Genomic DNA, 87607 nt, shown 5'->3' with positions numbered 1-87607 from the left:
GGGGGCACGCCCGGCGCGGCCACCGCGCCGTGCGCGGCCACCGCGCCGTGCGCGGCCACCGCGCCGTGCGCGGCCTGTTGCGGCGGCGTGTACGGCCCGGGGTGCGGCGGGTGCGGGACGCCGTGCGAAGTGGCGGTGCGGTCTGCGGTCACCCCCGCATTCTGCCTTGCCGCGGCGCCGGGCGCCTGTGGACGAACGGGGTCCCGAAGGGACCTACGCCCGTGCCGCCGGGGGCTTTCGGCCTACGTAAAGGCCAGTTAAACGACGGCAGGGTGGCAGCTGCAGTACCGAGCCACCGAGCACGCCGAAGGTCAGGTGTCCCCCCGTGACGATCATGCAGGAGCTCTCCGTGGCGGCCCGCCGCGAGCAGGCCGTGGAGGCGGCACTCGCCGTGCTCACGCTGGAGGAGAAGGTCTCGCTCCTGGCCGGCCGTGACATGTGGTCGCTGCCGCCGGTCGAGCGGATCGGCCTGCGGTCCCTGGTGATGGCGGACGGGCCGGTGGGCGTGCGCTCCCCCGGCGGGCCAGGGGGCTCCCCCGGCACGGAGGCCTCGACGGCCTTTCCCTCGCCCTCCGGGCAGGCCGCGAGCTGGGACGTCGGCCTGGTCCGCCGGATCGGCCGGCTCATCGCGCAGGAGGCGCGCGCCAAGGGCGTGCACATGCTGCTCGCGCCGACGCTCAATCTGCACCGCACCCCGCTCGGCGGGCGGCACTTCGAGAACTTCTCCGAGGATCCGCTCCTGACCGGCCGGATCGGCGCGGCCTTCATCGGTGGCGTCCAGGACGGCGGGGTGGCCGCGACACCCAAGCACTACGTCGCCAATGAATCGGAGACCCAGCGGCTCGGCTACGACGTGCAGCTCGACGAGAAGGTGCTGCGCGAGCAGTATCTGGTGCCCTTCGAGACGGCCGTCAAGGAGGCCGGGGCCTGGGCGATGATGGCCGCGTACAACAGCGTCCTCGGCTGCACGATGACCGAGCACGTCCGGCTCCAGCACGGGGTGCTCAAGGGCGAGTGGGGCTTCGACGGCGCGGTCGTCTCCGACTGGGGCGCCTGCCGCGACACCGACCGTGCGGCCATGGGCGGCACCGACATCGCCATGCCGGGCGGCGAGCACGCCTTCGGCGCCGCCCTGGTCGCCGCGGTCCGCCAGGGCCGGGTGCCGGAGCTGGACGTCGACGGGCAGGTGCGCAGGGTGCTGCGGCTCGCGGCCAGGACCGGACTTCTGGAAGGTGCGGAGCCCGCGGTTCCGGCGGTTCTGCTTCCGGCCGCGCAGAACGGGGGCGCGCTGGCCCGTGAGGCCGCCGTACGCTCCTTCGTCCTGCTGCGCAACGAACCCGTGGGCACGGACCCCGCGCTGCCGCTCACCCCGGCGAAGACGGGCCGTATCGCCCTGATCGGCGCCGGTGCGGCCCGGCCGCGGATCATGGGCGGCGGCAGCGCCGAGGTCACGGCGCCCTACGTCGTCACGCCCCTCGACGGTCTGCGTGCCGCGCTGCCGGACGAGGTGGAGCTGGTGCACGAGCCCGGCGTCGGCCCGGGCGGTACGCTGCCCGCCGCGTCCGGCGACGCCTGGAGCGGACTGCACGCCGTGTTCCGCGGCAAGCGGGGCGTCGAGCTGTACCGCGAGGAGCTGACCGAGGCCGGGCTCCGCCATGTCTTCGCCAAGCCTGCGGGCCTGCCCGCCGCACGCGTCCAACAGGTCGAGATCCACGGCGAGTTCACCCCTGACACGGACGGCGAGCACACCTTCTCGGCCTGCGGTCTCGGCACCCTCGAAGTGCGCGTCGACGACAAGGAGCTGTTCACCGGGCATCTCTCGCCGGTGCACGACGACCCCCTCGCCGCGGTGCTGCTTCCGCCCGAGGCGCGCGGCTCGGTGCAGCTGACGGCCGGTGTGCCGGTACGGGTCTCGCTGGTCCAGCGGGTGTGCGCGGACGTCCACGAAATGGCCGTGGGCGCCTTCCGGCTCGGGCACGCCGGGCCTGGCCCCGACGACGAGGAGCTGATCTCCCGGGCCGCGTTCGCCGCGGCCACGTCGGACGTGGCGGTCGTCGTGGTGTCCACCACCGAGGAGACCGAGTCCGAGGGCGTCGACCGGACGGGGCTCGATCTGCCGGGCCGCCAGGACGACCTGGTCGCCCGGGTCGTGGAGGCCAATCCGCACACCGTCGTCGTGGTCAACTCCGGCTCCCCCGTGCACATGCCGTGGCGCGAGCAGGCGGCGGCGGTGCTGCTCGCCTGGTTCCCCGGCCAGGAGTTCGGCACCGCACTGGCCGATGTCCTGCTCGGCGCCGAGGAGCCCGGCGGCCGGCTGCCCACCACCTGGCCGGTGCGCCAGGAGGACTGCCCGGTCCTCGCCACCGAACCGGCCGCCGGGATCCTCGCGTACGACGAGGGCCTGTTCACCGGCTACCGCGGCTGGGAGGCGCTGCCCGCAGGGAACCCCGCCCCGGCCTACTGGTTCGGCCACGGTCTCGGCTATACGGACTGGACGTACGAGCACATCGAGGTCGCCCCGTCGTCCGACCCCGACTGCGCGGGCGTGGCGACGGTGCGGCTGCTCAACTCCGGGCGGCGGGCGGGCCGCGAGGTCGTGCAGCTGTACGCGGTGTCCGAGTGCGCCGAGTGCATCGAGTCGGACCGCCCGGCCCGGCAGCTGGCCGCGTTCACGGTGGTCGAGGCGGGCCCCGGCGAACGGGTCGAGGTGTCGGTGCCGATCCCGATGCGGGCGGTACAGGGCTGGGACCGGCGCCGCGGCGGCCGTCATCGCCTGCCGGGCCGCCACCGCGTCGAGGCGGGCCGCAGCGTGGCGGATCTGCGTCTGCGGTGCCCGCTGCTGGGCGCCCTGTAGGGGCGGTACCCGGCCGCGGAAGCCGGAAGGGGCGGAACGGCACAAGCCGTTCCGCCCCTTTCACCTGCTCCGTGAGGAACCCTCAGCCCTCCGCACGCACCACAACCTGCTGCTGCGACTTCGGCTGTCCCATGCCCGCGGCGCGCATCGCACCGCCGACCACACCGCCGAGGCCGACGACGATCAGGCCGGCCCAGAAACCGAGCGGCTGGTTCATCACCATGAAGGCACCGGCGATGCAGAAGCCGATGAACGCGATGATGACGCCGGTCCAGGCGGCCGGGGTGTGTCCGTGGCTGCTGCCCGCCATGACTTGCTCCTCATTTGCTGAAGGTCGAACGCTCGCACTCATTGTATGGACCGGCAGGCCGCCGCTCCTCGCCGGGCGGTGCGTACCCGCCGGCGGACGGCTCAGCCCGTGGGGTCCTCGCCGCGGTCCAGAGCCTTCCACATGTCCTCGGGCCGCTCCGGGTCCGCCTTGGCGGGGCGGCGGGAACTCCGCTCGTACTTGCCGGACATCGCGGGCCAGGCCGTGCCGAACCGCAGTGCGAGCACTCCGGCCACGAGGAGCAGCACTCCGCCGCCCGCGGCGACGTAGGGCCACACGGTGTGGGTGACGGCGTCGATGGTCGCGGCGGCGTCACCGCTGGCCGTGGCCGCCTTCTCGTCCAGGGCCGCATCGTCGCGCGCGCCGAGCAGCGCGGCCGCCACGATGCCCGCTCCGCTGAGCGTGAGCAGCACCGAGACGAGGACGCGGCCCACCCGGCGTACCGCGAAGATCGCGACGAGGGCGGCGAGGCCCACGATGGCGAGGGCGGCGGGCACTCCGGTGACGTCGCCGCCCTTGGCGATCTGGTGCAGGGCACCGCCGGCCGTGGCGGCGTCACCCGCGGCCCAGGTCTGCCGGGACGCGAGCAGCGCGACGGCGGCGCCGAGCGCACCGAGCAGCAGAGCGGCGGCCAGGCTCCGGCGGGCGGCGGGCGCCTTCGCCCGCGGGGTCTCTGCGCGAGGCTGGGGTACGGCTGCGGAAGTCACGCCTTCCACTATCCCTCACGGCCCTCGCGGTCGTGGAGGCGGTTGGCGCTGTGCACCGCGCGCAGCACGGCCGCCGCCTTGTTACGGCACTCGGTGTCCTCGGCGACCGGGTCGGAGTCGGCCACGACGCCCGCTCCGGCCTGCACATACGCGGTGCCGTCGCGCAGCAGCGCGGTACGGATCGCGATGGCCGTGTCGGAGTCGCCGGCGAAGTCGAGATAGCCGACGCAGCCGCCGTAGAGGCCGCGCCGTGAGGGCTCGAGCTCGTCGATGATCTGCATCGCGCGCGGCTTCGGGGCGCCGGAGAGGGTGCCCGCGGGGAAGCAGGCGGTCAGGACGTCGAAGGCGGTGCGGTCCTCGGCGACCCGGCCCGTCACCGTCGAGACGATATGCATCACGTGCGAGTACTTCTCGATGGACATGAAGTCGACGACCTCGACGGAGCCGGGCGTACAGACCCGGCCCAGGTCGTTGCGGCCGAGGTCGACGAGCATCAGGTGCTCGGCGCGCTCCTTGGGGTCGGCGAGGAGTTCGTCGGCGAGCGCCTGGTCCTGCTGCGGAGTGGTGCCGCGCGGCCGGGTGCCGGCGATGGGGTGCACCATGGCGCGGCCGTCCTCGACCTTGACGAGCGCTTCCGGCGAGGAGCCGACGACGTCGAAGCCGTCGAAGCGGAAGAGGTACATGTACGGCGACGGGTTGGTGGCCCGCAGGACCCGGTAGACGTCCAACGGGCTTGCCGAGCACGGGGTTTCGAAGCGCTGCGAGGGCACGACCTGGAAGGCCTCGCCCGCGCGGATGCGCTCCTTGATGTCCTCGACGACGTCCTGGTACTCGGTGCCGCCCCACAGCGCGCTGAACTCGGGAATCGCGGACTCCGGCAGCGCGACCGGGGGTTGGGGCACGGCCCTGGCCAGGTCGGCCTCCATGGCGTCGAGCCGGGCGACGGCGTCGGCGTGCGCCTCGTCCACGCCGGTGTCCAGGTCGTTGTGGTTGATCGCGTTGGCGATCAGCAGGACCGAGCCGTCCCAGTGGTCGAGTACGGCGAGGTCGCTGGTGAGGAGCATGGTCAGCTCGGGCAGCTTCAGGTCGTCGCGCTCGCCGGGACCGATCTTCTCCAGGCGGCGCACGATGTCGTAGCCGAGGTAGCCGACCATGCCGCCGGTGAAGGGCGGCATGCCGTCGTGCAGGTCACGCGGGGTGTGCAGGGCCTCGACGGTGGCGCGCAGGGCGGCCAGCGGGTCGCCTTCGGTGGGCACGCCGACGGGTGCGGTGCCCTGCCAGTGGGCCTGGCCGTCGCGCTCGGTGAGGGTGCCTGCGCTGCGTACACCGATGAAGGAATAGCGGGACCAGGACCGGCCGTTCTCCGCGGACTCGAGCAGGAAGGTGCCGGGGCGCTCCCCGGTGAGCTTGCGGTACAGGCCGACCGGGGTGTCGCCGTCGGCCAGGAGCTTGCGGCTGACGGGGATGACGCGGCGGTCGGCGGCGAGCTTGCGGAACGTCTCGAGATCCATGTCGGCCGACCCTACTGACCGTCGCGCGCGGGCTCGGACCCCGGCACTTCCAGCGGCAGCACATCGGCGTCGAAGCAGGTGCGGGCCCCGGTGTGGCAGGCGGCGCCGATCTGGTCGACCTGGACGAGGACGGTGTCGGCGTCGCAGTCGAGGGCCACGGACTTCACGTACTGGAAGTGGCCCGAGGTGTCGCCCTTGACCCAGTACTCCCGGCGGCTGCGCGACCAGTAGGTGCAGCGGCCCGTGGTGAGGGTGCGATGCAGCGCCTCGTCGTCCATCCAGCCGAGCATGAGCACCTCACCGGTGTCGTACTGCTGGGCGATGGCGGGGACGAGCCCGTCGGCGCTGCGCTTGAGGCGGGCGGCGATGGCCGGGTCGAGGTTGCTGCTGCTCATGGGTCCATTGTGCCGGGTACGCGGGAGGAATCGGCCGGTCGTCCACTGGGCGGACCTGACGCCCCAGGCTTAGGCTGGCGTCATGTCGACCCATGCCAAGCGTGAACGGCTGCTCCTCGCCGACCTGTTGGAAGCGGCGGGGCCCGAGGCCCCCACTCTGTGCGAGGGCTGGAACACCCGTGACCTGGCCGCCCATGTGGTGGTGCGCGAGCGGCGCGCCGACGCCGCCGGCGGTCTCCTCATCAAAGCACTCGCCCCGCGCCTCGAACGGGTGCAGGCCGAGTTCACCGAGAAGCCGTACGAGGAGCTGATCCAGCTGATCCGTACGGGACCGCCGCGGTTCTCGCCGTACGCCCTGAAGCAGGTCGACGAGGCGGCGAACGCGGTGGAGTTCTATGTGCACGCCGAGGATGTGCGCCGGGCCCAGGAGGACTGGAGTCCGCGCGAGCTCGACCCGGTCTTCGCGGACACCCTGTGGTCGCGTCTGGAGAAGATGGCGCGGGTGCTCGGCCGCAAGGCGCCCACCGGTGTGGTCCTGCGCCGCCCCGACGGCCAGACGGCGGTGGCGCACCGCGGCACTCCGGTGGTCACCGTCACCGGCGAGCCGGGCGAGCTGACGATGTTCGTCTTCGGCCGGCAGGAGCACGCGCGCGTGGACCTCGACGGCGACAAGGAAGCGATCGAGAAGCTGCACGGGGCCAAGCAGCTGGGGCTCTAGCGGACGCCGGGCCCTGGGGCTCCGGCAGCCCCGGGGCGCGGGACCGCCGCGCCAGCACCGCACGGGCAGCGTCCGTACGCCCCGCGCTACCACCGCACAGGTAGCGTCCGTACGCCCCGCATCAGCATGCCCGAGACCCACGCGAGGCCGGCCTCGTCCGCGTCGGGGGCGAGGTCCGGGCAGCGCTCCAGGAGGGTACGGAAGGCGATCCGGCCTTCCAGCCTGGCCAGCGGTGCGCCGAGGCAGTAGTGCAGTCCGTGCCCGAAGGCGATATGGCCGCGGGCGTCCCTGCGGATGTCGAAACGGTCGGGCTCGGCGAAGCGCGCCTGGTCGTGGTCGGCGTCGGCGAGGGCCACCAGGACGATGTCGCCGGCCGGCACCGTGGTCGTACCGATCTGTACGTCCTCGGTCGTCCACCGGGGGGTGGCGGTCTCCACGGGACCGTCGTAGCGCAGCATCTCCTCGATCGCGCCGTCCATGAGGCCGTCGGGGTCGGAGCGCAGCAGCTCCAGCTGGCCGGGGTGGGCGAACAGGGCGCGCAGGCCGTTGCCGATGAGGTTGACGGTGGTCTCGTGGCCCGCGATGAGCAACAGCACGGCCATGCCGATCAGTTCATCACCGCCGAGCCGGTCGCCGCCCTCGTCCACGGTGTGGATCAGGGCGCTGAGCAGGTCGTCGCCGGGGGCGGCCCGGCGGCCTTCGATCAGCTCGTCGAGATAGCGGACCATGGCGTCGAAGGCGGCTTCGCGCGCCGGTCCCGTGGCGGTGCCGACGATCTCGTTGGACCAGGCGCGGAAGGACGACCGGTCGAGTTCGGGAACGCCGAGGAGTTCGCAGATCACGGTCATCGGCAGCGGGAAGGCGAGGGCGCCGACCAGGTCGGCCCTGCGGTCCGGGGCGGCGAGCATGACGTCGAGGAGTCCGTCGGTGACCTCCTGGACGCGCGGCGCCAGGGCCGCGATACGGCGGGGGCTGAACTCCCGTGCCACCAGGCGGCGGAGCCGGGTGTGGTCGGGCGGGTCGCGCAGGAGCATGTGCGTGAGCGCGGGGCTGTCGGCCGCTCCCCCGCCGAGTTTCTCCAGGGCGCCGTGGACCTTGCGGAAGTCGCGGGTGATCCGCGGGTCTGTGAGCGCGGCGCGGCAGGCCTCGTGCCCGACGACGAGCCATATCTCCTGTCCGTCGGTGATGCGGACCCGGTGCACGGGTCCCTCGGCACGCAGGCGCGCGTACACGGGATAGGGGTTGCGGACGAAGTCCGGGCCCAGCTCCCGGAAGTCGGTGGCGACGGTCGGCATGGCGCTCCCCTGGGGACGGTCGGACGGGCCGGACCCCTTGGACGCTACCCGCGGGTCGATCTTCGCCCCCAGAGCCATTCAGGACAGTCGTACGTGATTCCCGCCGCCCTCAAGTGGCTCTCAAGTGACTTTCAAAGCACGGGCGTTGGAGGGGTCGATCGCGCCGCCGCAGATCGTCGACCATGGTCACCGACCGGCTTCCGCGAGAGGCTGGCAAGCTGTTGTCCATGACAACTACCTCAACACCGTGGACTGTGGCCGTACTTGGCCCCGGCGGCGTCGGCGGACTCTGCGCCGGGCTGCTCGCGCGCGCCGGGCACCGGGTGATCTGTCTGGCCCGCGAGGAGACCGCGGCCGTGCTCGACGAGCGGGGTCTTACGGTACGCAGTCCCGAGTTCGGCGACTTCACCGCGCGCGTGGAGACGGACACCCGGCTCCGGGAGCCCGTGGACGCGTTGATCGTCACCCCGAAGGAGACCGGTCTGCGCGCCGCCCTCGACCGGGTGCCGCCCGAGGCCATGGGCGACGGGCTTGTGCTGCCGCTGCTCAACGGCTTCGAGCACGTCGGCGTCCTGCGCGAGCGCTATCCGGCCGGGCAGGTCGTGCCGGGCACGATCCGGGTGGAGTCGACTCGGGTCGCGCCCGGGGTGATCGAGCACGGCGGACTCGGCGCCCTGGTCGAGGTGGGCAGCGCCACCGCGCCGCACGCGCGCGTGGCGGCCCTTGCGGAGGTGCTCGGCGCCACCGGTCTCACGGTGCGCGTCCGCGACGACGAGACCGCGATGCTGTGGGGGAAGCTGTCGTTCCTGCTGCCGATCGCGCTGCTCACCACGCGGTACGGAGTGCCGGTCGGCGGCGTACGCACGGAGCACCGGCAGCGGATGCTCACGGTGATCGGCGAGATCGACAAGGTGGCCGCCGCCGAGGGTGCCCCCGTGGACACCGAGGCGCTCCTGGCGTTCGTCGACGCCGCTCCGGCTGCGACGCGCTCCTCGATGCAGCGGGACGCCGAGGCGGGGCGGCCCCTTGAGGTCGACGCGATCGGCGGCGCGCTGCTGCGGGCGGCGGCCCGGCACGGAATCGCGGTGCCGGAGACGGCCGGGCTCGTCGCCGAGGTCGGCGCTCTCGGCGCTTGAGCCCGGCCGCCGGACCTCGACCGGCCCGGGGCCGGGGGCGGCGGGGCCCGCACCGTGGGGGTGGCGCGGGCACCGCCGCGGCCGGGTCAGATCTGCACGCCGTGGCCGCGCAGCCAGTCGGCCGGGTCGACCGCTGAGCCGTACTCGGGTGTCGTACGCACCTCGAAGTGCAGATGAGGGCCGGTGACATTGCCGGTCGCGCCCGAGGCGCCGAGCCGGTCGCCGGTGCCCACCGACTCGCCGTCGGAGACATCGATCTGCGACAGGTGCGCGTAGTGCGTGTACTCGCCGTCGGCGTGCTTGACGACGATCTCGTAGCCGAAGGAGTCGTCCCAGCCGGCCGAGACGACCGTGCCCTCAAGGGCCGCCTTGACCGTGGTGCCGACCGGCACCGCGAAGTCCTGCCCGGTGTGGCCGTTGGACCACTGCTCGCCGCTGGCCTCGAAGCCCGCGGTCTTCGTGCCGTCCTCGACCGGCAGCACGGCCCGGTCGGAGGCGAGCTGCAGTTCGTCGCCGACCTGCAGCAGATTCGGGTCGTCCCCGATCACGGACTTGTTGTCCTCGTACAGCTGTCGCCAGCCTCCCTCCACGCCCTGCTCCTCGGCTATGGCGGAAAGCGTGTCGCCGGCTTCGACGGTGTACGTGCTGTCGCCCTCGAGGGCGGTCGCGGTCCCCGCGGCGACGACCGGGAGGGCGAGCACCGCCCCGGTGAAGGTGACCTTGGTCGCCAGGCGGCGAGGGGCGCTGCGGGGTCTTGCGGCGCGGTGGCGGGCAGGCGCCTTCGCGTTGGCAGCCGTCATCGATGCTCCTACTCCAGACGCCTGCGAGGTGAGCTGTCGGGTTCGGGCTCGGAGTCTGCCCGGCCGCACGGTGGCGGCTTCACCCCAAGGCCCTTGCGGGCCACGCCGTCCGGACTGCGGAACCGGCCGGCGAAGGTGGGTCCCCCGCTCCTGCCCGGTGGGGTTCAGCCGTGGGTCCGTGCACACCAGGGGCAGGACTCGGCGTCCGGCGGCACGGCGTTCGAGTGTCGAACGCCCTGCACGCTAGGGGGAATGGGTGGTTCCACACAAGAGCTTCACGACAGGAGCACGACAAATACGGGGTGAAGTCGCGGGCCGCACACACGTGTTGCCCCGACCTGCGCGGACCTGTCGGGTCCGTCGCGGTCATCGGGTCCGTCGCGTTCATCGGCTCTGTCGCGTTCATCGGCTCTGTCGCGTTCATCGGCTCCGTCGCGTTCATCGCCAATCGGCGCTTCATGGCCGCACAGCCGGTTCGTCCGCGAGCCCCACGCGCTCGCCACGGTCGACACGATCCACGCGGTCAACTCGGCCCACCAGACGGGACAGTTCCACGCGGGAGCGCACACCGAGCACGGAGAAGACATTGCGCAGATGGTGGTCGACCGTGCGCGGGCTCACGGAGAGCCGCCGCGCCACCTCCCTGTTGGTGGCTCCCTCCGCCACCTGGCGGGCGATCCGCAGCTGTTGCGGCGTCAGACGCGCGAGCCGGTCCGGGGTTGCCTGCCGCGCCGGTTCACCCGTGGCCTCACCGGTGGCGCGCAGCTCGGCCGCCGTCTGCGCGGCCCATACGGCGGCGCCGCACCGCTCGAAGGCGACCAGCGCGTCCCGGAGCCGGCCGCGGGCCTTGCCCGGCCTGCGGGTACGCCGCAGCCACTTGCCGTACAGCAGAGACGTGCGCGCCCGCTCGAAGTCGCCGCCCGCCGACTCGTGCAGGGCCAGCGCCTCGTCGTAGCGCGCGTCGGCCGCCGGTATATCGTCGGTGGTCAACAGGGCCTGACAGCGGGCGAGTTGGGACGGGGCCTGGGGGTCGTGGCCGAGTCCTGCCCAGAGCGCGAACTCGGCCACCGACGAACCGGCCGCCGCGCCCTCGCCGGCCAGGACCGACGCCTCGACGTAGCACGGTACGGCGAGCATCCGGACCGCGAAGTGCCCGCGCCGCGGCCCCGGCGCGACCAGCGGGCCGAGCCGTGCGGCCGCTTCGAGGGCCCGGCCCTGGGCCAGATCGGCGCGGGCGAGCGCCCACTGGGCCAGCGTCTCCGCCTGCGCGAGCCCGTGCCGGGCGGCGGTCGCGGCCGCGGCGCCCGCCAGTTCGGCGACCGTCGCCGCGTCGCCGTCGAGGGAGGCGACGAGCGCGAGGATGGCTTGCTGGTGGGCGAGGACATTGCACTGCCCGATCCTGCGGGCGATCCGCAGCCCCTCCTCCGCGTGCGCACGGGCGCTCGCATGCCGGCCGGCGCGCAGTTCCCCGTAGGCCAGTTGTTCAAGGGCACGCGGCAGTACGGCGTCGAGTCCATGGGCGCGGGCGACGGCCAGGGCCCTGCTCCCGAGGCGGCAGGCGGCGGCGAGATCCCCGAGTACCAGGGCAGCGACGCCGGCGCGCAACAGCCACTCCGGGTCTTCCGGGTCTTCCGGGCCTTCCGGGCCTTCCGGGCCTTCCGGTTCTTCCAATTCTTCCGGTTCTTCCGGTTCTTCCGGTTCTTCCGGGTCCTCAGGCACGCCTCCGCCCCCGGCCCTATCGCCTCCGCCCCCAGCCGTCTCGCCCCCGTCTCCGCCCAGTTCGACGACGCGGCGCAGGGAGGCGAGGCCGGCCGCGAAGGACGCCGGGGAGGACGTCTCGGAGGAGTCGAGTACGGCCGCCATGCCCGTCTGGAAGGCGGCACGCGCGTCGACGGCGCGGGCAGGTCCGGGCCCCACGGCCACACCCTCGATCACGCCCCCGCACTCTCCCAGCGCCTCCCGGTACGCCGTCGTGTCCCCCATCGCCCAGGAGGCCTCCGCGGCGGCGAGCCGGGCCCGTACCGCGCGCTCCGGGTCGTGCGGGGCAAGGAGCCGGGCGGCGAGCAGCAGCGATTCGCGGGCGTCGGCGACGGGCCCGCCGCGCAGGGCCAGGAGCCCGTGGACGAGTTCGGCCCGGCCGCGCGCGGCGTCGGGCACCGGCAACGCCCGTACGGAACCGAGCAGTTCGGCCGCCAGGGCCGGGCGACCCGCGCGGCGGGCGTGGTCGGCGGCCTCGCACAGCCGCAGGGCGCGGGCCTCCTGCTGCTCCGTCAACGCGGCGGCGCGGGCGAAGGCGAAGGCGCGTTCACTGTGGGCGACGCCGAGGCCGGGAGCGCGGGCGGCGGCCGCAAGGGCGACGGCGAGCGCGGCATCCGGGCCGACCGCGGCGAGCGCCCGGTGCACAAGGTGCGGCAGTCGCTCCCGCTCCCCCGTGGCGACCGAGGCGAGCAGCCGGTGCGCGGCCCTGCGCCCGGCCGCCGGCACCCCGTCGTACACGGCGCGGCGCAGGGCGGCGTCGCACCGCACCCGGTCGGGCGTGCGGTGGACGAGCCCGGCGCTCTCGGCGGGTTCCAGGGCGTCGGGGCCGAAACCGGCCGCGGCGGCCGCGCGCAGCAGCGGCGCGGTCCGGGTGCCGGCGCCGTCGTGGGCCGTGGGATCGGCCTCGTACCCGGCGGCCGCGAGCAGCAGCAGGGCGCAGGTGTCGGCGGACAGGCCAGCGGGCCGTACGGCGCAGGCCCGCAGCAGCGCCGCCCCGTCCCGGAGCGACCGGGGAAGGGGCGCCCCGCCGGCCAGCTGCCGCGAGGTCAGCCGGCCGGCCAACTCCCGTAAGAGCGACGGGTTTCCGTCGGCCGCCGCCAGCACTTCCGCGCGCGCGAGCGGGTCGAGCCGCCGCCCCGCCGTGAGCCGGCCGAGCAGTTCGTCCGCGGCCTCGCCCGGCAGCGGTCCGAGCTGGACCCTGGGAAGCCCGGAGAGCAGGGCGTCGCCGGACCGGTGTGCGGCCACCGAGAGCAGCAGGCCGACGGGTGCGCGCCGGGCGGGTGCCGCGGCGGCCGCGAGGGCACGGGCCAGCTCGCAGAGGGCGGCTCTCGGCGCGGGTTCCCACAGGTGCAGATCGTCCACGCACAGCAGCAGCGGCCGGTGACCGGCAAGCCGCTCCAACTCCCCGCGCAGTACGCCGGGTTCGGGCTCGGCGCGCAGCAGCGCGGCGACGGCCGCGGGAGCGGTGAGGACCTCAGGAGCAATGAGGGCCTCAGGACCGCTGGAGGCCCCAGGACGGGTGGAGGCCGTGGGCGTCGCAGGCGGGGGCGTCACGGACGGGGACGTCACGGACGAGGACGTCACGGACGAGGACGTCACGGACGAGGACGTCACGGACGAGGACGTCACGGACGAGGACGTCACGGACGGGGACGTCACGGACGGAGGCGGTACGGACGGAGGCGGTACGTATACGGCCGCGCCGCGGTTGCTCGCACCCCGCTCGCCCTCGTGCTCCCCGCCCCCGAACTCCCCGGCAAGGCGGCGCAGCAGCGTCGTACGCCCAAGGCCCGGGGCCGCGACCAGCAGCAGGGCGCCCGCGCGGCCCGCCCGCAGCCGGTCCGAGAGGGCGGCACAGGCCGTGAGTTCAGCGCTCCGGCCGTATATCCGCAGAGGGTTTCTGACGGTGCTGATTCCGGTCACGCCCGTCACGTTACTGCCGCGTAAATACTGGCGTGCCCCTTGATTGGGCAGCACCCCAACCCCTCCCGGACAACCCTGTGTCCGGGCACAACGCCGTGGTGGCGGCCGCTGTCACGCGACCGCCACCACTTACCGCCGCCGGTGTGCCGGCAGCATGCTCAGCCGGAGTGCGGGCAGTTGCCCCGGTACTCCTCGATGGTCGTGCTGGGACGCGGCAGCGGGCAGAGGAACTGCTCGTAGCGGGTGTCGTTGTCGATGAACCGCTTCAGCCAGGAAATGCTGTACTTCGCGATGGTGGTGTTGGACGTGTTCGGCGTGAAGTGGCTCGCGTTGTTGAGCTCCAGGTAGGCCCGGTCGAGGGTGCTCGGCAGGCTGCTGTAGAACGGCTCGGAGTGCGAGGAGACGGGCGCTATCGAGTCGCCGTCGGCCCCGACGATCAGGGTGGGCGTCTTGATCTCGGGCCAGCTCTTGTCGATGTTCCAGCCGGTGAGCGGGATCGCCGCCTGCAGCGACGGCCGGGACTTCGCGGCCTCCAGGGTGCCGCCGCCGCCCATCGAGTGCCCCATGACGCCGAGCCTGGTGCTGTCGATACGGCCGCGTACGGAGCTGCGCTGGGTCAAGTAGTCCAGGGCCAAGAGGAGTTGGCGGCCACGGCTGTCGGGCTGGTCGAGCGTGGTGAGGGTGTCGATGGTGAAGACGACGAAGCCCTGCGAGGCGAGGCGGGGGCCGAGCCAGGATATGGACGACTGGGTGGCCGTGTAGCCGGGCGAGATCGCGACCGCGCCGAAGGTGCCGTCCGCGGTGGACGTCGGGTAGTACACGGTGCCGCCGCCGAACCCGCTGACGCTCAGGGACGACACGCTGGTCTGGGAGACGGAGTAGTGCCCGCGCACGGCCTCGATGCTGGACGGTGTGGGGTCAGGACCGCGCTCGTAGGGGTTCTCCGCGGCTGCGGCGGGGGTCTCCTCGGTCTCGGCGCCGAACGCCTGCGAGGTCGCCAGGGCTCCGGTGGCCAGGAGCATCGCGAGTCCGGCCCGCACCAGGCGGCCCTTCACTCGCCGGGCCCGCCGCCGCACGGGGGCGCCGGGTTTGTCGCTGCTGATCTGCTGCACGACGAAGGGTTCCTCTCGCTGGGGGGAACGGCGAAGTCGCGCGGGCCCGGCGGCTCATCGCCCCCGGCGGACCAGGGGCAGGACAGGACCTGCGGAACTCCTCCGCTGTGACTGACGGCCGTCACTCTCCAGCCGGGCCGGCTCCGCGCACATCGGCAGAATCACCGGCCTCCGCTCAACCGCCGCCGGTGCGCCCCGGGTTGGACCTCTCGGCCCCACCGGCTCCACCTGCCCTGTCAGCCCCACCGGCCCCGCCGGCCCCCGGCAGCGACGCCCGCCGCAGTTCGGGGGACAGCACGCCGACGATCGCGCCGCACGCGCTGACCGCGCCCCCGACGAGGAACATCGGGCCCACGCCCACCGCCTCGGCGGCGAGGCCGAACAGCGGGAAGGCCAGCGGAGCGATGCCCACGAAGGTGAGGGCCATCACCGCGGCCACCCGCCCCTGGTACGCGGCCGCGGTGTTCGTCTGGATCAGCGCGGCCGCGAGCCCTCCGCACACCCCGCTGAGCAGCCCCGCGCCCAGCGCCACCGCCGCGGCGCCCGGCACCGTCGGCAGTACCCCGATGGCGCCGATCGCCGCCGACGCGACAACGAGCAGCACGTTCTGCGCGGCACCCGCGCGCCGGAACCGGCCGCGCACCGTCAGCGCGAGCGCCCCGGCCCCCGCGCCGATCCCGAACGCGGCCAGGATCCAGCCGATCCCCGCCATGTCCCAGCCGCGTTCCTCGGCGAGGAGCACCGCGCCGACCTGCAGCGGCGGCACGATGCCGAGCTGGCTCATGGCGCCGGAGAGCACCAGCGGCCCCACGATCCGGTGGCGCCGGATATAGCCGAGTCCGTCGGTCAAGTCCCGCCAGGGCGTGGTGCGTTCGGCCGGTACGTCGTCCGGCGGCAGCGCTCCGACCCGTACGGTCCACAGGAGTGCGAGCGAGGCAAGGAACAGCGTGCCCGCGACCGCGAACGCCGCCGCGCTGCGCCCGTACGCCATCGCGAACCCGGCGAGCGGCGCCCCCGCCGTGGTCCCGGCCCGGGTCACGATCATCCGCAGCCCCTGCACCCGTACGAACTGGTCGGGGCCGGTGAGCCGGGGGGCGAGCGCGCCCACGGCGGGCATGAACAGGGCGTCCACGACGCCGAATACCAGGGCGACCGCGACCAGGAGCCAGAGCCCCGGCCGGCTCAGCCACAGGGCCCCGGCGACCCCGAGGATCACCAGGGCACGGGCGGCGTCGGAGCCGATGACGACACGGCGCGGGTCGAACCGGTCGGCGACCACGCCACCGGCGAGCATGAGGACCGCCCGCGGCACCGCACCGACCGCCATCACCATGCCGACCTGCGCGGGGCCCGCGATCTGTGCCGCGGCCCAGCCGAGCGCCAGGAAGTAGCAGCTGTCCCCCATGACGGAGGCGGCATAGGCGATCAGCCAGCGCAGGACGTTGCCGTCGCGGTGGGCGGGTTTCGAGAGGCTCTGCCGAGCCGGGGCCGCCGCACCGGCGGTGGTCATGTCAGCGTCTGTCACGAGCGGATGATCGCGCCACGCCCATACGGGGTTCAACTGATTTGATCCGAGGGTCAGTTGGCCCGCACGGGCGCGGGTGCCGCACGGGGGCGGCGGCGGCCGGGTTCACCAGCGCACAGGCAGCTTCCGTACACCCCTGATCAGCAGGCCGGGCACCCAGTCCAGGGCGGCGGCGTCGACGTCCTGGGCGATGTCCGGGCAGCGCTCCAGGAGCGTGCGGATCGCGATCCTGCCCTCCTGGCGGGCCAGCGGCGCGCCCAGGCAGAAGTGCAGACCGTGCCCGAAGGCGATATGGCCGCGGGCGTCCCTGCGGATGTCGAAACGGTCGGGCTCCTCGAACCGCGCGCCGTCACGGTCGGCGTCCGCGAGGACCATCCGCACCGTGGAGCCCGCCGGGATCACCACACCGCCCAGCTCGACGTCCTCCAGGGCGAGGCGCTCGGTGGAGGAGGACACCGGCCCGTCGTAGCGCAGCATCTCCTCGACCGCGCCGTCGATCAGGCTCAAGTCGGAGCGCAGCAGCTCCAGTTGGTCCGGATGCGCGAAGAGCGCCCGCATGCCGTTGACGATCAGGTTGACCGTGGTCTCGTGCCCGGCGATGAGCAGCAGATTGCACATGCCGACCACCTCGGCGGGCGAGAGCCGGTCGCCCTCCTCGTCGACGGTGTGGATCAGCGCGCTGAGCAGGTCGTCGCCCGGCTCGGCGCGTTTGGCCGCGATCAGCTTCGGCAGATACGCCCCGAGTTCCGCGTACGCGGCGCCCTCGGCCTCCGGACTGGTCCTGGCCACCATCTCGTTGGACCAGCGGCGGAACGCCTCGCGGTCCAGCTCGGGCACGCCGAGGAGTTCGCAGATGACGGTCATCGGCAGCGGGAAGGCGAAGGCGGTCACGAGGTCGGCGGTGCGGGCACCGTTCTCCGTCATCTCGTCGATGAGCCCGTCGGTGATCTCCTGGACGCGCGGGACGAGACTCTCGATCCGGCGCGGTGTGAACTCCCGTGCCACGAGCCGCCGAAGCCGGGTGTGGTCCGGCGGGTCGGACATCAGCATGTGCGCGAGATTCGGGTCGTCCGCGTCGGTGTTGATGATCTGGCGTATGTTGCCCGAGTTGCGCCAGTCCCGGCTGAGCCGCGGGTCGGTGAACGCGGCCCGGCAGGCCTCGTGCCCGAGCACGAGGTATATCTCCAGGCCCTCCGGGGAGCGGACGTGGTGGACCGGTGCCTGTGCGCGCAGCTTCGCGTACACGGGATAGGGATCGCTGGCGAAGTCCGGACTGAGCTGCAGCAGATCGATGATGGAGCCGGCAGGCATGGGTAACCCCCCTCTTTGGGTTTATCCCCTTACGCTAACCCGGCCGTTGATCCACCAGCGATCAGATTTCGCCGTTGTTCCTTCAACAGTGCCCTCAATTGCGGACAACCGCGAGCAAGTTCGCGGCATCGCACATCACCGCACGGGACACCTCGCGAGCAATCGCACGTCACCGCACGGGATATCCCGCACCCCGCAGCTCCTCCTTCACCTGGCCGATCCGCAGATCGCCGAAGTGGAAGACGGAGGCCGCGAGCACCGCGTCCGCGCCGGCGGCGACGGCCGGCGGGAAGTCGGCGAGCCTGCCGGCGCCGCCGGAGGCGATGACGGGGACGGTGACGTGCTTGCGTACCGCCTCGATCATCTCGATGTCGTAGCCGTCCTTCGTGCCGTCGGCGTCCATCGAGTTCAGCAGGATCTCGCCGGCGCCCAACTCGGCCGCCCGGTGCGCCCATTCGACCGCGTCGATGCCCGCGGACTTACGGCCGCCGTGGGTGGTGACCTCGAAGGACCCCGACGGGGTACGGCGGGCGTCCACCGAGAGCACCAGGACCTGGCGGCCGAAGCGCTCGGCGATCTCCCGGATCAGTTCGGGCCGGGTGATGGCCGCGGTGTTCACGCCGACCTTGTCGGCGCCCGCGCGAAGGAGCCGGTCGACATCCTCGGCCGTGCGCACGCCGCCGCCCACGGTCAATGGGATGAAGACCTGCTCGGCGGTGCGGCGCACCACGTCGTACGTCGTCTCGCGGTTGCCCGACGAGGCGGTGATGTCCAGGAAGGTCAGCTCGTCGGCGCCCTCGGCGTCGTACACCTTGGCCATCTCGACGGGGTCGCCCGCGTCGCGCAGGTTCTGGAAGTTGACGCCCTTGACGACCCGGCCGTTGTCCACGTCCAGGCAGGGGATGACTCGGACCGCCAGGGTCACTTCAGGCTCCTCCGACTACTTCTGTCACTTCTCTGAATGCTTCTAGCTCTACTTCGACCAGGATGCGCGGGTCGACGAAGCCGGACACGATCACCAGGGTCGTGACCGGGCGTACGGAGTCGAAGAACTCCTTGTGCGCCCGGCCCACCTCGTCTATGTCGCGGGCGTGGGTCAGATACATCCGGGTGCGGATCACTGAGGCGGCGTCGAGCCCGAACTCGCCCAGTGCCTCAAGGCCGTTGGCGAAGGCAGCCCTGGCCTGCTCATAGGGGTCGCCCTCGCCGTACAGGACATCGCCACGGAAGGCCGTGGTGCCGCCGACCACGACCCGGTCGCCCGCCGCGACGGCGCGTGCGAAACCAAAGGTCTCTTCCCAGGGGCTTCCGCTCTGCACCCGCCGTACGGCATCGGACGTCATGACGCCACAGCCTCCAGGGCCTCTTCCAGGGTGAACGCCTTCGCGTACAGCGCCTTGCCGACGATCGAGCCCTCGACACCCAGCGGCACGAGCTCGGCGATGGCCCGCAGGTCGTCCAGGGACGAGACGCCACCGGAGGCGACGACCGGGCGGTCCGTGGCCGCGCAGACGTTCTTCAGGAGCTCCAGGTTGGGGCCCTGCAGGGTGCCGTCCTTGGCGATGTCGGTGACGACATAGCGGGCGCAGCCCTCGGAGTTGAGGCGCTCCAGGGTCTCGTAGAGGTCGCCGCCGTCACGGGTCCAGCCGCGGCCGCGCAGCGTCGTACCGCGGACATCGAGACCGACCGCGATCTTGTCGCCGTGCTCGGCGATGACCTTGGCGACCCAGTCCGGGGACTCCAGGGCGGCCGTGCCGAGGTTCACGCGGGTGCAGCCGGTGGCGAGGGCGGCGGCGAGCGAGGCGTCGTCGCGGATGCCGCCGGACAGCTCCACCTTGATGTCCATGGCCTTGGTCACCTCGGCGATCAGGTCACGGTTGTCGCCGGTGCCGAACGCGGCGTCGAGGTCGACCAGGTGCAGCCACTCGGCGCCGGAGCGCTGCCAGGAGAGGGCCGCCTCCAGCGGGGAGCCGTAGGAGGTCTCGGTGCCGGACTCGCCGTGCACCAGACGGACCGCCTGGCCGTCGCGGACGTCGACGGCGGGGAGGAGTTCGAGCTTCTCCGAATTGACAGCCATTACAGGGTTCCGATCCAGTTCTTCAGCAGCTGCGCGCCGGCGTCGCCGGACTTCTCGGGGTGGAACTGCGTGGCCCACAGCGCGCCGTTCTCCACGGCGGCCACGAACGGCTCGCCGTGCGTCGCCCAGGTGACGAGCGGGGCGCGCATCGCCGGGTTGGCGACTTCGAGGGTCCAGTCGTGTACGGCGTAGGAGTGCACGAAGTAGTAACGCTGGTCCGCGTCCAGGCCCTTGAAGAGCTCGGAGCCCGCCGGGGCGTCGACGGTGTTCCAGCCCATGTGCGGTACGACGTCCGCCTTGAGAGGGCCGACGGTGCCGGGCCACTCGTCCAGGCCTTCGGACTCGACGCCGTGCTCGATGCCGCGCTCGAACAGGATCTGCATGCCGACGCAGATCCCCATGACGGGCCGTCCGCCGGACAGCCTGCGGCCCACGACCCAGTCGCCGCGCGCCTCCTTCAGGCCCTTCATACAGGCGGAGAACGCGCCGACGCCCGGCACGAGGAGCCCGTCGGCGTTCAGGGCCTCGTCGAAGTCACGGGTTATCTCGACGTCGGCGCCGACCCGGGCGAGGGCGCGCTCGGCGGAGCGCACATTGCCGAAGCCGTAGTCGAAGACGACGACCTTCTTGGCGGCTGCCTTCCTGGGAGCCGCGTTCTCAGCGGCCACGGAGGTCAATTCCACACCTCCAGGCGCAGGACACCCGCGACCAGGCACATCGCGGCGCCGATGGACAGGAGCGTGATGAGGCTCTTGGACTGCTTCTGCTTGACGAAGGAGAAGACCCCGCCGAGCAGAAAGAGCCCGACGAAGATCAGCAGCGTGGAGAGGCCGTTCATGGCTACAGCGCGCCCTTCGTCGAGGGAAGGATCCCGGCGGCGCGCGGGTCCCGCTCGGAGGCGTAACGCAGCGCCCTGGCAAGGGCCTTGAACTGGCACTCGACGATGTGGTGGGCGTTACGGCCGTACGGCACGTGGATGTGCATGGCGATCTGCGCCTGGGCGACGAAGGACTCGAAGATGTGCCGGGTCATCGTCGTGTCGTACTCGCCGATCATCGGCGCCATGTTCTCCGGCTCGGTGTGCACGAGGTACGGGCGGCCGCTCAGGTCCACCGTCACCTGGGCGAGCGACTCGTCGAGCGGGACCGTGCAGTTGCCGAAGCGGTAGATGCCGACCTTGTCGCCGAGCGCCTGCTTGAAGGCGGCGCCGAGGGCCAGGGCGGTGTCCTCGATGGTGTGGTGGCTGTCGATGTGCAGATCGCCCTCGGTCTTCACCGTGAGGTCGAACAGGCCGTGCCGGCCGAGCTGGTCGAGCATGTGGTCGTAGAAGCCGACCCCGGTGGCGACATCGACCTTTCCGGTGCCGTCGAGATCGATCTCGACGACGACCGAGGTCTCCTTGGTGGTGCGCTCAACGCGTCCAATGCGGCTCATGCGCTCTGCTCCTGCTCCTTCTTCAGTTCGCGTACCGCAGCGAGGAACGCGTCGTTCTCTTCGGGGGTACCGGCGGTCACCCGCAGCCAGCCGGGCACGCCGTTGTCACGGACGAGGACGCCCCGGTCGAGGATCCGCTGCCACATGGCGTGCGCGGCACCTTCGCCCTCGAACCGTCCGAACTGCACGAAGTTCGCGTCGGACGCGGTGACTTCGTATCCCATCTCCCACAGCTCACGGACGACGCGGTCGCGCTCGTGCTTGAGCTGGGCGACATATCCGAGCAGCGTGTCGGTGTGCTCCAGGGCGGCCAGGGCGGTGGCCTGGGTGACGGCGGAGAGGTGGTACGGCAGCCGGACCAGCTGCACCGCGTCCACCACGGCCGGGTCGGCGGCCAGATAGCCGAGCCGGAGCCCGGCCGCGCCGAAGGCCTTGGACATCGTGCGCGAGACGACCAGATGCGGCCGGCCTTCGAGCAGCGAGAGCAGCGAGTCGCCGTGGCTGAACTCGATATACGCCTCGTCGAGCACCACCATGGACGGCTTCGCCGCCTGCGCCGCGTCGTACAGGGCGATGACCGTCTCGGTCGGGACGGCGGTGCCCGTGGGGTTGTTGGGCGAGGTGATGAAGACGACGTCCGGCTGGTTCTCGGCGATGGCCTTCGCGGCCGTCTCGGTGTCGATCGTGAAGTCCGCGGAGCGCGGTCCTGAGATCCAGCCGGTGCCGGTGCCGCGCGCGATCAGCCCGTGCATCGAGTACGAGGGCTCGAAGCCGATCGCGGTACGCCCCGGGCCGCCGAAGGTCTGAAGCAGCTGCTGGATGACTTCGTTGGACCCGTTGGCCGCCCACACGTTCTCGACGGCGACCGGGTACTTCGCGGTACGGGTCAGATAGCGGGCCAGCTCGGTGCGCAGCTCGACCGCGTCCCGGTCCGGGTAGCGGTTGAGATTCCTGGCCGCCTCACGGACCCGCTCGGCGATCCGCTCGACCAGCGGCTCGGGCAGCGGGTACGGGTTCTCGTTGGTGTTCAGGCGTACGGGGACGTCGAGTTGGGGCGCGCCGTAGGGGGACTTGCCGCGCAGCTCGTCGCGCACGGGCAGATCGTCGATGCGGGTCACTGTCCCGGCACCTCCCACCCGAAACGCGCCTTGATGGCGGCGCCGTGCGCCGGCAGGTCCTCGGCCTCCGCGAGCGTCACCACGTGGTGCGCGACATCGGCGAGTGCGTCCCGGGAGTAGTCCACGATGTGGATGCCGCGCAGGAACGACTGCACGGACAGACCCGAGGAGTGGCAGGCGCAGCCGCCGGTGGGCAGGACGTGGTTGGAGCCCGCGCAGTAGTCGCCGAGCGAGACCGGCGCCCACGGGCCGACGAAGATCGCGCCGGCGTTCTTGACCCGCTCCGCGACGGCGGTGGCGTCGGCGGTCTGGATCTCCAGGTGCTCGGCGCCGTATGCGTCGACCACCCGCAGGCCCTCCTCCAGGCCGTCGACCAGGACGATCGCGGACTGCTTGCCGGCCAGGGCGGGGGCGATCCGGTCGTCGACGTGCTTGGACGCGGCGACCTGCGGGGCCAGCTCCTTCTCCACGGCGTCGGCGAGCGCCGGGGAGTCCGTGACGAGCACGGCGGCCGCGAGCGGGTCGTGCTCGGCCTGGCTGATCAGGTCGGACGCGACGTGCACCGGGTCGGCGGTGTCATCGGCGAGGATCGCGATCTCGGTCGGTCCGGCCTCGGTGTCGATACCGATGCGGCCCGTGAAGTAGCGCTTGGCCGCGGCCACCCAGATATTGCCGGGTCCTGTGACCATGTTGGCGGGCGCGCAGCCGTCGGGGCCCTCGGTGCCGTACGCGAACATCGCCACGGCCTGGGCGCCGCCCGCGGCGTACACCTCGTCGATGCCGAGGAGCTTGCAGGCGGCCAGGATCGTGGGGTGCGGCAGTCCGTCGAAGTCGGCCTGCGGCGGCGAGGCGAGCGCCATGGAGGCGACTCCGGCCTCCTGCGCCGGGACCGCGTTCATGATCACGGACGAGGGGTAGACGGAGCGGCCGCCCGGTGCGTACAGACCGACGCGCTCGACCGGCACCCACTTCTCGGTGACCGTGCCGCCGGGTACGACCTGGGTGGTGTGCGGGGCGCGGCGCTGCTCGCGGTGGACCGTGCGGGCCCGCTTGATCGACTCCTCCAGGGCGGCGCGCACCTGGGGGTCGAGCTCGGCAAGAGCCCTGGTCAGCGCCTCGGCGGGGACCCGCACTCGCTCCAGGCGTACCCCGTCGAACTTCTCCGCGTAATCGATCAGCGCCGCGGAGCCCCGATGATGCACGTCCTCGCAGATGGGCCGCACCTTGTCCAGGGCGGCCGCTACGTCGAACTCGGCTCGGGGCAGCAGGTCGCGCAGGGCGGAGCCCTCGGGGAGGGCGTCGCCGCGCAGATCGATTCGGGAGATCACGGAACCAATTCTCTCAGACGGTCATCGGGCCGCGGACGCCTGTATCAATGGCTGATACACGCCCCTGCCCTCGCCCTGCCCCTCCCCGGAAGATCCTCTTCACCACTAGCGTTCACGCCGTCACTCAGCGGGCATGAACCGCTGTACGGACGCCAGGGACGCCGTGAAAACGCCAGGGACCGGCGGAAACGGGGAGGAACAGCAGTAGTGGTCGACGGGCAGAACATGGATATGCCGGACGGCCTCACCGCAGCCGAGATGGGCATGTGGCAGGCCTTCCAGAACGGCAGCCGATACAACCTGTGCAGCGGTGACCCCGAAGTGGACGATCCGCACGGCGGCCACCCCTGGGGCCCCGAGCGGAGCGTGCGGGCCCGGGTCATCTGCCTGCTGATGCTGGACGGGCCGCCGGCCCTGCCGGGGCGGGTCTCCGCGATCAAGCTGACCGGTGTGCAGATCACCGGCACCCTGGATGTCGCGGGCGGCACGGTGGAGCCGTATGTGGAGATGAAGGGCTGCCGCTTCGAGAAGGAGCTCGTCCTGCCGGAGAGCCGCTTCACCACCCTGCGCCTGGTGGACTGCTCGATTCCGCGCTTCGAGGCGGCCCGCCTCCACACCGAGGGCGATCTGCATCTGCCGCGCTGCCACGTGCACCGCGGCATCCGGCTCACCGACGCCCAGATCGGCACCGACCTGCTGCTCAACCAGGCCGTGGTGCACCGCGACCGGCGCAACCGCACGATCGTCGGCGACGGCCTCACCGTGGGCCAGGACTTCCAGGCCGAGCTGATGGAGTCGCACGGCGAGGTCAGTCTGCGCGGCGCCCAGATCGGCGTCTCCCTGAGCCTGCGCGGCAGCCGTCTGATCAACCCCTACGGCAGCAAGGCGCTCAACGCCCCGCAGATGACCGTGGAGCGCACGCTGTACATGACGCCCGCGGCCGCCTCCAACCCGCCGCTGACCGGCGGCGCGACCCCCGCGCGCGGGGTGCGGGTGCAGAAGTTCGAGAGCGAGGGCGGGATCCGTCTGGACGACGGCCGCTTCGGCGACGCGATCGACTTCGAGCAGGCCCGCTTCCAGCTGGAGAACGAGCAGGAGCTGTCGCTGCGCCGGATCCAGGTGCCCGAGCTGCGCTTCCTCGGCGAGAAGCCGCAGCGCGGCCGGGTCGTCCTGTCCGGCGCGAAGATAGTCAACCTGGTCGACAAGTCGACGAGCTGGCCCGGCCCCGGGCAGCTGCGTGTGGGCGGCTTCAGCTACGAGAACCTGGTGCCGCGCGGCAGCTTCCCGCTCACCCGCCGCCTGGAGTGGGTGCTCTCGGCGACCCCCGAGTACAGCCCGGAGCCGTACGAGAAGCTCGCCGCCGTGCTGCGCGAGAGCGGCGAGGACGCCGACGCCCGCGAAGTCCTGCTCGCCAAGCAGCGCCGCCGCCGCGAGACCCTGCCCCTGGCCGGCAAGCTCTGGGGGTACGCGCAGGACTGGACGGTGGCGTACGGCTATCGCCCGGGGCGGGCCGCGGTGTGGATGGCGGTGCTCTGGGCGCTCGGCGGGATCGCCTTCTCGCAGTACCACCCGCCCGCCCTCAAGCCCGGCGAGGGCCCCGCCTGGAACCCCTCCCTGTACGCCCTCGACCTGCTCGTCCCCGTGATCAATCTCGGTCAGGACGGCTACTGGCGGGTGGAGGGCCACTGGCAGTGGGCCGCGGCCGCGCTCGTCCTGCTCGGCTGGATCCTGGCGACGACGGTGGCGGCGGGGGCCTCGCGCATGCTGCGACGAGGGTGACGGAAGGCGGCCGGCGCGACGGGAGTGACGGAGGCGGCGGGAGCGGCGAGGCCTGCAGGGGCAACGCATGTGACGGAGGCGGCGGGAGCGGCGAGGCCTACAGGGACAACGCGTGTGACGGAGGCGGCGGGAGCGGCGAGGCCTACAGGGGCAACGCATGTGACGGAGGCGGCGGAAGGGGCGTTCGCGCCCCTCAACCCCTTGATCTTTACCCGGACTTGACCGTTCCGCAGACAACCAAACAGCCGATGCGAAAGCGTCACCACAGAGCCTCTGGACCGGCTCTCACCTGCGCCTTTCAATGGTTCACACCATGGCTCTGCTCCGTGCCCTGATCGGCACCGCCCGGATGCTCCGGCACGCCCCGCGCCTCGCCACCGCGCTCGCCGCCGACGACGCGGTGCTCCTCGACGCCCCCGACGAACAGCTCGCCCCGGCCCTGGTCGGAGCGGGCCGCGGGGAGTACGAGAGCGCCGCCAAGCTGCTCGCCACCACCCGCGAAGCCGCCGAGTGGGAGAACCGCGACCTCTACGCGCTGCGCCTGGCCACCTTCGCGCGCGGCCGCGCCGAGTGGTTCGAGCTGTGGCGCTCCGCCGCCCCGCACGACCCCGACGCCCTGCTCGTCAAGGCCGAGCTCGCCCTGCGGCACGCCTGGGAGTCACCGGCCCGCGCCGAGCTGCTCCGCGAGGTGGCCCCGCTGATCACCGCGGCCGCCGATGCCGATCCGCGCGACCCGGTGCCCTGGCGGATCGCCCTCGACCACGCCCGTGGCAGCGCCGCACCGCGCACCGTCTTCGACGAGCTGTGGGCCCAGGCGGTGCGCCGCTCCCCGCACCACTACGGCTGCCACGCGGCGGCCCTGCAGTACCTCTCGGCCGCCTGGTACGGCTCGCACCGCGAGTGCTTCGACTTCGCCGAGCACGCCGCGGCCGATGCCCTGCCCGGCTCCCTCGTGCGCGCCCTTCCGGTGCGCGCGGCCTTCGCGTATCTCCTCGACCCCGGCACCGGCGTCGTACCCGCCATGCGCCTGCACGCCGCCGCCGACGGCGCCGTGGAGCTCTCGCACGCCTACGCCGGGGGCGACCCCTACCCCGCGGAGGTCCGCAATCTCCTGACGTACGTCCTGGTGCGCCTGGAGCGCTGGGACGACGCCCTGGAGCAGCTGCGCCTGATCGGACCGCACGCGACCTCGTTCCCCTGGGACCGGATCTCCGACGATCCCCTGGGCCAGTTCCTGGAGCTGCGCGACGGCATCCGTCTCGAAGTCGCGGCCGCTACTCCGCTGCGTCGCGGCCGGAGATACCCGGGCCGCTCCGGCGGACACTGAGCGGCCATTAGGCTAGACCGTCGTGACCACCGTCCGGCTTCCGCTCTTCCCGCTGAACACCGTGCTGTTCCCGGGCCTCGTGCTGCCTCTGAACGTCTTCGAGGAGCGTTATCGCGCCATGATGCGCGACCTCGTCAAGGCGTCCCCCGACGACTCCGACGAGCCCCGGCGCTTCGCGGTGGTCGCCATCCGTGACGGCCACGAGGTCGCGCCCGTGGCCCCCGGCATGCCGGACCAGACGGCGGTGCCCGAGCGCGGCCCCGCCGCCGGCTTCGGCGACGACCCCCTCAAGGCCTTCCACAAGATCGGCTGCATCGCGGACGCCGCGACGGTACGCGAGCGCGCCGACGGCAGCTTCGAGGTGCTCGCCACCGGCACCAGCCGGGTCAGGCTGGTCTCCGTGGACACCTCGGGGGCCTATCTGACCGCCGAGCTCGAAGAGCTGCCCGAGGACCCGGGCGAGGAGGCCGGCGCCCTCGCCGAGGGTGTCCTGCGCGCCTTCCGCAACTACCAGAAGCGCCTCGCGGGCGCCCGTGAGCGCTCCCTGTCCACCGGTGCCGAGCTGCCCGACGAGCCGTCCGTGGTGTCGTATCTGGTGGCCGCGGCCGCCGTCCTCGACACCCCCACCAAGCAGCGCCTCCTGCAGGCCCCCGACACCGCTTCGCGCCTGCGCGACGAGCTGAAACTCCTTCGCGCGGAGACCGCGGTGATCCGTAATCTGCCCTCGCTGCCCGCGGTCGACCTGACCCGTGGGCCGACGAGCAGGAACTGACGGCCGACCAGCAGGAGCCGAGGGGCGATGGCGAAGAAGTCCAAGAAGCAGCAGTCCGGGGGTACGCCGGCCACGGTGGCGCTGACCGCGGCCGGTACGCCGTTCACGGTCCACCAGTACGAGCACGACCCCGCCCACCCCTCCTACGGCGAGGAGGCCGCCGAGGCGATGGGCGTCTCCCCCGACCGGGTCTTCAAGACCCTCGTCGCCGAGGTCGACGGTGCACTGACCGTCGCCGTGGTGCCGGTGGCGGGCTCCCTCGACCTCAAGGCACTCGCCGCCGCGGTGGGCGGCAAGAAGGCCACGATGGCGGACCCGGCGGCGGCGGAGCGCACCACGGGGTACGTCCGCGGCGGCATCTCCCCGCTCGGCCAGCGCAAGAAGCTGAGCACCGTCCTGGACGACTCGGCCTCGGCGCACGACACCATCTGTGTGTCCGCGGGCCGCCGCGGCCTGGAAGTCGAGCTGGCACCGGCCGACTTGGCGAAGCTGACGGACGCGGTCCTGGCCCCGGTCGGGCGCGCGTAACGCCCTGCGCGTACCCCCTCGACGTATCCCCCGTCCTCGGCTAAGTACCGAGGACATGTCGAAGAAGACGCGCAAGCGGAAGTGGCGGATCAAAAAGGGCAAGGCCAACCACGGGCGCAGGCCCGCGTAGTCACAAGCCCCGGGCACGGTCCCGCGAAGTCACAAGCCCCGGGCACGGTCCCGCGTAGTCACTGCGGCGCCCCGTCCGCCTGCTGCCACACGGGCGGGGCCGCCGGATCGAACTCGGGGTCGCGCGGCCCGAAGAGCGCCGTCAGACCGAGGTGTACGGCGAGCGCCGCGATGGGCCAGGCGATCAGCGCGCCCATGGCGGTCAGCTTCAGCGGGGCGTCGAAGGGCACCCCGGGACCCGCGGCCTTGGCCCGGGCCACCACGTCGTCGCCGGGGCCGAACAGGATGCCGAGGCGCCAGGCGACCACGGACGCGAGCAGCCCGCCGAGCATCAGCGCCACCGCCAGCGGTACCCCGCCGCGCTTGCGCACCAGGAACACCACGAGCGCGCTGACCGCGCCGAAGGCCAGGGCCAGCAGAATGAACGTGCCGTCGGCACCGATCGCCTGCTCGCCCTCGGTGTCCTTGAGGAAGACGGCCTTGCCGTCCGAGACGAGCGGCACATGCGGCGCCAGCCACCCCCACAGCAGGCCGAGCAGTGCGCCGCTGACCGCGACCGCCACCGCGATCACCGCGGCTTCCCTGAGCTCGGTCTTCATGTCGGGCCCGTCCTCCTCGAAGGCCGGAGGGGCGGCGCCCGCGTGCGGCGGGGCCGGCCACGGGTCGTTCGCTGACGGCTGGTGGGGCGGAGTATGCGGTGCGGTCACCCTGCCATCGTGCCAGGCCGCTCCGTGCGAGCCCGGGGTGGGACCGCCGATCGGGCGCCCCTGGCGGCTCAGCGGACCGCGGCCTTGCGGTACGCCCAGGTGGCGACGGCGAGCGAGGCCACCCCGACGCCCGCGCACACCGCGAGGTCCAGGGCCACCGCCGCCCAGTCGGGCCGCGCGTCGAAGGTGCGCGCGAAGGCCTCCACGCCGTAGGTCGACGGCAGCAGGTCGCGCGCGTACTGGATGAGCGAGGGCAGCCGGTCCGCCGGGAGCACTCCGAGGAGCAGCGCCGCCGACATTCCCAACTGACCGAGCAGCGTGGCCAGTTCGGGCCGTGGCGCAAGCAGTCCGAGGGCGGCGCCGAGCCCGGCGAGCGCGGCCCCGGCGAGCGGGATGACCGCGACGAGGATCCACACATGGGTCAGCGGAAGGCCGAAGAGCATGCTGCCCACCACGGCCGTGACGAGCGTCCCCGGCGCGGTGAAGGAGGCATACGCCGCGGCGGCGCCCAGGACCACGGCCGCGGGCGGCACCGGCAGGGTCGCGTAGTGGTCGAGGCCGCCCTGTGCCCGCAGCTGTCCGAAGTACTGGGCGAGCAGATTGAGCGCGACGAAGGCCACGACCAGGACCGAGGACCCGGCGACCACGGCCCGCGCCTCCGCGCCCCCGTCGACGACTCCGCGCATCAGGACCATGATCCCGACGGACTGGAAGGTGGCGACGAAGAGCAGCGGAATCCGTGCGACCCGGGCCCGCGAGAGCTGCGCCCGGTAGACGGCGGCGAGGGAGGGGAAGAGCCGCGCGGGCGGCGCGAGTTCCGCTGCCCCGCCGGGCCGCCGTTCCGCGGGCCCGGCCTTGCGGGCGCGCCCCGCTGAGGCGGGCGCCGCAGCGTCCGGCCGCAATGCGGCGTGCCCCGTGCCGTACACCGTCACACCTTCACCAAACCCTTCGTACGCCCGCCCAGCGCGAGGTACACGTCCTCCAGGCTCGGCGTGGCCAACGTGAAGTCGTCGAGCGCCGCGAAGGCCTCGCCCCCGGTGACCGCGGCGACCGCGGCCCGCGCCTCGTCCGGGGCGAGCCGCAGCGTCCAGCGCCGCCCCGTCTCGTCGGCGAACGCCCGCAGTGCCGCGACCTCGGGCACATCGAGCGGAGCCCGGTCGCGCCAGACCAGATCGAGCCTGACGTCCCCGGCGACCTGGCCCTTGAGCCCCGCGGGGGTGTCGCAGGCGATGAGCCGCCCCCGCTCGATGACGGCGACCCGGTCGAGGACGGTCTCGGCCTCGATGACGTTGTGCGTGACGAGCAGGACCGTCGTGCCCCGCTCGGCCCTGCGGCGGTCGACGGCGGCCCACACGGCCCGCCGCGCCACCGGGTCCATGCCGGTCGTGGGCTCGTCGAGGACGAGCAGCGGCCGCTCCCCCACGAGCGCGGCGGCGAAGCAGGCGAGCCTGCGCTGTCCGCCGGAGAGCTTCTTCAGGGGACGACCGGCGATCGGCGTGAGCCCCAGCTCGTCGAGTACGGCATCCCGCTCGGCCCGTGCGGACCTGATGTCGAGCCCGCGCAGGCGGCCGGTGGTCTCGGCGGCGAGCGCGACCGTCAGCTCGTCGAGGGCGGTCGACTCCTGGCCGAGGTAGGCGAGGATGCGGGCGGCCCGCTCCGGGTGGCGCACGATGTCGTGGCCGAGGATCGTGACCCCGCCCGCGTCGGGCCGCATCAGTCCGGTGAGCTGACGTACGAGAGTGGACTTGCCCGCGCCGTTGGGCCCGAGGAGGCCGAAGATCTCACCGCGCCGCACTTCGAGGCCGATGCCGTCGCTGGCGCGTACTTCGGGGGTGGCGGGCCTGCCACGGCGCCCGCGTACGGCGGGATACGTCTTGACCAGGTCACGCACCACGCACACGGCCTCGTCGCCGTATGCCCCAATTTCCGGGTGCCCCGCGCGCGTACTCACGAGGGACGAGACTACGGGACGGCCACCGCGCGCTGTCCCGCAGGGCGGAACCCGCCGCGGCGGTCACCCGCGCGCCACCCCTCGGTCAGCACGCGCCCCCGGCCCCCGGCTCACCCGGCACGGGCCCCCGCTCACCCGGCAGCATCGCCCTCCGGCTCACTCGGGGTTTGCCCCGGCTCATTCGGGATCGGTCGCGGCTCATTCGGGATCGGTCGCGGCTCACGCGGGGTCGGCCCCGGATTCCTCGGGATCGGTCGCGGCTCACGCGGGGTCGGCCGCGGCTCACTCGGGATCGGCCCCGGATCACTCGGGATCGGTCGCGGCTCACGCGGGGTCGGCCCCGGCTCATTCGGGATCGGCCGCGGCTCATTCGGGGTCGGCCCCGGATTCCTCGGGATCGGTCGCGGCTCACGCGGGGTCGGCCCCGGCTCATTCGGGGTCGGCCCCGGCTCACTCGGGATCGGTCGCGGCTCACGCGGGGTCGGCCCCGGCTCACTCGGGATCGGCCCCGGATTCCTCGGGATCGGCCCCGGATCACTCGGGAGTGGTCGCGGCTCACTCGGGATCGGCCCCGGATTACTCGGCCGGTGCCGGCGCCGCGACCTGCTCAGCGGCGGTCCGCACATCGATCTCGCGCCAGAAACCGGCTCTGATCGCATAGCGGTCGTGCTCGTCGATCTGGTCGTCCTTGTGCGCGAGCAGCCCGAACCGGGCGGCGTAGCGCAGAAGTTCACCGTCGATCCGGTGCGGGATGCGGGGGTACATGGTGGACAGCTTCTGCAGGCCCGCGGACTCCGGGAGGCGTTCCATCCAGCGGCGCGCGAAGACCTGTCCCACTTCGTACGGATCACCGCCGACCGTGGTGATGTCCTCCTCGCGGTCCGCCCAGCGCTGCTCGGCCGTGGTGAGCTGCGCGAGAGTGGGCAGGGCCGCGGCGTCCGCGGTCTCGGCGGGGGTGCCGGGCCGGTCGACCCAGCCCTTGTCGGACGACCAGCGCAGCGTCGCGTTGGTGTGCTCCTTGGCCGCCGCGGCGCCGGGGCTGCGCAGGGCCGCGAGGTCCTTGGGCGTGGGCACCCCGGCCTTGGCGGCGGGGGTGCGCTCGGGCCCGGTGTGCTCGGCGGCATCGGCGGGGGCGGCGCCGTTCTGCGCGGTCTGGGCCTCCCCTGCGGTGCGTTCGGCGGCCGCGGCGAGGGCCGACTCGGGCAGCGGCGCGGAGAGGATCGCGGCGATCTCGGGGCGCGGGGCGGGCTGCGGGGCGCAGATCCCGGTGAGTTCCTTGGCGCGTACGGCCTGGGTGATCCAGGCGCGGTCGAGGACCCGGCGCTCGTCGGCCTCGGCGACCAGGTCCTCGGACTGGTTGTAGTCGCCGTCGGCGGCCTGTACGGCCCACAGGTGGACGGCGACGCCGTGCTCCTTGGCGGACATCAGGCCGGGCAGCAGATCACCGTCACCGGTCACCAGGACCACATCGGAACAGGCGCGGTTACGGGCGAGTTCGGTGAGCTCGGCGTGCATCGCGGCGTCCACGCCCTTCTGCGCCCAGCGGCCGTCGCTGCGGGTCAGGGCACCGAGCCGGACGGTGACCCGGGGCATCACGCGCAGCCTGCGGTGCTCGGGCTGCGGCACCCGGTCGGGGGCGCCGTCGAACCAGTAGATCCGCAGCAGGGGGCGCTCGGTATCCGACTCGGCCCGTTCTCGCAGGGCCTGGATGAGCGCGGTGTGGTCGACGGTGATCCGTGACCGTGAGGGTTCTCCGGCGAGCAGACTCGCGGCGGCACCGAGCAGATAGCCGGCGTCCACCAGGACGACGCAGCGGTCCACGCTTCCACCCTCTTTCCCTGAGGCTCCCCGACATCGGGAATCGGGGGCGGGTTTGCTTCGGGTTACCTTCGAGTCTGCCCGACCGCGCGGGGGTTAACGGCCCGAACTCGATCTTCGGCGTGGCGTATCGGGAACTTCGTTCCGGCGTAGGGACAGATCGCCTCCCGACAGCGCTTATTACGCACGGTAATTCTCTGAAATGCGCGCTTTGTAGGCATATGTGAATCTGGTCCCGGCCCTGGCCCCTAGATCCCCCTCAGGAGGCAGATCACCATGGCCAAGAACAAGAATCGCAAGCAGGGCGGCGACCAGGACCGCGGTCAGCAGCAGGCTCCCGAGCGCAGCGCCGAGCCGCAGCAGACCGAGGTCCAGAACGAGGCTCCGAGCCCCTCCAACATGGCTGAGCGCAGCAAGCGGCAGAAGAAGTTCGGCCACAACTGACCGGGGCCGCACACCCCCTGGCATTTTACGAGAAGGGCGCGCCCCGAACGGGGCGCGCCCTTCTTGCAGTTACGGCACCGACCCGCAGCTACGGCACCGATCAATAAAGACGATCAGTCGGTGAATCCATGCCGCTCGTGGGCGACCATGAACGAACTCGGCTGCTGCAGCTCCGATACGGCGGGGCGCTGCACGCGCCGCCCGCCGCGGATCACCGCATAGGCGGCCCGCACATGGTCGAGGCGCTCGGTGAAGCCCATCTGCGGGTAATAGCCCTTGAGCGACCGCTGGGCGTCCATCGGTGACTGGTGGGCGTCCTTCAGCAGAAATACGGCCTTGTCGACTGCCGCGGAAACCATCGCGATCATCCCTCACGTGACCCGTTCAATTAGATGCATGATGCATCTTAATCTCCGAGGTGTCCGTTTCAGGTAAGTAAGGGCGAGATCAATGGGACCGGCTCACCCCGCCAGACACTGCGCCCCGAGCAGCACCTTCAGATCACCGAAGAGCGCCGGGTCCGGCTGGACGCGATGCCGGTCCAGGCGCAGGACCGTGGTCTTGCGGGCGCCGACGAGCTTGATCCGCACCTCGGAGTTGCCCTTGTGGTGGCTGAGGACCTCACCGAGGCGGCTGACCATCGGCGGATTGACCTTGACCGCCGGAATGGTGATCAACACCGGGGCGTTGGTGCCCGCGTTGGACAGATCGGGGACCATCAGCTCCATGGCGACCAGGCGCGGCACGTCCTCGCGCTTGTCGAGGCGGCCCTTGACGAACACCACGGCGTCCTCGACCAGTTGGGTCGACACCAGCTGGTAGGTCGCCGGGAAGAACATGCACTCGATGGAGCCCGCCAGGTCCTCGACCGTGGCGATCGCCCATGCGTTGCCCTGCTTGGTCATCTTGCGCTGCAGGCCGGAGATGATGCCGCCGATGGTGACGACCGAGCCGTCGGAGAAGTCACCGCCGGTGAGCTGCGAGATACCCGCGTCCGCCTTGTCCGACAGGACGTGCTCCAGGCCGAACAGCGGGTGGTCGGAGACATACAGACCGAGCATCTCCCGCTCCTGGGCGAGCAGATAGGTCTTCTCCCACTCCTCCTGGGCGAACTCCACATCGAGCCCGAAGCCCGGCTCGTCGGCGCCGCCGTCGTCGCCCATGCCGCCGAAGAGGTCGAACTGGCCCTCGGCTTCCTTGCGCTTGACCTGCACCACGTTGTCGATCATCGGTTCGTACTGTGCGGTGAGGCCCTTGCGGGTGTGCCCCATCTCGTCGAACGCACCCGCCTTGATGAGCGATTCGGTGGTGCGCTTGTTGCAGACGACCGCCTCGACCTTGTCGAGATAGTCGGGGAACGAGGTGAACTTCCCCTTGGCCTTACGGGCGCGGATGATCGCCTCGACCACGTTCGTCCCGACGTTACGGACGGCGGAGAGGCCGAAGAGGATCACGTCGTCGCCCTGCGCGGCGAAGTTCTGCTCCGACTCGTTGACGTTCGGCGGGAGCACCTTGATGCCCATGCGGCGGCACTCGTTGAGATAGACCGCCGACTTGTCCTTGTCGTCCTTCACCGAGGTGAGGAGCGCCGCCATGTATTCGGCCGGGTAGTTGGCCTTCAGATAGGCGGTCCAGTAGGTGACCAGGCCGTACGCCGAGGAGTGCGCCTTGTTGAACGCATAGCCGGCGAAGGGCACCAGGACGTCCCACAGGGCCTGGATCGCCTCGTCCGAGAAGCCGTTCTTACGGGCGCCCGCCTGGAAGAGGACGAAGTTCTTCTCCAGCTCCTCCGGCTTCTTCTTGCCCATCACGCGGCGCAGGATGTCGGCTTCGCCGAGTGAGTAGCCGGCGACGATCTGGGCGGCCTTCTGCACCTGCTCCTGGTACACGATCAGGCCGTAGGTGAGACCCAGGGTCTCCTTCAGGGGCTCTTCGAGCTCCTTGTGGATCGGGGTGATCTCCTGGCGGCCGTTCTTCCGCTCCGCGTAGTTGATATGCGAGTTCATGCCCATCGGGCCCGGGCGGTACAGGGCCGAAACGGCGGAAATGTCCTCGAAGTTGTCGGGCTGCATCTGGCGCAGGAGCGAGCGCATCGGGCCGCCGTCGAACTGGAAGACACCCAGCGTGTCACCGCGGCAGAGCAGTTCGAAGGTCTTCGGGTCGTCCAGCGGGAGCGAGAGCATCTCCAGGTCGATGCCCTTGCCGGCCCGCACCATCTTGACGGCGTCGTCCATGATGGTCAGGTTTCGCAGGCCCAGGAAGTCCATCTTGAGCAGGCCGAGCGACTCGCACTGGGGGTAGTCCCACTGCGTGATGGTCACGCCGTCCGTGTGCCGCGTCCAGAGCGGGGCGTGGTCGACGATCGGCTCGCTGGACATGATCACGCCGGCCGCGTGCACACCCATCTGCCGGACCAGGCCCTCGACGCCCTTGGCGGTGTCGATGACCTTCTTCACGTCCGGTTCGTTCTCGTACATCCCGCGGATCTCGCCCGCCTCGCCGTAGCGCGGGTGTGCGGGGTCGGTGATGCCGGAGAGGTCGATGCCCTTGCCGAGGACGTCGGCGGGCATCGCCTTGGTGAGGCGGTCGCCCATCGCGTACGGATAACCGAGCACGCGCGCGGAGTCCTTGATGGCGTTCTTCGCCTTGATCTTGCCGTAGGTGCCGATCATGGCGACCTTGTCGGCGCCGTACTTCTCCGTCACATACCGGATCACTTCGACGCGCCTGCGCTCGTCGAAGTCGATGTCGACATCGGGCATGGAGACGCGCTCGGGGTTGAGGAACCGCTCGAAGATCAGTCCGTGCGTGATCGGGTCGAGGTCGGTGATGCCCATGGCGTACGCGACGATCGAACCGGCCGCGGAGCCTCGGCCCGGACCCACCGCGATGCCGTTGTTCTTGGCCCACATGATGAAGTCGGCGACGACGAGGAAGTACCCCGGGAACCCCATCTGGATGATGATGTCCATCTCGTACTCGGCCTGCTTCTGCCGGTCTTCGGGCACACCGCCCGGGTAGCGGCGGTTCATGCCGACCCGGACTTCCTCCTGGAACCAGGTGACCTCGGTGAAGCCCTCGGGGATCTCAAACTTCGGCATGAGGTCGCGCTTCTCGAACATGCCGGTGGTGTCGATCTGTTCGGCCACCAGGAGGGTGTTGCGGCAGCCCTCCTGCCAGGCGTCCGAGGAGTCGATGGCGTACATCTCGTCGGTCGTCTTGAGGTAGTAACCGGTGCCGTCGAAGCGGAAGCGGTCCGGGTCCGAGAGGTTCTTGCCGGTCTGGATGCACAGCAGGGCGTCGTGCGCCGTCGACTCGTTCGCGTAGGTGTAGTGCGAGTCGTTCGTCACCAGGGGCGGGATGCCGAGCTTCTTGCCGACTTCCAGGAGGCCGTCACGGACACGGCGCTCGATCTCGATACCGTGGTCCATCAGCTCCAGGAAGTACCGGTCCTTGCCGAAGATGTCCTGGTACTCAGAGGCGGCCTTCAGGGCCTCGTCGAACTGGCCGAGGCGCAGCCGGGTCTGCAGCTCGCCGGACGGGCAGCCGGTGGAGGCGATGAGCCCCTCCGACCACTGGGAGATCGTCTCCTTGTCCATCCGCGGCCACTTCTGCAGCCAGCCCTCGGCGTACGCGTCCGAGGAGAGCTTGAAGAGGTTGTGCAGGCCGGTCTTGTTCGCCGCCCAGATCGTCTTGTGGGTATAACCACCCGAACCGGACACGTCATCGCGCTTCTGGTGCGGCTGGCCCCACTGGATCTTGCGCTTGTTGCGCCGGGACTCGGGCGCGACGTACGCCTCGATGCCGATGATCGGGGTGACACCCGCCTTCTTCGCCGAATGGAAGAAGTCGTACGCCCCGTGGAGGTTGCCGTGGTCCGTCATCGCGACGTGCGTCATGCCCATCTCATTGCAGGCATTGAACATGTCCTTGAGCCGCGCGGCACCGTCCAGCAGTGAGTACTGGGTGTGGACGTGCAGGTGCGTGAAAGGCGGCTTGGTCACGACGGAGGACCTCCAATAGGCAGGTGCGGCGCGCAGCGCCTCGATGAGGGGCGGCGGTCGGGTGACGGGTGGGCGCGATGACGGACTGGGGGGACAGCGCTGAAGTCTACGTCCGGGGACTGACAGCCGTGGGGTGGTCCGGGCTACCGTCGGCCGGGCACTCACGAATACGTTCGTACGTTGGAAGGGGCGGAACACCTGTCCCAAATGTCATGCACCAGGAGGCACCCAGCGATGTCGGTACCCCAGCTCAGCGCTGAGCAGCGCGGCGAGCAGATCCTCGCCGTCTTCGACACCGCGTTCGGCGAGCTCCTCGCCGCCGACCCGGCCGCGTTCCGCGTGAAGTTCCGCAAGATGGCGGCCTCCGCCTTCGCCTTCTACCGCGGCACGGCCTGCCTCTTCTACCACGACCTGGAGCGCGAGCAGCACGGCGGTCCGTACCTGGACGACCGCACCGGCCGGGTCTGGATCCACGGCGATCTGCACGCGGAGAACTTCGGCTCGTACATGGACTCCCAGGGCCGCCTGATCTTCAACGTCAATGACTTCGACGAGGCCTACGTCGGCCCGTTCACCTGGGACCTCAAGCGCTTCGCCGCCTCCGTCGCCCTGATCGGCTACTCGAAGGCGCTCAGCGACGAGCAGATCACCGAACTCGTCCGGATCTACGCCACGGCGTACCGCGAGCGCATCCACGCCCTGGCCACCGGCGCCAAGGACGACGAGGTGCCGCCCTTCACCCTGGACACCGCCGAGGGCCCGCTCCTGGACGCCCTGCGCTCGGCCCGCTCCCTGACCCGCTTCGGGCTCCTCGAGTCGATGACGGAGATCCGCGACTTCGAGCGCCGCTTCGCCCCCGGCGGCGGCTCCATCGAGCTGGACGCCGCCACGCGGTACAAAGTCCTGGCCGCCTTCGACGGCTATCTGGAGACCCTCCCCGAGTCCTCCCTGACCCGCCCCGACTCGTACCGCGTGAAGGACGTGGTGGGCCGCCGCGGCATCGGCATCGGCTCCGCGGGCCTGCCGTCGTACAACATCCTGCTGGAGGGCAATTCCGACGCCCTCGAGAACGACGTCGTGATCTATATGAAGCAGGCCCAGACCCCCGCGGTCTCGCGCCACATCACGGACGCCGCGATCCGGGAGTACTTCCAGCACGAGGGCCACCGCACGGTGATCTCCCAGCGCGCGCTGCAGGCGCACGCCGACCCCTGGCTGGGCTGGACCGAGCTGGACGGCGCGGGTCAGCTGGTCGCCGAGGTCTCGCCGTACGCCGTGGACCTGGACTGGTCCGATATCGATGACCCTGAGGAGATCGCCGCCGTCGTCGCCGACCTGGGCCGGGCCACCGCCGCCATGCACGCCGCGGCGGACGACGAGAGCGGCCACTCGGACCTGGTGCCGTTCTCCACCGAGCGCGCCATAGACGCCGCGATCGCCGCGGACGAGCAGGGCTTCGACGAACTCCTTGTGCAGTTCGCGCACGAGTACGGCGCGCGGGCCCGCCAGGATCACCAGATCTTCGTGGACCTGTTCCGTAACGGCCGGATTCCGGGTCTGTAGCGAGCAGGCGGCACACAGGAAACCTTGAGGGGGGCCTTACTTATCGCCATGGCACACTCTCGGGCGATGGACATATCCGGGACGCAGCCGAGGATGCTGCGGGCAGCGCTCTTCACGGCGGTCGTCGTGACGCTGTCCGCCGCCTCCCACGTGCTGCTGTCCCGGGTGCCGCTGCCGCTGACCACCGTCGCCGCCGTGGGCGCGGGTGTCTTCGCGCTCGCCTATCTGCTCGCCGGGCGCGAGCGGGGCTACTGGCGGATCGCCTCGCTCCTCATCCCCCTGGAGCTGGCCGCGGACACCGTCTTCACCACGGGCCAGCATGTCTGTTACGGCCAGGCGGGCGGCCCCGTCGCGGGCCCGCTGCGCGCCTTCGGCCTCGATGTGCTGTGCGGCGGCGAGGCCGTGGGCACCTCATTCGCCCGGGCAGCGGGCGCCGGTGAGCGTCCCGCCGCCGAACTGCTCGCCTCCGCCGACCCGGCCGCGGCCTGGCTGCTGCTCGCCGCGCACGTCGGAGTGGGGCTGCTCGCGGCCGCCTGGCTGCGGCGCGGCGAGAGCGCCCTCGCGCAGCTGCTGCGCGCGGCCGGCAAGCTCGCCTTCCGGCCCCTCCTCCTCGCGGTGGCCGTGGTCACGGTGCACCTGGAGCCGGTGCGCCGCACCCCGCGCCCCGCCCACCAGATACGCACCACGCGCGCGTGGCTCTTCGCGCACTCCGTCAGCCGGCGTGGACCGCCGTGCCCGGGCCCTGTTTTCGCCTGAGCACACCAAGTCCCCATACAACGCCATCAAACGGAGAACGGAACCATGAGCAAGCGCAACAGCCAGGCGGCGAAGACGGCGGCCCGCGAGCGGCTGCGCGCCGAGCGGGAGCGGCAGGCCAAGAAGGCCAAGGCCCGCCGGCAAGCGATCGTCGCCCTGAGCATCGTGGGCGTCCTGGCCATCGCGGGCGGCGTCGGCTATGCCGTCGTCCAGGCCACCAAGCCCGGTCAGTGGGAAGCCGCGAAGGACAAGAAGCTCGTCAAGCCGGCCAACACCGAGGGCAAGAACGGCACGACGGTCGTCCTCGGCAAGGACAGCGCCAAGAAGACCCTGGAGCTCTACGAGGACCCGCGCTGCCCGGTCTGCGCCACCTTCGAGCAGGGCGCCGGCGAGCAGGTCAAGAAGGACGTCGAGGCCGGCAAGTACAAGGTCCAGTTCTTCGGCGCCTCCTTCATCGACGACGGCGCCGGCGGTGAGGGCTCCAAGAACGCGCTCAGCGCGCTCGGCGCCGCCCTCAACGTCAGCGAGGACGCCTTCCTCGGCTACAAGGCCGCGATGTACTCGGCCGCGAACCACCCCGAGGAGAGCGACGACAAGTTCAAGGACGACGCGAATCTGATCAAGATCGCGAACGAGGTCCCGGAGCTGAAGAACAACAAGAAGTTCCAGAAGGACGTCGAGGACGGCACCTTCGACAAGTGGGCCCTCGCGATGTCCGACACGTTCCAGCAGAGCGGCGTCGAGGGCACCCCCACGCTGAAGATGGACGGCAAGAAGCTCGAGGCGGACATCAACGGCCAGAAGGGCACGCCGATGACCGCGGAGCAGTTCAAGAAGACGATCGACGAGGCGCTCAAGGCCTGAGTCGCGCCGTGAAGGCCTGAGCCACGCAGCGCACGACGGCCTGGACGCCGAGGGCCTGAGCCCGCCTGCCGGGGTGCTCAAGGCTTGATCGACGAGGAGCGGAAGAGCGGGCGAACTTTCGGAGTTCGCCCGCTCTTCGCCCATACTGGTCAGTAATCTGATCGCTCGTGACCAGTAGACTCGCTTCAACAAGCCCCACCCGCCGCACGGTTGTCAAAGCAGCCGCGGCCACCGCCGCCGTCGCCGTACCCCTGGCGGCCGCACCCTTCGCCCACGCCGCACAGGCCCCCGCCTTTCTGCACGGCGTCGCCTCCGGCGACCCGCTGCCCGACGGGATCCTGCTGTGGACCCGGGTCACGCCCACCCCCGAGGCCGTCCCCGGCTCGGGCAAGGGCCCGGACGTCAAGGTGAGTTGGGAGATAGCCGAGGACAAGTCCTTCACCAGGGTCGTCGGCACCGGCAGCACCACGGCGAGCGCCGCCTCCGACCACACCGTGAAGGCGGATGTAAGGGGCCTGCGCCAGGCGACGGACTATTACTTCCGTTTCACGGCCGACCCCGGCGGCTCCTCCGACGGCGCCCCTGGCAGCTCACCCGCCGTCTCCCCCGTCGGCCGCACCCGCACCACCCCCGCCCACGACGCCAAGGCACCGGGCGTCCGCTTCGGCGTGGTCTCCTGCGCCAACTGGGAGGCGGGCTGGTTCGCCGCGTACCGCCATCTCGCCGCCCGCGCCGACCTGGACGCGGTCCTCCATCTCGGCGACTACATCTACGAGTACGCGTCCGGCGGCTACCCGGCCGACGACGACCTCCTGCGCCGGCACGAGCCGCAGCACGAGATCGTCTCGCTCGCCGACTACCGCACCCGGCACGGCAAGTACAAGACGGACGCCGACCTCCAGGCCCTGCACGGCAGCCACCCCGTCATCGCCATCTGGGACGACCACGAGATCGCGAACGACACCTGGTCGGGCGGCGCCGAGAACCACACCCCGGAGACCGAGGGCGACTGGGCCGCGCGCCAGGCCGCCGCGAAACAGGCCTACTTCGAGTGGATGCCGGTACGCCCCGCCACCGAGGGCACCGTCTACCGCCGCATCCGCTACGGCAAGCTGGCCGATCTGCACCTGCTGGATCTGCGCTCCTTCCGCTCGCAGCAGTCGGGCATCGGCAACGGCGACGTGGACGACCCGGACCGCACGATCACCGGACGCGCCCAGCTCGACTGGCTCAAGCAGGGCCTGTCCAGGTCGGACGCCCAGTGGAAGCTGGTCGGCACCTCGGTGATGATCTCGCCGGTGGCCTTCGGCTCCGTACCGGCCCATCTCCTCGGCCCCATCGCCGAGTTGCTCGGCCTGCCCAAGGAAGGTCTCGCGGTCAATGTCGACCAGTGGGACGGCTACACCGACGACCGCAAGGAGCTCCTGGCCCACCTCACGGACCACGCCATCAAGGACACCGTCTTCCTGACCGGCGACATCCACATGGCCTGGGCGAACGACGTGCCGGTGAAGGCGGCGACGTATCCGCTCTCGAAGTCCGCGGCGACGGAGTTCGTGGTCACCTCGGTCACATCGGACAACCTCGACGACATCCTCCATGTCGCCCCGCACACCGTGTCGTTGGTGGCCGTCGGCGCGGTCAGGGCCGCCAACCGCCATGTGAAGTGGCTGGACATGGACTCGCACGGCTACGGCGTCCTCGACGTCACGGCCGAGCGCTCGCAGATGGACTACTACGTCCTCTCCGACAAGGCCGACGCCAACGCGAGCGCCACATGGGCCCGTTCGTACCGCACCCTTTCCGGCACACAGCGTGTCGAGCGGGCGGATCAGCCCGTACGCTGATCCGCATGAACGGGGACGGGGGCACGGGCGGCCGCAGAGCCGGCAGCCTGGTCGAGGGCCGCTTCGAGCTGCTCGAAAAGCTCGGCAGCGGCGGCATGGGCACCGTATGGCGGGCCCGCGACCTCTCCCTGCACCGCGAGGTGGCGCTCAAGGAAGTCCGGCCCCCCGACCCCTCGTTGACCGCCGACGAGCGGCACGTCCAGCGTGAGCGGGTGCTGCGCGAGGCCCGCGCGCTCGCCCGCCTCAACCACCCCCATGTGGTGACCGTCCACCAGATCGTCGACACCGGCGAGGACGCGCACCCGTGGATCGTCATGGAGCTGCTGTCGGGCCGCACCCTCCAGGACCGCCTGGACGAGGGCGTGCTCGAACCGCGCGAAGCCGCCCGTATCGGCCTGATGGTGCTCTCCGCCCTGCGCGCCGCACACGCCGCGGGGATCCACCACCGGGACGTCAAGCCCGCCAACATCATGCTGCGCGAGGACGGCTCGGCGGTCCTCACCGACTTCGGCATCGCCGCCCTGCAGGGCGCCACCGCGCTCACCGCGGCCGACGCCCTCGTCGGCTCCCCCGAGTACATGGCCCCCGAACGCGTCCGCGGCACCGACAACGACCCGGCATCGGACCTGTGGTCCCTCGGACTGGTGCTGTACGCCGCCGTGGAAGGCATCAGCCCGATGCGCCGGTCCACCACCCTGGCCACGCTCACCGCGGTACTCGAAGCCCCGGTGCCACCGTCCGTGCACGCCGCCGGGCCCCTCGCCCCGGTCCTGCGCGCCCTGCTCGTACGCGACCCGGCGGCCCGCCCGGACGCGGACCGGCTCGAAGCGCTGCTCCGGCAGGCCGAGGCCCCGCCGATCTGGGCCGCGGCCGTGACCTCACCCGCGCAGCGCCTGCCGGGCCCGCCCTTCCCCGACTCCGGCGCAGCCGGGCCGACGGCACCGGAACCACGGCCGGTGCCCCGCAGCCGCAGCCGTACGCCCGTACTCATCGCGGTGATCGCGGTGGCCGTCGCCGTCGTGGCCGCAACGGCCCTGGTGTTCGCCCTGCGCGACGCCGGCAAGAAGGACCCGGGGACGGACAACGGCGGTACGGGCGGCACGGGTTCGGCCCCCGCGACACCCGGTCAGAGCCAGGCGTCACCGAGCCACAGCCCGAGCCAGAGCCCGAGCGCGACCCCGACCCCCACCACCTCACCGCCCACCACCTCGGCCCCGCCCCAGGACCCGACCCCCCTGCCGGCCGCCGGACGGTGGGTGGCCCAGCTGGCCTCCGTGCCCAAGTCGGCCGGTACGGGAGCCAGGGACCGCCAGCTGGCCGCGCTGCGCGCCAAGGGCGCCGACAACGCCACGTATCTGGAAAGCGGCGCCTACGACGCACTCAAGCCGGGCTACTGGATGCTCTACTCCCCCGGTTTCGCCAACGGCGAAGAGGCCGTCTCGTACTGCCAGGGCATCGGCCTGACCACCAAGAACCAGTGCGTGGGCCGCTACGTCAGCGACAACGCGGCGGACCGCGCCTACATCTGCGCCCCCACCGCGACCGGCACCACCACCGGCCGCTGCACCCGCCCCTAGAGCGGCCGGTTCCCGGAAACAGCTCCCTAGAGCGACTCGAGAAACCCGAGCGCCGCCCGCCAGGTCTCCTCCGCCGCCTCCGCGTCGTAATCCGCGAGGTCCGGGTCGGTGTAGAGGTGCCCCGCGCCCCGGTAGCGGAAGACCTCCACGTCCGCACCCGCCCGCCGCATCCGCAGATACCAGGCGTTCAGCCAGTCGTCCGGTTCGAACGGATCCGGGTCGGCGACATGCAGCTGCACCGGCAGGTCGTCCACGGACGCGTCGTCCGTGAGATCCGATGTGCCGTGCAGCAGAAGCAGGCCGCGGGCCTTCTCGTCGGCCAGGGCGAGATTCTGCGCGAGGGAGCCGCCGAGCGAGAACCCGGCGTAGACGAGACCCCGCTCGGAGTGCGGCGCGGAGGCGGTCACGGCCCGCCTGAGCAGCTCGTCCGTGCCGATCTCGTCCTTGATCTTCATGCCCTCCTCGACTGTCTCGGTGGTCCGCCCGTCGTAGAGGTCGGGCACGTGCACCTCGTGCCCCGCGGCACGCAGTCGCTCCGCCGCCGCGTGCACCGCGGGGCGTAGGCCGAAGGCCGAGTGGAAAAGCATGATGTCCATGGGGCCATCGTGCCAGGCGTACGAGCGCCCCCTACTCTCGAACACATGGAGAACGTACTGCGTCCACTGATCGTCCTCGGTGGCTCGGTCGTACTCACACTGGTCGTCGGATGGCTGGTGGACCGGCTACTGCAACGCGCTGACGCGCGGCACCACGAGACTCCCCTGTGGGGCCTTCTGCGCCGCTGCCGCCTTTCCCTTCAAGTCGTCCTGTGCACCGTGCTGTTGGCCGCTTCCTATGAGCAGGCCGAGATCCTCGAGTCCCGCTCGGGGGACATCGGGCACATTCTGAGCCTCGTCCTCATCGCCTCGTCCGCATGGCTGGTGGTGCGGATCACGGCGGCGATCGTCGAGTCGTCCTACGCCCGTTACGCCACCACCAGCCGCGACCCGGCCCGAGTACGCCGGGTGCGCACCCAGGTGACGCTCATCATGCGGGTGGTCACCGCCATCGTCGGTGTGGTGGCCGCCGCCGCGATCCTGCTCACCTTCCCCGCCATGCGCACGGCGGGCGCATCGCTGCTCGCCTCCGCCGGTGTCCTCGGCATCGTCGCCGGTATCGCCGCCCAGTCCACCCTCGGCAATCTCTTCGCCGGCTTCCAGATCGCCTTCGGCGACATGGTGCGGCTCGGCGACACCGTCGTGGTGGACGGCGAGTGGGGCACGGTCGACGAGATCACGCTGACCTTCCTGACCGTACGCACCTGGGACGAGCGCCGGATCACCATGCCGGTCTCGTACTTCACGTCGAAGCCGTTCGAGAACTGGTCGCGCGGCGGCGCCCAGATGACCGGCACGGTCTTCTTCCACCTGGACCACACCGCCCCCGTCCACGAGATGCGCGAGCAGCTGCACACCATCCTGCGCGAGTGCCCGGCCTGGGACGGCCGCGACTGGGGCCTGGCCGTCACGGACACCACCCCGTCCACGATGCAGGTCCGCGCCCTGGTCACGGCCAAGGACGCGGACGACGTCTGGACGGTCCGGGTCGCCGTCCGCGAGCAGCTCCTGGCCTGGCTCTGCGACCACCATCCCTACGCCCTGCCCCGTATCACCACGTCCCCCGCGGTCCGCCCGCCGGAGGACCTGCACACCGAGCACGCATCGCCGGACGGGGAGGTGCCCCGCACGGGCAGGGGCTGACCGGCCGCCCCCACACGGCTACCGCAGGCTGCGCACATCCAGGTGCCGCAGCACCCGGTCCACGATCTCCGGGTCCGCCCCCGGCTCGCTGCGTGCCGACAGCACCTCGTGCCGGGCGGCGGACATCATCTCGCCCTGGATCCGCCGTACCCGCTTCATCCACGCGGTCCGCTTGACGTAGGCCGCCTTGCGGTCGTCGTCGACCATGTCGGGGCTGATCCGGGCCCCGATGTCATAGGCGCGGCGGGCCAGTTGCTCGGCGAACTCGTCCGGCAGCTCCTCGACCTCCTGGATCTCCTTGAGCCGCCGCTTCGCGGCCTTCGCGGCCCGGATCGCCAGCTCCTTCTCGAAGGCCTCCTCGACCTCGGCGTCCGCCTCCACACCCAGCTTCCGCACCAGCCAGGGCAAGGTGAGCCCCTGCACCACGAGGGTCGCCATGATGACCCCGAAGGCGATGAAGATGATCTCGTCGCGGACCGGGAACGGCTCTCCGTTCTCCATGGTCTTGGGGATGGCGAGCGCCAGCGCCACGGAGGCCACGCCGCGCATCCCCGACCACCACATGACGACGGTCTCCCGCCAGCTGACGGGGATCTCCTCGTCGTAGTCGCGCAGGCTGTGCAGCTTCTTGGCGACCCAGGTCGCGGGCAGCAGCCACAGCAGTCGTACGAGGACGACCACCGCGGTCACCGCGGCGGCCCAGCCGATCAGCTCCGCCCATCGCCCCGACGCGGTCTTGATGGCGTTGTGCAGTTCGAGCCCGATGAGCCCGAACGCGATACCGGTCACCAGGGTGTCCACGACTTCCCAGAAGGTGCGGCCCGCGAGCCGCCCCATCACGTCGTCGGCGTCCACCGCGTACTCGGCGAGGAACAGCGCGGTCACCAGGACCGCGAGCACCCCGGACCCCTTGAGCTCCTCGGCGAGTACGTACGACACGAAGGGCACCAGGAGCGTCAGGCCGACCTGCAGCGTCGGGTCGCCGAGGAAGCCCATCAGCTTGTTGGCCGTCCAGCCGATGGCGAGGCCGATGGCGATCGCGACGACCGCGGAGAGCACCAGGTCGAGGGCGGCGTCGGGCAGTGAGAAGGTGCCGCTGACGGCCGCCGCGATGGCCACGTGGTACAGCACGATCGCCGTGACGTCGTTGAAGAGCCCCTCGCCCTCCAGGATCGACACCAGGCGCCTGGGGAGCCCGAGTTGGCCGGCCACGGCGGTCGCGGCGACCGGGTCGGGCGGCGCCACGAGCGCCCCGAGCGCGAAGGCCGCGGCGATCGGCAGGCCCGGCACGATGGAGTTGGCGACCGCGGCGACCGCGACCATGGTGACGAGCACCAGGGCCACGGCGAGCAGCAGGATCGGCCGCAGATTCGCCGTGAACTGGCGCCAGGAGGTGCGCTGTACGGAGGCGTAGAGCAGCGGAGGCAGCACCAGCGGCAGGATGTACTCGGGCGGGATGTCGACATTCGGCACGAACTGGAGCAGCGCGAGCACGATTCCGGCGAGCGTCATGAGGACCGGCGCCGGCAGCCTGAGCCGCTCGCCGAGCGGCACGCTCAGGACGGCCCCGAGGAGCAGGACGAACAGCAGCGCCAACTGGTCCACTTCGGTGGCCTCCGGACGGTCTCGCGCGGGCTTCGGCGATGCGCTCCCGGGGAACTGAAGATCGGAAACGCGCTCTCAAGCCTGCCACGCGAAAGCGACAAACCCGGCACACCGGGCGCTGTCCGGTCGCTGCAGAAACTGATCCCCCGCACAAGGCCCGGCCCTGTGCGGCCCTGTGCGGCCCTGTGCGGCCCTGTCCGGCCCTGTCCGGCCCTGTCCGGCCCTGCGCAGCCCTAAAGAGCCCGCCGCATGGCCAGATGCGGAATCCCGGCGTCCAGGAACTCGGGACCGTAAGCCGCGTATCCAAGCCGCTCGTAGAACTTGAGCGCATGCGTCTGGGCATGCAGGTCGACCGCGGTGAGCCCCCGCTCCCGGGCGACGTCCTCGATCCCCCGCACCAGCGCCGCCCCCACACCGAGTCCCCGCGCGGAGCGGGTCACCGCGAGCCGCCCGAGGGAGCCGACGGCGAGATCGCCGCCGACCTTCTCCGCGGCCGCGGGGCCGTGCAGCAGCCGCCCGGTACCGAGCGCCGCCCCGTCGTCCGCGACGGCGAGCACATGCACAGCACCGGCGTCGTACGCGTCGTACTCGATGTCCTCGGGCACCTGCTGCTCGACGACGAAGACGTCCTTGCGGACCGCGAAACACAGCTCCAGTTCGGCCGCGTCCCGCACCACCCGCACCTGGAAGGCGGTCATTCGCTCTCCGCCCGCACCCGGTCGAGGGCCTGCTGCAGGTCGTCGGGGTAGTCGCTCTCGAACTCCACCCAGCGCCCGTCACCGGGGTGCTCGAAGCCGAGCCGCATGGCGTGCAGCCACTGCCGCGTCAGACCGAGCCGCTTGGCGAGGGTCGGGTCGGCGCCGTAGGTCAGATCGCCCACGCACGGGTGCCGATGGGCCGACATATGGACCCGGATCTGGTGGGTGCGCCCGGTCTCCAGCTTGATGTCGAGCAGCGAGGCCGCCCGGAACGCCTCGATCAGGTCGTAGTGCGTCACGGAGGGCTTGCCCTCGGCGGTGACCGCCCACTTGTAGTCGTGGTTGGGGTGACGCCCGATGGGGGCGTCGATGGTGCCGCTGAGCGGATCCGGGTGGCCCTGCACGAGCGCGTGGTAGCGCTTGTCGACCGTGCGCTCCTTGAACTGCCGCTTCAGCGACGTGTACGCGTACTCGGACTTGGCCACGACCATGAGGCCCGATGTGCCGACGTCGAGCCGGTGCACGATGCCCTGGCGCTCGGCGGCACCGGAGGTCGAGATCCGGTAGCCGGCCGCCGCGAGGCCGCCGATCACGGTGGTGCCGGTCCAGCCGGGGCTGGGGTGCGCGGCCACACCGACCGGCTTGACGATCACGACGATGTCGTCGTCGTCATGCACGATCTCCATGCCCTCGACCGGCTCGGCCACGATCTGCACGGGCGGCGCGGCCTGCGGCATCTCCACCTCGAGCCAGGCCCCGCCGTGCACCCGCTCGGACTTTCCGACGACGGCGCCGTCGACCTGGACCTTCCCCGCCGCGGCCAGCTCGGCGGCCTTGGTACGGGAGAAGCCGAACATGCGGGAGATGGCGGCGTCGACACGCTCGCCCTCCAGGCCGTCGGGCACGGGCAGGGTGCGGATCTCGGGAATGGTGCTCACTCCACGAGTATGACCGACCGGCCGCGCCCTTTCGTACGCCAGTCCTCGCGAGGGCCTTCGTACACCGGCCCCGCGCGGGCGTCGTCCGCCAGCCGGAACCCGGTCCTCGCCGCCCGGAGCTCAGTCCTTGTGGACGGTCCCGTCCGGGTCGAGCCCGCGGAAGGACAGGATCACGATCAGGATGCCGCCGCACACGATCGCGGAGTCCGCCAGGTTGAACACCGCGAACCCCTTGGGCGCGATGAAGTCGACCACCGCACCCTCGAAGACCCCGGGGGCACGGAAGATCCGGTCGGTGAGGTTGCCGAGGGCACCGCCGAGCAGCAGGCCGAGCGCGATCGCCCAGGGCAGGCTGTACAGCTTGCGGGCGAGCCGGGCGATCACCACGATCACGGTCGCCGCGATAAAGGTGAAGATCACGGTGAAGGCCTCACCGATCCCGAAGGCGGCGCCCGCGTTCCGGATGGCCTCGAACCGCAGCCAGTCGCCGATGACCTGGATCGGCTCGTGGTGCTCGAGTTCGGCGACCACGATCATCTTGCTGATCAGGTCGATGGCGTACGCGAAGGCGGCCACGGCGAACAGCACCGCGATCTTGCGCCGCCCCTTGGGCCGCTCCTGCGACTGCGCCTGTGCCTCCGACTGCGTCTCGGGGTTCTCCGTGCCGTCGTCCCGCCCCGGCTCCGCACCCTCAACATCTGGCGTACCGATGATGCGCTCCGCCTCTGCCACGTGAGTCCCTCAACCTAGATACCTGACTGAGGATGAGGGTACGGCACACCCATACGACGACCGAGTCTCAGTAGCGCCGTTCCTGCTTCTGCTTGCACTCGACGCACAGAGTGGCGCGTGGGAAAGCCTGCATCCGCGCCTTGCCGATCGCCTGCCCACAGTTCTCGCACAGGCCATAGGTGTTGGCGTCGAGCCGCTCGAGGGCGCGCTCGGTCTGCTCCAGCATCTCCTTGGCGTTGGCGGCCAGGGCCATCTCGTGCTCGCGCGTGATGTTCTTCGTCCCGGTGTCGGCCTGGTCGTCACCCGCGCCGTCCCCGGAGTCCCGCATCAGCCCGGCCAGCGCCTCCTCGGACGTCAGGATCTCGGTACGCAGCCGTCCCGCCTCCTCGGACAGCAGGGTGCGGGCCTCCGCCACCTCGGCGGGAGTCCACGGGTCCTCACCCGGCCGCACCGCGAGCTCGCCCGGCTCCGCCTCCGCCACCGCACGCGCCTTGGGTACGGCGGAGGCCGCCTTCTGTGCCGTTGTCGCCGCCCCCGGAGTCTTCTTCGCAACCACCGACCTGGCTCCCGTCTTCTTCGCGGCATCGGCCGCGTCACCGGCCGCGGACGCGGCCGTCTTCCTGCCCGGTGCCTCAGTCGCCGCGGCGCCCTTTTCCGCCGCGGCGGCAGCCTTCTTGGTCGCGCCCTTCCCCTCGGCGTCCGCCCCGGCCGCCGGCTCCTCCGCATCTGCACCCGCTGCGGAGCCCGTCTTCTGTCCGGCCGTCGCGGTCTTGGCCGTGCTCTTCTTGGCCGCCGTCTTCTTCGCGGCGGTCTTCTTGGCCCCGCCGGTGTCCGTGGCCGCCGCCTTCTCGGCGGAGGCCTTCTTCGCACCGGCGGCACCTGCGGCACCGGAGGAACCGGAGGCCTTCTTCGCGCCCTCCGGCTGCGCCTCCTCCCCTGCCGTCGCCCCGGCAGCGGCCTTCTTCGCCGCCGCCTTCCCGGCCGACGCGGCCTTCTTGGCGCCGCTCCCACCGGCCGCCGCGGCGGCCTTCTTCGCCGTGGCCCCGGCAGTGGTCTTCTTCGCGGCGGCCTTCTTGGCCGCCGCCTTTGGAGCCGCGGGCTCGGCCGCCTCCTCCTTGGCCGCGGCCGTCCCGGCCGTGGCCTTCTCGGCCGCCGACTTCTTCGCGGTGCCCTTCCCCGCCTCGGCGCTCTTGCCCGCCTTCCCGGCGGCCTTGCCCGCCTTCTCGGCATGGGCCGCGCCTGCGACGGTGCTCTTCTTGCCGGTCACGTCTTTGGCCGCCGCACCAGTGGATCTGGCGGACGCCGACTCCTGTACGGCGGTCTTCTTCGCCACCATGGCCGCGGCCCCTTCACATATTGTGATCTTGCTCGCGAATCGTGCTGGGACGATAAATCGACTCCAGGCCCGCGGCAACGGGGCACGCCGCCCGATTCGCCCGCCCCGTGGGTACCGCGCGGCGGGCATGCATCCGTTGTGCCCAGCTCTCCGCCGGGTAATCCGCCGAGCCCGGCCAGCCGGACTCCGCCTGCGGCCGTATGCCCATTCGGGTCACTCCGCGCAGCTCGGCCGCCCACCGGAATAGGCGCTTCCAGGGCTCCCGTCCGTAGCTCCGGAAACCGGTCGGCCTGCCCCGCGCCGGGCCCGTACACTGGGCACAGCGAAAAGCATGGATGGGGACGAGTAGCGTCCGTACGCAGCCATGAGCGACCCGGGGACGGTGCGAGCCCGGGGGCCGGCGCGAACGCGAAGATCACCCCGGAGCCGCCGGAAGAACGCCACAGCAGCACGTCAGCACCACAGCTGAGGCCAGTAGACCCGGCATCGCGACCCCAATGAGGGGGCTCACCGGCGCAGACCCGCGCCCGGCGGGCCAAGGAGGGTGGTACCGCGGGAGCCCGCGCCGCACCAGGCGCAGAGCAGCTCTCGTCCCTCCGACGGAATCGAGCAGTGTCCGCCGGAGGAAGATCGATGACGCAGTACCGCCAGGTGCCCGCCCAGGTCGACCTGCCCGCCCTCGAGCATGCCGTGCTCGACTTCTGGCGCGAGCAGAAGATCTTTGCCAAGAGCTTGGAGCAGTCCGAGGGCCGCCCCGAGTGGGTGTTCTACGAGGGCCCGCCCACCGCCAACGGCATGCCGGGCGCCCACCACATCGAGGCCCGCGTCTTCAAGGACGTCTTCCCGCGCTTCCGCACGATGCGCGGCTACCACGTCGCACGCAAGGCCGGCTGGGACTGCCATGGCCTGCCCGTCGAGCTCGCCGTCGAGAAGGAGCTCGGCTTCAACGGCAAGAAGGACATCGAGGCGTACGGCATCGCCGAGTTCAACGCCAAGTGCCGTGAGTCCGTGACCCGGCACACCGACGCCTTCGCCGACCTGACGACGCGCATGGGCTACTGGGTCGACCTCGACGACGCGTACCGGACGATGAACCCGGAGTACGTCGACTCCGTCTGGTGGTCCCTGAAGGAGATCTTCAACAAGGACCTGCTCGTCCAGGACCACCGCGTCGCCCCCTGGTGCCCCCGCTGCGGCACCGGCCTCTCGGACCACGAGCTGGCGCAGGGCTACGAAACGGTCGTCGACCCGTCCGTCTACGTCCGCTTCCCGCTCACCGGCGGCCCCCTCGCCGGCGAGGCCGCTCTCCTGGTCTGGACGACGACCCCCTGGACGCTCGTCTCCAACACCGCGGTCGCCGCCCACCCCGAGGTGACCTATGTCGTCGCCACCGACGGCACCGAGAAGCTCGTGGTCGCCGAGCCTCTCCTGGAGAAGGCGCTCGGCGAGGGCTGGGAGGCCACGGGCCAGACCTTCACCGGCGCCGAAATGGAGCGCTGGACGTATCAGCGCCCCTTCGAGCTGGTGGAGTTCCCCGCTCCCGCGCACTACGTGGTCAACGCCGAATACGTCACCACCGAAGACGGCACCGGCCTGGTCCACCAGTCCCCCGCCTTCGGTGAGGACGACCTCAAGGTCTGCCGTGCGTACGGCCTGCCGGTGGTGAACCCGGTCCGCCCCGACGGCACCTTCGAGGAGGAAGTCCCGCTCGTCGGCGGCGTCTTCTTCAAGAAGGCCGACGAAAAGCTCACCGAGGACCTCTCCGCCCGCGGCCTGCTCTTCAGGCACATCCCGTACGAGCACAGCTATCCGCACTGCTGGCGCTGCCACACGGCGCTCCTCTACTACGCGCAGCCGTCCTGGTACATCCGCACCACGGCCGTCAAGGACCGCCTGCTCGAGGAGAACGAGAAGACCAACTGGTTCCCGGAGTCCGTCAAGCACGGCCGCTTCGGCGACTGGCTGAACAACAACATCGACTGGGCCCTGTCCCGCAACCGCTACTGGGGCACCCCGCTGCCCATCTGGCGCTGTGAGGAAGGCCATCTCTCCTGTGTGGGCTCCCGCGCCGAGCTCTCCGAGCTCACGGGCACCGACCAGTCGGCACTCGACCCGCACCGCCCGTTCATCGACGAGATCACCTTCACCTGCACGCACGCCGACTGCCAGCTGGAGGCGTACCGCGTGCCGGAGGTCATCGACGCCTGGTACGACTCGGGTTCGATGCCGTTCGCGCAGTGGGGCTACCCCCACAAGAACAAGGAGCTGTTCGAGAGCCGTTACCCGGCGCAGTTCATCTCCGAGGCCATCGACCAGACCCGCGGCTGGTTCTACACACTCATGGCCGTCGGCACCCTCGTCTTCGACAAGTCGTCGTACGAGAACGTCGTCTGCCTCGGCCACATCCTCGCCGAGGACGGCCGCAAGATGTCCAAGCACCTGGGCAACACCCTGGACCCGATCCCGCTGATGGACCGGCACGGCGCGGACGCGGTGCGCTGGTTCATGGCCGCGGGCGGCTCCCCCTGGGCGGCCCGCCGCGTCGGCCACGGCACGATCCAGGAGGTCGTCCGCAAGACCCTCCTCACGTACTGGAACACGGTCGCCTTCCAGGCCCTGTACGCCCGTACGTCGAAGTGGGCCCCCTCGGACGCGGACCCGGCCCCGGCCGACCGCCCGCTCCTGGACCGCTGGCTGCTCAGCGAGCTGAACGACCTGGTCGACCAGAGCACCGACGCCCTTGAGTCGTACGACACCCAGCGTGCGGGCAAGCTCCTTTCGGCCTTCGTCGACAACCTTTCCAACTGGTACGTGCGCCGCTCCCGCCGCCGCTTCTGGCAGGGCGACAAGGCGGCCCTGCGCACCCTGCACGAAGTCGTCGAGACGGTCACGCGCCTGATGGCCCCGCTGACCCCGTTCCTCACCGAGCGGGTCTGGCAGGACCTGGTGGTCCCGGTCACCCCCGACGCCCCGGAGTCGGTGCATCTGTCGACCTGGCCCGAGGCCGACAAGTCCCTTGTCGACCCGGCGCTTTCGCAGCAGATGGCACTGGTGCGGCGCCTGGTCGAACTGGGCCGCGCGACCCGCGCCGAGTCCGGTGTGAAGACCCGCCAGCCGCTGTCCCGCGCCCTGGTCGCGGCGACCGGCTTCGAGACCCTTGGCGAGGAACTCCGCGCCCAGATCACCGAAGAGCTGAACGTCTCGTCCCTCGCCTCGCTCTCCGAGGTGGGCGGCTCCCTGGTCGACACCACGGCCAAGGCCAACTTCCGCGCCCTGGGCAAGCGTTTCGGCAAGGGCGTGCAAGCGGTGGCGAAGGCCGTCGCCGATGCCGACGCGGCGGCTCTCTCCCTGGCCCTGCGCGACGGCTCCGCGACGATCGAGGTCGAGGGCGAGCAGGTGACCCTCACCCCCGATGAGGTCTTCATCACGGAGACCCCGCGCGAGGGCTGGTCCGTCGCCTCCGAGGCCGGCGCCACCGTCGCCCTCGACCTGGAGATCACCGACGATCTGCGCCGCGCGGGCCTCGCCCGTGACGCCATCCGCCTCATCCAGGAGGCCCGCAAGAACAGCGGCCTGGACGTCGCGGACCGGATCGCGGTCCGCTGGTCGGCGACGGCCGCGGACACGACGGCGGCCCTGACCGAGCACACCCCCCTCATCGCGGACGAGGTCCTCGCCCTGGACTTCGCCGAGGGCGAGGCCGACGAGGCGTACGGCGAGCCCTTCACCGACGAGGGCCTGTCCCTCACCTTCCGCCTCCGCAAGACCGAGGCGTAAGCGCCGCACGGCAACACCAAGGCCCGGCGTCACCCGATCCAACGGATCGGTGGGCGCCGGGCCTTCGGCGTTGTGTACCGGCGCACAGACGCGCCCCCGACCTCTGCCCGACCCGCCCCACCCACACACCCGCGCCTCCCACCCGCGGCTGCCCGGGCAAAAGGGCCGGGCCCCGGGAACATGTCCCGGGGCCCGGCCCTTTCAGCGCTGCCGACGCTACGCGCGCTGTGCGCGCTCAGCCGTCAGTTGTCGTCCTCGTCGATGAGGAAGCCGCGCATCGGCGACGGAGCCTGCTGCATCGGCGCGGGCCCCTGGGGCCGCACCGGCGCCATCGGCTGCGTCATCGCAGGCGACATCTGCTGCTGGCCGCCGTACGAACCGCCACCGGAGTTGCCACCGTGGCCGCCCATCGACTGGTTGCCGCCCATGGTGTGGTTGCCGCCCATGGAGGGCGCACCCGCGGAGGCCATCGAAGGCGACGGCGGCAGCGAGGCGGTCGCCGGGGTACGCGGCGGAGCCAGCGAGTCGTCGGCCTGGGTCTCCAGCTGACGCAGCTGCGACTCCAGGTACGACTTCAGGCGGGTCCGGTACTCGCGCTCGAAGCCACGCAGGTCCTCGACCTTGCGCTCAAGCGTGGCGCGGGCGGACTCCAGGGAGCCCATCGCGACACGGTGCTTCTCCTGCGCGTCCCGCTCCAGGGCGTCGGCCTTGGCACGGGCGTCACGCTCGAGACCCTCGGCACGCGAACGGGCCTCACCGACGATCTTGTTGGCCTCGGAACGGGCCTCCGCGATCGCCTGGTCAGCGGTCTGCTGCGCAAGGGAAAGCACGCGCGCGGCGCTGTCGCCACCGGGGCCCTGACCGGGCTGCGGCAGCTGCGGACCGTGGCCGCCCATGGGGCCGCCCATCGGGCCACCCTGCATGGGGCCGGGGCCCTGCGGACCGCCGTGGCCACCGGGGCCTGCGGGCAGCTGCGGTGCGCCACCGGGCAGCTGGGGCGGACCCATGTGCTGCTGTTGCTGCGGCGGCACCGGCTGCGGGCCCGATATTGCGGCGGGCACCGGGGCGCCGGGACCGCGCTGGTCCTGCGGCTCGGGCTTACGCATGCCGCCCTGCTGCTGGTTCTGCGCGGCGGCACGGGTCGCTGCGGCGAGCTTCGCGCGCAGGTCCTCGTTCTCGCGGAGCAGGCGCGTCAGTTCGGCTTCGACCTCATCGAGGAAGGCATCGACCTCGTCCTCGTCATAGCCTTCTCGGAGGCGGACGGTCGTGAACTGCTTGTTCCGCACGTCCTCGGGGGTCAACGGCATCTCTTCACCTCAACGTAGTCGTCGGCATTCGGCAAGACCGTATCGTTCACAGCCGGCTCACGACGGAGATCAGGATGTAGACGATGATCATCAGTACGAAGAAGGACAGGTCGAGCGCCACGCCCCCGAGACGCAGCGGCGGGATGAACCGCCGCAGAAGCTTGAGCGGTGGATCAGTGACAGTGTAGGTGGCCTCCAGAACGACCACCATCGCCTTGCCGGGTTGCCATGAGCGGGCGAACTGGAAGACGTAGTCCATGACCAACCGGAAGATCAGCACAATCAGGAAACACATCAGCGCGATGTGGAGCACATCCCAGACAACGCCCATGTCTCGCGCTTCCCTCTCCCCTGTCTCGTACTACTCGTGATCCGGTGCTGCGTCTCAGCTCTGGTTGAAGAACCCGCCCTCTGCGATGCGAGCCTTGTCCTCCGCCGTGACATCGACGTTAGCAGGCGACAACAGGAACACCTTCTGCGTCACCCGCTCAATGCTGCCGTGCAGTCCGAAGACCAGGCCGGCCGCAAAGTCGACAAGTCGCTTCGCATCCGTGTCGTCCATCTCCGTCAGATTCATGATCACCGGAGTGCCTTCACGGAAGTGTTCCCCGATGGTACGGGCCTCGTTGTAGGTCCGAGGGTGCAATGTCGTAATGCGGTAGGGCTCCCGCTCGGAGACAACCTTGGGCATGATCACCGGTGCGTTCTTCTCCAGGCTCTGACGTTCAGGTGTGATGGATGCCACGGGGGCGATACGCGCCGGACGTCCAATTTCAGCGGGTAGCGAAGCGGCCGCAGCCATCGGTTCGCGCGGCGCTGGTGTCTGTACCTTTCGCGCCGGTTCGTCCAGCTGGAGCTGGTGTTGGTGCGACGGCTCGTGCCGCCGGCGGTCCCGCTCGGGTTCCGGATCCAGCTCGGGCTCGAACTCGTCGTCGGGGTCGAAGCCCCGGCCGTCGTAACCGTCGTCCTCCACGAGGCCGAGGTAGACCGCCATCTTGCGCATCGCGCCGGCCATGCTCTGAGTCCTCCGCTCTGTGGTGGATCCGCTGTGCCACCAAGTGCCCGCGATCCACTCGGCACCCCCGCTGATCTGCGGGAATGACCATATTTTCTGCTGTGGTCCGACTTGCTTGGCGACGTTACCGGAGCTGGGGTCGGACACCGAGCACCGCACTGCCGACGCGCACATGTGTCGCCCCGGCCGCCACGGCCTGTTCGAGGTCCGCACTCATCCCTGCCGACACCATGTTCGCAGCCGGATGGGCCGCGCGCAGGAGGGTTGAGAATTCCACCAGCCGCTGAAACGCCGCCTGTTGCCGTCCCGCGTACGGCCCGGTGAGCGGCGCCACGGTCATCAGACCGTCGAGCCGCAGCCCCGGAGCTTCCGCCACAAGTCCGGCCAACTCCTCGATTCCACCGGGTGCCAGACCCCCGCGGTCGCCCCGTCCGCCCTCTTCGGCGTCGAGGGCGACCTGGAGCAGGCAGCCCACTTCCCGCTCCGCACGCACCGCCGCGGCGGAGAGAGCGGAGACAAGCTTCGGGCGGTCCACCGACTGCACCACATCGGCATAACCGACCACAGAACGCACCTTGTTGGTCTGCAGCTGGCCGACGAAGTGCCAAGTAAGCGGCAGATCCCGGCAGTCCGCGGCCTTCGGGGCAGCGTCCTGGTCGCGGTTCTCGGCGACATGGCGCACCCCGAGGTCCGCCAGGATCCGCACATCGCTCGCCGGGTAGGTCTTGGTGACCACGATCAGGGTCACCTCTTCCCGCTTGCGTCCGGCGGCGGAGCACGCCGAGGCGATCCGCTCCTCCACCTTCGCGAGATTTCCGGCGATTTCCGCCTTACGGTCCGTCATGCCCTCTCAGTCCAGCCAGACATAGGCCGCGAGCCGACCCGTGGTGCGGTCGCGGCGGTACGAGAAGTGGTCCCCGGATTCCAGCGTGCAGACCGGCGACTGCTGCCGGTCGGTCACGCCGAGCCGCTCCAGCTGGGCGTGCACACCGGCGGTCACATCGACCGCGGGCGTGCCCCAGCTCGTCTCGGAGTACGTCGCGGACTCCACTTGCGCGACGTCCGTCCGCATCTGCTCCGGCACTTCGTAGCAGCGCCCGCAGACGGCGGGTCCCGTACGGGCGATGACCCGCGAGGGCTCGGCACCCAGCTTCACCATCGCCTCGACCACGGCCGGAACGACCCCCGCCACCATGCCGGGACGGCCCGCGTGCGCGGCGCCGACGACTCCGGCGGCCGGGTCGGCGAGCAGCACCGGCGTGCAGTCCGCGGTGAGGACGGCCAGGGGCAGCCCCCGACGGGCCGTCACCACGGCGTCGACGGAAGGGATGTCGGAAATGTCACCCCAGGGCCCGTCGACCACGGCTACGTCACGGCCGTGCACCTGGTTCATCCAGACCACCCGGCCGGGTTCGATCGCCAGCGCCTTTGCGGCGAGTTCACGGTTGGTGCGGACGGCGTCGGGGGCGTCGCCGACCGCGCCGCCGAGGTTGAGCTCCTCGTACGGAACGGCGCTCACCCCGCCCCACCGGTCGGTGAAGGCAAAGTGCGCGCCGTTCACGGTGTCGTGCGCAGTTATCACTTGGCGTACGTCACTTCAGGAAGTCCGGGACGTCCAGCTCCTCGGCCTGGCTGTCCTGGTACGGACGGGCCGGCGGGACCTGCGGCGGGCTGACCGGCGCGGACGGGATCTCGTTCGCCGGGGCCGGCTCGGGGGCGGGCTCGGCGGACGGGGTGCTGTCCTCGCGCGGGGTGACGCTGCCGAGGGCGCCGAAGGCCGGGCGCGACTCGGTGCTGCTCCGTACCGGCGTGGGCTCTTCACGCTTATTGGACGAAGCGCCAATGACGTTGTCCCGCTTGGCCGGTGGCTGTCCGCCGTCGAAGCCGGCGGCAATGACGGTCACCCTGACCTCGTCGCCGAGCGCGTCGTCGATGACAGCACCGAAGATGATGTTGGCCTCTGGGTGCGCCGCCTCGCTGACCAGTTGGGCGGCCTCGTTGATCTCGAAGAGACCGAGGTCCGAACCACCGGAGATGGAGAGCAGCACGCCACGGGCGCCGTCGATGGACGCTTCCAGGAGCGGCGAGGAGATCGCCATCTCCGCGGCGGCCACCGCGCGGTCGTCGCCGCGGGCCGAGCCGATGCCCATGAGCGCCGAACCCGCCTCGGACATCACGGACTTGACGTCGGCGAAGTCGAGGTTGATCAGACCGGGCGTAGTGATGAGATCGGTGATGCCCTGCACACCCGAGAGCAGTACCTGGTCCGCGGACTTGAACGCGTCGAGCACGCTGACCTGGCGGTCCGAGATGGACAGCAGGCGGTCGTTGGGGATGACGATGAGAGTGTCGACCTCTTCGCGGAGTTCCGCGATGCCGTCCTCGGCCTGGTTGGCGCGGCGGCGGCCCTCGAAAGTGAAGGGACGCGTCACCACACCGATGGTGAGGGCGCCGAGCGAGCGTGCGATGTTGGCCACGACGGGTGCGCCGCCGGTGCCGGTGCCGCCACCTTCACCGGCGGTGACGAAGACCATGTCGGCCCCCTTGAGGACCTCCTCGATCTCCTCGCGGTGATCTTCGGCCGCCTTGCGGCCGACGGCCGGATTGGCTCCGGCGCCGAGTCCGCGGGTGAGTTCCCGGCCGACGTCGAGCTTGACGTCCGCGTCGCTCATCAACAGGGCTTGCGCGTCGGTGTTGATGGCGATGAACTCGACGCCCTTGAGACCGACCTCGATCATCCGGTTGATGGCATTGACACCACCGCCGCCGACACCGATGACTTTGATGACTGCGAGGTAGTTCTGCGGTGCTGCCACGTCGAAGGCCTCTCGCCTCGAGTTACGTGTCGCCGCCTCGCCGTGCGTGCGCTGCGACGACTGATGCCGAATGGGACGGTCCGAACGCCGACCCGAACCCTAACGCTGAAGTTTAGGGTTACCAGTGTGTCTGTTCCCTGGAGTCTTCGAAACAGGACACTAAGTCGACAAGTGGCGCACGTTCAACGAACACGCCGAACCTCCCGTTTTTCTTTTCACCCTATGTGATCAGCCGTTGCGCTGACCAACCAGGGTGCTGGCCAGCGCGTTCACCCGTCAACTCCCTGACGCGGCAGGGGCGGTGGGCGCACTCACATCGAAGTGCCGGGCCTTCGGTACGGCTTTCATCAAGGCGGTGAGTACGGAGGCCTTCGTGTCACCCTTCTCGCCGCTGCCCCAGTCGACGGTGCGGCCGTCGCTCAACTCAAGGGAGATGGAGTCATATGAACGCACTTCGATGACGCGGGCGTCCTTGGCGACAGCGGCGGGCAGATCCCCCGCCACCCGCACGGCCTCATGCAGCAGCCGGTCGACTCCGAATCGGCTGAGACTGGGCGACGAGGCGGCGTTCAATTGCAGAAGCGGAACGCCCTTCGGGGCGCGGTCGGCGGTCGCGAACCGCACTCCCCCGGCGTCCACTTCGATGAACTTTCCGCCCTTTTCGATGAGCAGCACCGGCTTGCGTTCGGTCACTTTCAGACCGATTCCATGCGGCCAGGAGCGCACTACGTCGACGGTGTCGATGCGCGGCAATTCTTTCCGGAGCCGTTCCTCAATCCCGTCCGTGTCAACGGAAATCAGCGGGGCGCCGACCGGAACCCGCGCCGCGTCCCGGACCTCTTGAGGGGTCAGAACCTGGGTGCCGGAGGCCGTGACCCGCTCCACGCGCAGCCACTGCGAGCCGTAGAGCAGCCAGATGACTCCGGCCCCGAGGAGCACCGCGGCGACGAGTGCCGCGATGAGGGTGCGGGCCGGCGGCAGCCGCAGCCGGCGGCCGCTGCCCGAGGGGTGGGGCGGGCGGGCCGGTGCGTCCCCCTGCTTGCGTTCGCCTCGCTGGGCGGTGGTGGGTCCGGCCACGCTCCCCTGCCTTCTCACGCCCTGTGGCGTGCCGCAATCGCCTCGTAGACCATGCCGACGAGCAGTTCGTCGGCGTCCCGGCGGCCGAACTCGGAGGCGGCGCGGGACATCTCGTACAGCCGGTGCGGGTCGGCGAGCACCGGCAGCACATTGTGCTGGACCCACTCCGGGGTCAGTTCGGCGTCGTCGACCAGCAGTCCGCCGCCGGCCTTGACCACCGGCTGGGCGTTCAGCCGCTGTTCGCCGTTGCCGATGGGCAGCGGGACGTAGGCGGCCGGGAGTCCGACGGCGGAGAGTTCGGCGACGGTCATCGCGCCCGCGCGGCAGAGCATCATGTCGGCCGCGGCGTACGCGAGGTCCATCCGGTCCACGTACGGTACCGGGACGTAGGGCGGCATCCCGGGCATGTTGTCCACGCGCGGCAGTTCGTTCTTGGGGCCGACCGCGTGCAGCACCTGGATACCGGAGCGCTGCAGGACCGGGACCGCCTGCTGGACGACCTCGTTGAGCCGGCGGGCGCCCTGCGAGCCGCCGGAGACGAGCAGCGTGGGCAGGTTCGGGTCCAGGCCGAACGCCGCGCGCGCCTCCGGGCGGACCCGGGCACGGTCGAGCGTGGCGATGGTGCGCCGCAGCGGGATGCCGATGTACCGGGAGTTGCGCAGCTTACTGTCCGGGGACGAGACCGCGACCTGGGCGGCGTACCGCGAACCGATCTTGTTGGCGAGGCCGGGGCGTGCGTTGGCCTCGTGCACGACGATCGGTACGCCGAGCCGCTTGGCCGCGAGATAACCGGGCAGCGCCACATAGCCGCCGAAGCCGACGACCGCGTCCGCCTTGGTGCGCTCGAGGATCTGCTCGGCGGCCTTGATGGTGCCGCGCAGCCGGCCCGGGACCGTGATCAGCTCGGGCGTGGGCTTACGCGGCAGCGGTACGGCGGGGATCAGCGCGAGTTCGTAGCCACGCTCCGGAACGAGCCTGGTCTCCAGGCCCTTCTCCGTGCCCAGGGCCGTGATGCCCACGGTCGGGTCCTGCCTGCGCAGGGCATCCGCGAGGGCAAGCGCGGGCTCGATGTGGCCGGCGGTCCCCCCACCGGCGAGTACGACATGCACCGAAATTCACCGCTCTCCGGACGGTCGCGCCTTGACGCGCCGCCTCATCGTGTTCCATCTCACCGCAGCCCGCTTCCTACCAGACGCGGATGACCGCATCGCAAGCGCTGCTCGCGCCGCGGGCTCCTCGCGCGCGAACGCGATGAGCAGCCCGATGGCGAACATGGTCGGCAGCAGGGCGGAGCCTCCGTAGGAGAACAGCGGGAGCGGGACACCGGCGATCGGCAGCAGGCCGAGCACCGCACCGATGTTGACCACGGCCTGGGCCGTGATCCAGGTGGTCACACCTCCCGCGGCGTACCTCACGAAGGGGTCCTCCGTGCGTCCGGCCACGCGGATACCCGCATAGCCTAGAGCCGCGAACAGAGCGAGTACCGACAGCGTCCCCGCCAGACCCAGTTCCTCCCCGGTGATGGCGAAGATGAAGTCGGTGTGCGGTTCGGGGAGTTGGCCCCATTTTTCCACACTCGCACCCAGTCCGGAACCGAAGAATCCGCCGGAGGCGAGCGCATAGATTCCGTGCACCGCCTGCCAGCACTGGTCGCCGGGGCCCGGATCGGTGGCGCCGATACAGGCGAGGCGTGCCATCCGGTTGGGACTGGTGCGGATCAGGATGAAGCCGAGGAGGCCGGCGACCGAGAGCACACCGGCGAAGAGCCGGGTGGGGGCGCCGGCGAGCCAGAGCAGTCCGAAAAGGATGGCCGTGAGAATGATCGCGGTGCCCATGTCACCGCCGAGCATGATCAGGCCGAGCAGCATAAAGGCGACCGGCACCAGCGGGACCAGCATGTGCTTCCACTGGGTGAGCAGCCGCTTGTCCTGTTTGCGGGCCAGCAGGTCGGCGCCCCACAGGACGAGGGCCAGCTTGCCGAACTCACTGGGCTGGAGCTGGAACGGGCCGCCCAGATAGATCCAGTTCTGGTTGCCGTTGACCGAATGCCCTATCCCCGGCACCTGCACGAGCACCATCAGGAAGAGCGAGCCGGCGAGGATCGGGTACGCGAAGGCCCGGTGCAGCTTGGCCGGCATCCGCATGGCGACGAGCAGCAGGATCGTGCCGAGCACGGCGGCCACGAACTGTTTGCGGAAGAAGTAGGAGGCGGGCAGGTTCAGCTGCAGCGCCTGGATCATCGAGGCCGAGTAGACCATCACCAGGCCGAGCACGGTGATCAGCATGCTGGAGCCGAGGATCAGGTAGTACGCGGTCAGGGGCCGGTCCCAGGCCTTGCGGGCGCGCTGGAACAGCCGCTGCCAGGAGCGCTCCACGGGTGGCTTGCGGCTCGCACTCAGCGGGATGGCCGCGCGCCGTACGTCACGCGAGGCCTTTGCGTCGGCCGGCATGGTCGCTGTCCCCTCCAGTCGTGCCCGCGCCGCCGGTCGCGCGGCGGGCGGGCCGGTCCGGCTAGGCGCTCTCTGTGTTGTTGCTGCCGTGCTGTGCGGCGAGCGCGTGCACCGCGTCCGCGAACGCCTCACCGCGCTTGTTGTAGTTGACGAACATGTCCATCGAGGCGCAGGCAGGGGCCATCAGGACGGTGTCACCCGGGGCGGCGAGCCGGGCGGCCTCCTGGACCGCCGCGGACATCGCCCCAGTGTCGGCCCGGTCGAGGTCGACCACCGGGACCTCGGGGGCGTGTCGTGCGAGGGCTTCCCGGATGAGGTGGCGCTCCTTGCCGATGAGCACGGCGCCCCTCAGCCGCTTTGCCGACTTGGTCACCAACTCGTCGAAGGAGGCGCCCTTGGCGAGCCCGCCCGCGATCCAGACGATCGATTCGTACGCCGCCAACGAGGCTTCCGCGGCATGCGGATTGGTGGCCTTGGAGTCGTCGATGTAGGTCACGCCGGCGACGTCCGCGACATGCTCGATACGGTGCGCGTCCGGGCGGAAGGCGCGCAGCCCGTCGCGTACGGCGGCGGGTGCGACACCGAAGGCGCGCGCGAGGGCCGCGGCCGCGAGGGCGTTGGCGATGTTGTGCGGCGCGGGCGGGTTGACGTCGGAGATCTCGGCGAGCTCCTGCGCCTGCTTCTGCCGGTCCTCGACGAAGGCCCGGTCGACCAGGATGCCGTCCACGACGCCGAGTTCGGAGGGGCCGGGAGTGCCGAGCGTGAAGCCGATGGCGCGGCAGCCCTCTTCGACATCGGCCTCGCGGACCAGGTCCTCGGTGGCCTTGTCGGCGACGTTGTAGACGCAGGCGACCCGATTGCCCTCGTAGATACGGCCCTTGTCGGCGGCGTACGCCTCCATGGAGCCGTGCCAGTCGAGGTGGTCGGGGGCCAGGTTGAGGACGGCCGCGGAGTGGGCGCGAAGCGAGGGCGACCAGTGCAGCTGGTAGCTGGAGAGCTCCACGGCGAGCACGTCGTACGTCTCGTCGCCGAGGACCGTGTCGAGGAGCGAGACGCCGATGTTGCCGACGGCGGCGGTGCGAAGCCCGGCGGCCTCCAGGATCGAGGCCAGCATCCGTACGGTCGTGGTCTTGCCGTTGGTGCCGGTGACCGCGAGCCAGGGCGCGGCGTCGGGGCCGCGCAGACGCCAGGCCAGTTCGACGTCGCCCCATACCTCGACGCCCGCCTCGGCGGCGGCCGCGAAGAGCGGCTTGTCGGGCTTCCAGCCGGGCGTCGTGACGATGAGCTCGGTGCCTTCGGGCAGGGTCGCGCCATCACCGAGCCGGACCGTGATGCCCTGTGCCTCCAGCTCCGCGGCCTGTGTACGGGAGCGCTCGTCGTCGCCGTCGTTGACGACCGTGACGAGTGCGCCGAGGCCGTGCAGGACCTTGGCCGCCGGGATGCCGGAGACGCCGAGCCCGGCGACGGTGACGCGCTTTCCCTGCCAGTTGGTCACTTGTCGGCTGCCCACCCTGCGTAGAAGAGACCGAGTCCGACGATCACGCACATGCCCTGGATGATCCAGAACCGGACCACCACAAGGACTTCGGACCACCCCTTGAGTTCGAAGTGGTGCTGCAGCGGGGCCATCCGGAAGACGCGCTTCCCGGTGAGCCTGAAGGAGCCGACCTGGATGACCACGGACATGGTGATCAGGACGAACAGACCGCCGAGGAGAGCGAGAAGCAGCTCGGTGCGGGAGCAGATCGCGAGGCCGGCGAGGGCGCCGCCGAGGGCGAGCGAGCCGGTGTCACCCATGAAGATCTTGGCGGGCGAGGTGTTCCACCACAGGAAGCCGAAGCAGGCGCCCATCAGGGCCGAGGCCACGATCGCCAGGTCGAGCGGGTCGCGTACCTCGAAACAGGCCGAAGGGTTGGTCAGGGTCTGCGCGTTGGCGCAGGACTCCTGGAACTGCCAGACACCGATGAACGTGTACGCGCCGAAAACCATCACGGACGCACCGGTCGCGAGGCCGTCCAGACCGTCCGTCAGGTTCACGCCGTTCGACATGGCCAGGATCATGAAGAGCGCCCAGACCACGAAGAGCACCGGGCCGATCGACCAGCCGAAGTCCGTGACGAACGACAGCTTGGTGGAGGCCGGGGTGTTGCCGCGGTTGTCCGCGAACTGCAGGGCGAGCACCGCGAAGGTGATGCCGACGATCAGCTGGCCCGCCATCTTGGCCTTGGCCCGCAGACCGAGCGAACGCCGCTTGATGATCTTGATGTAGTCGTCGAGGAAGCCGACGAGGCCCATGCCCGCCATCAGGAAGAGCACCAGCAGGCCGGAGAACGTGGTCTCCGCGCCGGTGATCAGCTTGGTCGCGAAGTACGCGATGATCGTCGCCAGGATGAAGGCGATACCACCCATGGTCGGCGTACCGCGCTTGCTGGCGTGCTCGCGCGGGCCGTCGTCCCGGATGTACTGGCCGTAGCCCTTCTTGGCCAGGAGTTTGATCAGGAGCGGAGTGCCGATCAGGGTCAGGAACAGCCCGATCACACCCGCGAAGAGGATCTGCCTCATCGGCCGGTGACCTCACCCTCGAGCAGCGCGAGCGCGACCTGTTCCAGACCCACCGACCTGGAAGCCTTCACGAGCACGACATCTCCCGGACGCAGCTCGCTGCGCAACAGGTCGACAGCCGCCTGTGTGTCGGACACGTGCACCGACTCCTCACCCCACGAACCCTCGTTGTATGCGCCCAGCTGCAGCCAGGACGCTTCCCTGCCCCCGACCGCGACGAGCTTGCTCACATTGAGCCGGACGGCAAGGCGCCCGACCGCGTCGTGCTCGGCCAGCGCCTCGTCGCCGAGCTCGGCCATCTGCCCGAGCACCGCCCACGTGCGCCGCCCCTTGCCCATGGCCGCCAGCGCGCGGAGCGCGGCTCGCATGGACTCGGGGTTCGCGTTGTAGGCGTCGTTGACGACCGTCACGCCGTCCGGGCGCTCGGTGACCTCCATCCGCCAGCGGGACAGGTTGCCCGCCTCGGAGAGCCCCACGGCGATCTCGTCCACGGACATCCCAAGTTCATGGGCGACGGCGGCCGCGGCAAGCGCGTTCGACACGTGGTGCTCACCGTACAGGCGCAAGGTCACGTCACTGCACCCGGAGGGTGTGTGCAGCGTGAAGGACGGCTGTCCCTGCTCGGTGAGCCGGACATTCTCGGCGCGTACGTCGGCGCTCTCGGCCTCTCCGAAGAAGAGCACGCGCGCCTTCGTACGCGAAGCCATCGCCCGTACGAGGGGGTCGTCGGCGTTCAGGACCGCCGTGCCCTCCGCCGGCAGCGACTCGACCAGCTCGCCCTTGGCCTGCGCGATCTGCTCGCGGCCGCCGAACTCGCCGATGTGGGCGGTGCCGACGTTGAGGACGAGACCGATCTTCGGCGGGGTCAGATCCGTGAGGTACCGGATGTGCCCGACGCCGCGGGCGCCCATCTCCAGGACCAGATGCCTGGTCTCCTCGGTGGCGCGCAGCGCGGTGAGCGGCAGGCCGATCTCGTTGTTGAGCGAGCCGGGCGTCCAGACCGTGGGCGCCTTGCGCTGCAGCAGCTGGGCGATCAGGTCCTTGGTGGACGTCTTGCCCGCGGAGCCGGTGAGCGCCACGAGCGTGGTGCCGAGGCGGGCGACGACGGCGCGCGCGAGGGCGCCGAGCGCCTTCTCGACATCCGCGACCACGATCGCGGGCACCCCGACGGGCCGGGTCGCGAGCACGGCGGCCGCTCCCGACTCGATGGCGCGCTCGGCGTAGTCATGGCCGTCCACGTGCTCGCCCACGAAGGCGGCGAAGAGTCCACCGGGCTCGACCTGACGGGAGTCGATCACGACGGAGCCGGTGACCTGGCGGCCGCCGTCCGGTATGTCGTGCGGCTGCCCGCCGACGATGGAGGCGATCTCGGCGAGGGAGAGGGCGATCACTGCTTCATCCCTGAGTGTTCTGAGTGACGGTACGGCGGCTGTGCTCGATGGCCGCGCGCAGCACGTCACGGTCGTCGAAGGGGCGTACCACTCCGTTGATGTCCTGGCCCTGCTCGTGGCCCTTGCCCGCGACGAGGACGGTGTCCCCGGGGCGGGCGCGGTACACGGCCGAGGCGATGGCGGCGGCGCGGTCCTCGAAGACCTGGACGTCGCCGCGCTCGTGCACCGGCACCTCGGCGGCGCCGGCGAGCATGGTGGCGAGGATCGAAAGGGGGTCCTCGGAGCGGGGGTTGTCCGAGGTGAGGACGGCGGTGTCGGCGAGCCGGGCGGCCGCCGCACCCATCGGCATGCGCTTGGTCTGGTCGCGGTCGCCGCCACAGCCGAGCACGATGTGCAGCTTGCCCTCGGTGACCTTGCGCAGGGCCCGGAGCACCGACTCGACGGCGTCCGTCTTGTGCGCGTAGTCGACGACGGCGAGATACGGCTGGCCCGCGTCGACCCGCTCCAGGCGGCCCGGCACTCCGGGCACGGCCGCGATGCCGTCGGCCGCGGTCTGCGGGTCGATGCCGGCGACGGCGAGGGCGACGATGGCGGCCAGGGAGTTGGCGACGTTGAACGGCCCGGCGAGCGGCGACTTGGCCGAGATGCGCTCACCCTTGGGACCCACGACCGTGAACGTGGAGTCCATCGGCCCGACTTCGACGTCCTCGGCCCGCCACTCGGCGTCCGGGTGGCCCTCGGCGGAGAAGGTGACGACCGGGACGGTCGCCTCCGTCACCAGCCTGCGGCCGTACTCGTCGTCGAAGTTGACGACCCCGAGACGGGACCGCTTCGGGGTGAAGAGCTGCGCCTTCGCCCGGAAGTAGTCCTCCATGTCGGAGTGGAACTCCATGTGCTCGGGGCTGAGGTTGTTGAAGACGGCGATGTCGAAGACGCAGCCGTCGACGCGACCGAGCACCAGGGCGTGGCTGGAGACCTCCATCGCGACCGAGTCGACACCGCGCTCGCGCATCACCGCGAACAGGGCCTGCAGATCGGTGGCTTCGGGGGTCGTGCGCTCGGACTTGATGCGCTCGTCGCCGACGCGCATCTCGACGGTGCCGATCAGGCCGGTGGCATGGCCCGCGGCCTTGAGCCCGCCCTCGACGAGATACGCGGTCGTGGTCTTGCCCGACGTACCGGTGATGCCGAGCTGCAGCAGATCGCGGCCCGGGTGGCCGTAGATCGTGGCCGCCAGCTCGCCCATGCGGCCTCTGGGGTCGCCGACGACGAGCAGCGGAAGACCGGTGGCCGCGGCCCGGTCGATGCCGGCCGGGTCCGTGAGGATCGCGGCGGCGCCGAGATCGGCGGCCTGCGCGGCGAAGTCCGCGCCGTGGAAGCGGGCACCGGGCAGAGCGGCGTAGATGTCACCGGGGCGCACCGCACGGGAGTCATGCGTGATGCCGGTGATCTCCGCGGCCCCTGGGGCGTCGACACCCAGCTGCTCGGCGAGGGTCGCGAGGGTGCTCGCGGCGGCCTGCTCGGGCCGGGGCGGTCCCGGATATGTCACGGGAACGCCCTTCTGGGTGGTTTGGGACTGATCAGCGTGTGGCACGGCGGTGAGCGTACCCGGCGCACCGTGCGTGTCGCGAAATGAGGGGGGCTCGGACGCGCTGCCGCCCGCAGCGGACACGGACTGGTTCCCGGGGCCCGGGGTGATCGTTGTCACGGGAGTTACCTGTTCAGTCTTCCGGTTTGAACGTGACCGGCAGGCCGGGTGCCTTGCTGCCGGAGGGCGCCACCTGCAGTGTCTTGAGCGCGAACTCCATGACCTGCTTGTAGATGGGCGCACAGATCTGGCCACCGAAGTAGTTGCCCTTGGTCGGGTTCTGGATGGCGCAGTAGACCGCGATACGCGGCTTGTCGGCGGGGGCGAATCCGGCGAAGGACGAGGTGTAGCCCTTGTAGCGGCCGGTCTTCGGGTCCACCCGGTTGGCCGTGCCGGTCTTGCCCGCGACCCGGTAGCCCTCGATCTGCGCCTTGTTGCCGGTGCCTTCCTTGTCGTCCACGACCGACTGCAGCATTTCGGCCAGCGTCTTGGCGGTCTTCTCGCTCACCGCCCGGCTCTTCTTGGGCTTCGGCGAGGGCGTGAAGCGGCCGTCGGCCCCCTTGGATCCGCGGACCAGCGAGGGCTCCGTGCGGACGCCGCCGTTGGCGATGGTGGAGTACAGGGAGACGGCCTGGACGGCGTTGAGCGAGTACCCCTGGCCGAAAGGCACCGTGTACTGCTGCGAGGTCGACCAGGTGTCCGGCTTGGCCAGAATGCCGGCGGTCTCACCGGGGAAACCGAGGCCGGTCGGGCTGCCGATGCCGAACTTGCGCAGATACGAGTAGAGGACCTCGTTGGCCTCCGGCTGCGTCTTGCCCAGCTGCTGCGTGGCCAGAATCGTGCCGATGTTGCTGGACTTCGCGAGCACCCCGTTGAGCGTCAGATACCAGGTGGGGTGGTCGACGTCGTCCTTGAAGAGCCGGTCGCCGCGGTGCAGCCGGTTGGGCACCGTCACATGGGTGTCGGGCGTGGCCGCGTTCTCTTCCAGGACCGCCGCCATCGATACGAGCTTGCTGGTGGAGCCCGGCTCGTACGCGTCGTGCAGCGCGGCGTTGCCGAGCGCCGAGGGGTCGGCGTCGGACAGGTCGCCCGGGTCGAAGCCGGGCGCGTTGGCCAGGGCGAGCAGCTCCCCGGTCCTGGTGTCCTGCACCACGACATAGCCACGGTCGGCCTTGGACTTGGTGACCTGCTCGGAGATCGCCTTCTGCGCCGCCCACTGGATGTCGCGGTCGATGGTCAGCTCGATGTCGGAGCCCGGGGTCGCGGGGGTCTCACGGCCGCCCGCGGTCGGCACCCGGCGCCCGCCGGACTGCGCGTACGTGAGCTTGCCGTCCTTGCCGGCGAGCTCCTTGTTCAGCTGCGCCTCGACGCCGCCGCCGCCCTTGCCGTCGGCGTTCACCCAGCCCAGTATCCCGGCGCCGAGATCGCCGTTCGGATAGATCCGCTTGCTGCTCGGCTCCTGGAAGACACCGGCGAGGACATTGCCGCCGCCCGACTTGTTCGCCTTGTCCTGGAAAGTCGACTTCAGGTCCTTGATCTGCTTCCAGACGTCCGGGGTCTGGCGGCGGGCGAGGAGGGCGTAGCGGCTGTCCTCCTTCTTGAGCTTGCGGGCGAGCTCGGCGGCGTCCTTGCCGAGGATCGGCGCGAGCAGCGCGGCCGCCTGCTCGGGGGCGTCCTTCGCCTTGCTCTCCTTCGGCGTGAACATCGAGGGGTCGGCGGTGATGTCGTACGCGTCGACGCTGATCGCCAGCTCGGAGCCGTTGCGGTCGGTGATGCCACCGCGCTCGGCGGCCAGGGTGTGACTGAAGTAGCGGTTCCTCTCCGCCTTGGCGGCATACGCGCTCGCGTCCACGGCCTGCACCTGGAGCAGCCGTACGACGAAGGCGACCATCACCAAGGTCAGGCCCAGGCTGACCAGGCGGAGCCGGGGGCGCGGACTGCCGAGCCTGATGGTGCGCCCGGCCCTGGCGGCGGACGCGGGGCGCGGTCTGCGGGCTGCCGGGCGGGCGCCCGGGCCGGGGCGCCGCGGGGCGCCGGGCCGGCCGGGCTTCGCCGGTGACGGCACCCGGCGTCGTGGGGGCTGCCTGTCGGTCACGGCATCACCTGCCGGTGGTCGAGGGGGCGGGTGCCGTCCCGGACCGCGCGACGGGCGCAGACCGGGAAGGCGTGGGGGCTTGGGACCGGGCCGCGCTCGGGGCGGGCTCGGCCGCGTCCGGCTCGGCCTCGGGGTCCGGGGCGGTCGAGGGGCTCGGGGCGCCCCCGGGCGATGCGGAAGGCTGCGGCGCGGGGGCGGTGGGGGCCGGCGCGGGAGCGCGCAGCGTGGAGGGCTCGGCCTGGGCCGCGGGGCTCGGTGCGCCGCGGACCGTGCCGTCGGGGTTCAGGAAGGCGGGGTTGGCGCCGGGGACCAGGCCGAGTTCACGAGCGCGCCGCTCCAGCGAGTCGGGGGCCGCGTAGCCGTCGACCTTGCGCTGCAGCTCCTGTTGCTGGTCGGTGAGTTCGGTCGTCTCCTTCTTCAGCTTGCTGAGCCGGAAAGACCCCTCATTAAGTGAGGAGTTCAGCATCAGGAGCGCGATCAGACCGCCGCCGAGCAGCAGCACGACCAGGAGCACGAAGGGAGTTCGGGCCGCCGACGCGGGCCCGGTGGGGAGCAGCCGCGCGAGGCGCGCGGCCCTCCCCCGCATCTGCGGTGCGCCCCTCATGCGAAGCCCTCCCCACTGACCCGGCTCACGCGATGTCCTCCCGACCGACCCGGCTCACGCGATGTCCTCCCGGATGCGCTGCGCCCCGCGCAGCCGCGCCGGTGCGGCCCTGCGGTTCTCGGCCACTTCTTCTTCAGTGGGGAGTTCGGCACCGCGCGTGAGCAGCTTGAGACGCGGCTGGTAGCGCTCGGGGACCACGGGCAGGCCGGGCGGGGCGGTGGTGGCGGCGCCCGCCGCGAACACCTGCTTGACCAGCCGGTCCTCGAGCGAGTGATACGACAGGACGGCGATCCGGCCGCCGACCGCGACCGCCTTCACGGCGGCTGGGATCGCCCTTTCCAGGACGGTGAGTTCGCCGTTGACCTCGATGCGCAGCGCCTGGAAGGTGCGCTTGGCCGGGTTGCCGCCGGTGCGCTTGGCCGCCTGCGGCAGCGCGTCACGGATCAGCTCGACGAGGCGTGCGCTGTGGTCGAACGGTTCCTTCTCGCGCTCGCGCACGATGGCCGAAACGATCCGCTTGGCCTGCTTCTCCTCGCCGTAGGCGCGCAGGATCCGCACCAGTTCGCCGGGCGGGTAGGTGTTGAGCACCTCCGCGGCGCTCATTCCGGCCGACTGGTCCATGCGCATGTCGAGCGGGGCGTCCTGGGCGTAGGCGAACCCCCGGTCCGCCTCGTCCAGTTGCATGGAGGAGACACCGAGGTCGAAGAGCACTCCCTGGACGCCGGGGATGCCAAGGCGCTCCAGTACGTCGGGGAGTTCGTCGTAGACCGCGTGCACCAGGGTGGCGCGCTCGCCGTAGGGAGCGAGGCGCTCGCCTGACAGGCGCAGGGCTTCCTTGTCGCGGTCGAGGGCGACGAGCCGGGCCTCGGGGAAGGTGCGGAGCAGGGCCTCGCTGTGTCCGCCGAGGCCGAGGGTGCAGTCGACGACCACCGCTCCCGGCCGCGTCAGGGCCGGGGCCAACAGGTCCAGGCACCGCTGGAGCATCACCGGGACATGTCGGCTCTCGCTCAATGCACCCTCTCAAGTCGGGCGCGACCGCACGCACTGCCGGGTCCCCACCCGCTCGAAGGGGAACGGCCCGCCTGGCGCCGGGGAAGTGGCGTCAGCCGACCGGGAGCGGGAGGAGGCCGAGCCGTACGTGCGCGCCGCGCACGCGGGGGAAATTCGGGGGGAATCTCCGGGAAACCAGTCCAGCAGGGAGCGCCTTCCGCCTCCCGCTTCGCGTCACTTTAGTCCACGCTGTCCCGCGGTCAATCTCCGGCCACGCGCGCGCTGTGCGCGTCGCGGAGAGCCCGGTTCACCCGTACGGACGCGCCTCGCAGGGGCCTGTGGGCTACCTCACAACAAGGGCTGAAGTCGTTCTTTGTCCACTCTCACAGCGGGCTCGGACGATCTGTGCGCACTACCGTCTTAGACATGTCGACTCCTGCTTCGCTACCCACGGACCCCGCCGACCCGATGCCCGGCATAACTGACTCCGGCACCGTCACCGACCGCTTGGTCGAGGCGAACCAGCAATACGCCGCCGGCTTCACCGACCCGGGCATGGACGCGCGCCCCGTGTTGAAGGTCGCCGTCGTCGCCTGTATGGACGCCCGGCTCGACCTGCACGACGCCCTTGGTCTCGAACTCGGTGACTGCCACACCATCCGCAACGCGGGCGGCGTGGTGACCGATGACGTGATCCGCTCCCTGACCATCAGCCAGCGGGCGCTCGGCACCCGCAGCGTGGTCCTGATCCACCACACCGGCTGCGGTCTGCTCACGCTCACCGAGGACTTCCGGCACGAGCTGGAGGACGAGGTGGGCCAGCGTCCGGCCTGGGCGGTGGAGGCCTTCCGCGATGTCGATCAGGACGTGCGCCAGTCGATGCAGCGCGTGCGCACCTCGCCCTTCCTGCTCCACCGCGAGGACGTGCGCGGATTCGTCTTCGACGTGAAGACGGGGCTGCTGCGCGAGATCGACGCCGCGTAGCGCTCCGTACGCCCTGCAACGACGCAGCTCGCGCAGCCCGGCGGGATTCGCACATTCCGGTGCGGGTCCCGCCGCAGCCGTACGCCAAAAGCCCTCAAGCCCCGACATATCGCCGCCAGTTATCCACAGGCGAGTGACACGAAGCGGTAACGGCAACAAGAATGCGTGTGTGGCATCTCCGCGGAACCAAACGCGAGCGGTGCCCGTGTTTCGGGGAGGGCCGGGTCGCGTAGAGACGTCGGCTCGGAGAACGGGCCGAGGAGGGCCGGGTGACGACCTATGAAGATCGAGCGAGCCTCACAGATCTGACCACCACTGCGGAGCAGGTCCGCAGGTCGGTGGAGGGTGTGATCGAGGGCAAGCCAGAGGTCGTACGGCTTTCGCTGACCGTGCTCCTCGCCGAGGGGCACTTGCTGATCGAAGATGTTCCGGGCGTGGGCAAGACCATGCTCGCCAAGGCGCTCGCGCGGTCCATCGACTGCTCGGTGCGGCGTATCCAGTTCACTCCCGACCTGCTGCCGTCGGACATCACCGGTGTGTCCATCTTCGACCAGCAGCAGCGGGACTTCGAGTTCAAACCGGGCGCCATTTTCGCCCAGATCGTGATCGGCGACGAGATCAACCGCGCCTCGCCCAAGACCCAGTCGGCGCTGCTCGAGTCGATGGAGGAGCGCCAGGTCACCATCGACGGGCAGACCTATGAACTGCCTGACCCGTTCATGGTGGTGGCCACGCAGAACCCGGTCGAGATGGAGGGCACCTACCCACTCCCCGAGGCGCAGCGCGACCGCTTCATGGCCCGCGTCTCGATCGGCTACCCGAGCCCTGAGGCCGAGCTGCAGATGCTCGATGTGCACGGCGGCGTCTCGCCCCTGGACGACCTGCAGCCGGTGGCGCACGCGCACGACATCGTCAAGCTGATCGAGGCGGTGCGCACGGTGCACGTCGCCGACCCGGTGCGCAGATACGCGGTGGAGCTGGTCGCCGCGACCCGTCATCACCCGGACCTCAGGCTCGGCGCATCGCCCCGGGCCACCCTGCACCTGCTGCGGGCCGCGAAGGCCTCGGCGGCCCTCAGCGGCCGGGAGTACGCACTGCCGGACGATGTGCAGGCCCTGGCGGTCGCTGTGCTCGCCCACCGTCTGCTGCCCACGGCGCAGGCCCAGTTGAACCGGCGCACGGCCGAGCAGGTCGTCCTGGAGATCCTCCAGCGCACCCCGGTTCCGGCCGCCCAGGCGGCGCCGGGTGCGGGCTATCCCGGGCGCCTGCCCGGAGCCCCGGTCTACGGCCACCAGCCGCCCGGTTCACGGGGCCTGTGATGGCACCGGGGGGGCCGGCGCCGCAGCCGCGCGCGGCGGACGAGGAGGAGGACAAGGGAGGGCTGCGCACCGCGTTGGCGGGACTGACCACCCGGGGCCGCTCCTTCCTTGCCGCGGGTGTCGCGGCCGCCGTCTGCGCGTATGTCCTCGGCCAGGGCGACCTGCTGAGGGTCGGGCTGCTGCTCGCCGTCCTGCCCCTGGTGTGCGCGCTCGTGCTCTACCGCACCCGCTACCGCGTAGCGGGCTCGCGGCGGCTCTCGCCGGCGCGGGTGCCCGCGGGCTCGGAGTCCCGGGTGCATCTGCGGATGGACAATGTGTCGCGGCTGCCCACGGGTCTCCTCATGCTGCAGGACCGGGTGCCCTATGTGCTCGGCCCGCGGCCCCGGTTCGTGCTTGACCGGGTGGAGGCGGGCGGCCGCCGCGAGGTGTCGTACCGCGTGCGTTCGGATCTGCGCGGCCGCTATCCCCTCGGCCCGCTGCAGCTGCGGCTCACGGACCCTTTCGGAATGTGCGAACTGACCCGTTCCTTCAGTGCGTACGACACTCTGACGGTGATTCCGCGCGTGACGCCGCTGCCGCCGGTGCGGCTCTCAGGGGAGGCCTCGGGGTACGGCGACGGGCGGCAGCGCTCCCTCGCTCTCGCCGGTGAGGACGACGTGATCCCTCGCGGTTACCGGCACGGTGACGACCTGCGCCGGGTGCACTGGCGCTCCACCGCGCGATACGGCGAGTTGATGGTCCGCCGCGAGGAGCAGCCGCAGCGCGCCCGTTGCACGGTCCTGCTCGACACCCGCCGCATCGCCCACCAGGGCGCGGGCCCCGACTCGGCCTTCGAGTGGGCCGTCTCCGGCGCCGCGTCCGCCCTGGTGCACATGCTCGAACGAGGCTTCTCCGTCCGTCTGTTGACCGACACGGGCAATTCGGTGCCGGGTGAGGGATCCGACGGCTTCGCCGGCGCCAGCCAGGAGTCCGCCGACGCTGCGGGCCTGATGATGGACACGCTCGCGGTCATCGACCACTCCGAGGACACGGGCCTGTCGCGCGCGTACGACGTGCTGCGCAGTGGCAACGAAGGACTTCTGGTCGCCTTCCTCGGTGACCTGGACGAGGAGCAGGCGGCGGTGGCGGCCCGGATGCGCCAGCGCAGCGGGGCAGCGGTCGCCTTCGTCCTCGACAGCACGGCCTGGGTGCACGGACAGGGCCCGTCGGTCTTCTTCGAGGAGCGGCTGCGGCAGCTGCGCGAGGCGGGCTGGACCGCCATCGGCGTACCGCCCGGAGCGGATGTGGCCGCGCTGTGGCGCGAGGCGGACCGGCAGCGCGCGGGCGCGGGGCCGGCCCCCACCGGGGGGACGACAACGGGGGGTTGGTCATGAGCGGTCACGCGCGCCTGGCGCTGTGCGCCACGGCGGCCACGCTGCTGGCCGCGTGCGCGCTGCTGCCGCTGGTCGATTCGGTCACCTGGATCATCCAGGCGGCGATCCTGCTCGCCCTGCAGTGCGGGGTCGGCGCCCTCGCCCGGCGGGTGCCGCTTGCCCGGCCGCTGACCGTCCTGGTGCAGGCCGTGGCGACCCTGCTGCTGCTCACGCTGGTGTTCGCCAACGGCCAGGCCACCGCGGGCGTCCTGCCGGGCCCCGATGTCTTCGAGCGGTTCGGTCTGCTGCTGCAGGCGGGCGCGCAGGACGTCGGGCAGTTCGCGATTCCGGCTCCGCTCAGCGACGGCATCCGGCTGATGCTGGTCGGCGGGGTCCTGGTGATCGGTCTCGCGGTGGACGCCCTGGCGGTCACCTTCCGCAGCGCCGCCCCCGCGGGGCTCCCGCTGCTCGCCCTGTACTCGGTCGCGGCGGGGCTCTCCGACGGCGGTGCGGGCTGGGTGTGGTTCGTCCTCGCGGCCGCCGGCTATCTGCTGCTGCTCCTGGCCGAGGGGCGGGACCGCCTCTCCCAGTGGGGCCGGGTCTTCGGGGGCGCGGCACGCCGCCCGGCCGGACTCTCCGCGGGCCTGGAGGCGTCACCTGCCGGTGCCGTGGCACCGGTCCGCACGGGCCGCCGTATCGGCGCGGTCGCGCTCGGCATCGCCCTGGTGGTGCCCGCCGCGCTGCCGGCCCTGGACGGAGGTCTGCTCGACAGCACCGGTGGCGGGGGCGGGTCGGGCCCGGGCGGCGGCACCATCTCGGCGGTGAACCCGCTGGTCGCCCTGCAGGACAGCCTGAACCAGCCGAACGACCGCGAGGTCCTGTCGTATCGCACCAACTCCGAGCAGACCCAGGACCTCTATCTGCGGATCGTCTCCCTCGACCAGTTCGACGGCACGGCCTGGAAGCCCGCCGAGCGCGGCATCATCGACGTGCCGGACCGCCTCCCGACACCCCAGGGCCTGAGCCCCGAGGTGCGCACGAGCGAAGTGCAGACCAATATCTCGGCGGCCGGCTGGTACAAGCAGGACTGGCTCCCGATGCCCTACCCGGCGAGCCAGGTGGCCATCGGCGGACGCTGGCGGTACGAACCCATCGGCCGCACACTCGTCGGCGACCGCGGCCAGACCACCGGCGGCAAGCAGTACGAGGTGAAGAGCCTCGTCGTGCAGCCCACCGCGGACCAGCTGGCCACGGCCCCGCAGCCCGGCTCCGCGCTGGCCCGTGAGTTCACCTCGGTGCCCGATTCCCTGCCCGCCGATGTCTACGCGACAGCGCGCCGGGTCACCCGCGACGCGTCGAACGACTACGAGCGCGCGGTCGCGCTGCAGGACTGGTTCTCCTCCGAGGGCGGCTTCACCTATGACACGGAGGTGCAGGCGGGCAGCGGGTCCGCGGCGATCAGCCGCTTCCTGAAGCAGAAGCAGGGCTTCTGCGTCCACTTCTCCTTCTCGATGGCCGCGATGGCCAGGACCCTGGGCATACCGGCCCGGGTCGCGGTGGGCTTCACTCCCGGCTCGCCGCAGTCCGACGGCACGATGTCGGTCGGTCTGCGCGATGCGCACGCCTGGCCCGAGCTGTACTTCGAAGGGGTGGGCTGGACCCGCTTCGAGCCGACGCCGAACCGCGGCACGGTGCCGGAGTACACCCGCCCGGACCTCCCGTCCACCAGCCCGAGCAACAGCGCGGCTCCGGAGTCCTCGGCCGCAGCCGCCCCGTCGGACACCCCGTCCGCCTCGGCCTCCGAGAGCTGCAGCAGGGAACAGCAGCGCACCGGCGAGTGCGGTCGGAACGACCCGCAGGCCGGTGCGGGCGGCGGAGACGGCGGCCCACCGCTCGGCACGGTCCTGGGGGTGGCCCTCGCGGCTCTTGTGATCGTCCTCGTACCCCTGCTTCCGCTGTTGTGGCGGGTGCGGACGCGCGCGGTACGCCTGGGTTCCGGCGGTCGCAGCGCCGCGGATGCCACGGCGCGGACACTGGCGGCCTGGCTTGAAGTGACCGACACGGCCTGGGACTACGGCATCCTGCCGGACGATTCGCAGACCCCGCGCAAGGCGGCGGCACGCATCGTCCGCATCGGGCAGCTGGACACGGAGGCGGCGGAGGCCGTGCACCGGGTGGCGGCGGCCGTGGAGCAGGTGCTCTACGCACCGCATCCGCGCACGGCGACCGGCCTGGCCGAGGATGTACGCCGACTGCGGGCCGGCCTGAGCCGGACCAGCCGTCTGCGTGCGCTCCTCGCACCGCGTTCGGCCGTCCGGGTGGCCTGGGCCTGCTCGGCCCGCTGGGCCGCGTTCACCCGCCGCCTGAGCACGCGCCGCTGGGGCTTCGACCGCTGGACGAACTCATGGCGCAAGCCGGGGCGGCAGCAGGGCTGAGACGCGAGTGGCGGCCCGGCCGAAGGCCGGGTCGCCCGCCCTCTCGCCCCGCCGTCCCGACCGCCCCGCCCGGCTCCCCTCGGATTCACCTCAACTGGTGGCGCCGCTCGGGCACTTGCCTGGGCATGTGTCTGAACGATGACCCCCAGGGCCGGCGCCCGGCCCGGAAGGGCTGGGCGAAACAAGCATGGGTGAGGGGCACACGCATGATGCGTGTGCCCCTCACCCATGTGTAGGCAAGGAAAGGCGCTAGCGGCCTTCTTCGTCTCGGCGGCGCTGCCACCGCTGCTCGATCCGGTCCATCATCGAGCGGCGCTGCCTGCCCTGGCGGCGGACACCTGGGGCTTGCGCTCCGGGTGCCGCGGCACCCGGGGCCTGCTCGCCCGGCTTGGGCGCCTTACGCCATCCGGTCACCGCGAGGACCGCGCAGGCGAGCATCACGAGGAAGCCCACCACGCTGATCCAGATCTGCTGCGCGACCATGCCGGCCATGAGGAGCGCAATACCTACCAGGAAGCCGGCAACCGCCTGGTAGACCCGTCGCCGGGTGTATGTACGCAGCCCGCTTCCCTCAAGCGCTGTCGCGAACTTGGGATCTTCGGCGTACAGCGCTCGCTCCATTGACTCGAGCATTCGCTGCTCGTGCTCCGAGAGCGGCACGGAGTCCTCCTCATCGTGCAGTCGCCGGGGCGACCGGGGGTCCCCTTCAGGATAGGCAGGGAATCGCCCCCGTGAAACCCGCCCCTCTACGCCAATTCGCCATTCCGGGCCGCCATGGAGGTCCGGCGGTGCTGAAGCGTGCATTCCCCAGCCGCCGATCCGTCATGCCGGACGGTGTCCCTCGATCATACGGGGCGCAGCGCCCGATCGGGGGGCCTGTGGCGTACTCCATGTGCTGCTGCGGCCCTGATCAGGGCGACCGCACAGATCGGAGCACGCCCGCCGGGGTCGCGCTCGTACTATTCGCCGAACTTCTCGCCGAGTACGTGCAGCTGAGTGGCGACCGAATGGAACGCGGGCTGCTCCGCGGCGGCGGCCTCGAGCTTCAGCAGAGCGTCCAGGGCGCCCGGCTCGGTGTCGACCAGAACTCCAGGGACGAGGTCGGCGAAGACGCGTACGCCGTGCACCGCGCCGATCCGGAGGCCGGACGCGGAGACGAGCTCGGTCAGCTGCTCGGCGGTGAAGCGCCGCGGAACGGGGTCGCCCTCGCCCCAGCGCCCGTCCGGGTCGGTCAGCGCCTGGCCGGCTTCCGCGAAGTGGCCGGCGAGCGCCCTGGCGAGGACCGCTCCGCCGAGGCCCGCCGCGAGCAGGCTGAGGACGCCGGACTCGCGCAGGGCGCCGACGACATTGCGGATGCCCTGGGCCGGGTCGTCGACGTATTCGAGGACGCCGTGACACAGGACCGCGTCGTACTCACCGCGTCCGACGACGTCGAAGAGGCCGTGGGCGTCGCCCTGGACGCCGCGCACGCGGTCGGCGACCCCGGCCTCGGCGGCCCTGCGCTCGAGGGCGAACAGCGCATTGGGGCTGGGGTCGACGACGGTGACCCTGTGGCCGAGCCGGGCGACGGGCACCGCGAAGTTGCCGCTGCCGCCGCCGGTGTCGAGCACATCGAGCGACTCCAGCCCCGTCGCCTTGACCTGGCGGTCCAGGGCGTCCTTCAGGACCTCCCAGACCACGGCGGTACGGAGAGAAGCGCGGGGGCGCATCGGGTCCGACACGGCAGTTGACTCCTCGGCGGGCGGCCCCGCTTCTTCGGCGGCGGAGCGACGGAACGACTCGCCTGCCCTCGCGGGGGCCGCAAGGCGCAGGTGGTACCACCCTATTGCCTTCGGAGTGCGGTCCGGGCATCCGTCCTCCGGCCGGTCCGCCCGAAGGTCGTCCCCCTCCCCCGGCCCTTCGCTCAGCCCGCGTCCGGACGGCCCTGTCTCGGCTGGGGCAGCACCGGCTGCAGGACCAGCATCCGCTCCACCAGGCGCAGGAACATCGCCACGTCCCGCAGCAGATCGTCCGCGTCCCGCGTGCTGGCGGCGCCCTGGATGCCCGCCTCGGCACGGGCGCGGCGGCCGGCGCCGGAGGCGAACAGGGCGCTCCACTCCGTCAGTTCGGGCGCTATCTCAGGGAGCACCTCCCAGGCGCTCCTGATCCGCTGGCGCTTGCGCGGACTGGCCTCCGGGCGGCCGCGGGCGGCGAGCACTGCGGCCGCGGTGCGCAGGGCGGCCAAGTGGGCGGCGGCATAGCGTTCGTTGGGCGTTTCCAGGGTGGCTGCCTCGTCAAGGCCCGCGCGGGCCTGGGCGAGCAGATCGAGCGCGGCGGGCGGGGCCGTCGCGCGGCGGATCACGGGGTGGATGTCGCTCGCCGGACCGTTCAGTGAGGGGGCAGGGCCGGTGGCGCGGCGCCGGCGGGCGGCGGCTGCGGAAGAACTGGCCATGACGAACCTCCTGTCGTCGTGTGACGGCGCGCAGTGGCCGTATGACCCCATCGTGAAGTACGCCACTGACAATCGGCCCTGACCTGCACTTTTGCTTCGATCAGAGGTTCGGTTGCGGCTGCGCGAATGGGAACCGGAACGGAGTTGGAGGGGTGGTGGACACGGCTCGCGGCGGGCACGGCATACTGTTTCTGCACTGACCGGTCAGTTCAAAAAGAGGGGGAAGGTCTGTGGACAGCCCGCACGGGGCACCCCACGGCATATCCGTCAGCGCCACTGGCTTCGGCCTCAAGGGGCCGCGCGGGTGGGCGTTCCGCGACGTCGGCATCGACGCCGGGCCCGGCGCCCTGATCGCCGTCGAGGGCCCGTCCGGTACGGGCCGCACCTGCCTGCTGCTCGCACTCACCGGCCGGATGCGGCCGACCGAGGGCCACGCGGCCGTGGGCCGGATGCGGCTGCCCAAGCAGATGGCCGCCGTGCGCCGTATCAGCGCGCTCGGCCCTGTGCCGGGGGTGACCGATCTCGATCCGGCCCTGACCGTCCGGGAGCATCTGCACGAACGCGCCCTGCTGCAGCGCCGGTTCGGCGGAGCGCTGCGCTCGCTGCTGCGCCCGCGGGCCGAGCGGAAGGCGGCGGCTCGTCAGCGTATCGACGCGGCCCTCGAAGCGGCCGGCCTCGATCTGGACGCGCTGCCGAAGGGTCCGCGCACCTCCGTGCGCGACCTCGAACGCCTTGAGGCGCTGCGCCTGTCCGTGGCGCTCGCGCTCATCGGCGGGCCGCGGCTCCTCGGCGTCGACGACGTGGACCTGAAGCTGTCGGACGCGGAGCGGGCCGAGGCGTGGGCGCTGCTGCGGTCGGTCGCCGACGGCGGCGTCACGGTCGTGGCGGTGTGCAGCGAGGCGCCCGAGGGAGCCGTCGTGGTCTCCACCGCGCCGAAGCCCGACACGGCGACGGCCGACGAAAAGACGGCCGACGAGAAGACGGCCGAAGAAGACACCACCGGCGACGACAGGTCCGGCGAGGACAAGTCCGGAGACGAGAAGGCCGGCGACGAGAAGGCCGCCGGGGACGACACGAAGGGGGCGGCGGATGCGCTCGCCGAAACTGGCCGCGCTTGAGCTCAGGCGGTTCGGCAGGGGCAAGCTGCCGCGGGCGGCACTCGTCGCACTGCTGCTGCTTCCGCTGCTGTACGGGGCTCTCTACCTGTGGTCGTTCTGGGACCCGTACGGCCGGCTCGACAAGATCCCCGTGGCGCTCGTCAATGACGACAAGGGCGCCACGGCGGCCGGCAAGAAGGTCGACGCGGGCGACTCGATCACGGAGGGGCTGCGGGACAGCAAGAGCTTCCAGTGGCACGAGGTGAGCGCCGAGGAAGCACGTAAGGGCGTCGAGGACGGCACGTACTACCTGTCCCTGACCATGCCGTCGGACTTCAGCGAGCAGATCGCCTCCAGCTCGGGTGACACCCCGGAGACCAGCGCTCTGCAGGTGCGGACCAACGACGCCAACAACTACATCGTCGGGCAGATCTCCCGGACGGTCTTCTCCGAGGTGCGCTCGGCCGCGTCGACCAACGCCTCCCGCTCCTTCCTCGACAAGATCTTCATCTCCTTCTCCGACATTCACGGCAAGACCAAGAAGGCGGCCGAGGGCGCGGACAAGCTCAAGGACGGGGCCGACAAGGCGAAGAAGGGCTCCAAGGAGCTGGCCGACGGTCTGAAGGACGCCAAGGACGGCAGCGGAAAGCTGGCCGGCGGGATCACACGCCTCGACCAGGGCGCAGGCAAGCTCGAAGCGGGCGCGGGCCAGGTCGCGGACGGCACCCAGGCGCTCGCCGACAAGGTGAACGCCACCGCGGACAAGGTCCGGCCGTTCCTCAAGGACAACGGGCAGACCATCGGCGACACCGCGCGGCTCGTGTCGGACTCGACGGCGGTCGTCCGCAGGCACCTCGGAACCCTGGTCAAGGAGGCGCCCGACGCCGCGGAGGACTCCCGCAGGGTCTCCGACGAGGCGAACGCGGCGTATGCGACGAGCTGCGAGCAGGCGCCCCTGCCGGGCCCCGGCTGCCCCGTACTGAAGAAGGCCAAGGACGTGGCCGCCACCACCGCGCGGATCGCCGGGGACCTCAACAAGATCGTCCAGGACTACGACGGTGATGTCGCCGCCCTGGACGGCCATCTGAAGAAGCTGCAGAAGCAGGCCGACGACCTCGCCGCGAAGGCCCCGCACCTCGACGAGGACCTGAACGACGCCGTCAGCAAGATCAACAAGCTGAATCGCGGCGCAAAGGACGTCGCCAAGGGCGCGGGTCAGCTGCACACCGGCCTGAACAGCGCCAAGGCCGGCTCGACCGACCTGGACAGCGGTGTGGGCCGGCTCAAGAGCGGCGCCAAGGACCTCAACGGCGGCATGTTCAAGCTCGTCGACGGCTCCGGGGAACTGGCCGGCGGGCTGCACGACGGGGTCGAGAAGATCCCCGACTACGACGCCAAGGACCGCGACCAGCGCACCGAGGTCATGGCGGACCCCGTTCAGCTGGCCGCGCAGTCGATGCACAAGGCGCCGAACTACGGCACCGGATTCGCGCCCTACTTCATCCCGCTGTCCCTGTGGGTCGGCGCCATGGTCGCGTACATGCTGATCCAGCCGCTCAACCGGCGGGCCCTCGCGGCGGGCGCCTCCGCCTGGCGTATCGCCCTCGCGGGCTGGCTCCCGGTGGCGTCCCTCGGAGCGCTGCAGACCGCCGCGCTGATGTCGGTACTGCACTGGGGGCTCGGCCTCGAGATGGCACGGGCAGCCGGGACCGTCGGCTTCCTCATCCTGGTCACCGGGTGTTTCGCGGCGATCGTGCAATGGCTGAACGCCCGCTTCGGCGCCGCGGGCCGGATCCTCGTCCTCGCGGTCCTGATGCTGCAGCTGACGTCGGCGGGCGGCACCTATCCGGTGCAGACGAGCCCGTCCTTCTTCAGCGCCATCCACCCGTTCCTGCCGATGAGTTACGTCGTCGACGCACTGCGCCGGCTGATCACCGGCGGCGGTCTCGGGCCGGTGTGGCAGGCCTGTGCGGTGCTCACCGCCTTCACCCTGGGCGCGCTCGCGCTGACCGCGGTCTCCGCGCGGCGCAAGCAGGTGTGGACCCTGGACCGGCTGCATCCGGAACTGAGCCTGTGAGTCCGGTGAGCACTCCTCGACCTGTGAGAATCAGGGGCATGGAAAGCAGCAGCACACGTCGGCAGGCCACCCGCGCCAAGCTCTACGAAGCGGCGGTCACGCTCATCGCCGAGAAGGGCTTCTCCGCGACCACGGTCGACGAGATCGCGGAGCGGGCCGGCGTCGCGAAGGGCACGGTTTACTACAACTTCGCCAGCAAGGCCGAACTCTTCGAGGAACTGCTGCGCCACGGCGTGGGACTGCTCACCGCCTCGCTCCAGGAAGCCGCCCGGAAGACGGCGGAGCGCGGCGGCAGCAACGTGGACGCCCTGGACGCGATGATCCGGGCCGGGCTCGTCTTCATCGACTCCTATCCGGCCTTCACCCAGCTCTATGTGGCCGAGCTGTGGCGCACCAACAGGGCCTGGCAGTCCACCTTGATGGTGGTCAGGCAGCAGGCCGTGGCCGTGGTGGAGGACGTCCTGCGGGAAGGTGTCGCGGCGGGCGAGTTGAGCGATGAGATCGATATCCCGCTCACCGCTGCCGCCCTCGTGGGCATGGTCCTGGTGGCCGCGCTCGACTGGCAGGCGTTCCAGCCGGAGCGGTCGATCGACGACGTCCACTCGGCGCTGTCCCGGCTGCTGCAGGGGCGGGTCAGCGGCACGCGCGCGTAGAGGCGGTTCTCGCGCAGACGCGGTTCTCGCGCAAAGGCGGTTCTCGCGTCGAAGGCGGTTCTCGCGTCGAAGGCGTTCCCGCCGGGAGGGCGTTCCTCGGCGGGCCCACAGAGGGCGTCCTCGCCTGGGGGGCGTTCCGCGCCCCGCCCTGGGGTCCGCACAGACGAACGCGCCGGTCCGTGAGGCTCGATCCCCCCGAGCCTCACGGAACCGGCGCTTCCCCCGTCGTGCCCCCGTTCCGTCCGGGGTGCCGCGCCGACTCCGCCGCCCCGTGTCGGCGGTTCCGGCGCTGCGCCCCTTCCGTGGTCTCCACTCTTCCGTCCGCGCAGGTCGCAGCCCATCCGCGCAACTACTCATCTCACTCTCTAGGTACGGATACTCAGGCATACGCACTCATCCCCAGGCCGGCCGGATTGCGTCTGGTTACGATCGCGTCCGTGTCCGTACTCCCCCTCGTCTTCACCAGCGGCTGGGCCAGCGGAATCAACGCGTACGCGGTGGTGCTGCTGCTCGGCGTCTTCGGCGCGACCGGGCTGACCGACGAAGTGCCCGAGTCGCTGCAGCGCACCGATGTGATGTGCGTCGCAGGAGCGCTGTTCCTGTGTGAGGCGGTGGCCGACAAGATCCCGTACGTGGACTCGGTCTGGGACGCGGTGCACACCGTGATCAGGCCGGTGTCGGGAGCGGTGGTCGGGGCACTGCTCGCCGGGCAGAGCGGCTCGCTCGACGACCTGGCGGCAGGCGCGCTCGGCGGCTCGACCGCCCTCGCCAGCCATGCCGTGAAGGCCGGGACACGGATGGCGGTCAACACCTCGCCCGAGCCGTTCAGCAACTTCATCGTGAGCACGGCCGAGGACCTGGGCGTCGGCGGCGTCCTGTCGTTCGCGATGTTCTATCCCGAGGCCGCCGCGATCATCGCGGGCGTGCTGCTGCTGATCGGCCTGGTGCTGCTGCTCTTCGTGGCCCACCGCATCCGCCGCTTCCTGCGCCGCCGGGCGCAGCGCCGCGAGGAGAAACGGCTGGCGGAGCGGGTCGGCGGGCCGCCCGGCTGACCCGCAGCGGCGGGGCTGTCAGTGGGGGCCGATAAAGTCCCTGGCATGGCACGTATTGCGGTGATCGGCGCCGGGATGGGCGCGATGGCGGCCGCTGCGCGGCTGGCTGTCGCGGGCCACCGGGTGGCGGTGTTCGAGCGCGCGGAGACCTATGGCGGCGAGGTGGGCCGCTTCGAGCGTAAGGGCTTCTCCTTCGACACGGGTCCTGGCCTGCTCCCCCTGCCCGCTGTCTACCGCGACCTGTTCATCAAGACCGGCAAGCAGCCCCTGGAAGAGTGCGTCGAGCTCGTCCAGGTCGACCCGGCGGTGCGCCATGTCTTCGCGGACGGCACCTCTGTCGCACTGCCCAACGCCTCACGCGCGGGCGCGGTCGAGGCCCTGGACACGGCCCTTGGCGCCCCCGCGGGGCAGAGCTGGAGCGCGTTCATCAACCGCGCGCGGGAGGCCTGGGACCGCTCGCGCCGCCCGCTCCTGGAAGAGCCCCTGTGGCCGAACTGGCAGGTGCTCGCCGAGCGCGACCCGTACCCCGCGGTCCGCAGGAGCGGTCTGCTGCGGCGCCGGCCGCCGACGTTCGCCGATGTGACCCGCCGCGAGCTGGCCGAGCCACGACTGGTCGCCCTGGTGGAGAGCGCCCTGCTCGCGCACGGCCTCGACCCGCGCACCGCACCTGCGGCCGCGGCCGTCCTGCCGTACATGGAGCAGGCCTTCGGCACGTGGTATGTGCGCGGCGGAATACGCGAGTTGGCCCGCGCGGTGTACGAGCGCTGCCTGGCCCGGAAGGTGGAGTTCACCTTCGGCGCGGAGGTCACCTCCGTCATCGAGAAGGACGGCCGCGCCGCCGGGGTCGAGCTGGCCGACGGGACACTGTTCGAGACCGATCACGTGGTGGCGGGTGTCGACCCGGCGCGGTTGCGGCAGCTCACCTCGCACCGGCTCCAGGCCGAGGGCGATGTCCGCCCGGCTGAGGACGCGGCGGGCCGTGGTGCCCGGTTCACGGTCCTGCTCGCGCTGCGCGGCGCCCCGGAGCCCGGGGCGGTGCACCAGAGCGTGGTGCACCCGGCCGACCGCAAGGCGGAGCTGGACTCCCTGGCCACCGGTCCGGGCGCCGGGCTGCGGCCGACGGTCACGGTCCTGCGCCCCTGCGATCCGGCGTTGGTGCCCGACGCCGGGCACGAGTCGGCGGTGCTCAGCGCGGTGGCACCGGCGAAGGAGGTGCTGGCCGACGGCGCCCTGACGGAGGCGTACGCGGACCAGCTGACCGCCGCCGCCGAGTCGGCGGTCCCCGGCCTTCGTGAGCGGATCCTCTGGCGGGAGATCCCCGGCGGGCCGCCCCACGCCGCCGCGCACCCGGCTCTCCCGGGCGGCGGGGAGCGTTTTCTGTACCCGTCGAACGCGACCCGGCTGCCCGGGCTCTATCTGGTCGGCGCCCTGGCACACCCCGGCGGCGGACTGCCGCACTCCGGAATGTCGGGGGCCCTGACGGCCGGACTGATCGTGGAAGGGCCGGAGTTCCGGGGCTCACAGTGAGTGAGCGCTGCGCGGAACTCCGGCCCCTGTATGCCGAGTTGGCCGTATGCCGAGTTGGCTTCAAGCCGAGTTGACCGGTACGCGATCAGCAGCTGAGCGGTAGTACGGCAGCCGAGCTGCAGCGACGGCGATCAACAGCTGGTCGGTATCGGTCAGTAGCGGTAGGGCTGCTGCTCGTTGTAGCCCGTGTCGTAGCCGTTCTGGCCCTGGTGCGGATAGGGCTGCTCGGGCGGCAGTTCACCGCCGCCCAGGTAGTCGTCGCCGGTGCGCTGCTGCGGCACCCAGACTCCACCGGGCGGGGTCTCACCCGGGTAGGGGGCGGCGGCGTACGGGTCCTGGTAACCGGTGTCGTAGCCCTGCTGACCCGCGTAGCCGTCGTAGTCGCCGTATCCGGCCTGTGTGCCGATGTACGGGTCGGAGTAGGCGGCGTACTGCTGCTGGCCCGTGTCGTAGCCGTAGGACTGCTGGTCGTATCCGGCCGCGGCATAGGTGTCGTAGCCCGGGTCGCCGACGCCTGCGGGCGCGGCAGCGGGCGGCGGGTACGCGGCGGAGTCGGTGTAGACG

The 87607-nt window shown here is 71.2% G+C and carries 75 protein-coding genes and 1 riboswitch (1 of these 76 cut by a window edge); of the genes, 25 read left to right on the top strand and 50 right to left on the bottom strand.

The window, feature by feature from the left end:
* The first annotated feature begins 334 nt into the window (after positions 1-334).
* Positions 335-2854 carry a glycoside hydrolase family 3 C-terminal domain-containing protein gene (locus ACFQVC_RS33945; protein WP_381837905.1) on the top strand — a complete coding sequence of 840 codons (2520 nt, stop codon included), beginning with the start codon at positions 335-337 and terminating at the stop codon, positions 2852-2854.
* 82 nt (positions 2855-2936) lie between these two features.
* Here ACFQVC_RS33945 and ACFQVC_RS33940 read toward each other — a convergent pair whose 3' ends face one another.
* From ACFQVC_RS33940 to hisI, 4 genes are all read right to left on the bottom strand, one after another.
* Complete coding sequence (locus ACFQVC_RS33940; protein WP_381837883.1) at positions 2937-3164, bottom strand: HGxxPAAW family protein; 228 nt, start codon at positions 3162-3164, stop codon at positions 2937-2939.
* A 101-nt stretch (positions 3165-3265) separates the two neighbouring features.
* Positions 3266-3898 (bottom strand): TIGR02234 family membrane protein, encoded by a 633-nt coding sequence (locus ACFQVC_RS33935; protein ID WP_381837881.1) that lies wholly within the window; start codon positions 3896-3898, stop codon positions 3266-3268.
* A complete protein-coding gene (locus ACFQVC_RS33930; RefSeq protein ID WP_381837879.1) occupies positions 3898-5400 on the bottom strand; it encodes an anthranilate synthase component I in 1503 nt (500 codons plus the stop codon). Before ACFQVC_RS33930 ends, ACFQVC_RS33935 begins: the two co-directional genes overlap by 1 nt.
* A gap of 11 nt (positions 5401-5411) precedes the next feature.
* Entirely contained in the window at positions 5412-5795 is a 384-nt protein-coding gene (gene hisI, locus ACFQVC_RS33925) for a phosphoribosyl-AMP cyclohydrolase (RefSeq protein WP_381837877.1), read from the bottom strand.
* An 82-nt stretch (positions 5796-5877) separates the two neighbouring features.
* Between hisI and ACFQVC_RS33920 the strand changes: the two genes are divergently transcribed.
* Positions 5878-6513, top strand: coding sequence for a TIGR03085 family metal-binding protein (locus tag ACFQVC_RS33920; RefSeq protein ID WP_381837875.1), 636 nt, complete (start codon positions 5878-5880; stop codon positions 6511-6513).
* Positions 6514-6599: 86 nt separating this feature from the next.
* Here the strand turns inward: ACFQVC_RS33920 and ACFQVC_RS33915 are convergent, their stop codons facing one another.
* Complete coding sequence (locus ACFQVC_RS33915; protein WP_381837873.1) at positions 6600-7808, bottom strand: cytochrome P450 family protein; 1209 nt, start codon at positions 7806-7808, stop codon at positions 6600-6602.
* Positions 7809-8035: 227 nt separating this feature from the next.
* Here ACFQVC_RS33915 and ACFQVC_RS33910 point away from each other — a divergent pair, with 227 nt between their 5' ends.
* Positions 8036-8944, top strand: coding sequence for a ketopantoate reductase family protein (locus ACFQVC_RS33910; protein WP_381837871.1), 909 nt, complete (start codon positions 8036-8038; stop codon positions 8942-8944).
* A gap of 86 nt (positions 8945-9030) precedes the next feature.
* Here the strand turns inward: ACFQVC_RS33910 and ACFQVC_RS33905 are convergent, their stop codons facing one another.
* The 13 genes from ACFQVC_RS33905 to hisD all read right to left on the bottom strand — a co-directional run bounded on the left by ACFQVC_RS33905 (position 9031) and on the right by hisD (position 23330).
* Positions 9031-9744: a M23 family metallopeptidase gene (locus tag ACFQVC_RS33905; protein WP_381837869.1), complete on the bottom strand. Its 714-nt coding sequence runs from the start codon at positions 9742-9744 to the stop codon at positions 9031-9033.
* A 3-nt stretch (positions 9745-9747) separates the two neighbouring features.
* Positions 9748-9924: riboswitch (cyclic di-AMP (ydaO/yuaA leader) on the bottom strand.
* A gap of 276 nt (positions 9925-10200) precedes the next feature.
* Entirely contained in the window at positions 10201-13425 is a 3225-nt protein-coding gene (locus tag ACFQVC_RS33900; RefSeq protein WP_381837867.1) for a LuxR C-terminal-related transcriptional regulator, read from the bottom strand.
* A 158-nt stretch (positions 13426-13583) separates the two neighbouring features.
* Positions 13584-14501 carry a bis(hydroxyethyl) terephthalate hydrolase gene (gene bdeA, locus ACFQVC_RS33895; protein ID WP_465270600.1) on the bottom strand — a complete coding sequence of 306 codons (918 nt, stop codon included), beginning with the start codon at positions 14499-14501 and terminating at the stop codon, positions 13584-13586.
* Between the two features lie 211 nt (positions 14502-14712).
* Positions 14713-16047 carry an MFS transporter gene (locus ACFQVC_RS33890; protein WP_381837901.1) on the bottom strand — a complete coding sequence of 445 codons (1335 nt, stop codon included), beginning with the start codon at positions 16045-16047 and terminating at the stop codon, positions 14713-14715.
* 120 nt (positions 16048-16167) lie between these two features.
* Positions 16168-17373, bottom strand: a complete 1206-nt coding sequence (locus ACFQVC_RS33885; protein WP_381837865.1) for a cytochrome P450 family protein — start codon at positions 17371-17373, stop codon at positions 16168-16170.
* Between the two features lie 169 nt (positions 17374-17542).
* Complete coding sequence (gene hisF, locus ACFQVC_RS33880; protein ID WP_381837863.1) at positions 17543-18298, bottom strand: imidazole glycerol phosphate synthase subunit HisF; 756 nt, start codon at positions 18296-18298, stop codon at positions 17543-17545.
* 1 nt (position 18299) lies between these two features.
* Positions 18300-18716: a RidA family protein gene (locus tag ACFQVC_RS33875; RefSeq protein ID WP_381837861.1), complete on the bottom strand. Its 417-nt coding sequence runs from the start codon at positions 18714-18716 to the stop codon at positions 18300-18302.
* Entirely contained in the window at positions 18713-19450 is a 738-nt protein-coding gene (gene priA, locus ACFQVC_RS33870) for a bifunctional 1-(5-phosphoribosyl)-5-((5-phosphoribosylamino)methylideneamino)imidazole-4-carboxamide isomerase/phosphoribosylanthranilate isomerase PriA (RefSeq protein WP_381837859.1), read from the bottom strand. Before priA ends, ACFQVC_RS33875 begins: the two co-directional genes overlap by 4 nt.
* Positions 19450-20118, bottom strand: coding sequence for an imidazole glycerol phosphate synthase subunit HisH (hisH, locus tag ACFQVC_RS33865; RefSeq protein ID WP_381837857.1), 669 nt, complete (start codon positions 20116-20118; stop codon positions 19450-19452). The genes priA and hisH overlap by 1 nt, the downstream gene beginning before the upstream one ends.
* A gap of 5 nt (positions 20119-20123) precedes the next feature.
* On the bottom strand, positions 20124-20288 hold the full coding sequence (locus ACFQVC_RS33860; RefSeq protein WP_381837855.1) for a hypothetical protein: 165 nt from the start codon (positions 20286-20288) through the stop codon (positions 20124-20126).
* 2 nt (positions 20289-20290) lie between these two features.
* Positions 20291-20884 (bottom strand): imidazoleglycerol-phosphate dehydratase HisB, encoded by a 594-nt coding sequence (hisB, locus tag ACFQVC_RS33855; RefSeq protein WP_381837853.1) that lies wholly within the window; start codon positions 20882-20884, stop codon positions 20291-20293.
* Positions 20881-22002 carry a histidinol-phosphate transaminase gene (locus ACFQVC_RS33850; protein WP_381837851.1) on the bottom strand — a complete coding sequence of 374 codons (1122 nt, stop codon included), beginning with the start codon at positions 22000-22002 and terminating at the stop codon, positions 20881-20883. The genes hisB and ACFQVC_RS33850 overlap by 4 nt, the downstream gene beginning before the upstream one ends.
* Positions 21999-23330, bottom strand: coding sequence for a histidinol dehydrogenase (gene hisD, locus ACFQVC_RS33845; protein ID WP_381837849.1), 1332 nt, complete (start codon positions 23328-23330; stop codon positions 21999-22001). Before hisD ends, ACFQVC_RS33850 begins: the two co-directional genes overlap by 4 nt.
* A 225-nt stretch (positions 23331-23555) precedes the next feature.
* On the opposite strand from hisD, the gene ACFQVC_RS33840 reads away from it, so the two are divergent.
* The 5 genes from ACFQVC_RS33840 to ACFQVC_RS42605 all read left to right on the top strand — a co-directional run bounded on the left by ACFQVC_RS33840 (position 23556) and on the right by ACFQVC_RS42605 (position 27866).
* Entirely contained in the window at positions 23556-25109 is a 1554-nt protein-coding gene (locus ACFQVC_RS33840) for an oxidoreductase (RefSeq protein ID WP_381837900.1), read from the top strand.
* Positions 25110-25410: 301 nt separating this feature from the next.
* Positions 25411-26436, top strand: a complete 1026-nt coding sequence (locus ACFQVC_RS33835) for a hypothetical protein (RefSeq protein ID WP_381837847.1) — start codon at positions 25411-25413, stop codon at positions 26434-26436.
* Positions 26437-26458: 22 nt separating this feature from the next.
* A complete protein-coding gene (locus tag ACFQVC_RS33830; RefSeq protein WP_381837845.1) occupies positions 26459-27208 on the top strand; it encodes an LON peptidase substrate-binding domain-containing protein in 750 nt (249 codons plus the stop codon).
* A 27-nt stretch (positions 27209-27235) separates the two neighbouring features.
* Entirely contained in the window at positions 27236-27736 is a 501-nt protein-coding gene (gene ybaK / locus ACFQVC_RS33825; RefSeq protein WP_381837843.1) for a Cys-tRNA(Pro) deacylase, read from the top strand.
* A 55-nt stretch (positions 27737-27791) separates the two neighbouring features.
* Complete coding sequence (locus ACFQVC_RS42605) at positions 27792-27866, top strand: hypothetical protein (protein ID WP_465270599.1); 75 nt, start codon at positions 27792-27794, stop codon at positions 27864-27866.
* A 58-nt stretch (positions 27867-27924) separates the two neighbouring features.
* Here the strand turns inward: ACFQVC_RS42605 and ACFQVC_RS33820 are convergent, their stop codons facing one another.
* From ACFQVC_RS33820 to ACFQVC_RS33805, 4 genes are all read right to left on the bottom strand, one after another.
* Entirely contained in the window at positions 27925-28572 is a 648-nt protein-coding gene (locus ACFQVC_RS33820; protein ID WP_381837841.1) for an AAA family ATPase, read from the bottom strand.
* A gap of 68 nt (positions 28573-28640) precedes the next feature.
* On the bottom strand, positions 28641-29498 hold the full coding sequence (locus tag ACFQVC_RS33815) for an ABC transporter permease (RefSeq protein WP_381837839.1): 858 nt from the start codon (positions 29496-29498) through the stop codon (positions 28641-28643).
* 2 nt (positions 29499-29500) lie between these two features.
* The gene (locus ACFQVC_RS33810) at positions 29501-30472 is read right to left on the bottom strand and encodes an ABC transporter ATP-binding protein (RefSeq protein WP_381837898.1); all 972 of its coding nucleotides are present in this window, start codon (positions 30470-30472) and stop codon (positions 29501-29503) included.
* A 627-nt stretch (positions 30473-31099) separates the two neighbouring features.
* The gene (locus tag ACFQVC_RS33805; RefSeq protein WP_381837838.1) at positions 31100-32344 is read right to left on the bottom strand and encodes an NYN domain-containing protein; all 1245 of its coding nucleotides are present in this window, start codon (positions 32342-32344) and stop codon (positions 31100-31102) included.
* A 273-nt stretch (positions 32345-32617) separates the two neighbouring features.
* Here ACFQVC_RS33805 and ACFQVC_RS33800 point away from each other — a divergent pair, with 273 nt between their 5' ends.
* Positions 32618-32785, top strand: coding sequence for a hypothetical protein (locus ACFQVC_RS33800; RefSeq protein WP_381837836.1), 168 nt, complete (start codon positions 32618-32620; stop codon positions 32783-32785).
* 113 nt (positions 32786-32898) lie between these two features.
* Here ACFQVC_RS33800 and ACFQVC_RS33795 read toward each other — a convergent pair whose 3' ends face one another.
* Together ACFQVC_RS33795 and dnaE are read right to left on the bottom strand one after the other, a co-directional pair.
* Complete coding sequence (locus ACFQVC_RS33795; RefSeq protein ID WP_381837834.1) at positions 32899-33144, bottom strand: hypothetical protein; 246 nt, start codon at positions 33142-33144, stop codon at positions 32899-32901.
* Between the two features lie 102 nt (positions 33145-33246).
* The gene (gene dnaE / locus ACFQVC_RS33790; RefSeq protein WP_381837833.1) at positions 33247-36789 is read right to left on the bottom strand and encodes a DNA polymerase III subunit alpha; all 3543 of its coding nucleotides are present in this window, start codon (positions 36787-36789) and stop codon (positions 33247-33249) included.
* A 234-nt stretch (positions 36790-37023) separates the two neighbouring features.
* On the opposite strand from dnaE, the gene ACFQVC_RS33785 reads away from it, so the two are divergent.
* The 5 genes from ACFQVC_RS33785 to ACFQVC_RS33765 all read left to right on the top strand — a co-directional run bounded on the left by ACFQVC_RS33785 (position 37024) and on the right by ACFQVC_RS33765 (position 43396).
* Positions 37024-38352: a DUF2252 domain-containing protein gene (locus ACFQVC_RS33785; protein ID WP_381837831.1), complete on the top strand. Its 1329-nt coding sequence runs from the start codon at positions 37024-37026 to the stop codon at positions 38350-38352.
* Positions 38353-38418: 66 nt separating this feature from the next.
* On the top strand, positions 38419-39108 hold the full coding sequence (locus tag ACFQVC_RS33780) for a hypothetical protein (RefSeq protein ID WP_381837829.1): 690 nt from the start codon (positions 38419-38421) through the stop codon (positions 39106-39108).
* A 45-nt stretch (positions 39109-39153) separates the two neighbouring features.
* A complete protein-coding gene (locus ACFQVC_RS33775; RefSeq protein ID WP_381837827.1) occupies positions 39154-39972 on the top strand; it encodes a DsbA family protein in 819 nt (272 codons plus the stop codon).
* A 167-nt stretch (positions 39973-40139) separates the two neighbouring features.
* Positions 40140-41819 carry an alkaline phosphatase D family protein gene (locus ACFQVC_RS33770; RefSeq protein WP_381837825.1) on the top strand — a complete coding sequence of 560 codons (1680 nt, stop codon included), beginning with the start codon at positions 40140-40142 and terminating at the stop codon, positions 41817-41819.
* 5 nt (positions 41820-41824) lie between these two features.
* A complete protein-coding gene (locus ACFQVC_RS33765; protein WP_381837823.1) occupies positions 41825-43396 on the top strand; it encodes a serine/threonine-protein kinase in 1572 nt (523 codons plus the stop codon).
* Positions 43397-43422: 26 nt separating this feature from the next.
* On the opposite strand, the gene ACFQVC_RS33760 is transcribed toward ACFQVC_RS33765, so the two are convergent.
* Positions 43423-43992: a dienelactone hydrolase family protein gene (locus ACFQVC_RS33760; protein ID WP_381837821.1), complete on the bottom strand. Its 570-nt coding sequence runs from the start codon at positions 43990-43992 to the stop codon at positions 43423-43425.
* Positions 43993-44037: 45 nt separating this feature from the next.
* Between ACFQVC_RS33760 and ACFQVC_RS33755 the strand changes: the two genes are divergently transcribed.
* On the top strand, positions 44038-45135 hold the full coding sequence (locus tag ACFQVC_RS33755) for a mechanosensitive ion channel family protein (protein WP_381837819.1): 1098 nt from the start codon (positions 44038-44040) through the stop codon (positions 45133-45135).
* An 18-nt stretch (positions 45136-45153) separates the two neighbouring features.
* Here the strand turns inward: ACFQVC_RS33755 and ACFQVC_RS33750 are convergent, their stop codons facing one another.
* The 5 genes from ACFQVC_RS33750 to ACFQVC_RS33730 form a co-directional block, all read right to left on the bottom strand.
* Positions 45154-46740: a Na+/H+ antiporter gene (locus ACFQVC_RS33750; RefSeq protein ID WP_381837817.1), complete on the bottom strand. Its 1587-nt coding sequence runs from the start codon at positions 46738-46740 to the stop codon at positions 45154-45156.
* 233 nt (positions 46741-46973) lie between these two features.
* Positions 46974-47438 carry a GNAT family N-acetyltransferase gene (locus ACFQVC_RS33745; RefSeq protein ID WP_381837816.1) on the bottom strand — a complete coding sequence of 155 codons (465 nt, stop codon included), beginning with the start codon at positions 47436-47438 and terminating at the stop codon, positions 46974-46976.
* Positions 47435-48376: an RluA family pseudouridine synthase gene (locus ACFQVC_RS33740; protein ID WP_381837814.1), complete on the bottom strand. Its 942-nt coding sequence runs from the start codon at positions 48374-48376 to the stop codon at positions 47435-47437. The genes ACFQVC_RS33745 and ACFQVC_RS33740 overlap by 4 nt, the downstream gene beginning before the upstream one ends.
* Positions 48377-48496: 120 nt before the next feature.
* Complete coding sequence (lspA, locus tag ACFQVC_RS33735) at positions 48497-49108, bottom strand: signal peptidase II (RefSeq protein ID WP_381837812.1); 612 nt, start codon at positions 49106-49108, stop codon at positions 48497-48499.
* Between the two features lie 67 nt (positions 49109-49175).
* Complete coding sequence (locus tag ACFQVC_RS33730) at positions 49176-50444, bottom strand: TraR/DksA family transcriptional regulator (protein ID WP_381837810.1); 1269 nt, start codon at positions 50442-50444, stop codon at positions 49176-49178.
* Positions 50445-51077: 633 nt separating this feature from the next.
* Between ACFQVC_RS33730 and ileS the strand changes: the two genes are divergently transcribed.
* Positions 51078-54221: an isoleucine--tRNA ligase gene (ileS, locus tag ACFQVC_RS33725; RefSeq protein WP_381837808.1), complete on the top strand. Its 3144-nt coding sequence runs from the start codon at positions 51078-51080 to the stop codon at positions 54219-54221.
* 242 nt (positions 54222-54463) lie between these two features.
* Here ileS and ACFQVC_RS33720 read toward each other — a convergent pair whose 3' ends face one another.
* The 16 genes from ACFQVC_RS33720 to rsmH form a co-directional block, all read right to left on the bottom strand.
* Complete coding sequence (locus tag ACFQVC_RS33720; RefSeq protein ID WP_381837806.1) at positions 54464-55528, bottom strand: DivIVA domain-containing protein; 1065 nt, start codon at positions 55526-55528, stop codon at positions 54464-54466.
* A 46-nt stretch (positions 55529-55574) separates the two neighbouring features.
* Positions 55575-55859 (bottom strand): YggT family protein, encoded by a 285-nt coding sequence (locus tag ACFQVC_RS33715; RefSeq protein ID WP_381837804.1) that lies wholly within the window; start codon positions 55857-55859, stop codon positions 55575-55577.
* A 54-nt stretch (positions 55860-55913) separates the two neighbouring features.
* A complete protein-coding gene (locus ACFQVC_RS33710; protein WP_381837802.1) occupies positions 55914-56543 on the bottom strand; it encodes a cell division protein SepF in 630 nt (209 codons plus the stop codon).
* A 124-nt stretch (positions 56544-56667) separates the two neighbouring features.
* Positions 56668-57387, bottom strand: a complete 720-nt coding sequence (locus ACFQVC_RS33705; protein WP_381837800.1) for a YggS family pyridoxal phosphate-dependent enzyme — start codon at positions 57385-57387, stop codon at positions 56668-56670.
* Between the two features lie 6 nt (positions 57388-57393).
* Positions 57394-58125, bottom strand: a complete 732-nt coding sequence (pgeF, locus tag ACFQVC_RS33700; protein WP_381837798.1) for a peptidoglycan editing factor PgeF — start codon at positions 58123-58125, stop codon at positions 57394-57396.
* A 10-nt stretch (positions 58126-58135) separates the two neighbouring features.
* Positions 58136-59359 carry a cell division protein FtsZ gene (ftsZ, locus tag ACFQVC_RS33695; RefSeq protein ID WP_381837796.1) on the bottom strand — a complete coding sequence of 408 codons (1224 nt, stop codon included), beginning with the start codon at positions 59357-59359 and terminating at the stop codon, positions 58136-58138.
* A 276-nt stretch (positions 59360-59635) separates the two neighbouring features.
* Positions 59636-60436 carry a cell division protein FtsQ/DivIB gene (locus tag ACFQVC_RS33690; RefSeq protein ID WP_381837794.1) on the bottom strand — a complete coding sequence of 267 codons (801 nt, stop codon included), beginning with the start codon at positions 60434-60436 and terminating at the stop codon, positions 59636-59638.
* Between the two features lie 14 nt (positions 60437-60450).
* Complete coding sequence (gene murG, locus ACFQVC_RS33685) at positions 60451-61545, bottom strand: undecaprenyldiphospho-muramoylpentapeptide beta-N-acetylglucosaminyltransferase (RefSeq protein WP_381837792.1); 1095 nt, start codon at positions 61543-61545, stop codon at positions 60451-60453.
* Positions 61546-61551: 6 nt separating this feature from the next.
* On the bottom strand, positions 61552-62886 hold the full coding sequence (gene ftsW / locus ACFQVC_RS33680; RefSeq protein ID WP_381837790.1) for a putative lipid II flippase FtsW: 1335 nt from the start codon (positions 62884-62886) through the stop codon (positions 61552-61554).
* 61 nt (positions 62887-62947) lie between these two features.
* Positions 62948-64381, bottom strand: coding sequence for a UDP-N-acetylmuramoyl-L-alanine--D-glutamate ligase (gene murD, locus ACFQVC_RS33675; protein ID WP_381837788.1), 1434 nt, complete (start codon positions 64379-64381; stop codon positions 62948-62950).
* Positions 64378-65448 carry a phospho-N-acetylmuramoyl-pentapeptide-transferase gene (gene mraY, locus ACFQVC_RS33670; RefSeq protein WP_381837786.1) on the bottom strand — a complete coding sequence of 357 codons (1071 nt, stop codon included), beginning with the start codon at positions 65446-65448 and terminating at the stop codon, positions 64378-64380. Before mraY ends, murD begins: the two co-directional genes overlap by 4 nt.
* Positions 65445-66839 carry a UDP-N-acetylmuramoyl-tripeptide--D-alanyl-D-alanine ligase gene (locus tag ACFQVC_RS33665; RefSeq protein WP_381837784.1) on the bottom strand — a complete coding sequence of 465 codons (1395 nt, stop codon included), beginning with the start codon at positions 66837-66839 and terminating at the stop codon, positions 65445-65447. The genes mraY and ACFQVC_RS33665 overlap by 4 nt, the downstream gene beginning before the upstream one ends.
* A 4-nt stretch (positions 66840-66843) precedes the next feature.
* Positions 66844-68547, bottom strand: a complete 1704-nt coding sequence (locus ACFQVC_RS33660; RefSeq protein ID WP_381837782.1) for a UDP-N-acetylmuramoyl-L-alanyl-D-glutamate--2,6-diaminopimelate ligase — start codon at positions 68545-68547, stop codon at positions 66844-66846.
* Positions 68548-68560: 13 nt separating this feature from the next.
* Positions 68561-70522: a peptidoglycan D,D-transpeptidase FtsI family protein gene (locus tag ACFQVC_RS33655; protein WP_381837780.1), complete on the bottom strand. Its 1962-nt coding sequence runs from the start codon at positions 70520-70522 to the stop codon at positions 68561-68563.
* A gap of 4 nt (positions 70523-70526) precedes the next feature.
* The gene (gene ftsL / locus ACFQVC_RS33650) at positions 70527-71126 is read right to left on the bottom strand and encodes a cell division protein FtsL (RefSeq protein WP_381837778.1); all 600 of its coding nucleotides are present in this window, start codon (positions 71124-71126) and stop codon (positions 70527-70529) included.
* A gap of 54 nt (positions 71127-71180) precedes the next feature.
* On the bottom strand, positions 71181-72137 hold the full coding sequence (gene rsmH / locus ACFQVC_RS33645; RefSeq protein ID WP_381837776.1) for a 16S rRNA (cytosine(1402)-N(4))-methyltransferase RsmH: 957 nt from the start codon (positions 72135-72137) through the stop codon (positions 71181-71183).
* A 405-nt stretch (positions 72138-72542) separates the two neighbouring features.
* Here rsmH and ACFQVC_RS33640 point away from each other — a divergent pair, with 405 nt between their 5' ends.
* The 4 genes from ACFQVC_RS33640 to ACFQVC_RS33625 all read left to right on the top strand — a co-directional run bounded on the left by ACFQVC_RS33640 (position 72543) and on the right by ACFQVC_RS33625 (position 78206).
* Positions 72543-73100, top strand: coding sequence for a beta-class carbonic anhydrase (locus ACFQVC_RS33640; protein WP_381837774.1), 558 nt, complete (start codon positions 72543-72545; stop codon positions 73098-73100).
* A 269-nt stretch (positions 73101-73369) separates the two neighbouring features.
* The gene (locus ACFQVC_RS33635; RefSeq protein WP_381837772.1) at positions 73370-74419 is read left to right on the top strand and encodes an AAA family ATPase; all 1050 of its coding nucleotides are present in this window, start codon (positions 73370-73372) and stop codon (positions 74417-74419) included.
* Positions 74419-75792, top strand: coding sequence for a DUF58 domain-containing protein (locus ACFQVC_RS33630; RefSeq protein ID WP_381837770.1), 1374 nt, complete (start codon positions 74419-74421; stop codon positions 75790-75792). Before ACFQVC_RS33635 ends, ACFQVC_RS33630 begins: the two co-directional genes overlap by 1 nt.
* A complete protein-coding gene (locus tag ACFQVC_RS33625; protein WP_381837768.1) occupies positions 75789-78206 on the top strand; it encodes a transglutaminase TgpA family protein in 2418 nt (805 codons plus the stop codon). Before ACFQVC_RS33630 ends, ACFQVC_RS33625 begins: the two co-directional genes overlap by 4 nt.
* Before the next feature lie 249 nt (positions 78207-78455).
* Here the strand turns inward: ACFQVC_RS33625 and ACFQVC_RS33620 are convergent, their stop codons facing one another.
* The 3 genes from ACFQVC_RS33620 to ACFQVC_RS33610 all read right to left on the bottom strand — a co-directional run bounded on the left by ACFQVC_RS33620 (position 78456) and on the right by ACFQVC_RS33610 (position 80637).
* Positions 78456-78866 carry a DUF3040 domain-containing protein gene (locus ACFQVC_RS33620; protein ID WP_381837766.1) on the bottom strand — a complete coding sequence of 137 codons (411 nt, stop codon included), beginning with the start codon at positions 78864-78866 and terminating at the stop codon, positions 78456-78458.
* A gap of 299 nt (positions 78867-79165) precedes the next feature.
* The gene (locus ACFQVC_RS33615; RefSeq protein ID WP_381837764.1) at positions 79166-79927 is read right to left on the bottom strand and encodes a methyltransferase; all 762 of its coding nucleotides are present in this window, start codon (positions 79925-79927) and stop codon (positions 79166-79168) included.
* A 182-nt stretch (positions 79928-80109) separates the two neighbouring features.
* Entirely contained in the window at positions 80110-80637 is a 528-nt protein-coding gene (locus ACFQVC_RS33610; RefSeq protein ID WP_381837762.1) for an SAV_6107 family HEPN domain-containing protein, read from the bottom strand.
* Between the two features lie 230 nt (positions 80638-80867).
* On the opposite strand from ACFQVC_RS33610, the gene ACFQVC_RS33605 reads away from it, so the two are divergent.
* The 5 genes from ACFQVC_RS33605 (at position 80868) to ACFQVC_RS33585 (ending at position 87043) form a co-directional block, all read left to right on the top strand.
* Positions 80868-81755, top strand: a complete 888-nt coding sequence (locus tag ACFQVC_RS33605) for an ATP-binding cassette domain-containing protein (RefSeq protein WP_381837760.1) — start codon at positions 80868-80870, stop codon at positions 81753-81755.
* On the top strand, positions 81727-83811 hold the full coding sequence (locus tag ACFQVC_RS33600; RefSeq protein ID WP_381837758.1) for a YhgE/Pip family protein: 2085 nt from the start codon (positions 81727-81729) through the stop codon (positions 83809-83811). The genes ACFQVC_RS33605 and ACFQVC_RS33600 overlap by 29 nt, the downstream gene beginning before the upstream one ends.
* Before the next feature lie 38 nt (positions 83812-83849).
* Positions 83850-84464 carry a TetR/AcrR family transcriptional regulator gene (locus tag ACFQVC_RS33595; RefSeq protein WP_381837756.1) on the top strand — a complete coding sequence of 205 codons (615 nt, stop codon included), beginning with the start codon at positions 83850-83852 and terminating at the stop codon, positions 84462-84464.
* 437 nt (positions 84465-84901) lie between these two features.
* Positions 84902-85516: a DUF4126 domain-containing protein gene (locus tag ACFQVC_RS33590; protein ID WP_381837754.1), complete on the top strand. Its 615-nt coding sequence runs from the start codon at positions 84902-84904 to the stop codon at positions 85514-85516.
* A 45-nt stretch (positions 85517-85561) separates the two neighbouring features.
* Positions 85562-87043, top strand: coding sequence for a phytoene desaturase family protein (locus ACFQVC_RS33585; RefSeq protein WP_381837752.1), 1482 nt, complete (start codon positions 85562-85564; stop codon positions 87041-87043).
* A 152-nt stretch (positions 87044-87195) separates the two neighbouring features.
* Here the strand turns inward: ACFQVC_RS33585 and ACFQVC_RS33580 are convergent, their stop codons facing one another.
* Positions 87196-87607: the end of a hypothetical protein gene (locus ACFQVC_RS33580; protein ID WP_381837750.1), read on the bottom strand. 446 nt of this gene lie beyond the right edge of the window; 412 of the gene's 858 nt are visible here — the last part of the coding sequence; its start codon lies off the right edge, out of view; the stop codon is at positions 87196-87198.

Origin of the sequence: Streptomyces monticola (genome assembly GCF_042665355.1) — a bacterium.
GTDB classification, from domain to species: Bacteria; Actinomycetota; Actinomycetes; order Streptomycetales; family Streptomycetaceae; genus Streptomyces; species Streptomyces monticola.
Note: the sequence above shows the minus strand (reverse complement) of the source record. Positions and strands in the feature narration are given on the sequence as shown.

Coding starts and splice junctions, on each gene's coding strand:
- ACFQVC_RS33945 (WP_381837905.1), top strand. CDS start 335: ATGCAGGAGCTCTCCGTGGCGGCCCGCCGCGAGCAGGCCGTGGAGGCG.
- ACFQVC_RS33940 (WP_381837883.1), bottom strand. CDS start 3,164: ATGGCGGGCAGCAGCCACGGACACACCCCGGCCGCCTGGACCGGCGTC.
- ACFQVC_RS33930 (WP_381837879.1), bottom strand. CDS start 5,400: ATGGATCTCGAGACGTTCCGCAAGCTCGCCGCCGACCGCCGCGTCATC.
- hisI (WP_381837877.1), bottom strand. CDS start 5,795: ATGAGCAGCAGCAACCTCGACCCGGCCATCGCCGCCCGCCTCAAGCGC.
- ACFQVC_RS33920 (WP_381837875.1), top strand. CDS start 5,878: ATGTCGACCCATGCCAAGCGTGAACGGCTGCTCCTCGCCGACCTGTTG.
- ACFQVC_RS33915 (WP_381837873.1), bottom strand. CDS start 7,808: ATGCCGACCGTCGCCACCGACTTCCGGGAGCTGGGCCCGGACTTCGTC.
- ACFQVC_RS33910 (WP_381837871.1), top strand. CDS start 8,036: ATGACAACTACCTCAACACCGTGGACTGTGGCCGTACTTGGCCCCGGC.
- ACFQVC_RS33905 (WP_381837869.1), bottom strand. CDS start 9,744: ATGACGGCTGCCAACGCGAAGGCGCCTGCCCGCCACCGCGCCGCAAGA.
- ACFQVC_RS33890 (WP_381837901.1), bottom strand. CDS start 16,047: ATGACCACCGCCGGTGCGGCGGCCCCGGCTCGGCAGAGCCTCTCGAAA.
- ACFQVC_RS33885 (WP_381837865.1), bottom strand. CDS start 17,373: ATGCCTGCCGGCTCCATCATCGATCTGCTGCAGCTCAGTCCGGACTTC.
- ACFQVC_RS33875 (WP_381837861.1), bottom strand. CDS start 18,716: ATGACGTCCGATGCCGTACGGCGGGTGCAGAGCGGAAGCCCCTGGGAA.
- priA (WP_381837859.1), bottom strand. CDS start 19,450: ATGGCTGTCAATTCGGAGAAGCTCGAACTCCTCCCCGCCGTCGACGTC.
- ACFQVC_RS33860 (WP_381837855.1), bottom strand. CDS start 20,288: ATGAACGGCCTCTCCACGCTGCTGATCTTCGTCGGGCTCTTTCTGCTC.
- hisB (WP_381837853.1), bottom strand. CDS start 20,884: ATGAGCCGCATTGGACGCGTTGAGCGCACCACCAAGGAGACCTCGGTC.
- ACFQVC_RS33840 (WP_381837900.1), top strand. CDS start 23,556: ATGGATATGCCGGACGGCCTCACCGCAGCCGAGATGGGCATGTGGCAG.
- ACFQVC_RS33835 (WP_381837847.1), top strand. CDS start 25,411: ATGGTTCACACCATGGCTCTGCTCCGTGCCCTGATCGGCACCGCCCGG.
- ybaK (WP_381837843.1), top strand. CDS start 27,236: ATGGCGAAGAAGTCCAAGAAGCAGCAGTCCGGGGGTACGCCGGCCACG.
- ACFQVC_RS33800 (WP_381837836.1), top strand. CDS start 32,618: ATGGCCAAGAACAAGAATCGCAAGCAGGGCGGCGACCAGGACCGCGGT.
- ACFQVC_RS33795 (WP_381837834.1), bottom strand. CDS start 33,144: ATGGTTTCCGCGGCAGTCGACAAGGCCGTATTTCTGCTGAAGGACGCC.
- ACFQVC_RS33785 (WP_381837831.1), top strand. CDS start 37,024: ATGTCGGTACCCCAGCTCAGCGCTGAGCAGCGCGGCGAGCAGATCCTC.
- ACFQVC_RS33780 (WP_381837829.1), top strand. CDS start 38,419: ATGGACATATCCGGGACGCAGCCGAGGATGCTGCGGGCAGCGCTCTTC.
- ACFQVC_RS33775 (WP_381837827.1), top strand. CDS start 39,154: ATGAGCAAGCGCAACAGCCAGGCGGCGAAGACGGCGGCCCGCGAGCGG.
- ACFQVC_RS33765 (WP_381837823.1), top strand. CDS start 41,825: ATGAACGGGGACGGGGGCACGGGCGGCCGCAGAGCCGGCAGCCTGGTC.
- ACFQVC_RS33760 (WP_381837821.1), bottom strand. CDS start 43,992: ATGGACATCATGCTTTTCCACTCGGCCTTCGGCCTACGCCCCGCGGTG.
- ACFQVC_RS33755 (WP_381837819.1), top strand. CDS start 44,038: ATGGAGAACGTACTGCGTCCACTGATCGTCCTCGGTGGCTCGGTCGTA.
- ACFQVC_RS33745 (WP_381837816.1), bottom strand. CDS start 47,438: ATGACCGCCTTCCAGGTGCGGGTGGTGCGGGACGCGGCCGAACTGGAG.
- ACFQVC_RS33730 (WP_381837810.1), bottom strand. CDS start 50,444: ATGGTGGCGAAGAAGACCGCCGTACAGGAGTCGGCGTCCGCCAGATCC.
- ileS (WP_381837808.1), top strand. CDS start 51,078: ATGACGCAGTACCGCCAGGTGCCCGCCCAGGTCGACCTGCCCGCCCTC.
- ACFQVC_RS33720 (WP_381837806.1), bottom strand. CDS start 55,528: ATGCCGTTGACCCCCGAGGACGTGCGGAACAAGCAGTTCACGACCGTC.
- ACFQVC_RS33715 (WP_381837804.1), bottom strand. CDS start 55,859: ATGGGCGTTGTCTGGGATGTGCTCCACATCGCGCTGATGTGTTTCCTG.
- ACFQVC_RS33710 (WP_381837802.1), bottom strand. CDS start 56,543: ATGGCCGGCGCGATGCGCAAGATGGCGGTCTACCTCGGCCTCGTGGAG.
- ACFQVC_RS33705 (WP_381837800.1), bottom strand. CDS start 57,387: ATGACGGACCGTAAGGCGGAAATCGCCGGAAATCTCGCGAAGGTGGAG.
- ftsW (WP_381837790.1), bottom strand. CDS start 62,886: ATGCCGGCCGACGCAAAGGCCTCGCGTGACGTACGGCGCGCGGCCATC.
- mraY (WP_381837786.1), bottom strand. CDS start 65,448: ATGAGGCAGATCCTCTTCGCGGGTGTGATCGGGCTGTTCCTGACCCTG.
- ftsL (WP_381837778.1), bottom strand. CDS start 71,126: ATGAGGGGCGCACCGCAGATGCGGGGGAGGGCCGCGCGCCTCGCGCGG.
- ACFQVC_RS33640 (WP_381837774.1), top strand. CDS start 72,543: ATGTCGACTCCTGCTTCGCTACCCACGGACCCCGCCGACCCGATGCCC.
- ACFQVC_RS33630 (WP_381837770.1), top strand. CDS start 74,419: ATGGCACCGGGGGGGCCGGCGCCGCAGCCGCGCGCGGCGGACGAGGAG.
- ACFQVC_RS33625 (WP_381837768.1), top strand. CDS start 75,789: ATGAGCGGTCACGCGCGCCTGGCGCTGTGCGCCACGGCGGCCACGCTG.
- ACFQVC_RS33610 (WP_381837762.1), bottom strand. CDS start 80,637: ATGGCCAGTTCTTCCGCAGCCGCCGCCCGCCGGCGCCGCGCCACCGGC.
- ACFQVC_RS33600 (WP_381837758.1), top strand. CDS start 81,727: ATGCGCTCGCCGAAACTGGCCGCGCTTGAGCTCAGGCGGTTCGGCAGG.
- ACFQVC_RS33595 (WP_381837756.1), top strand. CDS start 83,850: ATGGAAAGCAGCAGCACACGTCGGCAGGCCACCCGCGCCAAGCTCTAC.
- ACFQVC_RS33585 (WP_381837752.1), top strand. CDS start 85,562: ATGGCACGTATTGCGGTGATCGGCGCCGGGATGGGCGCGATGGCGGCC.